This window comes from Rhizobium mulingense, assembly GCF_029194105.1.
Taxonomy (GTDB): domain Bacteria; phylum Pseudomonadota; class Alphaproteobacteria; order Rhizobiales; family Rhizobiaceae; genus Rhizobium; species Rhizobium mulingense.
In genome coordinates this window covers 229,057-342,098 of record NZ_JARFVE010000005.1, presented here as the reverse complement: position 1 = coordinate 342,098, position 113,042 = coordinate 229,057, and the positions used below count along the sequence as shown (strand labels likewise).

The following is a 113,042-nucleotide window of genomic DNA, read 5'->3' as shown; positions in this document are numbered from 1 at the left end:
TTCCGGCAGGGCAATGCCGGGCAGCACGGCATCATGCAGACGTTCGGCCTTGAGATCGGCCATCAATGACGGATTGCGTCCGACGAGTATCACCGCGCTGCGGCCGGCAAGGGCGATGACGGCGGCAAGCGCCGTTCCGAAAGCGCCCGATCCGATGACGGCGATTTTTTCGCTCATGCCTTGGCTCCTCTCTTTCCAAAGCCGATCAGCCTTTCGGCATTAGCATCGAGCGGCCAGCGCGAGCGCGGCTGCACGTCGAGCGGATCGGGCGCAATACCTATGGCCATCCGCTCCAGGCCTGCCCAGGCGATCATCACCGCATTGTCGGTGCAGAGGCTCAGCGGCGGCGCGATGAAGCGGAAGCCGTTCTTGTCGCAAAGCCCCTGCAATGTAGCCCGCAGTTCGAGATTGGCGGCGACACCGCCGGCAACGACCAGCGCCGGCTTTTCTGCAATGGGCGAAAATTCCGCCTTGAACCGCTGCAGGCCGCGGCCGATGCGGTCCTTCAGCGTCCGTGAGATCGCCCGCTGGAACGAAGCGCAGATATCCGCCACGTCCTGATCGCTGAGCGGCGCGATCTCCTGTGCCGCCTGCCGCACGGCCGTCTTCAGACCGGAGAAGGAGAAGTCGAGCCTTGCCTCACCGACCAACGGCCGCGGAAAATCGAAGCGGCCGGCATTGCCGTCCCGCGCCATGCGTTCCACTGCCGGGCCGCCGGGATAGGGCAGGCCGAGCAGTTTCGCCGTCTTGTCGAAGGCTTCGCCGAGCGCATCGTCGATCGTCGTGCCCCAGCGGTCGTAATCTCCGACGCCGCGCACCAGGATGAGCTGGGTATGACCGCCGGAGACGAGCAGCATCAGATAGGGAAAGGAAAGCCCGTCGGTCAGCCGCGCCGTCAGCGCATGGCCTTCGAGATGATTGACCGCATAGAGCGGCTTGCCGGCGGCCTTCGCGATCGCCTTGCCGGTCATCAATCCCACCAGCAGCCCGCCGATCAGCCCCGGCCCCGACGTGGCGGCGATGGCATCGACATCGGCCAGCGACACATTGGCGCGCTTCAGCGCCGCCTCGATCAGCTCGTCCAGCGCCTCGACATGGGCGCGCGCGGCGATCTCCGGCACGACGCCGCCATAGGCGCTGTGCTCGTCGAGCTGGGAAAGCACCACGTCGGAGAGTATTCTGGAATGCCCCTCCGCATCGCGCTCGACGATCGCCGCGGCGGTCTCGTCACAGCTCGTCTCGATGCCAAGGATGCGCAGAAAGGGAACCATAAGGCCTGTTCGTTGATTGCGATGGGGCCGAAACCCAGTTACGAGAACTCCGGTAACAACGGAATAGAGCGGATGCAAATAAAACCTTTCCGGATCGGCACGCGGGGCAGCCCGCTGGCGCTCGCCCAGGCGCATGAGGCCCGCGACAGGCTGATGGCGGCGCATGGCCTGCCCGAAGAGATGTTCGAGATCGTCGTGCTGTCGACCAAGGGCGATCGCATCACCGACCGGCCGCTGGCCGAGATCGGCGGCAAAGGCCTCTTCACCGAGGAGCTCGAACAGAAGCTTGTCGCAGGCGAGCTGGATTTCGCCGTGCACTCCACCAAGGACATGCCGACGCACCTACCGGACGGTCTCCATCTCTCCGCCTATCTGCCGCGCGAGGATATCCGCGACGCCGTCGTCGGCCGCACCGCGCCCAAGCTGATCGACCTGCCGCATGGCGCCACCGTCGGCTCCTCGTCGCTGCGCCGCCAGGCGCTGATCCGCCGCATGCGGCCCGACATCAACGTCATAACCTTCCGCGGTTCGGTCGAAACCCGGCTGCGCAAGCTCGAAGAAGGTCAGGTGGATGCAACCCTGCTGGCGCTTGCCGGCCTCAAACGTCTCGGTAAGGTCGAGGTGCTAACCGATATCCTCGATCCCGACACCTTCCCGCCGGCGCCGGCCCAGGGAGCGATCTGCATCGAAAGCCGCGTCGGCGATACGAGGATCGAGGACCTGCTGGCGGCGGTCAACGACTCGGCGACCTTCGACACCGTCTCCTGCGAGCGCGCTTTCCTCGCCGCCCTCGACGGTTCCTGCCGCACGCCGATCGGCGGCTATGCCGTCTGCGAGGGCGACCTCATCCGCTTCTCCGGCCTGATCATCACACCGGACGGCCGCAGCCAGCATGCCGTGACGACTGACGGGCATCGCCGCGATGCCGCCGCCCTCGGCACCCGCGCCGGCCAGGACGTGCGCGCAAGGGCCGGCAGCGCCTTCTTCGACGACTGGCACTGAAGCGGCCATGCGCGTGCTCGTCACCCGCCCCGCGCATTCGGCCGAGAAAACCGCGCAACGTCTGCGCGACATGGGCCACGAACCGCTGCTGCTGCCGCTGCGTCGACCACAACATGACAGTGCCGCAGCCGCCGGCGCGCTTGCCGCTACCAGCGCCGCGATCGCGGTGACCAGCGCCGAGGCCATGAGGGTCCTGTCGGCTCTCGGCGAGACACTTGGTCCGCACCTAGACCGCCCGATTTTTGCGGTCGGCGAGATGACGGCGCAAGCGGCGCGGCGCCTTGGCTTCCGGTCCGTCACCGCCTCTTCGGGCAACGGCCGCGATCTCGCCAATCTCGTCGCCGCGCAGAAAGCGGAGCCGTTGCTCTATCTCGCCGGCATGCCGCGTGCCGAAACCTTCGAAGGCCGATTGCGCGAACTCGGCATCCGTTTTTCCCTCGCTGAATGCTATCGCATGCAGCCGGCTGCTCCTGGCCCGGCCGACATCGAGGCGATTTTTTCGGTCCATCACCTGGATGCCGTTCTGTTCTATTCCCGGCAGACGGCCGAGGATTTCTTTCAAGTGTCGGCCCTGCGATCAGCTCTCTCCGAACAGGGTGGAATCCGCCTCCTCTGCCTCAGCGAGGCCGTGGCGCAGGCCATTCCGACCTTCCTGAGGGGAAGCGTGACGATTGCGCCGATGCCGGATGAGATGAGCCTTTTGTCGCTGCTTTGAGTGCCCTGGCTGCCCAAATTTGATCTAACCTCTTCCCTTAATTGGCATCACTGTCTAGTTTCGTTGCAATGCAGGATAAAGAGGACGTCATGGTATCGGGAATCCCGCCACGCCATTCGAAGAGCGCCGACGAGCCGGTCACGATCGACCTTGAAGCACAGGATTTCGCCTCTGCAGCCGATACCGAAAAGCCGGTGGAAAATGATGTCGGCGATACCGACAACAGCCCCGCCGAGGCCGGCGTGACCCCCGAAACCGAAGTGGCGTCATTGACCGAGCATGAACGCGCCGAACAGGTACAGCCGGAATTCGAAGGCCAGCCCGGGACGAATGCGCGAGAAGGGGAACCGGCAGCTCCGGAGCCTTCCTTCACGCCTGCCCCACAGCAGCACGCGCCGCGGGGCGCCGGCACCTCCGGTCTCATCGCTGCCGGCATCTTCGGCGGCCTCGTGGCGTTGCTTGGCGCAGGCGCCATTCAATATGCCGGATACCTTCCGGGTACCTCTGCGCCGCAGACGACATCGCGCGACATGGCCGATCTTTCCGGTGAGATCGACGGCCTGAAACAGACCGTCGCCAATCTGGCCGCCAATCCCGCAGGCACCGGCGACGGCGCGCTTGAGACACGCCTCGCGGTGCTGGAAGCGGCTGCGAAAAACCCCGCAGCGGCGACGCCGGCCGATTCGGCAAATGTCGAGGCGCTCAACCAGAAGATTGCCGAGCTGAGCGGCCAGGTCGATCAGTTGCGCGCCACACTTGCCCAGTCCTCTGAGCAGCAGACGAGCAATGGCGCCGATATCGCCAAACGCCTCGACGAGGCCGAAAAGAAGCTGAACGAACCGCGCCAGGACGTCGCGGTCGCCCGGGCGATCGCGGCAGCCGCCCTCAAGGCGGCGATCGATCGCGGCGGCCCCTTCCTTGCCGAACTCGATACTTTCGCTGGCGTCGCGCCCGACGATCCCGCCATAGCCGACCTGCGTAGCTTTGCCGAGACCGGCATTCCCTCGCGCACCGAGCTCGTGCGTCAGGTTCCCGACGTTGCGACCGCGATCGTCGAAGCCGTCAACCAGCCGGATCCGAACCAGAGCTGGTCGGACCGGCTGATGGCGAGCGCAAAATCGCTGGTGACCGTCCGTCCCGTCGGCAATATCGAGGGCGAAAGCGTCGAAGCGATCGCCGCCCGCATGGAGGATAAGGTGAAGAACGGCGACCTGCCCGGAGCTTCCGCCGAATGGAATGCTCTGCCGGCTCCCGGAAAGCAGGCGTCCGCCGCCTTCAAGCAGTCGCTGGAGGCGCGCATCCGCGTCGAGGAGCTGGTCGACGGGGCGCTGTCGAAGGCCGTCGCCGGCACGGGCAAGGAGGGGTGAGAGCATGATCAGACTCGTCGTCTTCGCCGTCCTGGTGCTGCTTCTCGCCTATGGCTTCTCCTGGTTCGCCGATCGCCCCGGCGATCTCTCGCTGATCTGGGAAGGCCAGATCTATCAGACGAAGCTGATCGTCGCAGTGAGCGCGATCATCGCTCTGATCGCCGCCGTGATGATCGTCTGGTGGTTCGTTCGCCTGATCTGGACCTCGCCGCATTCGGTGACGCGTTATTTCCGCGCCCGCAAGCGCGACCGCGGCTATCAGGCGCTGTCGACCGGCCTGATCGCCGCCGGCGCCGGCAATGCGCTCCTTGCCCGCAAGATGGCGGCCCGCTCGCGCGGCCTCATCCGCGCCGATCAGGAGCCGCTGATCAACCTGCTCGAAGCCCAGGCCGCCCTGATCGAAGGCCGCCACGACGAGGCGCGCGCCAAGTTCGAGGCCATGGCCAACGACCCGGAAACGCGCGAGCTCGGCCTGCGCGGCCTCTATCTCGAAGCCCGCCGTCTCGGCGCCAACGAGGCCGCCCGCCAATATGCCGAAAAGGCCGCCGATAACGCGCCTTATCTGCCCTGGGCCGCCCAAGCGACGCTCGAATATCGCAGCCAGGCCGGCCGTTGGGACGATGCGATCCGGCTGCTCGAACAGCAGAAGGCTGCCCGCGTTGTCGATAAGGCCGAAGCCAACCGCCTGCACGCCGTGCTGCTGACGGCTCGCGCTGCCGAGAAGCTCGAAGGCAATCCGGCCGGCGCCCGCGATGACGCGCTGCAGGCGCTGAAGCTCGCCGCTGACTTCGTCCCGGCCGCCCTCATCGCCGCCAAGGCCTTGTTCCGCGAAGGCGGCCTGCGCAAGGCCGCTTCGATCCTCGAACAGGCATGGAAATCGGCGCCGCATCCCGAAATCGGCCAGACCTATGTCAGAGCACGCAGCGGTGATTCCACGCTCGACCGGCTGAAGCGCGCCGAGCGGCTGGAGGCGTTGCGCCCGAACAATGTCGAATCCTTCCTCGTCGTCGCCCAGGCCGCGCTCGACGCGCAGGAATTCGCCAAGGCCCGCACCAAGGCGGAAGCGGCGGCGCGCATCGAGCCGCGTGAAGCCGCCTTCCTGCTGCTCGCCGACATCGAGGAGGCCGAGACCGGCGATCAGGGCCGCGTGCGCCACTGGCTGGCCCAGGCGTTGAAAGCCCCGCGCGATCCGGCCTGGGTGGCGGACGGCTTCGTCTCCGACAAATGGCTGCCGGTGTCACCGGTCACCGGCCGTCTCGATGCCTTCGAATGGAAGGCGCCATTCGGCCAGATCGAGGGTCCGCTCGAAGACGGTTCGGCGCCCGCCGCGATCGAAACTGCCCTGAAGACCCTGCCGCCGCTGCGGGACGTCCGGCCGGAAAGCCCGGTCAACGATCACCGCATCATCGAGCTGGAACGCGCCGCGACGATCGCTGAGGCCGTGCGCCCCGTGCCGGCGCCGGCAAAGCCGAAGCCCGTCGAACCGGTCGCCGGCGACAAAGCGCCGGTGCCGAACGAAGCAAAGCCCTTCTTTGGTGGACTGCCGGATGATCCCGGCGTTCGCGATTCCAGGGCGGAACCGGAACCCAAGACCCGGCTTCGCCTTTTCTGAAATGGAATGAAAACCGCATGTTCGAACGCTTTCAGGCATTCTTTCAGAAGCTCACTGCCGATCATCCCAGGAAGGGTTTCGCCCCGGATGATCCGCGCATCGCAGTGGCGGCGCTGTGCATGCAGGTCATGGAGGCCGACGGGCAGATCAAGGCCAGCGAGAAGAAGCGGCTGCGCAAGCTGCTGAAGGAACAGTATGCGCTCGACGGCAAACAGCTCGACGCCCTGATGGCGGCCGGCCTCGAGGCCGAAAGCTCCGCGGTCGACTATTATCGCTTCACATCCGACCTGAAGCGGCACCTGAACACCGAGCAACGGCTGGAGCTGATCGGCATCCTCTGGGACATCGTCTATGCCGATGGCGAACGCAGCGAGATGGAAGATCATGTGATCTGGCGGATCGCCGATCTGCTGGGCGTTTCCGCGCGCGAGCGCATCCAGAAACGGCAGGAGGCCGCCGCCAGGGTGACGGATGTCCAGGTTTTGCAAGATGATGCCGACTGAGCGAATCCAGCACCGCGACGAGCGTCCGATCCTCATCGTCCTGCATCAGGAGCGATCGAGCCCCGGCCGCGTCGGTCAGTTGCTCGTCGAAAAGGGCTACCGCCTCGACATCCGCCGACCGGTGCTCGGCGAGCCGCTTCCGGCAACGCTCGAAGACCATGCCGGCGCCGTCGTCTTCGGCGGGCCGATGAGCGCCAATGATCCCGATGACTTCATCAAGAAGGAGATCGACTGGATCCAGGTTCCGCTGCGCGAGAAACGTCCCTTTCTCGGTATCTGCCTCGGCGCTCAGATGCTGGTGCATCATCTTGGCGGCAAGGTGCAGGCGAATACCGATGGCTTGACGGAGATCGGCTGGTATCCGCTGCACCCGACCGAGAAGGGCCGTCTGCTGATGCACTGGCCGAAGATGGTCTATCATTTTCACCGAGAAGGCTTCGAGCTGCCGCACGACGCCGATCTGCTGGCCGAAGGCGATGCCTACCCGAACCAGGCCTTCCGTTACGACGGTAATGCCTGGGGTCTGCAGTTCCATGCCGAACTTACCCGAGTGATGATGCATCGCTGGGTCGTGCATGGCGCCCATCGCTTCATTCTGCCGAACGCCCAGCAGGGCCGCGAACATCTGGAAGGCCGCATGCTGTTCGACGCGCCGCTGAGAGCCTGGTTGACCGAATTCCTCGATCTCGTCTTCGAGGGAAAGGCCGCGAAAGCGGCGCACCCTATCACGCTTCCTGCATAAGAGCTTCCCAGCCGAATGTGACCGTTCTCATGCTAAAGCCCTTTGTTTTATGCATGTCGTTCTCCCGGAACCGCTGCACATTTCCGGGCGACATGCATTAGGCCGGAGCGTCGAGCGTGTCGATCCTGCGCAGTTTCGGGAAGCTCGAAGCCCAGATCGCTGCGACGACCAGGGTTCCGATGCCGCCGATGACGACTGCCGGCACCGCGCCGAAGATCGAGGCCATCGTGCCGGCCCTGAATTCCCCAAGCTCGTTCGAGGCGCCGACGAAGACCATGTTGACCGCATTGACGCGGCCGCGCAGCTGATCCGGCGTCCACAGTGCAATCAGGCTCTCGCGCACATAGACCGACACCATGTCCGCCGCCCCCATCAGCGCCAATGCGGCGATCGAGACTTCGGTGTTGGTCGAGACCCCGAAGATGATGGTTCCGACGCCGAACAGGGCGACGCCGATGAACATGTAGATGCCGGCACGGTGCTTGAGCGGATAGGCGGCCAGGAAAATCGCCATGACGACGGCGCCAACCCCCGGTGCTGCGCGCAACAGTCCGAGGCCCCAGGGGCCAAGCGTCAGAATATCACGGGCGAAGATCGGCATCAGCGCGGTGGCGCCCCCGAGCAATACGGCAAAGAGATCGAGCGAAATCGCGCCGAGCACCACCTTTTCGGCGCGGATGAAACTGAAGCCGCCGAGGATCATCGCCCAGCTCTTGGCCTCACCGACCGTCTTCTGCTCCGGCTTCGGGATCATGAAGAGAAGGCCCGCGCCGAGAATGGAAAAGATCACCGCTACCGTATAGGCGGTCGTCGCGCTGACATCATAGAGCAGGCCGCCGATCACTGGCCCGGTGATCGCCGCAAGCTGCCAGGACGAGGAATTCCAGGCGATCGCATTGGAAAGAGCGTCCTCCGGCACAAGGTTGGGCGCGAGAGACTGCACCGCCGGCGACATGAAGGCACGTTCGATGCCGAAGATCAGTAGCACCGCAAACACAGGCCAGGGCGCGAAAGTGTCGGTCGCCGTCATGATCAGCAGCGCCAGTGTGCAGAGCGCGCTCACCAGCGAACACAGCGCTGCGATGGCCCGGCGGTTGTACCGGTCGGCCACCGAACCGGTGACGAGAATGAGCAGCAGCGACGGGAGGAACTGCACGAGGCCGATCAAGCCGAGATAGATCGCCTTGCCGGTCTGATCGTACATCTGCCAGCCGACGGCGACGCTGACGATCTGCTGCGAAAAGGAGAGCAGAAAGCGGGCGAAGAAGAAGCGGGTGTAAGACGAATGCCGGAACGCGGCAAAACGGTCTCCGGTGGGCGAAAACGACATGAGCCTTGTCCGAGGAAGCGGGCGCCGGAATGGCTGCGAGGCCGCCCGTTAAACATGAATTGCCCTGCGTTCCCACACGGCACTTGCTCGTTTAGTTGCCAATGTCTACATGTCTGTCAACAACCAATTGGAGACGACGATGTTTGCCTTGTTTCAAACCATTGATTTGGTTTTGAATATTTATACGTGGATCCTGATTGCCAGCGCCGTTTTCTCCTGGCTCTATGCGTTCAACGTCATCAATTCCAGCAACCAGTTCGTCAATTCGGTCGGGATGTTCCTCTATAATGTCACCGAGCCGGTGCTGAAGCCGATCCGTCGTCGGCTGCCGAACCTCGGCGGCATCGACATTTCACCGATCATCCTGCTGGTGATCATCTTCTTCCTGCGCACCTTCCTCTGGACCACCCTTTATCCGCTGGTCGCTTGAGCTCTCCCTGGAGGCTCTTCGCTGATCATCTGCGCCTGACTGTTCGGCTGACGCCGAATGGAGGGCGAGACGCGTTCGACGGCATTGAGACGGACAGCGAAGGCGAGACTTATCTGAAGGCGCGCGTCACCGCCGTTCCGGAAAAGGGAAAGGCCAATAAGGCCCTGATCGCGCTCGTTTCCAAATCGGTCGGCGTTGCCAAATCCCGCGTCAGCCTCGTTTCCGGCGAAACCGCGCGCAAAAAAATCCTCCGGATCGAGGGTGACCCGGAGGATTTGGCAAAAAAGCTCGAAACGCTTTCAGGCTAAACGATCAGCCTTTCGCCTTCTTGGCGCGCTCGATAGCCTCGAGGATAAGGGCGCCGGCTTCGCCGGAATCGCCCCAGCCGAAGATCTTCACCCACTTGCCGGGCTCCAGATCCTTGTAGTGCTCGAAGAAGTGCTCGATCTGCTTCAGCGTGATCTCGGGAAGATCGGTATAATCCTTCACCTTCTCATAGCGCAGCGTCAGCTTCGGCGACGGCACCGCAATGATCTTCTCATCCTTACCCGAATTGTCTTCCATCTTCAGAACGCCGATCGGGCGCACGTTGATGACGCAGCCCGGAACGAGCGGGCGGGTGCTCGCGATCAGCACGTCGATCGGGTCGCCGTCTTCCGACAGCGTGTGCGGCACGAAACCGTAATTGCCCGGATAGGTCATCGGCGTATAGAGGAAGCGATCGACGACCAGCGTGCCGGCGTCCTTATCCATTTCATACTTGATCGGATGACCGCCGACCGGAACCTCGACAATAACGTTGACGTCTTCAGGGGGATTATTACCGATGGAAACGGCGTCGATGCGCATACGAAACTCCTGCGAGGTTGAATTGCTCGCAGCCAGATAATCGGTTTCATGCGGCAACGCAACATTTGACATCACCAATGCGTGATCCACCGGCGCAAAGAGGTCTAACCTGCCGAATAGGTGATTGCTGACCAGAACCGATCAGTTCCAGATGAAGCCGATTTTCTTCAACTGCTTTTGGTCGAAATTTTCCATGCCTTCGCAGAAATCGATCCCGCCGTGATGGCGGTAGAAGCGGCTGGCGGTCTCGTTTTCCTCGAGGCACCAGACGACAAGCCCGTTGCAGCCGAGTGACTTCAACAGCCGGCGCGCCTCGCCGAACAGCATACGGCCGAGACCAATGCCCTGATACTCCGGGCGAAGATAGAGCTCGTAGATCTCGCCTTCCTGCGGCAAAGCGCGGGCGCGGTTGAGGCCGAGGGTCGCGTAGCCGGCGACCGTTCCCGCGACATCGAGAACCAGCAATGTCGCAGGTCCGCGCGTTGCCTTGCGCCACCAGTTTTCCCCGCGTCGCTCGATCATCTGCGTCAGGGCGCGATGCGGAATGATGCCTGCGTAAGTGTGCTGCCACGCGAGCCTATGGGTTTCCGAGATGGCTCGGGCATCGTGCGGTTCAGCCCGCCGGACATCGATCGACAACGTCTTCATAACGTTTACTCTGGTCCTGCCGGAGGCAATTAACCATACGCGATGACGCATTCGGCTCGATTGCCCACAGACTTGATATGTGGACGACGAATAAATTTTAACGCTTTTTTAACGATTGTCACAAGTCGGAATCAACGCAGCGCACAATAAAAAAAACCCCGGCTCTAAGGCCGGGGTTCTTAAGGGTATCTCCGAATTCTCAGAGAGCCGCTTTGGACTTTTCGAACCGCTTGCGGTCGTTTGCGTCGAGATACATCTTGCGCAGACGAATATTCTTCGGCGTCACTTCCATCAGCTCGTCGTCCTGGATCCAGGAGAGCGCGCGATCGAGCGTCATGCGGATCGGCGGCGTCAGCTTCACCGCTTCATCCTTGCCGGCGGCGCGGATGTTGGTGAGCTGCTTGCCCTTCAGGACGTTGACTTCAAGGTCATTGTCGCGCGAATGGATGCCGATGATCATGCCGGCATAGACCTTTTCGCCCGGCTCGATGATCATCGGGCCGCGATCCTCCAGGTTGAACATCGCATAGGCGACGGCTTCACCGGCTGCGTTGGCGAGCAGCACGCCATTGACGCGGCCGCCGATCGCACCCTTATAGGGCTGGTAGTCGTGGAACAGCCGGTTCATGATCGCCGTGCCGCGCGTATCCGTCAGCAGCTCCGACTGGTAGCCGATCAGGCCGCGGGTCGGTGCATAGAAACGCAGGCGAAGACGATTGCCGCCCGACGGACGCAGCTCGACCATTTCGGCCTTGCGCTCCGACATCTTCTGCACGACGACACCGGAATGTTCTTCGTCGACGTCGACGACGACTTCCTCGATCGGCTCCAGCAGCTGGCCGCTTTCATCCTTGTGCATGACGACGCGCGGACGCGAAACGGCAAGCTCGAAGCCTTCGCGACGCATGGTTTCGATGAGAACGGCGAGCTGAAGTTCGCCGCGGCCGGAGACGTAGAACGAATCCTTGCCTTCGGCTTCTTCGATCTTCAGGGCGACGTTGCCTTCCGCTTCCTTAAAGAGACGGTCGCGGATGACGCGCGAGGTCACCTTGTCGCCTTCGGTGCCTGCCAACGGGCTGTCGTTGACGATGAAGGACATGGTCACCGTCGGCGGGTCGATCGGCTGCGCCTTCATGGCTTCCGAAACGGCCGGATCGCAGAAGGTGTCGGCAACGGTACCCTTGGAGAGGCCGGCGATCGCGACGATGTCGCCCGCATGAGCTTCATCGATTGCCGTGCGCTCGATGCCGCGGAAGGCGAGGATCTTGGAGATTCGGCCGGTTTCGATCAGCTTGCCGTCCTGGCCGAGAACCTTGACGGCCTGGTTCGGCTTGATCGAGCCCGATGCGATGCGGCCGGTGATGATACGGCCGAGGAAGGGGTTGGCTTCGAGGATCGTGCCGATCATGCGGAACGGGCCTTCCTCGACGGTCGGCTCCGGAACATGCTTGAGAACCAGGTCGAGAAGCGGCGCAAGACCCTGATCCTTCGGTCCCTCAGGATTGACGTTCATCCAGCCGTCGCGGCCCGAACCGTAGAGGATCGGGAAGTCGAGCTGTTCGTCGGTCGCGTCGAGATTGGCGAAGAGGTCGAAGACTTCGTTGATGACTTCTTCATGGCGGCCGTCCGGACGGTCGATCTTGTTGATCGCGACGATCGGACGAAGGCCGACCTTCAGCGCCTTGCCGACGACGAACTTGGTCTGCGGCATCGGGCCTTCGGACGCATCGACGAGAACGATCGCGCCATCCACCATCGACAGAATGCGCTCGACCTCACCGCCGAAGTCGGCGTGGCCGGGGGTATCGACGATGTTGATGCGGACACCCTTCCACTCGACTGAGGTTGCCTTGGCGAGAATGGTGATGCCGCGTTCTTTTTCGAGATCGTTCGAGTCCATCACGCGTTCGGCAACGCGCTGATTTTCGCGGAACGAGCCGGACTGCTTGAGAAGCTCATCCACCAGGGTCGTCTTGCCATGGTCAACGTGCGCGATGATCGCGATATTGCGAAGTGCCATATGTGAAATCTCTGAGGCTGCGGCGCACGCTCTTGAGGACGCGCCTATTGGTTTGGGGCGTCCATACAGTTTTTTTTGCGTTTGCGAAAGAGGGGAACGCGCAAAAGCTGCGGCAAGGCCGTCGCCCCGCCGCATCACAGCTTGTCATCAAATTGTCTTAGGCGTCGCTGCCTGTCAATTCCTCGAAGGTCGAAAGTCCCTTTTTGACGAGCATCGCATCCGGGCTCGGCAGCTTGCCGCGGAAGGCCTTGTAGGCATCCTCCGGATCGACCGAGCCGCCGACGGAATAGATGTTTTCCTTTAGCCTTTTCGCCATCTCGCCGTTGAAGGCGTCCCCCGTCTCCTCGAAGGCGGCGAAGGCGTCGGCGTCGAGCACCTCGGACCACATGTAGGAATAGTAGCCGGCCGAATAGCCGCCGGAGAAGACGTGCTGGAAGTGCGGTGTCGCATGGCGCATGACGATAGAACTCGGCATGTCGATCTCAGCCAGCACCTCCGCCTGCACCGCCATCGGGTCCTCGACCACCTCGCGCGTATGGAAGGCCATGTCGACCAGCGCCGACGAGGTGAACTCGACGGTGTTGAAGCCGGCATTGAAGGTGCGGGCCGCCAGCACCTTGTCGAGCAGGGTCTGCGGCATCGGCTCGCCGGTTTCGAAATGCACGGCGTATTCTTTGAGGATGGCAGGCACCGTCAGCCAATGTTCGTAGAGCTGCGACGGCAGTTCCACGAAATCGCGCGAGACGCTGGTGCCGGAAACCGAGGGATAGGTGACATCAGAAAGCATGCCATGCAGCGCATGGCCGAATTCGTGGAACAGTGTGCGGGCATCGTCGAGCGACAGCAGCGCCGGCTTGCCCTCGGCCGGCTTGGCGAAATTGCAGACATTATAGATGATCGGCAATTCGCCGTGGCGGCCGTTCTTCAGTTTGAGCTTGTGCTGCGATTGCAGCGAGCTCATCCAGGCGCCGGACCGTTTCGAACCGCGGGCGAAATAGTCGCCGAGGAACAGGGCGACCAGCCTGTCCTCGCGGTCCCTGATTTCGAACACTCTAACGTCAGGGTGATAGGCGGCGACACCCTTCTTCTCGACCGCACGGATGCCGAACAGCCGGCCGGCGACGTCGAAGCAGGCCTCGATGATCTTCTCGAGCTGCAGATAAGGCTTGAGCTCGGCCTCGGAGAAATCGAACTTCCGGGCCCGGATCTTCTCGGAATAGTGGCGCCAGTCCCAAGGCATCACCTCGTGGTTCCGGCCCTCTTCGGCGATCAGCGCCGCGATATCGATCTCTTCCTCGCCGGCGCGCTTCACCGCCCGCGCCCAGACCGCTTTCAGCAGGCCGTTCACCGCTTCGGCCGTCTTCGCCATGGTGTTGTCGAGCGTCAGCTCGGCGAAATTGCCGTAGCCGAGCAAGCTCGCAACCTGATGGCGCAGCGCCAGCGTTTCCCGAATGACTGCGCGATTGTCCGTCTCTCCGCCGTTTTCGCCGCGCGCCACCCAGGCCTTAAAGGCCTGCTCGCGCAAATCTCGGCGCTCCGAGAAGGTGAGGAACGGCTCGATGATCGAACGTGACAATGTCACCGCAAATCTGCCCTCCTCGCCGCGCTCGCGCGCCGCCGCAGCCATCGCGTCGCGCAGGAATTCCGGCAACCCGTCGAGCTCTGGCCCATCGGAAAGCACCAAGGCCCAGGCCTTTTCGTCGGCCAGCACATTCTGGCCGAATTGCGTCCCGAGGCCGGCAAGCCTTTCGTTGATCTCGGCAAGCTTCTCCTGCTCGGCCTTCTCGAGCTTGGCGCCCGATTTGACGAAGCCCTTCCAATGGCGTTCCAACACCCGCGTCTGTTCCAACGTCAGGCCAAGGCTCTCGCGCTTCTGCCAGAGCGTATCGATGCGGGCAAAAAGCGCGGCATTCATGCCGATCTTCGAATAGTGGCGCGACATCTTCGGCGAGATCTCCCGCTCCAGCGCCTGGATCACATCATTGGTATGCGCACCCGCCTTGTTCCAGAACAGCGCCGAAACGCGCGACAGCGCATCGCCGGCAATCTCCAGTGCCGTGACCGTATTGTCGAAGGTCGGCTGATCGCTGTTCCCGACGATCTCGTCGATCTCCTGTTCATGCGCGGCCAGCGCCGCATCGAAGGCGGCAGCAAAATCGCTGTCATCGATGGCGTCGAAACGCGGCAGGCCGTGCAGGCCGTCCCAGTTGGTGAGCGCCGGATTGAAATCATGGGGAGAAGGCATCGGAGAATTCCTTTTTGGCATGCGAATGGATCGTCAATATAGGAGAGCGGCCTGAGAATTGGTATGTCGCAGGCTGGCCTTTTGCCTCGCCTGCCGGTGGACATCCGTAAAATCTGGTGGACAAAATTTGACGCGTAAAAATTAACCATTTGTTAACGATTGACGCGAATCAGGCGCAAGCGCTAGTTTCCGGGTGATCTTCCTGCCAGGGGACATGCGTCATGGAAATTTTTTCCCTGCGGTCTTCTCAGAGTTTGCTATTTAAAAACAACCCTAATAACGCAAAAAGTTCGAAGACTGCCGATATTCACATCGAGACAAAGGCTCCGACCCCCGTCTCGTTCCAGATCGAAGGCGGCCTCGATGAGGGGCTCGATTTTACTGCCGTCAGCCCCGGAGAGTTGCGCTCCTACGCGCGCCAAAGCTTCGACAGCGGCGTGATCGATCAGAGCACCTACGCCGCGATCTCCGAGCCGTTGCCGATGCATGCGATCGATCCGCTCGGCAATGTTATCGACCTCTCCAACGTTACCGACGGCACGAGCTTCAATTTCCTCGATTACTACAAGAACCAGCTGCAGGTCGCCATGTCGATCGGCGATCCCAGCGACGTTCAGACGCTGAAATCGGTCGTCAATTTCCTGGACGGCTGAATCAGGCCTTGCGCCAGCCGATGAGGCCGGGCGTCGCGTGCCATAGCGCCTGGGCGGCAAAACCCATGAAGAGGACGCCGGAGCAGCGCACGATCAGCCGTTCATGGGCGCGATAGAAGCGCCGCACCGCGCCGGCACCGATAATGCCGATCAGGATGATGTCGGCCGTCACGAAACCCACGAAGGACACGCCGAGAAGCACCGGCAGTGCCTCGAAATCGAGCGCGCCGGCGGAGCCCGCAACCAGCGCCGTGAAGGTGGCGAGCGCCACCGGATACCCCTTCGGATTGGTGACGCCGAAGAGCAGGCCGCGCCGGAACGGCCGCTCGACCACGACCAGCGACTGCCCTTCCGCTTTCGGCTTTGCGTTGACCGCGCTCCAGCCGATCCAGGCAAGATAGAAACCGCAAGCGAGGCCGAGCAGATCGAAGATGAAGGTGCCGATCGTCTTCGCGCCGACGATCGCGATCAGCGCCAGCGACGACCAGATCAGATCTCCGACCAGATGCCCCATCATGAAGAAGGCCCCGGCCTTGCGCCCCTGCCCGGCGCCGATGCCGAGCAGCTGCAGGAAAGCGGGTCCGGGGATGAGCACGTAGAAGAGCGCCGCCAGGAAGGCGCCGAAGAGCAGGGACTGCGTCATGGAAATGCTCCGAGGTGATCGAGGCAGAGTAAGTCATCCCCGGCATCCGTCAAGGGCATGGCGGCGGCTTCCGGCTTTCGTAGCCATCACCGAATTGGCTCTAATGATGCGCGCTGTTGATTACCGGTACGATAAACTTCACGACCTTTCCGCCCAGCACTTCATGTTCCGGCGTGGCCATTTCGATGAGCACCTTGTGCTCGCCTGGCGGCAGGGCGGTGAGGACGATAGCGCCGGTGCCGCCCGCATCGGCCCACCGCCAAGGCAGGCCGTCAATGCTGACATGAAGGTGACCGGCCCTCGGCGAGACATCGCTGGCGCTGGCGCCAAAGATTGGCAGGATGCGGAAATTCTCGGTTCGATAGGGAATGATGGCCACCGCTCGGCTGGCGAGCGGTCCCGCAAGGGGCTGATCGACGAAGAGTTTCGGTGCAGCCTCGTTTTTGATGGGAAGGAACTGCGTCGCCGTTTCCGCGTAGATGGGGGTGCCGGCGGCAAGCAGTAAAGCTGCCGCTGCGAGGGCTTTTGCGATCGTGGTCATGACAACATCCTCTGGTGTTCGCGCCGGTCATGGCCCACATCTTCTCGGGACGACGGCGCGATATCGGATTGGAAGCCTGGATCGGAGACTGATCAGGCGACGTTAAGTTCGACCGCGATTGCCGCGGGTTGCTTTGGAATAAGGGCAGAGCTGGTGCGCACGCTCGATCAGAGACCTGGCGAGATCCATCTCGATGCCCGGCAGCTTCGCATTCAGCCGCGCCTGCAGCACATAGCCGCCGTCATTCGAGACCAAGTCGATCTCGGCATTGATGGCATCGGCGGCGGGCACGCGAAGCTGGCGCTCCGCGGCGGCTCTTCCGATCGCGCCGAGGAAACGGGCGGACCAACCCGCAGCGAAGAGCTGCTCGGGATTGGTGCCTACACCCGAGGAACCGGGCGGGGACAATGTCACGTCGAGACGTCCATCGGAGCTGCGCGACGCGCCGTCGCGCCCGCCGGTGGTGCTGGTTTTACCTGTGTAGATGACTGTCGACATTCGGATACTCCTTGCTGGATTTCAGCCGGCGGTGTTGCGGCGGCCGACTTGCGCGCCCAGGATCAATGGGTGTTGGACCACGATGATGGGAAGATGAGCCTCGGAATACCACCCCGGTAGCGAGTAGAAGCGAGAGTGAGCCTATCATTTTCTCTCGCTACCGCCGGTGCCGGAGTTACGCGATCTTTAGGGCACCAAACCGAAATCGCGACCGCTGAAGCGATCCCACTTTCACATCCGTCCGGGAGACCGACATGAACACGCATTTCAAACGCAAGATCGTCTTCGCTCTGTCGATGGGAGTCGTGACGACAGGGCTGATCTCTTTCACGCTGCTCGCGCTCAATCTGGGATTCTCGAAGGGTTTCGTCCTGACATGGCTGCGCTCGTGGAGCATTGCCTATCTCATCGTCATCCCCGCCATCCTGCTGATCGGTCCTCGCCTTCAGGCGCAAATCGATCGCGTTATCCGTGACGCGGAAGAGCAACCATCAATGTGACGATGGCCACGCTTCGCCGCGGCCATCGTCAAAGAGTAGGCGCTTCATTTCGGTGACGGCACATCGCCATAGCTGCCGCAAGCCGCGCGAAGCCGGGGGAGCGCCCAATCGATGAAGGCGCGCACCTTCAGAGCGAGTAAGCCCTGACGCGAATAGACGATGTGGATCGGCTTGGGCTCGCCGTCATACTCCTTCAAGATCTGCACGAGCGCGCCCGCGGACACCTCCTCCGGAACTTGGTAGTCGAACAGGCGGGCGATCCCGACCCCATTCAGTGCGGCGGCAACGCAATTGGCCGCCGTGTTCACCTCAATTCGGCTGCGTGGCATGACCTCGACGGTCTTTCCGTCGATCTCGAAACTCCAAAAGAACGACCGCTTGTGAAACATGATCCCATCGTGATTGGCGAGCTCGGTGGGATGCTGCGGCATGCCATGCCGTTCCAGATAGGCCGGGCTGGCGCAGCTCAGCAGACGGAACTCGCCGGCCTTGACGGCGTAGAGCGAACTGTCGACCAACTCACCAAGTCGGATAGCGACGTCGACCTGCTCATTGATCAGATGAACGGAGCGGTCGAGTGAAAGAATGTTCAGCGTCACCTCCGGATGCTTGTTCGCGAACTCAAGTGCGATCGGCAGAACATAGCGGTGGCCGAATTCGATCGGCATCGTGATGGTCAACAGCCCCCGCGGCATCTGATACTCGCCCGATGCCCTGCGTTCGACCTCCTCCAGATCGGCGATAATCTTGCGCGCCGCCTCGACATAGTCGCGACCAGCATCTGTGAGCTGAAGGTTGCGGCTTGTTCGGATGATGAGGTTGGTGCCGAGATATCGCTCCAGATCGGCGACCTTGCGGCTGACGCTCGGCAGCGGTGCGTTCAGCTTCCGGCTGCCCGCCGACAAGCTCCCGGCATCAACCACCGCAAGCAGAACCCGCATTGCATCAAGCCGATCCATAACGCCCCGACGATTAGAAGCCGTGATGATCGAGGATATGAAAAATCGGTTCTGCTGGATAGGCGTTGCGGCTGTTCGATTGAAGCGTATTCCTCTAGCGCGACGGCCGCTGGGGCGCACCGCACACGACGCCCGATCGATGAGCATCGAGAGGGTGGCTCTCATTTTCACCAAGTACCGGCCAAGGCTCTCGGCCAGTAAATTCCAGCTATTCGATCAGAAAATTCGGCGTGACGGAGGCAAAGCTCAGAGCGCGCAACGTCAAAGGGGTGAAGATTATGGACAGATCTTTCTATATCGGTGTGTCGGCCGCTCTCTTTGCGGCCTTTGCCTTTTCGCTCAACTTTATCGTGCCCTTCATCATTGGCGACTATTCCACCTTCGATTTCGCTCTCATCCGTCATCTCGTCTCGGCCCTAGTCGGCCTGTTCATCCTATTTTCGGAGAAGCACGTCGCGCGCCATCTCACCCTCCGGAACGTTCTGCAGGCCCTTTGGCTCGCCTTCGTGGGATATGTCGGTTACTTCCTGACGGTAACGGGAGCGGCCATCTTCGCCGGCCCTGTCATTGCGCCAGCCTTCCTCGGCCTGGTACCGATCGTCTTGATGGTCATTGGCAATCAGCGTCAGGGATCCTTGCGGTGGCGGTCCCTTGTGGCGCCTCTGGCGCTGGTGCTCATCGGCCTTGTTCTAGTCAATGGCACGGCATTCACCGCTGAAGGATTGAACTCCGTCGGCTCCTTGTGGGTCGGCGTGCCGCTGGCGCTTGCTGCCGTGGGACTCTGGGTCTGGTTCGCTCTTGCCAATCAGGCTGCCCTCGCCGCCCGACCTGAAATGCCCTCAGGCGTGTGGTCGGCGCTGATACTGGTGGGCGGTTGCGTACTGATGCTTGCCTTTTACCCCGTCGGCGCCGCGATGGACCTCTTTAAGCTGCCAGCGTTGGGATTCAGCTGGACTGCTGCCGGCAGCTTGTATCTTTGGGGAGCATCTTTGGCGCTGCTGGCAACCGTAGGCGGTGTCTGGGCCTGGAACATTGCCTCACGCAGCCTGCCCGTCGCCCTGGCCGCGCAATTGATCGTTTCGGAAACAGCCTTTGGTGTCATCGGGGGACTTGTCGTTCATGCCCGTTGGCCAACCCCGATCGAAGTCGCTGGTGTGGTTGTTCTGATCGCCGGCGTCGTTCTGTCGGTACGAATTTTCTACGATCGCCAATTTGCATCGGGAAAGACATTGCTTGCGCAGCAGTGAGGGGATGAGGCAGAATAAGCGGTCGTGGCAACTCGTCAAGGGACTGCAGGGTCTCGCCCGAAGCCGATGTTTTCACCATGCTCGCCCCACGATCCAATCGGTGACCGACCCGTTCAAATTTTTCGGTCGAACACGGCAACTGGCATTTTCAGCCGGTAGAGCGTCGTTGGTCGCCGGGCCCGCTCGGTCTGTCGCTTTTCGCCCTCGACCACTTCGAGCAGATCCAGGTCGTTGATCTTGCGGCGAAAGGCACTTGGATCCAGCCGTTCGCCCATCACCGTTTCATAAATCGCCTGCAGTTCCGACATCGTAAAGACCGCGGGAAGCAGCCTCGCCGGAAGGGTCGAATAGGCGCCTTTGCCGCGCAGCCGCTCCACCGCGGCATCCACGATTTCATTGTGGTCGAAGGGCAGCTTGCCCGCGGCTTCGACTGGCCGCAACTCCAGCGTACTGGCACTGTCTTCTAAAGCTCCCCGCGGGACCAGCGCAAAATACGCGATCGATACCGACCAGTCGCGAGGATCTCGTCGCGCCGATGCGAAGGTCCGGAGCTGCTCGAAGAATATGCCCTCAAGGCCGGCCTTGGAACTGAGGATGCGCTGGACCGCCGCCTCGGCGTCGGCGTCCTCGTCTGTGTGCACATAGCCGCCGATCAGCGCCGGAATACCGGCAAACGGCTCGCCAGGACGCTGAAGCAACGCCGCGCATAGCTTTCCTTCCTGCAGCGTCAGCAAGACGATGTCGACCGTCACGATCGGTCGTGCGAATTCAGCCCCTGCCATCTCTATGTCCCTGCCGTCCTCTCATCCCTCATAGCGGCCACTCGAAAAAATCACAATTCGCAAATAGCAACTTGCAAAATGCAAATTGCAATTCTATATAGAGAGTAGACGGGACGGCGGACAAAGGGCCGCGCCGCTCACCAGGCAACAGCAAAGGAGTATGTCATGGGGATGGGACGTTTCAGCACGGCCGACTGGGCGGCCTATAACGCACTCCATGTGGATGGCCGCAGTCGAGCCGAAGTATTCGGCGCCACCGGCATCGATCCGCGGTTCGACCCGGCGCGCTTTTCCACTCGAGAGAGCCGCGACAGCGCCTACAACCCGCAATCGACTCCGATTATTCTGGCCGCGGACGTGACCGGCTCGATGGGCATGATCGCCCATGAGCTGATGCGCGGCGGGCTCATCACCCTGACATCGGAGATCTACGATCGCCGGCCGGTATCCGATCCGCACATCATGGTCGCAGCAGTCGGAGACGCGTTCACCGATGCCGCCCCTCTGCAGGCCACCCAGTTCGAAGCCGATATCTCGCTTGCCAGCCAGATCCGTGCCTTATGGCTGGAAGGCAATGGGGGCGGCAATGACGGCGAAAGCTATAGCGCCGCTCACCTGCTCGCGGCCCTCAAAACCTCGACCGATGCCTTCGAAAGGCGCGGCCGCAAGGGTTATCTCTTCACCATCGGAGACGAACCGATTCACAATGGCCTGGCCGCCCATCAGATTTCTCGCATCTTCGGCGTCGAACCGCCGCGCGGCCTGAGTGCACAAGAATGTCTTGCGATGGCGCAAAGATCCTATGAAGTCTTTCACATCGTCATCCGTGAAGGCTATGCGGCCACCCGGCTCAACCGGGTGCTGCAGAGCTGGCAACCCTTGCTGCCCGGCCGAACCTTCGTACTCGATGATCACAGGCGCATTGCCGAATTGGTAGTTTCCATCATTGAAATTACCGAAGGCCGCGAGGCCGCCGATGTGGCCGCGAGCTGGCCGGACGCGGCTGCGGCAGTGGTCGCCAAGGCCATCGGTGAACGCCCGAACCGGCGTCTGCTGCCGTTCTTCTAAGCCAGGTACTCTGACTGCCCCGGCGCGACGCTCCGAGGCAATTGAGGAGCAGAATGATGAGTATCCAAGCACAAGCCGTGATCGGCGCGCTTTATGGCGACGAAGGCAAGGGGCTGATGGTCGACCGCCTTGCCGCAGCCACGCCGGGGGCCGTGGTGGTTCGCAGCAATGGCGGCGCTCAGGCTGGCCACACCGTGGTCGATCCCGCCGGCCGCCGCCATGTCTTCCATCACATCGGCTCGGGCAGCTTCGCCGGAGCTTCCACGCATTTCAGCCGCTTCTTCGTTGCTCACCCGATGCTGTTTCTCGACGAGCTGTCCGCTCTCAACGAGCGGGGTGCGAAGCCTCAGATCAGCAGCGACCCGCGCGCCCTGATCACCACGCCTTTCGACATCCTGATCAACCAGGCTGTGGAACTGGCGCGGGGCGCTGCCCGCCACGGAAGCTGCGGCCTCGGCTTCGGCGAGACTATCGAGCGCAACCTGCAGCCCCAATTCGCCCTTTCGACAAAGGATCTGTTCCGCCCCGATCTGCACGCCCGTCTTGTTTCGATCCGCGACAGCTGGGTGCCTGGACGGCTCGCCGCGCTCGGCATCACCGCCTTACCCGAAGAACTGGCTGCCGTATTGGCTGATGAAATCACCATCGCCGGCTTCGAAGCGGATTGCGCCGCCTATCTCGACCACGTCACGCTGTGGCCCGACCGACGGCTATGCGAACGCGGCGCGGTCATCTTCGAGGCGGCACAAGGCCTATGCCTCGATCAAAACCTGGGCGCATTTCCTCACGTCACCCGTTCGAACACCGGTCTGGCAAATATACGCGCGATCGCCGCCGAGGCTGGTGTCACAGAGTTGGACGCGTTATATGCGACGCGCTGCTACACCACCCGCCACGGCGCAGGCCCCCTCAAGGGGGAGGTTCCCACGCTCCTTGGCGTCAATGTCGTCGACCCCACCAACGCACCGAACGAATGGCAAGGTAGCCTAAGGCTCGCGCCGCTTGATCTTTTTACGCTCCGCGAGGCCATCGCAGATGATCTGACCTCGGATCGCAGCGGTATTGCGGTCAAAGCCGGGCTGGCGGTAACCTGTCTCGATCAGACGGAAGACGGCTTTGCTGTCACCGATCAAGAGGAAGTAATCCGGCTTGATCCTGCCAAGGCCGCGCCTGATATAGCCGGTTTCGTCGGCCTGCCGCTCTGGGCCGAGAGCTGGGGACCGCGTCGCCGTGATGTCAGGCTCTATCTCGAAGCAGCCGTCGCGTCATTCACGAAGCAATAAGGCCCGCTCGGCATTTGCCGGTGGGCTCACTATCGTCGCTTAGTCCTGGCGCGACTGCTTGATCTCGACAGGCGTCCTCATGATGATTTCCCGGTGCGGGAACGGGATCGACACGCCGGCTTCCTTGAATGCGTCCCAAAGCGCCATCAGCACCTGGCCCCTGACATTCGTCAGACCATTTGCGGGATCGGAGATCCAGAAGCGGAGCCGGAAATCAAGCGACGAAGCGCCAAAGCAGGTAAGCCAGCATACCGGCGCCCGGTAATCGTTAGCGACGCGATCGACCGTAGAGGCAGTCGCGATTGCGATTCGAGCGACTTCATGTGGATCGCTGTCATAAGCCGTACCGAAGTCGACATCGATCCTGACGTAGTCACTGGAGAACGACCAGTTGACGACCTGTTGAGAAATGAAGTCCTCGTTGGGGATCAGGTATTCTTTGCCGTCACGCGTGATCACCGACACGAATCGCGAGCGCAAGTCGCGGATCGAACCGAAAGTATCGCCGAGCGTGATGGTGTCGCCAGGCTTGATGGATTTATCGAGCAGGATAATGATGCCCGAGATGAAATTCGATACGACTTTCTGAAGGCCGAAACCTATTCCGACGCCGACCGCGCCGGAAAAAACCGTCAATGCGGTAAGGTCGATGCCGGTCGCTGATAGGGCAATTGCGCCGGCGATCATGATCAAGCCGATTTTTATGAACTTGCTGATCAGGACCTTGATCGATGGCGAAAGATCGCCCGACCTCTGCACCCAACGGGACAGGACATTGCCGACGAGAACCGCCACCCAGATGAGCGCGACAGCCAAGACGACCGCTTTCAGCACAAGAAGGAGTGAAAGCCGCACGGCCCCCAGATTGACAGCCAGGCCATCGAGCGCGGAAAGCACCGGACCGTCAAGGCGGAGCGCGTACAACGCGACGTAGCTCCAACTGACGATTGCCACCGCACGCGACAAGGTAGGATTATGAATGATCTTGGTCAGTACCGAGACGATGAACCACGCTGCCGTCAGCGTCAGGGCAGTCGAGACGAGCCATCGTTGCGACGGCCAGGTGTTTTGAGTGAGAACGACGTTGGCAAGCCACAGCCATACCGCAAGAAAGAGCCACTTCAAGCGCCGCATGAAGGCGATTATGACGCGCAAGAGGTCCGGATTGCCTTTGATGCGCCTGGCCTTCGCTTCCAACGCGGGTTCCGTGCGTGATGCCAAGAACGACGCTGCGACGTAACCGACGGCGATAATCCCGAATTGGTAGAGTGTCCATTCGCTGAAGACAAACGTTCGGAACCACTGTTCGAACGCGTCGATTGTCTGCCTGACATCCATGGTTCCGGCCTTTGTAGCCCTTCAAGGCAGATAAAGGCGTCGACCCTATTTTTGTTCAATTTGCCCACGTCAGTGGTAATCGAGTTCCGCCACATGGCCGTCACGCTTTGACATCGTTGCCGCGGATTTCGTGGACGAGAGCGGTGAGGCTTGCTACCGCTTCCATGAAAACGCCCGCGCGACAAAGCCGGCGGGCGCATGACCAGTTCAAAAGCGAGGCAAGTTTACTTCGCAAGGTTCCGTTTGCCGAGGGTGCGCAGGCGCAGCGCATTGAGCTTGATGAAGCCGGCTGCGTCCTTCTGATCGTAGGCGCCCTGGTCGTCCTCGAAAGTGACGAGCTTGTCGGAATAGAGCGATTTTTCGCTTTCGCGGCCAATGACTATGACATTGCCCTTGTAGAGCTTCAGCGTCACTTCACCTTCGACATGCTCCTGGCTCTTGTCGATCAGCGCCTGCAGCATCTCACGCTCCGGCGAGAACCAGAAACCGTAATAGATGAGCTCTGCGTAACGCGGCATGATCTCGTCCTTGAGATGAGCGGCCCCGCGGTCGAGGGTGATCGATTCGATGGCGCGGTGCGCCGAAAGCAGAATCGTGCCGCCGGGCGTTTCGTAGACGCCGCGCGACTTCATGCCGACGAAGCGGTTCTCGACGAGGTCGAGACGGCCGATGCCGTTGTCGCGGCCATAGGTGTTGAGGGTCGCCAGCAGCGTCGCCGGCGACATCTCGACACCGTTGATCGAGACGGCGTCGCCCTTGCGGAAGCCGACCTTGATCACCGTCGCCTTATCAGGCGCGGCTTCCGGAGAGATCGTGCGCATATGCACATATTCCGGCGCCTCCTGGGCGGGGTCCTCGAGAACCTTGCCCTCGGAGGAGGAGTGCAGCAGGTTGGCGTCGACGGAGAACGGCGCCTCGCCCTTTTTGTCCTTGGCGACCGGGATCTGATGCTGTTCGGCGAAGGCCAGCAGTTCCGTGCGGCTCTTGAACGCCCAGTCGCGCCACGGCGCGATGATCTTGATGTCGGGATTCAAAGCATAGGCGGACAGCTCGAAACGAACCTGGTCGTTGCCCTTGCCGGTCGCGCCGTGGGCGATCGCATCGGCGCCGGTCTTGCGGGCGATATCGATCAGATGCTTGGAAATCAGCGGCCGGGCGATCGAGGTGCCTAGCAGATAGACGCCTTCGTAGACGGCATTGGCACGGAACATCGGGAAGACGAAATCGCGCACGAATTCCTCGCGCACATCCTCGATGTAGATCTCCTTGATGCCGAGCATTTCAGCTTTCTTGCGCGCCGGCTCCAGCTCTTCGCCCTGGCCGAGATCGGCGGTGAAGGTGACGACTTCGGCGCCGAGTTCCGTCTGCAGCCACTTCAGGATGATCGAGGTGTCGAGGCCGCCGGAATAGGCGAGCACGACTTTCTTCACGTCTTTGTATGATGCCATGGTGATGAGGTCCGTTGCATAAAAGGCCGGCGAAAACCCGGTGTCGCGGCACTTTTAGCGAGATTGGCGCGTGACGCAAGGGCAAGTGCGGCGCCACCGGCGCGATAGCGTTTGACAGCGCGAAAGCGGAGCCCATATTCGCCATCGTCCGAACAATGCTCGAGGAGAGGCTGCCCGTGACGAATATTCAAGACATTTTCAAGAAATCCAATGTTGCGGTCGTCACCGGCGGCGCGTCGGGCATCGGCCTGGCCGCGGCGAAATATTTCGCCGGCCAAGGCATGAGCGTCGTCATCGCCGATCTCGGCGGCGATCGGCTGGCCGCCGCCGCCGACGAACTCAAGGCCATTGCCGGCGAAGAAAATGTGATGACGGTTGAGACCGACGTCGCCAGCAAGGGCTCTCTGGAGGCGCTCGAACGCGCCGTGCTCCAGCGTTTCGGCCGCGTGCATGTGCTGATGAACAATGCCGGCATTGGTCCGGAGACCTCGATCTTCAGCCCGCAGGCGAACTGGGATCATATCTTCGCGGTCAATCTGATGGGCGTTGTCAACGGCACGCGCGTCTTCGGCCCGAAGATGCTGTCGCACGGCGAGCCCGGCCTGATCATCAACACCGGCTCGAAGCAGGGCATCACCACGCCGCCCGGCAACCCGGCCTACAATATCTCGAAGGCCGGCGTGAAAGTCTTCACCGAAGCGCTCGAGCACGAGCTTCGTAATATCGAAGGTGGAAAAATCTCCGCCCATCTGCTCATCCCGGGCTTCGTCTTCACCGGCCTGACCAAGGGCGACCGCGCGGAAAAACCCGCCGGCGCCTGGACGCCGGAGCAAACGGTCGATTTCATGGTCGAAAGCCTCGCACGCGGCGATTTCTATATCCTCTGCCCCGACAACGATGTGAGCCGCGGGGTCGACGAGCGACGCATGGCCTGGGCGATGGGCGACATCATCGAGAACCGGCCGCCGCTGTCGCGCTGGCACAGGGACTATGCCGACAAGTTCAAGGTCTTCCTCGACCAGACGTAATGGAGGCCATCAGAAGGTTTGATTGGTAATTTTCCGGAAGCCGGATAAGAGATTGCGAGATCTTTCCGGCTTCCGAGTGTGCCATGGACTTTCTGCCCAGCCTGCCGACCCTTCTCGCCTTTGCCGCCGCGACGCTGCTACTTGCGGCAACCCCGGGTCCCGACATGACGCTGTCGATCAGCCGCGCGCTCGCCCAGGGCAAGAAGGCGGCTCTTTTCGTCGTCGTCGGCACCAGCCTCGGCATCGTCGTCCACACCATGCTGGTTGCCTTCGGCATTTCGGCGCTGATCACCGCCTCACCGACCGCCTTCCTGACTCTGAAGACTGGCGGCGCCGCCTATCTGCTCTGGCTGGCGGTGCAGGCGATCCGCTTCGGCTCGAAGCTCACCATCGCCAAGGTCGAGGAGCAGAAGGGCACCACCCTTTCGAACATCTCCTCGGGCTTCTGGGTCAACCTCCTGAACCCCAAGGTCATCATCTTCTTCATGACCTTCCTGCCGCAGTTCGTCAGCGCCGGAGACCCGGCCGTCACGCAGAAGCTGCTTTTCCTCGGATTTTGCTTCATCCTGATCGGCATGCCGGTTAATGCCGCCGTCGTCTTTGCCGCCGACTGGCTGGCCTCCTGGCTGCAGAACAACAGAAAGGTGCTGCGCGGCATGGACTATACCTTCGCCGGCGTCTTCTCGATCTTCGCCGCCAAGATCCTGCTCACCCAGGCTCGATAGGCCGAATTCAGCCGATCAGCCCGCTGTTGGCTTAGCCAATCAGCACGCTGTCGGATTCAGCCGATCAGCAAAGCATCGTCATCCAGCGTCTGGCCGCGCATATTGCGGAACATGGCGATCAGGTCCTCGACCTGCAGGTTCTTTCGGTTGTCGCCCGCAACGTCGAGAACGATCTCGCCGCCATGCAGCATGATAGTGCGGTGGCCGTAATCCAGCGCCTGGCGCATGGAATGGGTCACCATCATCGTCGTCAGCTTGCGCTCGGCCACGATCTTCTGCGTGAGGTTCATCACGAACTCGGCCATCCCAGGATCGAGCGCTGCCGTGTGTTCGTCGAGCAGCAGTGCCTCCGACCCGGCAAGCGTCGCCATGACAAGCGAAACGGCTTGTCGCTGCCCGCCGGAAAGCAGATCCATGCGGTCCTTCAGCCGGTTTTCCAGCCCGAGATTGAGCTCGGCGATCCGCTCCTTGAAATAATCGCGCCTCTTGCCGCCGAGCGCCGGGACAAGCCCGCGCTTCTCACCGCGGCGGGCGGCGAGAGCGAGATTCTCCTCGATAGACAATGAGCCGCAGCTTCCTGTCAGCGGATCCTGGAAGACGCGTGCCACCAGACCGGCGCGCGCCGCCGTCGACTTGCGCGTCACCTCATTCTTGCCGATCAGCACCTGTCCCTCGCTCGGCAGGACGTCGCCGGCGAGCACGCCGAGCAGCGTGGATTTGCCGGCGCCGTTCGAACCGATGACGGTCACGAAGGAGCCCTGCTCGATGGTCAGGCTGACGCCGTTCAGCGCCTGCTTCTGCAGCGGCGTGCCTCGTCCGAAAACGACCTTGATATCCTTGACGCTGATCACGATGCGGCACCTCTGCGAAGGCGGGGAAGAATGAGTGCCACGGTCACCAGCACGGCCGTCACGAAATTGAGATCGGAGGCCTGCAGACCGATGACGTCGCTCGACAGCGCCAGCTGGATGGCAATGCGATAGAGGATCGAACCGAGCACGCAGCCGACGAGCGCGATCAATAGCCCGCGCCGCCCGAGCAAGGTCTCGCCGATGATGACGGCGGCAAGACCGACGACGATGGTGCCGACGCCGGAGGTGACGTCGGCAAAACCGTTGGTCTGGGCAAACAAGGCACCGCCGAACGCCACCAGCGCATTCGAGATCGCCATGCCGAGATAGATCTGCCGGCTGGTGTCGACGCCCTGGGCTCGCGCCATCCTGGCATTGGCGCCGGTCGCGCGCATGGCCAGCCCGGCGTCGCTTTCGAGGAAGCGCCAGACCAGGACGAGCGCGACGATGACGAGAACGCCGACGAAGAGCGGCCGCACGTAGAAATCGCGAAGGCCATGGCCGAAGAATGGGCTGATCATCGTATCGGCATTGATGAGGGCGACATTGGGTTTGCCCATCACCCTTAGATTGACGGAGAACAGGGCGATCATCGTCAGGATCGAGGCGAGCAGGTTGAGGATCTTGAAGCGCACATTGAGCAGCGCCGTCACCATGCCCGCAGCCGCACCCGCGGCCATGGCGATCAGCGCCGCGAGCCAGGCATTGACGCCGGCGATGATCAGCACAGCCGTGACCGCTGCACCCAGCGGAAAGGAACCGTCGACGGTCAGGTCGGGAAAATCGAGGACGCGGAAGGCGAGATAGACGCCGAGAGCGACGAAGGAATAGACCAGGCCGAGCTCGACGGCCCCCCAGAATGCGATTTGGCTCAAGGCTTTCAGCCCCTTTTTGTTTCCGTTCCGCCCGTCGCGAAACCGGAGCCTTGTAATACTACAGCCGCCCCCGTGCAAACGGGAGCGGCTGAACGTGAACAGTCGGTGGACCTACGGCCGATCAGTCGATGACTTTGTTGGCGCGCGAAAGCACGCTCTCGGGCAGCGTGACACCCATCTTGGCAGCTGCCGCCTTGTTGACGACAAGATCGCTGCCGGCGGCGGTCTTCACCGCGATATCGCCGGGATTCTCGCCCTTCAGCACGCGCACAACGATTTCGCCCGTCTGCTTGCCGACATCGTAATAGTTGAAGCCGAGGGCAGCGACCGAACCGCGCGAAACCGAATCCGTATCGGCGGTGAAGAGCGGCAGCTTGCTTTCTTCGGCAACGGCGACGGCGCCTTCGAGCGCCGAGATGATCGTGTTGTCGGTCGGAATGTAGATCGCGTCGGCGCGGCCGACGAGGGCGCGGGCAGCGCCCTGAACCTCGGCCGATTTGGTGGCGGCCGATTCGACGACCGTCAGCCCGGTCTTTTCGGCTTCTGCCTTCAGCACGGCGAGCAGCGAAACGGAATTCGCCTCACCTGAATTATAGAGATAGCCGATGGTCTTCGCCTTTGGCACGATTTCCTTGATCAGCGCCAGGTGCTCGCCGACGGGGGACATGTCGGAAAGGCCGGTGACATTGCCGCCCGGCTTGTCCATGTTCTTGACGAGCTGGGCGCTGAGCGGATCCGATACGGCGGTGAAGACGACAGGAATGTCGCGCGTCGCAGAGACGACGGCCTGGGCCGACGGCGTGGAGATCGGCACGATGACATTGGGCTCGTCGCCGGCGAACTGGCGGGCTATTTGGGCTGCGGTCGCCGGATTGCCCTGCGCCGATTCGAACACGAATTTCAGGTTCTCGCCTTCCTTGTAGCCGGCCGCCGTCAGCACGTCGAGAACCCCTTTGCGGGCCGCATCCAGCGCCGGATGCTCGACGATCGCCGTCACCGCGACGGTCACGTCATCGGCCTTGGCGGGAAGGGAAAGGACCAAACTGGCGGCAAGAGCGAGTAAAATCGGGCGCATGGGTATCCTCCTATATGATTTTGGCGGCACTTTTAGGAAAAGCGCCCCCTGAAATCAATCGCGGAGAATTGTTGCGAGGATCAAACTTGCTGATCAGTCGTCAGCGCCGTGATTGGCGATCATCATCGCTTCGAAGGCCAGCCGCTCAGTCTTGCGCATGCGTTCTGATTCCGATTTCAGCTGGCCGCAGGCGGCAAGAATGTCGCGCCCGCGCGGCGTGCGGATCGGCGAGGCATAACCGGCCGAATTGATGAAATCGGCGAACTTCTCGATCTGCTCCCAGTCGGAACACTGGTAGTTGGTGCCGGGCCAGGGATTGAACGGAATGAGGTTGATCTTCGCCGGCACGCCTTTCAGGAGCTTGATCAGCCCCTTGGCGTCTTCCAGGCTGTCATTGACGTCCTTCAGCATCACATATTCGAAGGTGATGCGCCGCGCATTGGAAAGGCCGGGATAGGCCTTGCAGGCGTCGATCAGTTCCTTCAGCGGGTACTTCTTGTTGATCGGCACCAGAATGTCGCGCAGGTCGTCGCGGACCGCATGCAGCGAAATTGCCAGCATGACGCCGATCTCCTCGCCGGTGCGGAAGATTTCCGGCACGACACCGGAGGTGGAAAGCGTCACGCGACGTTTGGACAGTGACAGGCCGTCGCCATCCGTAGCGATCAGCAGGGCTTGTTTGACGGCATCGAAATTATAGAGCGGCTCGCCCATGCCCATCATCACGATATTGCTGACCTTGCGGCCTTCGGCCGGCATGATCGTGCCTTGCGGCGCTTCGCGATCCGGGAAGTCGCCGAGCCGGTCGCGGGCGAGCAGCAACTGCGACAGGATTTCCTCCGCCGTCAGGTTGCGCACCAGCCGCTGCGTGCCGGTGTGACAGAAGGAACAGGTCAGCGTGCAGCCGACCTGACTGGAAATGCACAGCGTGCCGCGGCCCTCTTCCGGAATGTAGACGGCTTCGATCTCGACCGGGCGGCCTGCACCCCGCGCGGGAAAGCGCAGCAGCCATTTGCGGGTGCCGTCATTGGAAACCTGCTCCTCGACGATTTCGGGACGCGCGATGGTGAAATGCTGCTTCAGCATTTCACGCATGTCCTTGGCGACATTCGTCATATGGTCGAAATCGGAGACGCCCCGCACATAGATCCAGTTCCAGAGCTGCGCGACGCGCATCTTGATCTGCTTCTCGGCCACGCCTTTTTCCCTGAGCACCGCCGCCATTTCCTCCCGCGACAGCCCGATCAGGGAAGGCTTTTCGGCGCCGGAAGAGGCGTTCGGCGCCCGTGGCTTGGTGACATCAATCGCATCCATGACGGACATGGTCTTTGATCCCGAATTCGAACACGTAACCGCCCCCGCAAGCCCCGCGGACTTCAGGAGCAAGCCGGAAGAGGTGAGGCGCAATGACGGCACATTGGCAGAAATTGAATGGCGGAACGGCGACTGATATCGCGATCTGTCCGCTGTTGGCCCCGGCCTTTAGCATCATTTTGCCGGCGCGTCACTACAGATGGAAAACAGCAAGGGCCGGCGCAAGGCCGGCCCTTGATATTCCGTTGGCCAAAAAGGCGCTTATTTGCAGCTTTCGATCTGTTTCAACGCCGCCGAGATGCCCGAGAGCGAATAGCTGTAGGACGTGCCCGTGCCCTTGCGCGAGACCGCATTGACCGTCATCGAATGACCAGTCTTCATCGCCGCGACGAGGGCCGGCTCCTGAGCCGCGTTCTCGACCCAGCCGGCCTTGTCCTTGGTGAACATCACGAAGGTCTTGTTGTCGATGACGACGTTGATCTTCGAATTTTCCTTCACAGTATAGCCCATCATCGCCTGTGGCTCGTAGGAGATGTTCTGGCCGGGGCGCTGCGAGACGATGAAGAAATTGTCGCCGTGATCGACGCTTGCCGGCTGCTTTGCCGTCGGCACGGACAGCACGTAGCAGACGGTGCTGGCGCCAGACTTGTAGGAATAGGCGCCCCATGCCTGGAACTGTTGAATGCGGGTCGGCGCGGCTTGCTGCGCTGTCGCAACTCCGGCCATACCAAGGGTGAGTGCGAGGGCGGATACGATACTTTTTACAAACATGGATTCCTGCCGGTTCTTGCGATTCAAGGCCCGAAGCGATCATAGCGGGCGGCGCATAATCACGATCTGCTTTATTTTGACTTAATTCAGGTTACCAAATGGTCAACAATAGCTGCGATTTGTATGTGCCTGTGTCATTTCAGCTCGACCACGACTTTTGCCCCTTGCCGAAATCGGCTGCGACGCCGGTGCGCCGATGGCACCGGCCGGCCGTTCGGGTGAATCTAAGACACAAAGATTCAGGCAAGAGTTTGACCTTTCAAAAATCCGTTGTACCTCATTAAGACTTTGGAAATCCGGGACGAAATTTTGGCCGCAGGGGGCTCGTGAGACGACATGGATGCCGAGGAAGGATGGCGTTTCGCTGCCCTCGCAAAGGCTGTCGCAGACGATCGCGACCAGCAGGCCTTCTCCATCCTGTTCGACTATTTCGCCCGCGTCTGAAGACCTGGCTGATGCGCCGGAAGATGACGTCAGGCGAGGCCGAGGAGCTGGTTCAGCAGATCATGATCGTGCTCTGGCACAAAGCTCTACGATGCCACGCGGTCTTCACTCTCGACCTGGCTCCTTCGCATTGCCCGCAATCGCCGCGCCGACGCCCGCATCTTCGACGGGACCCGGCCCTGCAGCCGCCGGCCGACATCGGCGCCGAGGAAATCATCGTCAATGACCCCGACGCCAAGATCCGTGCCGCCGCGGCCAGCTGCCGCAGGAACAGCGCGACATGCTGCGTGCCGCCTTTTTTCTCGGCCAATCGCCGACATCGCTGAAGCGACCGGGCTGCCGCTCGGCGGTGAAATCACGGATCCGGCTTGCCTTCGGCAAACTCCGCAAGGTGCTGGAGCAGGAACGCGGCTGAACCGCGCCGGCCCCTTCAAATCGTTTTCATCGTATCCGCTGGCGGGTCGGCGAGGACGCGGTCCGCCGCGTCATAATGGCCTGGCCGGATATGGCCGCGCACCATGGCGAAGGCGGCGGAAAGCACGGCGACGTCGTCAGAAAAGCCGATGACGGCGAAAATATCCGGGATGATGTCGACCGGCATGACGAAATAGGCGAGTGCTGCGAGCAGCACACCGCGCACCTTGGTCGGCGTTTGCGGATCGAGCGCGCAGTAGAAGCCGGCGACGACGTCGCGCGAGAACGGGATCTGCCGCACGGCGCGGCGGAAAGTCGGCCAGAACTTCTGCCGCACCGTCTTCTCCCGCCGGCTCTGGGTGTCCTCGTCGCCCGGCAGAAGGATTTCCCCGAATTTGACCTCGTCCATCCCTGACATCCTTTCGTCCCTGCGAACATATGGTGATGGCGCCCAGGCTTTCAATCGGCCCCTTTCAACCGGCCCCGTTCAATCGACAACACCTTCAGCCGAGACGTCGTGCCGCCGCTTTCTCCATCGCCTTGGCGAGCTTGAAATCCAGCTCCGTCAGTCCGCCAGCATCATGCGTGTTCAGCGTCACATCTACTCGGGAATAGACGTTGAACCATTCGGGATGATGGTTGAGCTTCTCGGCCGTGATCGCTGCCTCCGTCATGAAGCCGAAGGCCTCGATAAAATTCGAAAACTTGAATGTCTTCGAGATCGAGGAGGACGCGTCATTGAGGGTCCAGCCGGCAAGCTCCGCCAGTTGCGCCTCGACTGCTGCCCGGTCCAGTCTTTCCCATTTCATGCCATGCTCCTCTTGTTCTTCCGACAGGTCTACCGATGACGCCTATCAGTATCCTCTTCGTTTGCATGGGCAATATATGCCGTTCTCCGCTTGCCGAGGGAATTTTTCGTCATCTCGTCACCGAGGCTGGCCTCACCGGCCGTTTCACCGTCGATTCCGCCGGCACCGGCAGCTGGCATGAAGGCGAGCCGCCCGACCAGCGTTCGATCGCCACCGCCCAAAGCCATGGCATCGACGTAGCGGCGCAGCGCGCCCGCCGCATCCGACCAACTGATTTCAACGGTCTCGATCTGATCCTCGCCATGGACCGCGACAATCTGGCAACGCTTGGCAAGATCGCGCCGCCCAAGGCGAATATCCGGCTCTTCGGCGATGCCGCGCTAGGAACGGGAGAGGATATTCCCGATCCCTATTATGGCGGCCCCGATGGCTTTGAGCTGGTCTATACCAGGCTCTTGGCCGGCTGCAGCAAGCTGCTCGAAACGCTGGGCGTCGACCGGGCCTCGTGCAGCGGAAACACTTCCTCGGTCAGGTAAGGCCCGCCGCCCACCGATTCGCGCGATGAAAGCAGCACGAAGCGCGGCGCCGTGAAGGTTGCGGTGTGGAAGTTGCCGCGCCCGGCCAGATATTGCACGACATCGTCGAGCCGCGACGATTTGAGCCGCGCCAGCGTCACATGCGGCATGAATTTGCGGGGATCCGGCGGCAGGCCGATGCGCTGGCAAATGCGCTCGATCTCACCCTGCAGGGCGTACATCTCAGGCGATTGCGAGACGCCGGCCCAGACCGAATGCGGTTTCTTCGAGCCGAAGGAACCGATGCCTTCTAGGCGGAACTGGAATTCCGGCCGGTCGATCCGGTCGAGGCGTTCGACGATTTCATCGGCGGTGCGGCCGTCGACATCACCGATGAAGCGCAAGGTGATGTGGTAATTCTCCACATCGATCCATCGTGCTCCGGGGAGGCCGCCGCGCAGCAATGAAAGGCTCATCGCCGCATTGCGCGGAATTTCGAGGGCGGTAAACAGTCTCGGCATAACGAGCACTCCCCGAATCTTTTGCAGGTGCTTACACGGAATCACGCAATTAATGACCGCGCAAGCCCCTATTTCTTCACAGTAGAAATCGTCCCGACGAAATTTGTGACATCGGCTTCCATCTTTTCGACAATGACGTCGACGCCTCTTGCATTCGGATGCATCCCGTCGTCGAGTTTCAGCCCGGCATCGAGCGCCACCCCGTCCAGGAAGAAGGCATAAAGCCGAACTCCATGTTTCTCGGAAAGTTTCCGATAAATCGGATTGAAGCGTGCGGCGTAGTCCGCCCCCATATTGGGGGGCGCCATCATGCCGACGAGCAGCACGGCGATGCCGCGCTGCTTCAGCCGGGAAATCATCTGGTCGAGGTTCTTCTCGCTCTCTTCCGGCGGGATGCCACGCAGCGCATCATTGGCGCCGAGCTCCAGGATGACGCCGTCGGTGCCGTCCGGCACTGACCAGTCGATCCGGGCAAGCCCCCCTGTCGTCGTGTCGCCCGAGACGCCCGCATTGGCAATGGCGACGTCGAGCCCCTTCGCCTTCAAAGCGGCCTGCAGCTTCTCCGGAAAGCCGTTCCCGGGCGGCAGCTGATAACCCGCCATAAGGCTGTCCCCAAAACCGACGAGATTGATCGTCCGGGCCGCGGCGGCACCGGTAAAAATCAACGAGACGGCAATGACGGTGAATTGAAGGGCGGCAACTTTAAATCTCATCCTGCTTTCCCTAGATTGGCGAGGTGCCGTCATGCGGCCATTCGGTTAGAGATTTATATAGGGCGATTTCTATTGGCAAAAACCATCATCGAGTTGAAGGGCGCCGATCTGACCCTTGGCAGTGCAGCCGCTTCCGTCCATGTGCTGAAGGGCATCGACCTAGATATATCAGCCGGCGAATCCGTCGGCATCGTCGGCCCTTCCGGTTCCGGCAAGTCGACGCTGCTGATGGTGCTTGCCGGATTGGAGAAGCTCGACAGCGGCGAAATCAACATCAACGAGACGCCGCTCCATGCGCTCAGCGAGGACGAGGTCGCCGATTTCCGCGGCCGTAACATCGGAATCGTCTTCCAGTCCTTCCACCTGATCGCCAATATGACGGCACTTGAAAACGTCGCCGTGCCGCTGGAACTCGCCAATGTCCGCAACGCTTTCGAAATCGCCCATCGCGAGCTGAATTCGGTCGGCCTTGGCGAACGGTTGAACCACTATCCCGGCCAGCTTTCCGGCGGCGAACAGCAGCGCGTGGCGATCGCCAGGGCGCTCGCCCCCTCGCCCGCTTTGCTGATCGCTGACGAGCCAACAGGCAATCTCGATACCGAGACCGGCCGTCAGATCGCCGACCTGCTGTTTTCCAAACAGGCCGAACGCGGCATGACTCTACTTCTCGTCACCCACGACGTCTCGCTTGCGAACCGCTGCTCGCGCCAGATCCGCGTCCGCTCCGGCCGGATCGAGGGCGACAGCGCCGCCCGCCGCAGCGAGGCGGCGATCGCATGAGAATGATCACGCCGCGCACCGCGCTGGCTTTTCGCCTGGCGCTCCGTGAGCTGCGCGGCGGTATCCGCGGCTTCTACATCTTTCTTGCCTGCATCGCCCTCGGCACGGGTGCGATTGCCGCCGTCAATTCCGTTTCGCAGTCGATCACCGACACGATCGCCTCGCAGGGGCAGGAGCTCTTGGCCGGCGACGTTCGCTTCGAGCTCAACAACCGCGAAGCCACACCTGAGGAGATGGCCTTCCTCGAAAGTCTCGGCACCGTCTCGGTGTCAACAGGTCTGCGCTCGATGGCGCGCAAGCCTGATGGTTCCGACCAGGCCCTGGTCGAGGTCAAGGCGGTCGACGACGCCTACCCGCTCTACGGCAGCTTCGCGGCCGAGCCGGATTATCCGCTTGCAGCCCTGCTTTCGGCCCAAAGCGGCACCTATGGAGCGGTCGCAGCTCCGCTGCTGCTCGATCGGCTTGGACTTGCGGTCGGCGACGAATTGCTGCTCGGCAATGTCAAACTCAGCATCACCGGCACCGTCAAGACCGAGCCGGACGCCCTCTCCGAAGGTTTCGGCTTTGCGCCGCGCCTGCTCGTCAGCCGCCGGGCGCTTGAAGCTTCGGGCCTGATCCAGACCGGAAGCCTCGTTGAACATGCCTACAAGATCCGGCTGCAGGACAAGCGCGCGATATCGGGCATTCAGGCGCGCGCATCCAGGGAATTCCCTTCCGCCGGCTGGTCGATCCGCACCAGCGACCGGGCCGCGCCCTCGCTTACCGAAAACATCACCCGCTTCTCGCAGTTTCTGACTCTGGTCGGCCTCACCGCTCTGATCGTCGGCGGCGTCGGCGTCGCCAATGCGGTGCGTGCCTTCCTCGATTCCAAGCGCACCACTATCGCCAGCTTCAAATGCCTGGGTGCGCCGGCCGCCGTCGTCGTGCTGATCTATCTCTTTCAGATCACCATCATTGCGCTTGGCGGCATCATGATCGGCCTCGTCATCGGCGCCCTGTCGCCGATCTTCGCCGCGCAGTTTCTGGCGCAGTTCCTGCCGGTGTCGACGGCGCCGACGCTCTATCCCGGCGCCCTGCTGCTTGCGGCGCTCTTCGGCATCCTGACGACGCTCGCTTTCGCCATCCTGCCGCTCGGCCATGCCCGCGAAGTGCCGGCGACGGCGCTCTTCCGCGAGCAGGGTTTCGAGGCCCGCCGCCTACCCTCCTGGCCCTATATCCTGCTGGCCGCCCTCTTCATGGCGGCGCTTGCCGCCCTCGCCGTCCTCACTGCCTATGACCGTTTCATCGCCATCGTCTTCGTTGGTGCGATCGTGTTCGCCTTTGTCGTGCTGCGCCTCGTCGCCGCCCTGATCGCCTGGCTCGCGCGCCGCAGCCCGCGCGTCAACTCGCCGGCGCTCAGGCTCGCGATCGGCAACATCCACCGTCCCGGCGCCCTGACGCCGTCGGTGGTGCTGTCGCTCGGCCTCGGCCTGGCGTTACTGGTGACACTGACCTTGATCGACGGAAACCTGCGCCAGCAGCTGACCGGCCGTATGAACGAGGGCGCGCCGAACTTCTTCTTCGTCGATATCCAGAGCGCCGAGGTCGACGCATTCCGCAACCTGGTCCAGGCGCAGGCGCCGAAGGGCAAGCTCATGGAGGTGCCGATGCTGCGCGGCCGTATCGTCGCCTTCAACGGCGAGGACGTCACCAAGATGAACGTGCCGGCCGCCGGCCGGTGGGTACTGAACGGCGATCGCGGCATCACCTACTCCGACACCATGCCGGAAAACGCTGCGCTGACCGAAGGCAGCTGGTGGGACAAGGATTACAGCGGCGAGCCGCTCGTCTCCTTCTCCTCGGAAGAAGCCCATGAACTCGGCCTGAAGATCGGCGACACCGTCACCGTCAATGTGCTCGGACGCAATATCACGGCCAAGATCGCCAATCTGCGCCGCGTCCAGTGGGAATCACTGTCGATCAATTTCGTCATGGTCTTCTCGCCGAACACCTTCCGCGGCGCCCCTCACGCCTGGCTCGCGACCCTGACCGATCCCTCTTCGACGCAGGCCGAAGACGCGGCGATCCTGAAATCCGTCACCAACACCTATCCCACGATCACCAGCGTGCGCGTCAAGGATGCGATCGATATCGTCAACCAGCTCGTTGCACAGCTTGCGACCGCGATTCGCGCCGCGGCATCGGTGGCCCTGATCGCCTCGATCCTCGTTCTCGCTGGAGCGCTTGCCGCCGGCAACCGGGCGCGCACCCACGATGCGGTGGTGCTGAAGACCCTCGGCGCCACCCGGGCCATGCTGATCCGCGCCTTCAGTTACGAATATCTGATACTCGGGCTCGCAACCGCGATCTTCGCGGTTTTCGCCGGCGCGATCGCCGCCTGGTTCATCGTCGCCCGCATCATGCACCTGCCCTCGGCCTTCCTACCCGATGTGGCGGGACTGACGCTGGTGACGGCGCTCGTCCTGACCGTCGGCATCGGCCTCATCGGCACCTGGCGCATCCTCGGACAGAAGGCGGCCCCCGTCCTGCGCGAGCTTTGACCGAAGGGGCACGCCAAACCCTTCACCTTACGGCGATTTAACCGGCCGGGCCTTTGCAAGCCTCTTGTTTGCAAGGAGCGAAGGCCTCATATTGTCTGCAGGCATGCTGGAGCTCCGCAGCGGCGCCCGGGTCGAAAACCCCGACACCGTATCTCTATCGGAGCTTGTAAGAGGAAACTATGGCTGATCTTCGTAACTATCAAAGCCGCGCTCAGACCGGCGAGATGATTGATCAAGGCCTGCGCGCTTATATGCTTAAGGTCTACAACCTGATGGCGCTGGGTCTGGCGATCACCGGTGTGGCCGCATATCTGTCGTTCCAACTCGCTTTCGCCAATGGCGAGATTACCGCTTTCGGCCAGGCGATCTATCTGAGCCCGCTGAAATGGGTGGTCATTCTGGCGCCGCTGGCTCTGGTGTTCTTCCTGAGCTTCCGGATCCAGAGCATGACGGTGAGTGCCGCCCAGACGACCTTCGCGATCTATGCCGCGCTTGTCGGCCTGTCGCTCTCGTCGATCTTCCTGATCTATACCGGTCAGAGCGTCGTTCAGACCTTCTTCGTCACCGCCGCCTCCTTCGGCGCGCTGTCGCTTTACGGCTACACGACGAAGCGTGACCTGTCGGCAATCGGCTCGTTCCTGATCATGGGTCTGTTCGGCCTGATCATCGCGTCGATCGTCAACGTCTTCCTGGCCTCGTCCGCGATGCAGTTCGCAATCTCGGTGATCGGCGTGCTGATCTTCGCAGGTCTTACCGCCTATGACACGCAGCGGATCAAGGAGCTCTACTACGAAGCTGATGACGTCGCTGTTGCCGGCCGCAAGGCGATCATGGGCGCGCTGACGCTCTATCTCGACTTCATCAACCTCTTCATGTTCCTGCTGCAGTTCATGGGCAACCGTAAATAGGCAGGTCCATCAAGATCGAAAAAGGCGGCTTCGGCCGCCTTTTTTGTTGCGCTATTTTCGAAGGAATGGTTTTAGAGGAGCTCTGCCTCGCCGTTGGAGCAGCTCCTCGATGTCCTTCCTTTTGCGCGACGCCTCTCAAGCCGATATCCCCGCCATTACCGGGATTTATCGCGACTCCGTCCTGAACGGTGTTGCGAGTTACGAGATAATACCGCCCTCCGAGGCCGAGATGGCGCAGCGTTTTGCCGCGATCGCCGGCCAGCAATATCCCTATATCGCCGCAGTCGATGAGGCCGAAAACTTCCTCGGCTACGCCTATGCCTCGGCCTTTCGCACCCGCCCGGCCTATCGCTGGATGGTGGAGGATTCTATTTACTTGGCGCCCGAAGCGCGCGGCCGCGGCATCGGCAAGGCGCTGATGAGCGAATTGATCGATCGCTGCACCGCCCTTGGTTTTCGTCAGATGGTGGCCGTCATCGGCGGCGCAAGTCCCGCCTCGATCGCGCTTCATCTCAAGGCGGGCTTCGTGGAGGTTGGCCTGATGCAAGGCACGGGCTACAAGCACGGCCGCTGGCTCGACACGATGCTCATGCAGCGCAGCCTCGGCCAGGGCATGACAACCGATCCGGATCCATCCGCCTATCCCGGGACGCTGTTTGCAGGCTGATCAAGCCTACTTGTCGACCAGCTTCAGAGCCTTGTCGAACACTTTCAGCACCAGGTTCAGCTCGTGTCCGCGCTTCAGGATCATGCCGTTGACGTTGATCACGGAATAGGCACCTTGCTTGGCGGCGAGCTTCGGGTTCTTTTCGATTCGGAAGAGCGGCATTTCGCCGGAGCGCTTGAAGACGGAAAACACCGCCCTGTCTTTCAGGTGATCGATGGCGTAATCGCGCCATTCGCCCTCCCCGACCATGCGGCCGTAGATCCGCAGGATCGCGTCGAGTTCGCGCCTATGGAAAGTCACCGGAAGCGGGTCTTTGCTTTGTTTGTATTCCCTGAGATCGACGACGACTGAAGAACTATTGTCGACGAAGCGGCTTTCGCCGTGTCGCAAATCCGGCTGATCTGTCATCAGTCTCCCGAGGCCTCCGCTTGTGACAGGAGAATGACAGTTTGCCCGAGCCGACACAAATTGCAAGAGTGCCGTCCGTCACATTCGGCCGCAGTGGAAGACACGACGCTTTCTCTGCGGCGCCGCATTTCAGTCAAAACAGCGCCTCATTTGCAGGGGAATTATGCATCCCGGTTTGGCGCCAGCGCGCCAAAGGGCCCGGCGGAGCGTATCGACCTTAACCCCAGCCCCGAATACGCTCAGCCGGGCCGCCCGGACTTTCATCCGCATCAGAATGAAATTTCAGATATTTTTGCCCGCCATCACCACGGTCGCGCCAAGGATCGCGGCCGGATCGCCGTTTGCGGTCGCCGACTGCAGCAGGATAGCGCAACCCTCTAGCTGCGGCCGCTGCAGCACGCTTGCCGGCAGCGTCAGATTGGTCGCCTTGCCATCCCACATGCCGACGGTTTCGACATTGGTGACGCTGTGCAGATAGGAGAGCTTCTTGCCGCTGTTCTCGCCTTTTTCGACCTCAATCGTCTTTTCCTTGTCGAAATAGACCATGACGACATTGGCTTTGCCCTGCCCTGCGCCGATCTTGATCTCCAATTCGTCACCGCGCATCGACGCACTGACGGGAACGGTCAGGCCGTTGCCTTCGCCGCTATAGGTGTCGATCTTGCTGTTGATGCCGTTGAGATCGGCGCCGGCCAGATGCCCGCGCCCGTTGACGATCGCCTGCGGCGTGTAGACGTTGCTGCGGCCCATCGTCCTGGCATAGCCATATTGCCGCTCGGTGTTTTCCTTCGAGCTCAGCGTATCGGCCCAGCCGAGATAATTCCAGTAATCGACGTGATAGGCGAGCGCGATGACATCGCCCTGATTCACCAGCTTGCGGAAAGCCGCATCAGCGGGGGGACAGGAGGAGCAGCCCTGCGCCGTGAAGAGTTCGACGACGCCTTTCGGCGTGTCGTCTTCGGCACGCAGCGGGCCTGCGAGAACAACAGCGGCCAATAGCGGGATCAAGAATCGGGGGGACATTCATGCACCTCTTTTTCAGCGCCGACGGCGTATTGGAACCAACGGCGCTGAGATATGAACGTACGAATAATCCTTCCGGGTCCAAACGAAAAGTCACGAACGGGTGAGACGCGGCACGACCGGAAGCCGCGGAAAACAAATCATCGTGAGTTCGCTCGATGACTGCCGCTGCATAAGAAAGCCGCCGGAAATTGCTTTCCGGCGGCCATGATCATGTCGGGCTCGTAATGGTCAGGCAGCGAGATCGCGCAGGACCGTCTGCAGGATGCCGCCATTGTTGAGGTAGATTACCTCGTCGAGCGTATCGACACGCGACAGCAGCGGAACGTCCTTCACGGTGCCGTCGCTATAGGTGATCTTGGCGATCTTCCGCTCGCGCGGCTTGATCTTGTCCAGGCCCTCGATGGTGACGAGTTCGTCGCCCTTGAGGCCAAGGCTCTGCCAGGTCGTGCCCTCTTCGAAGACGAAGGGGATGACGCCCATGCCGACCAGGTTCGAGCGATGGATGCGCTCGAACGACTGGGCGATCACCGCCTTGACGCCGAGCAGGTTGGTGCCCTTGGCCGCCCAGTCGCGCGAGGAGCCGTTGCCGTATTCGACACCGGCGAAGATGACGAGCGGCACGCCTTCGGACTTGTACTGCATCGCCGCGTCGTAGATCGAGGTCTCTTCCTTCGACGGATAGTGAATGGTGTAGCCACCTTCCTTGCCGTTCGGGCCGAGCATGTGGTTGCGGATGCGGATATTGGCGAAGGTGCCGCGCATCATCACTTCATGGTTGCCGCGGCGCGTGCCGTATTGGTTGAAGTCGGCAACCGCAACGTCATGACCGATCAGATAGGCGCCAGCCGGCGATGCCGCCTTGATCGAACCGGCCGGAGAGATGTGGTCGGTGGTGATCTTGTCACCGAACAGACCGAGGACGCGCGCACCCTTGATGTCCGAAACGCCGGTGCCCTTCTTGCCCATGCCGACGAAGTAAGGTGGGTTCTGGACATAGGTCGAATTGTCGTCCCAGGCATAGGTCTGGCCCGGCGGAACCTGAACGGCCTGCCAGTTGACGTCGCCCTTGAAGACGTCGGCGTACTTGCTTTCATAGAGCTCGCGGGTCACGTATTTCAGGATGAATTCCTGAACCTCTTGCGAGGTCGGCCAGATGTCCTTGAGGTAGACAGGTTTGCCGTCCTGGTCTTCGCCGATCGGCTCCTTCGTCAGGTCCTTCTGAACCGTGCCGGCAAGCGCGTAAGCAACGACGAGCGGTGGCGAAGCGAGGTAGTTCGCCTGGACGTCAGGCGAGATACGGCCTTCGAAGTTACGGTTGCCGGAGAGCACGCCGGATACGATCAGGCCCTTGTCGTTGATCGTCTTCGAGATCGGCGCCGGAAGCGGGCCGGAATTGCCGATGCAGGTGGTGCAGCCGAAGCCGACAAGGTTGAAGCCGAGCTTGTCGAGATCGGCCTGCAAACCGGACTTGGCGAGATATTCGCCGACCACCTGCGATCCCGGTGCCAGCGAAGTCTTGACCCACGGCTTGGTCTTCAGGCCCTTGGCAACGGCGTTGCGGGCAAGCAGGCCGGCAGCGATCAGAACCGACGGGTTGGAGGTGTTAGTGCAGGAGGTGATGGCGGCAATCGCGACATCACCATGGCCGAGGTCGAAATCGGTGCCCTCGACAGCGTAGCGGTTGTTGAGCTGCCCGGGCTTCTTGTAGTCGGTTTCCATCGAGCCAGCGAAGCCGGAAGCGATGTTCTCGAGCGCGATGCGGCCTTCCGGACGCTTCGGGCCGGCCATCGACGGCACGACGTCACTGAGATCGAGTTCCAGCGTATCGGTGAAGACGAGATCGGAACCATCGCCTTCGCGCCACATGCCCTGGGCCTTCGAATAGGCTTCGACCAGCGCGATCCGGTCATGGGTGCGGCCGGACATGGTGAGGTAGTTGATGGTTTCGCCGTCAACCGGGAAGAAGCCGCAGGTCGCGCCGTATTCCGGACCCATGTTGCCGATCGTCGCACGGTCGGCGAGCGGCATGTTGTCCATGCCCGGGCCGAAAAATTCGACGAACTTGGAAACGACGCCCTTCTTGCGCAGCATCTGCACGACGGTCAGAACGAGGTCGGTCGCGGTGACGCCTTCCTTGAGCTTTCCGGTCAGCTTGAAGCCGATGACTTCGGGAAGAAGCATCGAAACCGGCTGGCCGAGCATGGCTGCTTCTGCTTCGATACCGCCAACGCCCCAGCCGAGAACGCCGAGACCGTTGATCATCGTCGTATGGCTGTCGGTGCCGACGCAGGTATCCGGATAGGCGATCGTCTCGCCGTCCTCTTCCTTGGTCCAGACTGTCTGGCCGAGATATTCGAGATTGACCTGGTGACAGATGCCGGTGCCGGGAGGCACGACGCGAAAGTTCTTGAAGGCCTGCTGGCCCCACTTCAGGAAGCGGTAGCGCTCGCCGTTGCGCTGATATTCCAGCTCGACGTTCTTGGCGAAGGCCTGCGGCGTGCCGAATTCATCGACGATGACGGAGTGGTCGATGACGAGGTCGACGGGAACGAGCGGGTTGATCTTCTCGGGATTGCCGCCGAGCGACACCATCGCGTCGCGCATCGCGGCAAGATCGACGACGGCGGGAACGCCGGTGAAGTCCTGCATCAGCACGCGCGCCGGGCGATAGGCGATTTCGTTTTCGACCGCACCCTTGTTGTTCAGCCATTCGGCAACGGCCAGGATGTGCTCCTTGGTGACCGACTGGCCGTCTTCGAAGCGCAGCAGGTTTTCGAGCAGCACCTTCATCGAATAGGGAAGCTTCGAGACGCCGGGCAGACCGTTTGCCTCAGCCTTGGGCAGGCTGTAATAGACATAGTCCTTCCCGTTTACCGAAAGCGTGGAACGACAATTGAAACTGTCAAGAGATTTAGACACGAGAGACCCCGTTTCTGATAGCCAACACAGTCGTGCGAACGCCTATGCACTTAATGCACATCAGGATGCGGGTACGGCCATTTCCGCTGTCCGCACGTGGAACAGACGCTCCAAGTTCGGCGCAAGGATGAAATTCACGCCGACCGCTGGCGTGGTTGCAGGTCTTATAGATAATTTCGTAAAAACTTGCCATACCCGGAAACGGTCAAAATCCGACATTTTTTGACCCCTCCGAAGCCGAAACGAAGAAAGAGCCGATGCATGCATCTCACCGCCGAAAATCTGGCCGCAAGGCGCGGTGGCGATCTCATTTTCGTTAATATTTCCTTTCACTTGGCAGCCGGCGAAGCACTCGTTCTTACGGGCAGAAATGGATCGGGAAAGTCCACTTTGCTGCGCGTTGTCGCCGGCCTTCTCAGGCCTGAAAGGGGCACTGTCGTCTTTCATGGCGACGGCAGCCGGGAAGGCCGGCATCCCGGCGAGGTCTGCCACTACCTCGGCCATCGAAATGCGATGAAGAATGAACTTACGGTTGCAGAGAATCTGGATTTCTGGCGGAGCTTTCTCGGCAACGCCGGCCTCTCCACCGAGGACGCCGCCGAGGCCGTCGGCCTTGCCGGAATTAGTCACCTTCCCTTCGCCTATCTCTCCGCCGGCCAGCAGCGCCGATTCGCCTTTGCCAAGCTGCTCGTCGCCCGCCGGCCCGTCTGGATCCTCGACGAACCCACCGCGGCACTCGATGCCAGCGCCGACCAGCTATTCGCAGGATTGATCGAAACGCATCTGAGAAGGGGCGGCATCGTGCTGGCGGCGACGCATCAGCCGCTGGGGTTGAAGAATGTGCGGGAATTGAAGATGACGGGCTTTGCCGGGGTGGATCAGGGGGTGTGGGGATGACCGCCCTCTTCCTCCGCGATCTCAAGCTCTCGATCCGCGCCGGCGGCGGCGCGCTGATCGGCGTGCTGTTCTTCCTGACCGTCGTCGCCGTCATCCCCTTCGGCGTCGGGCCGGATCTCAAGCTTCTCTCCCGCATCGGCCCCGCCATCGTCTGGATCGGCGCCCTGCTTGCAGCCCTTCTTGGCCTCGACCGCCTGTTCCAGGCCGAGCGCGACGATGGATCGCTCGACCTGATGCTGACGCAGGAAACACCGCTTGTCCTCACCGTCCTGATCAAATGCTGTGCTCACTGGACGTCCACCAGCCTGCCTTTGGTCATCGCCTCGCCGCTGCTCGGCCTCTTCATGAATATGGACGAGACGGCGATCGGCGCGACCGCGCTGACGCTGCTTGTCGGCTCGCCGGCCATCACCTTCATCGGCGCGGTCGGCGCCGCCGTTGCCGTGGCGCTCCCCCGCGGCGGCCTGCTGGTCTCGATCCTGGTGCTGCCGCTGACGATCCCGGTGTTGATCTTCGGGGTCAGCGCCACCTATGCCGCGGTCGAGGATCCCGCACTGTTCCTGCCGCCTTTTCTCATCCTTATCGCGCTCACGCTGTTCTTCGCCGTCATTGGCCCGGCTGCCGCCGCCCTTGCGCTGCGAAACACGGCGGAGTGATTGGCATTCGATTGCGGGAAAAGCCGGATCAAGATAAGGAAGCGGTCATGAGTGAACCGAGCCTTGCGATCAGTAAATTCAGCGATCTCGCCAACCCGACACGGTTTCTGGCGCTGGCGGCACGCGTCATTCCGTGGCTGGCCGGTTTCACCGCCCTCTGTTTCGCGGTCGGCCTCTTTCTCAGCTTTTCCACCGAAGGCGATTACCAGCAGGGCGAGACGGTGCGCATCATGTATGTCCATGTGCCTGCCGCCTGGCTTTCGATGCTATGCTACACGATCATGAGCATCTCGGCGATCGGCACGCTGGTCTGGCGCCATCCGCTGGCCGACGTCTCCGCCAAGACCGCAGCCCCGCTCGGCGCCACCTTCACTCTGCTGGCGCTCGTCACCGGCTCGCTCTGGGGCAAGCCGATGTGGGGCACCTGGTGGGTGTGGGACGCGCGGCTGACCTCGGTCTTCATTCTCTTTCTGATGTATCTCGGCCTGATTGCGCTGAGCCGCGCCATCGACGATCCGTCGAAGGCCGCACGGGTCTGCGCCGTGCTCATCCTCGTCGGCTTCGTCAATATTCCGATCATCAAGTTCTCTGTCGAATGGTGGAACACGCTGCACCAGTCGGCAAGCGTGCTGCGGGTCGGCGGTCCGGCGATCGATCCGGAATTCCTGCGCCCGCTCCTCGTCATGGCGATCGCCTTCACCCTCCTCTTCTTCACCTTGCACATCATGGCGATGAGGAACGAGATCTGGCGCCGCCGCATCGCCGCCCAGCGCCGCCTTGCCGCCCGCATGGCGAGCCGGGAGGAATAGGTCATGACGCACGCCTTCTACGTCTACGCCTCCTACGGCTTTGCAGCCCTCGTGACGGTCGCCGTCACCTTCTGGACCTGGGCCGACGGTCGGGCGCGCCGCCGCGAACTTGCAGCGCTCGAAGCCGCAGGCATTCGCCGCCGCTCGGCGCGCACGAGGGACGGCGAATGAACGAGACCCCCGAAACCAGAACCGTCAGGCCGCGCGGACTTGGCCGCTACGCTCTGGCGCTTCTGCCACTGATCGTCTTCGGCGCCATAGCCGCGACGGCCGCAAAGATGCTCTACGACCAGGATTTCCATGGCAAGAACATCGCCGAAATCCCCTCGGCCCTGATCGGCACCAAGACGCCGGCGCTGAATCTTCCGCCGCTCGACGGGGCAAACCTGCCGGCGCTCACCGATGCGGCGATCAAGGGCAAGCTGACCCTCGTCAACGTTTTCGCTTCCTGGTGCCTTCCCTGCAGGGACGAACATCCGATCTTGAAGGAACTGGCGAAAGACGGTCGGCTCAACATCGTCGCCATCAATTACAAGGACAAGAACGACAACGCCCTGCGTTTCCTCGGCGAACTCGGGAATCCCTATCGGGCGATCGGCATCGATCCGAACGGCAAGGCGGCAATCGACTGGGGTGTCTACGGTATCCCGGAAAGCTATCTGGTCGGCGCCGACGGCACGATCCTCTACAAGCGCGTCGGTCCCTTCGACGATATTAGCCTGAAGGAAGGGCTGTTTCCGGCGATGGAAAAGGCGCTGGCGAAGCCGGCTTCGTAAGTCAAGAAAGACCCTCCGCACAAGGAGGATATCGAGGCAGGTTAAGCTCCACCCTGCCAGACCTTGATCGCCTCCACCGGCCAGACCAACATCAGCACGTTCAGCGTCAGATTATCGCGGATGACATAGCCGGTGAAAATCTCGAAGAAGATGGCGATCGCCACCGTGACCGCCACCGGCACCCGTGATGCGAAAAAGAAGCCGAGGCACATGAAGGCGGTGTCCATTGCCGAATTCACGATGCTGTCGCCGTAATAATCGAGTGCGATCGTCGCCGTGCGGTAGCGGTCGATGATCAGCGGCGAATTTTCGAGCAGTTCCCAGCCGGATTCGATCACCAGCGCCAGGAGCAGCCGCGCCGCAAGCGGCTTGTGGCGCAGAACTAGGTGGCCGAGCCCGTAAAACAGGAAGCCGTGGATGATGTGCGACGGCGTATACCAGTCGGACAGATGCTGCGAATTGCCGCTGGTATTGACCCCGCCTTCCCACAGCTTGACATAACCGCAGGCGCAGATCGGCACCCGGCCCATCAGATATTCGGCGACGACCTGGGCGACCAGCACCGCAAGACAGGCGACCAGCCAGAAGCTCTGGTGTCTGACACGATATCCGGCGTCCGCTGTGCTCACGTCTCACCGTCCGTTTCCAGGTTGACGCTATGTTTCAGCACCAGCGGCATCTGCGCTAGCGTGAAGATGATGGTGATCGGCATCGTGCCCCAGACTTTGAAGGCGACCCAGGTATCGTCGGAAAAATTGCGCCAGACGACTTCGTTGAGCACGGCTAGGAATAGGAAGAAGGCGCCCCAACGGATGGTAAGCTTGCGCCAGCCCTCTGCATCGAGCTGGAAGGCAGCGTTGAAGACATAACCGAGCAGCGAGCGGCCGAAGGCGAGCCCGCCCAGCAGCGCGACTCCGAAGAGCGCATTGACGATGGTCGGCTTCATTTTGATGAAGGTCTCGTTCTGCAGCCAGATCGACAGAGAGCCGAAGATAACGACGACGATGCCGGAGACAAAGGGCATGATCGGCAAATGGCCGAGCACGATCTTCGACACAATCAGCGAAGTGACCGTCGCTGCCATAAAAAGCGCGGTCGCGACGAACAAAGGACCGCCCAGTTCCGAAAGGGCAGGAAATCTTTCCACCAGCCATTGACCGCGCAGATTGGCAAAAAAGAAGACCATCAGCGGCCCGAGTTCCAGCGCCAGTTTCAGCATCGGATGATGGCGGTCGGCCGCGCTCGGCGTGATATCGCTTTCGGTGGTCATGCGTTCTTCGAACCTGCTATTCCTGAAAATTCGTTTCCCGACCGTCCCTTGCAGGCTTTCGGCGGCTTATCTGTGGCATCATTGCGGAAGCCCGGCAATGGCATGGGCGAAATCCTCTGCCTCGAACGGCTCGAGATCGTCGACCCCTTCGCCGACGCCGATGAAATAGACCGGCAGCTTGTGCTTGGCGGAGATCGCGACGAGAATGCCGCCGCGCGCCGTGCCGTCGAGTTTGGTCATGATCAGCCCGTTGACGCCGGCGACATTGTGGAAGATCTCGACCTGGCTCAGCGCATTCTGCCCCGTCGTGGCGTCGAGCGTCTGCAGCACCGTATGGGGCGCATCAGGATCAAGTTTGCCGAGCACGCGCACAATCTTCTCGAGCTCGGCCATCAGTTCCGCCTTGTTCTGCAGGCGGCCTGCCGTGTCGACGATCAGCACGTCGCACTTCTTCGCCTTCGCCTGCTCGAAGGCATCATAGGCAAGGCCGGCGGCATCGGCGCCGAGTTTCGTGCCGATGAATTCGGAATTGGTCCGCTCAGCCCAGATCTTCAGCTGCTCGATCGCCGCCGCGCGGAACGTATCGCCGGCCGCCAGCATCACCTTCAGCCCGGCGCCCGAAAGCTTCGCCGCGAGCTTGCCGATCGTCGTGGTCTTGCCTGTGCCGTTGACGCCGACGACAAGAATGACGTGCGGCTTGTGCGAGAGATCGAGCTGCAGCGGCTTGGCGACCGGCTTCAGGACCTTGGCAATTTCGGACGCCATGATGCGGCTGACATCCTCGCCGGTGACGTCCTTGCCGTAGCGCTCCGAAGCGAGCGAATCGGTGACCCGCAGCGCCGTCTCGACGCCGAGATCGGCCTGGATCAGCAGGTCTTCGAGATCCTGCAGCGTCTCGTCGTCGAGCTTGCGCTTGGTGAAGAGCGCAGTGATCTGGTTGGTGAGCTGCGAGGAGGTGCGCGCAAGGCCGTTGCGCAGTCGCTGGAACCAGCTGAGTTTCGCCTGCGGAGCGATAGGCTGCGGTTCGACGATCGCGGGGCCGGTCGCGAAGCCTTTGGGGAGGATCGGAGATTCAGGCTTTGGCTGTTCCGCAGCAGTTTCGGAGGGCTCGCCAGGTGAGATACCCCCCTCTGCCCTGCCGCGCATCCCCTCGACAAGGGGGGAGATCGGCTGAACGGCGATGTCTTCTTCCGCATCGATCTCAGCAGGGGTTTCCTCCGAGAGCGCTTCTGTTACCTCGGCGGTCTCTTCGACCGAAGCCGGCATGTCAGCCTCCAAACGATCTCCCCCCTTGTCGGGGAGATGTCCCGAAGGGACAGAGACGGGTGCTTCCACCTCGCTCTCGGCAATTGCCTGCGTCTCTGCTTCAGCTTCGGCCTCCAGCAGTGAAAGCGGCACCAGCCCGAACTCGCTCATCTGATCTGCGGGAGGCAAAGGCAACGACTCATCGAGGATGTTTGATTCCTCGGCCTCGCCGACATCCGCCGCCGGTCCACCCGCGGTATCCAACTTCTCGGAAAGAACGGGATCGTCGGCGACCGGCAGATCTTCGTCGCGCGAGCGCGGCTCGAGTTCCCTTTCCACGGCATCGGGCACGGGCTCTTCAGCCGGCTTGCCGAAGGTAAAGACCTTTTTGATGAAACTGAGCGCCATGAGAATTCCGTGAAAGTCAGGCCGCTGCGGCCGTTAATTGCATGTCGAGATGCTTGCCATTGTGGCCGGTGATGGTGGCTGGCACAAGTTCGCCGGGGCAGAGGCCGGCGGCTGCAACCAGCGTGAAGTTCTCGGTATGCGCCAGGCCGTTGTTTTCGACGAGCAGCCACTGCCGGGTTCCGATCATGCCGTCGAGATGGGATTGATGGAGCTTATGTCCAGTGGCGCGCAGCCGTGCGGCACGATCCTTGACCAGCGATCGGTCGAGCTGCGGCATGCGGGCGGCCGGCGTGCCGGGACGCGGGCTGTAGGGGAAAACATGCAGATGCGCGATGCCGGCTTCTTCGGCGAGCCGCACCGCATTGCCGAACATTTCCTCGGTTTCCGTCGGGAAGCCGGCGATCATATCGGCGCCGAAGCTCATTTCGGGGCGGAGACGCCGCGCAGCCTCGATGAAGCGCAGCGCATCGGCGCGCGAATGCCGGCGCTTCATCCGCTTCAGGATCATGTCGTCGCCATGCTGCAGCGACAGATGCAAATGCGGCATGAAACGCGATTCTTCCGCGATGAGATCCATCAGATGGGCATCGGCCTCGATGCTGTCGATCGAGGAAAGCCTGAGACGGCGAATATCCGGGACCTGCTTCAAGAGCGTCGTCGCCAGAAGCCCGAGCGTCGGCGCTCCCGGCAGGTCGCCGCCATAGCTGGTGGCATCGACGCCGGTCAGGACGATCTCGCGATAACCGCTGTCGGCGAGCTTGCGGGCCTGATCGACGACGGCTCCCATCGGCACGGAGCGGGAATTGCCGCGGCCATAGGGGATGATGCAGAAGGTGCAGCGGTGGTCGCAGCCGTTCTGCACCTGGATGAAGGCACGCACGTGGCCGTCGATGTGCCTGACCATCTGCGGCGCCGTCGCCTTGACGCTCATGATGTCGTTGACGCGCAACTTCTCTTCGGCCGAAACGCCGAAATCCGGCAGGCTGCGATAGGTAGCGCTCGAAAGCTTCTCCTCATTGCCGAGCACGGCATCGACCTCTGCCATTTCGGCAAAGGTCTGTTTTTCCGTCTGCGCGGCGCAGCCGGTGACGATGATGCGGGCATGCGGATTGTCGCGCCGCGCCCGGCGGATCGCCTGGCGAGCCTGGCGCACGGCCTCGCCGGTCACCGCGCAGGTATTGACCAGGATGGCATTGTTGAGCCCGGCCTTCTCGGCCTGCGCCTTCATCACTTCGGATTCATATGTGTTGAGGCGGCAGCCGAAGGTAATGACCTCGATGCCGCTCACTGCGCCTCCGCCCCTCGGGTATCATCGCGCGACCAGAGGCCGGTTGAAGGATCGAGCCTGCCCGACCATTCCCATTCGGCCGGACCGGTCATGATGACGTGATCGTCGCGCTCGCGCCATTCGATCGAAAGTGTCGCCGGCGGCTTGGCGCTTGCCACATTGATCGTCACCGTGCGGCCGGTGCGGCCGGTGCGCGCGGCGCTGACGGCGGCGGAACAGGCGGCCGAACCGCAGGCAAGCGTGAGTCCCGCGCCGCGCTCCCAGGTGCGCGTCGTCATCGATGTCGGCGAGGTCACCTGAGCGAGCGTGATATTGGCGCGCTCGGGAAACATCGGATGGTTTTCGAGTAGCGGCCCGAAGCGGGCGAGATCATAGGACATTACGTCCTTGTCCACCCAGAAGATCGCATGCGGGTTGCCCATCGACATGGCCGACGGCGAATGCAGCACCGGATTGTCGATCGGGCCGATCTGCAGCTCGATGCGGCTGGTATCGTGGAATTCTTCGGCCAGCGGGATCATGTCCCAATCGAAGACCGGCCGGCCCATATCGACGGAGATCGTCCCGTCCTCGTGCTCGACGGCGTTGAGGATGCCGGCGACCGTTTGGAAGGCGAAGGCCTTACGGCCGGTCTCGGCGGCAAGCGCCTGCACGACGCAGCGTGTGCCGTTGCCGCAGGCCTGCGCCTTCGAACCATCGGAATTCAGAATATCGATGAAGGCATCGGTGCCGTCGGCCTTCGGATCATGGATCGCCATGATCTGATCGAACTCGGTCGCAGGATCGGCATTGAGCGCGACAGCCGCCGCTGCCGTTACCTTATCCGGCCGGCCACGCATGTCGACGACCAGGATCTTGTTGCCAAGCCCGTTCATCCTCGCGAATTCGACCGTTGCACTCATAGTATCATTCCGTCCGTGTTTCCGCTGTATATGGCGGAAATGCGAAGGAATTACCAGTGGGTGAGTGCCGGGCAGCCATTGCCGCCGGCCGCCCTTGCGAGGCAGTACGGCTTTACCGCTCAGTACCGTTGGAATTGAAGGACACCGCATGCGCCTCGACGATGGCGGCAGTGATGACCTTTCTCAGCTCGTAGACCAGCGAGCGGGATCGTTTGCGATCCAGATCCTGTGCCGCCTTTGCAAGACTAAGGCCTTCATTCAGAACAATATGATGAGCCCGCGCCAGTGCCCAGCTCTCAATATCAGCATTGATCATTCGATATCTCCGCCGGATCATCCGGCATCAAGGATATTCACGAATCATTTTACAGGATGCACTTAAGTTGAAAGTAGAATCACAAGTGGAATATTTTGCAACTGGCCTCCATCGCGAATTGGGGCCGCCAGCCGGAATTTTTACTGTGACATATACGCGAAAGGGCATCCGAAACTTCCGCGAGGCGATCATCCCACGCATTCGCCTTGACTTTCGCGCGGCTTTCCTGTTTATCGCGCCCAATCCGCGACGAGCCGCATGACTCCGAGCCGCCGACCGGGACCTTAGATCCCGGAGGTCAACACCCGACAGCGCGATGCGCCCTCGGGTGCTTTTTGGCTTTGCGTCTTGTTTTCGTCAAGGAAAAGCACGACGTTTCCGGGCAGATCAACCCGCCCGAAACGTATCAAGGAAGAGCCGATGTTTGAAAACCTCCAGGACCGTCTTGGATCCATTCTGAATGGACTGACAGGCCGTGGCGCGCTTTCGGAAGCCGATGTTTCCGCAGCGCTGCGCGAGGTTCGCCGTGCGCTGCTGGAGGCCGACGTCGCGCTCGACGTCGTGCGTTCCTTTACCGACCGCGTGCGTGAAAAGGCCGTCGGCGCCGAGATCCTGAAGTCGATCAAGCCCGGCCAGATGGTGGTCAAGATCGTCCATGACGAACTGATCGAGATGCTGGGCGGCGAAGGCGTCGGCATCGACCTGCATGCGCCCGCTCCCGTCGTCGTCATGATGGTCGGCCTGCAGGGCTCCGGCAAGACGACGACGTCAGCCAAGATCGCCCATCGGCTGTCGACGCGCGAGAAGAAGAAAGTGCTGATGGCGTCGCTCGACACGCGCCGTCCGGCAGCCCAGGAGCAGCTTCGCCAGCTCGGCGCCCAGGCCAGCATCGACACGCTGCCGATCATCGCCGGCCAGTCGCCGACCGATATCGCTGCCCGTGCGGTGCAGGCGGCCAAGCTCGGCGGCCATGACGTCGTCATCCTCGACACTGCCGGCCGCACCCATATCGACGAACCCTTGATGGTCGAGATGGCCGACATCAAGAAGCGTTCGAACCCGCATGAAATCCTGCTGGTCGCCGACTCTTTGACCGGTCAGGATGCCGTCAACCTCGCCCGCAATTTCGACGAACGCGTCGGCATCACCGGCCTCGTGCTGACCCGCATGGACGGCGACGGCCGCGGCGGCGCCGCCCTTTCGATGCGCGCCGTCACCGGCAAGCCGATCAAGCTGATCGGCGTCGGCGAGAAGATGAGCGAGCTCGAGGAGTTCCATCCCCGCCGCATCGCCGACCGCATTCTCGGCATGGGCGACATCGTCTCGCTCGTCGAGCGCGCGGCGGAAAATATCGACGCCGAGAAGGCGGCTGCCATGGCCGCCAAGATGGCCAAGGGCAAGTTCGATCTCGACGACCTCGCCGACCAGCTGCGCCAGATGCAGAAGATGGGCGGCATGGGCGGCATCATGGGCATGATGCCCGGCATGGCAGGCATGAAGGACAAAATGGCCGCCGCCGGCCTCGACGACAAGCTTTTCGGCCGCCAGATCGCCATCATCCAGTCGATGACCAAGGCCGAGCGCGCCAATCCCGACCTGCTCAAGCATTCGCGCAAGAAGCGCATCGCCGCCGGCTCCGGCACCGATGCCGCCGCCATCAACAAGCTTCTGAAGATGCACCGCCAGATGGCCGACATGATGAAGATGATGGGCGGCAAGGGCAAAGGCGGCATGATGAAGCAGATGATGGGCGGGCTTGCCGGCAAGATGGGGCTTGGCGGCCTGGGCGGCCTGGGCGGCATGGGCGGCGGCATGCCCGACCTCTCGAATATCGACCCGAAGCAGCTCGAAGCCCTGCAGAAGCAGGCCGAAGCGGCGGGGCTTGGAAAGCCGGGTGGGGGTATGCCCGGTCTCGGCGGTCTGCCGGGTGGTTTGCCGGGCCTCGGCGGCGCCAAGCTGCCGGGCCTCGGCGGTGGTTTCCCGGGATTGCCCGGTTTGCCGAAGAAGAAGTGAAAGGATCGTTTGCCCCATGATTGATCCGGACGTCAAAGCCCAGCTCGCGAGCTACCGTCAGTCGATCGACAACATCGATGCCGCTCTCGTGCACATGCTGGCCGAACGGTTCCGCTGCACCAAAGAGGTCGGCGTGCTGAAGGCCAAATACAATCTGCCGCCGGCCGATCCGGCGCGCGAGGAATACCAGATCGAACGCCTTCGCCAGCTGGCGAAAGCCGCCAATCTGGACCCGGATTTCGCCGAGAAGTTCCTGAACTTCGTCATCAAGGAAGTCATCCGGCATCATGAGCAGATCGCTGCGGATCACGCTGAACAGAGCGCCGCAGCCCGATAACCATACCGCCTCACGAAGCGGTCAAGAAAAGCCTAAGGAGTAAAGAACATGGCACTGAAAATTCGTCTCGCCCGCGGTGGCTCCAAGAAGCGTCCGTACTACCACGTCGTTCTCGCCGATGCGCGCAGCCCGCGTGACGGCCGCTTCCTCGAAAACCTCGGTTCCTGGAACCCGATGCTCGCCAAGGACGACGAGAAGCGCGTTCAGCTGAATGCCGAGCGCATCAAGCACTGGCTCGATAACGGCGCCCAGCCGACCGACCGCGTTCTGCGCTTCCTCGATGAAGCTGGCGTTGCCAAGCGCGAAGCCAAGAACAACCCGGTCAAGGCAAAGCCCGGCAAGCGCGCCCAGGAACGCGCCGCTGAAAAGGCGCAGAAGGCCGCTGACGCCGCCGCTGCTGCTGCCGACGCTGCGGAATAATCAGGACCTTCCCCAATCGAACGGGCGGCATGGCGACATGCCGCCCGTTTTCGTTTCCAAATACCTGCACTTCGTTTATGAGAAGCCTGTCTTTCCGGCTTCACATGAAGGAACCCATGACAAAGCTTGAAAACCCCGTTCTGATGGCGACGATCGGCGGCGCGCAGGGCCTGCGCGGTGAAGTGCGCGCCAAGGCCTACACCGCCGATCCGACGGCGCTCGGCGATTACGGCCATCTGCACAGCATTGACGGACGCAGCTTCGAAATCCTCGAAATCCGCGAGATGAAGAATGTCGTGGTGGTCCGTTTCCGCGGCATTAACGACCGCAACGCCGCCGAGGCGCTGAACGGCCTGGAACTCTACATCGAGCGCGACAATCTGCCCGACGAGGAGTTGGAGGACGACGAGTTCTACTATGCCGATCTCGAAGGACTCGAGGCGCAGGACGATCAGGGCGTCAGCTACGGCACGGTCACCGGCGTCTTCGATTTCGGCGCCGGCGATCTTCTGGAACTCAAAGGTCCGGGCAAGCGCCCGGTGCTGATCCCCTTCTCGGAAGCCTCAGTGCTGGAAATCGACCTCGAAGCCGGCACATTGTTGATCGATCCGCTGGCGGCGGGTTTGATCGACGATCCCGAAGAGATTTCGAAATTCACCCCGGACAAACCGAAAAAGAAGAAGTGATGGCTTTCCGGGCGAGCATGCTGACACTCTATCCGGAAATGTTTCCGGGGCATCTGGGCTTTTCGCTCGCCGGCAAGGCGATGCAGCGCGGGCAATGGTCACTGGACGCCGTGCAGATTCGCGATTTCGCCACCGACAAACATCGCACCGTCGACGACACCCCGGCCGGCGGCGGCGCCGGCATGGTGCTGAAACCCGACGTGCTCGCCCGCGCCATCGACAGTACCTGTCAAAACGATACTCGCCCGCGCCTGCTGATGAGCCCGCGTGGGCGGCCGCTGACGCAGCAGCGCGTGCGCGAACTGGCGGCGGGCGACGGCGTCGTCATCGTCTGCGGCCGCTTCGAGGGCGTCGACCAGCGGGTGATCGAAGCGCGGGGGCTGGAGGAGGTCTCGGTCGGCGACTACGTGCTGTCGGGCGGCGAACCGGCGGCGTTGATCGTGCTCGATGCGATCATCCGCATCCTGCCCGGCGTCATGGGCAACGATCTTTCCGGCCTGCATGAAAGCTTCGAAGGCGGACTGCTGGAACATCCGCATTATACGAGGCCGCAGGAGTGGGAAGGCCGGGAAATCCCCTCCATCCTGACGTCGGGCAACCACGGCGCCATCGAAAAGTGGCGCCACGAGGAGGCGGTGCGGCTGACGCGGGAGCGGCGGCCGGATCTCTTCGAAAAGGCTGAGCCTAAGAAAATCGGCTGATTCCACCCTCCCCTTCACAAAAATGTCGTGCGAGGGATGACAAGGCCCGGCCTTTCGTGTATTGGCGCACGCGGAAATGGGGTTAGCCCCGTCTGCCAGCAAACAAAGAATGGCGAATCCGCTCCCGCCCCGAAGGGGCAAAATCCTGAGGCTCACCCAAGGGATCTGTGCCGAGCGCTCTGGCTGTTTCAGAAGAACCAAAGGTTAAGACGATGAACATCATTCAGCAGCTTGAGGCCGAACAGGCCGCCAAGATCGAAGCCAAGCGCACCCTCCCCGAATTCTCCCCGGGCGATACCGTCCGCGTCAACGTGAAGGTCACGGAAGGCAACCGTACCCGCGTTCAGGCCTATGAAGGCGTCTGCATCGCCCGCTCCGGCGGCGGCCTGCAGGAAAACTTCACCGTTCGCAAGATCTCCTACGGCGAAGGCGTCGAGCGCGTATTCCCGGTTTACTCGCCGATGATCGAAAGCGTCGACGTCGTCCGCCGCGGTAAGGTCCGTCGCGCCAAGCTCTACTACCTGCGCGACCGTCGCGGCAAGTCCGCCCGTATCGTTGAAGACACCGGCGTCCGCGCCCGCAAGCTCAACGACGCCGAACGCGCCGCCGTTGCCGAGGAAAAGGCACGCATCGAAGCTGAAAAGGTTGCAGCCGCTCAGGCGCTCGCCGCCGAAAAGGCAGCAGCAGAAGCCGCCGAAGCCAAGGCCGCTGCTGAAGCAGCAGCCGCCGCGGAAACGGCAGCAGAATAATATCTGCGAAAAATTCTATTTCTGGAAAGGCGGTCTTCGGATCGCCTTTTCTCTTTTTTGCGCGCCCGCGCCGCGGCGGCCTTGCCTTCGGCAGGTCTTCCGTGACAATTTTCGCGTTCAATCCGGGAGCCATTCCATGCTGTTTCGTCGTACCGTTCTTGCGGGCTTTGCCGCCCTTGCGCTCGCTCCTTTGACCGTGTCGGCAGCCGAACTGCCCGATCTCGGCGGCAAGAGCGTCGTCGTCGTCACCGAAAATGCCTATCCGCCGCTGCAGTTCGTCGATCCGAAATCCGGCAAGGCGATCGGCTGGGAATATGATGCGATGAACGAGATCGCCAAGCGGCTGAACTTCAAGGTCGAATATCAGAACACCAGCTGGGACGCGATGATCCAGGCGGTCTCAGACGGCCAATACAATATCGGCATGACCGGCATTACCATCAAGGACGACCGCAAGCAGAAGGTCGATTTCTCCGATCCCTATATGCGCTCACAACAGTTCATGCTGGTGCGCGGCGACGAGAAGCGCTTCACCGATGCCAAGAGCTTTGCCGCCTTCAACGCCGGCCTGATTGGCGCCCAACCCGGCACCTCGCCTTTTTATACTGTCGTTTATGAAATCCTCGATGGCAACGAACAGAACCCGCGCATCAAGCTTTTCGAAACCTTCGGCGCGACCGTGCAGGCGCTGAAGACCGGCGACGTCGACCTTGTGCTGACCGACAGCGTCGCGGCCAAGGGCTATGTCGATTCCTCGAATGGCGGGCTGAAGGTGGTCGGCGAAGCGCTCGGCACCGAGGACTTCGGCTTCATCTTCCCGAAGGGGTCGGATCTCGTCGGACCCGTCAATGCCGCTATCGCAGATCTGAAGGCGGACGGCACCTTCGATGCGCTGAACAAGAAGTGGTTCCTCGACTACAAGATGGGCGAATAACCCCGAGCGATCGCAGATGGCGCCACAACCATCCCTGCGACATGAGAAGGACGACCGTCCTTGGTGGCTGGTCGTCCTTGTTCTGATCGGCCTCATTCTCGCCGTCGTTATCATCACCAACGACATTTACACGCAGGTCTTCCGGACCGTGGTGAATGGCGCCGGCATCACCGTGTTCGTGACGCTCGTCGCCTTCATGCTGGCGACAGTGCTTGGTCTCGGCATCGCGCTGCTCGGCGTGGCCGACAGCATCGTGCTGCGCCAGATCGCCCGCTTCTATATCGAGATCATCCGCGGCATCCCGATCCTGGTGCTGCTCTTCTACATCGCTTTCGTCGGCGCGCCGGGTCTTGTCGCGGCCTATAACTTCATCATCACGCCACTGGTGAAGAGCGGCGTCGCCGAACCGATCCTCGTGCGCGACCTTTCGCTGATGTGGCGCGCTATCATCGCGCTGATGATCGGCTATTCCTCCTTCATTGCCGAGATCTTCCGCGCCGGCTTCCAGTCGGTCGATATCGGCCAGATCGAGGCGGCCAAATCCCTCGGCCTGTCGCGCTACCGCCGCTTCCGGCTCGTCGTCTTCCCGCAGGCGATCCGAGTCATCTTCCCGCCGCTTTCCAACGACTTCGTCTCGATGGTGAAGGATTCGTCTCTTGTCTCGGTTCTCGGCGTGGCCGACATTACCCAGATGGGCAAGGTCTACGCCTCCGGCTCCTTCCGCTTCTTCGAGACTTATTCGATCGTCACCTATATCTACCTGATCCTGACGATCGGCCTGTCACTGGCGCTGCGGCGCATTGAAAAGAAGATGAAGCAGAAGCCGCGCTGAGCCACAGCACGATTCGAATTGCCGTTTCGTTCAAAAATCGCTATATGCGGGCGATGGAATCCAAGTTCAGATGCACTGGCGCGCATATTTTCGTGCTGCAGGACCATTATCGCCTGCCGGCGCGGTTCTTTGCATGCGTATCCGGTGCGCTCAACAGCCGACTTCGTTGATCGAATGACGGCCGGCGGAGCCTGATCCGCTTTTTCCCGATTTTCCAAAGCATCCAAAAACGGACTTACCGCCATGAGCGCACCGCGTACCCTCTACGACAAGATCTGGGACGACCACCTGGTCGACGAACAGGCCGACGGAACCTGTCTTCTCTACATCGACCGCCACCTGGTCCACGAGGTCACCTCGCCGCAGGCCTTCGAAGGCCTGCGCATGAGCGGCCGCAAGGTCCGCGCGCCGGAAAAGACGCTCGCCGTCGTCGACCACAATGTTCCGACATCAGCCGACCGCCATCTCGGCATCAAGAACGAAGAAAGCCGCATCCAGGTCGAGCAGCTCGCCAAGAATGCCGCCGAGTTCAACGTCGAATATTATTCCGAGAACGACAAGCGCCAGGGCATCGTGCACATCATCGGGCCGGAACAGGGCTTCACTCTGCCCGGCATGACGATCGTCTGTGGCGACAGCCACACCTCGACCCACGGCGCCTTCGGCTCGCTCGCTCATGGTATCGGCACGTCTGAGGTCGAGCACGTTCTCGCCACCCAGACGCTGATTCAGAAGAAAGCCAAGAACATGCTGGTGCAGGTCGACGGCCAGCTGCCGGCAGGCGTCACCGCCAAGGACATCGTTCTTGCCATCATCGGCGAGATCGGCACGGCGGGCGGCACCGGCTACGTCATCGAATATGCCGGCGAAGCGATCCGCGCGCTGTCGATGGAAGGCCGCATGACGATCTGCAACATGTCGATCGAAGGCGGCGCCCGCGCCGGCCTGATCGCCCCCGACGAAGTCACCTTCGAATATATCAAGGGCAAGCCGCGCGCGCCGAGGGGCGAAGCGCTGGAACAGGCGATCGCCTATTGGAAGACGCTGAAATCAGACGAAGGCGCTCATTTCGACCGCGTCGTCAAACTGAACGCCGCCGAACTGCCGCCGATCGTCTCCTGGGGCTCCTCGCCTGAGGACGTCGTCTCCGTCCAGGGCATCGTACCGAATCCGGATGAAATCCAAGACGAAACGAAGCGTGCCTCAAAGTGGCGCGCCCTTGATTATATGGGCCTCAAGCCGGGCACGAAAATGACCGACATCGCTGTCGATCGCGTCTTCATCGGCTCCTGCACCAACGGCCGCATCGAAGACCTGCGCGCCGCTGCCAAGGTCGTCGAGGGCAAGACCGTTGCCTCGACCGTCAACGCCATGATCGTTCCGGGCTCCGGCCTCGTCAAGGAACAGGCGGAAGCCGAAGGCCTCGACAAGATCTTCAAGGCCGCGGGCTTCGACTGGCGTGAGCCGGGCTGCTCCATGTGCCTTGCCATGAACGATGACCGCCTGAAGCCAGGTGAGCGTTGCGCCTCCACGTCGAACCGCAATTTCGAAGGCCGTCAGGGTTTCAAGGGGCGCACGCATCTCGTCTCACCGGCCATGGCCGCCGCCGCCGCGATTGCCGGGCACTTCGTCGATATCCGCGAATGGAACTGATCCGTCCGACGGAATGAAGGATAAAGCGCCCGATGCGCATCAGCGCGTCGGGCGGCTGCTATATTGCGACCCCGACAGCCGATCGGCGGCATCCTCGCAACCGGCAATCAGAAAGCTGCCGTCATCGGATCCGGCCCCATGCGGGCGCCGGCATTGTCGAGCTTGGCGATCGCCGCCATGTCGTCGGCATCGAGCTCGAAATCGAACACCCGGAAGTTCTCCTCGATGCGCGACGGCGTTACCGACTTCGGGATGACGACGAGGCCGGTATCGATATGCCAGCGAATGATGACCTGAGCCGGCGTCTTCCGATGCTTCTTGGCAATCTCACCGATGGCGGGATTCGAGATAAATTTCCCCTGACCGAGCGGGCTCCAGGATTCGGTGGCGATGTTGAGTTTCTTGTGAACCTCTTGCGCCGCCTTCTGCTGGAAGTCGGGATGCAGCTCGATCTGGTTGATGACAGGAACGACGCCGGTTTCGCCGATGATCCGCTCCAGATGCTCGGGATAAAAATTCGACACACCGATCGAACGCGCGCGCCCCTCTTCCCTTAGGCGAACGAACGCCTTCCAGGTTTCGGTGTAGAGGCCGCGATGCGGCGACGGCCAGTGAACGAGATAGAGGTCGACATAGTCGGAGCCGAGCTTTTTCAGGCTGCCGTCGAAGGCACGCAGCGTATTGTCGTAGCCTTGGTCTGTGTTCCTGAGCTTGGTGGTGACGAAGATGTCCTTGCGGTCGAGGCCGGAGGAGCGGATGCCTTCGCCGACGCCCTCCTCGTTGTCGTAACCGGACGCCGTATCGATATGACGATAACCGGCGGCAATGGCAGTGCGCACCGTCGGAGCGGCAATCTCCTGCGGCGTCTGCCAGACGCCGAGCCCGACCTGCGGAATGGAATGTCCGTCATGGAAAGTGATGATGGGTTGAGCGGTCACAATATAGCTCCGGGAGTTTGAAGAATTGGACGAGGCATGATTTGCGCCCGCACTCGGGGCGTCCCGGAACGCATCTCAGCCTGAGCGTTCGGTCACCGGAAAGATATAGGCAGCCGCATCCGGAAGACAATCAGACCACACGGACAATCGTCCCCTTGCGAAGATGCGGCAGGAGGCGGCGCATGTCGCCGAGACTCACCGCCACGCAGCCGGCCGTCGGCTCGTAGCCCGGCCGGATGAGATGGAAGAAAATCGCCGAACCGCGGTTGCGCGCCCGGCAGGAGATGTTCCAGTCCATCACCAGGCAGATATCGTAGAGCCCGTCGCTGCGCCGCATCTCCTCGTGGCCGGCGCCGAACGGCGCCCTGACGAGGCGGTTGTAGTTGGCATTGCCGGACTGATCGCACCAGAGCATATCGGCGCGGATCCGGCGGATGGGAAGCGCAGTGGCGAGCCGGCCGTTCCGCTCGCCGCGCCGGAAGCCTGATAGCAGTTTCATCGATGTGATCGGCGTCGCGCCGTCGCCCTCGCGTTTCATCACTGTGCGGCCGGAGCGACCGATGGCAGCCGGAACAGTGATCGTGCCAATGCGCACGATCGCCCGGCTCTTCTTTCCCGGCGCCGGGCGCACCACCACCGTGGACGGCTTCATTCCCCGGCTCCGCCTTGCTTTTTCCATTTTTCTCGCGAGTCTTGCATTGCTTGAGGCTTTGATTGAAATCATATGAAAACCTGCCCGGCAACAGCACCGCCGGCCGATCCTTGCCAAACCCGCAATTTGGCGTAGGACTAGGGGACCTAACATGAGGACGCAACGGCATGACCGCACGCACCATTCTTCTGGTGGATGACGACGAGGACCTTCGGCAGACGCTGACAGAGCAATTGTCGCTTTACGAGGAATTCACGGTTCTGCAGGAAGCCAACGCCGGCAAGGGCGTTGCGACCGCCCGTTCGACGCCGGTCGACCTCTTGATCATGGACGTCGGCCTGCCCGATATGGACGGCCGCGAAGCGGTGAAGCTCCTGCGCAAGGGCGGCTTCAAGGCGCCGATCATCATGCTGACCGGCCATGATACCGATTCCGATACGATCCTCGGCCTCGAAGCCGGCGCCAACGATTACGTCACCAAGCCCTTTCGCTTCGCCGTGCTGCTCGCGCGCATCCGCGTGCAGCTGCGCCAGCACGAGCAGAGCGAGGACGCGACATTCACCGTCGGCCCCTACCTCTTCAAGCCGAGCCAGAAGCTTCTCACCACCGATAACGGCCAGAAGATCCGCCTGACGGAAAAGGAAGCGGCAATCATCCGCTACCTCTACCGCGCCGAACAGAAAGTCGTCACCCGTGACGTGCTTCTCGAAGAGGTCTGGGGCTATAATTCCGGCGTGACCACGCATACGCTGGAAACCCATGTCTACCGGTTGCGCCAGAAGATCGAGCGCGATCCCTCCAATGCCGAAATCCTGGTGACGGAAAACGGCGGCTACAAGATCATACCCTAGAGCATCTCGGTTTCTCCGAATCACGGAAATGCTCTATCTCTTTATTTTCACGCAGTTCCGCACGCAAACCGCTACGCAGTTTTTGTTGGAGTTGCTCTAAGGCGAAAAGCCCGTATGGCGCTGACGGACGACATTCATCTGCTCTCGCAGCTTCCGCTGTTCAAGGACATGAGCGAGGACCAGCTGCGACTGATCGCTTTCGGCGCCGACCGGCGCATGATCGCCGCCGGCCAGATGCTGTTTCGCCAGGGCGCGCCGGCCGAGAGCGCCTATGTCGTCTTGAGCGGCAGCCTGGAACTCCGCACGACGAGCAGCGACGGCATGCAGCGGGCTGATGCCGTTGCCGGCCGCGGCACGCTGATTTCCGAGCTGGCGCTGGTGACGTTGGTCGAGCGCAAGTTCACCGCGATCGCGCGCGAAGACACCAGCATCATCCGCATCACCCGCGCACTCTTCCACCGGCTGATCGAGGAATATCCGGACGCGGCTCGTCTGATCGAAAACCGCATCCGCGATAATCTCGCCGAACTTGCGGCTAAGGCCGCAAGCCAGTTCCATCGGTTCAGCTGATCCACGTGGGTGCGATCAGAGACGCGTCAGTCGTAGGCGAGGCCGTCGATCGCTGCGGCGAGCTTTGTGAGGTCGGCGGCGTAGAAGCCGGCAGCATTGAGACAGTTCGTCTCGAGCAGCCTCAAGCCCCCTTCCGTACGGCAGACGTCAATGACATAGGCCGGAGAGTAGCCGGGATTGAGGTCGACCATCCTCCGCCCGAATTCGAGCGCGTCGTCATCGATCTCATGGCGATGGATGACGCGCGATCCTTCTTTGTAAAGCGAATAGGTGACGATCCTGTCGTTGACGGCCCAGAGACGCCATTCGCGCAGGATGCGGACAGGCTTGGTGAACATCAGCAGCGTGTCATGCCGTAGCGATCCCGCCGGGATTTCATCTTCGTCGAGCGCGAGGACCCTCTCGACCATGCGGATGATCTCGCCGGCCGATTTCACGTTGCCGGGCTCTTCCTTGCCGTCGTCGACCGGACGCAAAAACCATTCCCGCCCATCGTCAGCCAGACACGCGGGAACCTCTCGCAGCGTCAGGAATAACGCATCGGCGCCGTTGAGAAGGTAGGGATGCCACACCTTTTCCTCGACAAAGGGACGCAACTTGAACATGCCCGGCCGGTAGCCGTTCGCCGCGGCGTTTCTCCACAGCGTATAGGAACCGAACATCACCACGGCGCTGGGATCGGCGACAACCGGCTCGGGAATGAGCTCGCCGATGAACGGAACAACCTTGTGCCAACTGTAGGGGATACCGAGCCGGTCGAGTGCCTCGGCCAGTTTGTGAGTGTCCTCGAACTCCTGAAGAATCCACTGCATCACAAGTCGAAATGCGCCGTCACCGGCACATGGTCGGAGGGCCGGTCCCAGCCGCGCGCTTCCTTCAGGATCTCGATCCGCTTCAGGTGCGGCCCGAGATCCGATGAGGACCAGATGTGGTCGAGCCGGCGGCCGCGGTCGGCCGCTTCCCAGTCCTTGGCGCGGTAGCTCCACCAAGTATAGAGCTTCTCGCTCGCAGGTACATGCTGGCGCATGAGATCGAGCCAGGCGCCGCGCTTCATCACCTCGAGCAGCCCGTCGGTTTCGACGGGCGTGTGGCTGACGATCTTCAGCAGCTGCTTGTGCGACCAGACGTCGTGTTCGAGCGGGGCGATGTTGAGGTCACCCACCAGGATGGCCGAGGTATTGGCCTCGCCATTGGCCTTCAGCAGCTTCATCTCCTCGATGAAATCGAGTTTATGGCCGAATTTCGGATTGATCGTCCGGTCCGGCTCGTCGCCGCCGGCCGGGACGTAGAAATTATGCAGCCGGATGCGGCGATTGCCGCGTTCGAAGATTGCCGATATGTGGCGGGCGTCGCCGACGCCGCAATAATCCTGCCGGTGATCTTCGGTCAGCGGAATGCGCGAAGCGATCGCCACGCCGTGATAGCCCTTCTGACCGTGGATGATGATGTGATCGTAGCCCATGGCCCGCAAGGGCGCGGCGGGAAAGAGCTCGTTCGGCACCTTGGTTTCCTGGAGGCAGAGAATATCGGGGCTGTGCTTTAGGACGAGCTGCTCGACGATTGGCATGCGCAGCCGTACCGAATTGATATTCCAGGTCGTAATCGAAAAGCCCATGCGGCAAGCCCTTTCACGCTTTCATGAAAGGGCTTTAGAACAAAGGCGGACCGGAGGGAACCGGGCCGCGTGCAAAAGCGTCAGCAGATCAACCGAAAAGGCTCAGTCGCGCGATTGCGGCGTGCCCGGAATGCTCTCATAGGGAACCCGGAAGACACGGTCGTCGAACTGCACGCCTGTCTTGACGTTGAAGATCATCACCGAGGTGTCCTTGCCTTGATTGTCGGTGATCGTCCACTGACGCAGGTCATAGGTTTTCGGGTCGAACATCATAGTGATGGTCGAGTTTCCGAACACCGTATTGTTGCCGAGCGCGATCGTCGTCAGGTCCGACTCTTCCTTGACGCCTTTCACCATGCCGGCCGACAGGTCGATATGCTGCGCCAGCAGCAGACTGAGCGGGGTCTTGGAGAGCGGATAGAGATCCCAGGTCTTGAGCTTGGTATTGCCGATGGCGACATTCTTGCCGTCGGCGATCACCCGCATCGGTGACGGCTCGTCATAGTTGAAACGCAGCTTGCCGGGGCGCTGGATGAAAAATTTGCCGCCGGTCTGCTCGCCGCGGGGGCCGAACTGCACGAATTCGCCCTGCATCGTCGTGACGCCGGAGAAATGGTCGGCAATCGCCTGCGCCGTGCCGGAGGCAGGCGCCGCCGCCTGCGCGAGAGCACCGAAGGGAATGGCGCTTGCCATCGCAGCGACGGCGAAAGCGCCGAGAAGATCGCGCCGCGTCATCGTCAGGCCGGAGAGGAAGGAATCGGAGTTACGCATCTAAATCTCCTTTATGCGATCTGCATGCTGCCGAAAGGCGGCGTCTTCAAGGCGTTGCGATCGGCCCGCGAGAGGAAACGGCTTTGCTGCGATCAGGTTTCCGCAAAAGCAGCCCCATCTGAAATATATGGCTGTTATGTCAGCGGTCGAGGATGTCGTCTTCTGTGGGAACGAGGATTTCGCGTTTGCCGGCATGGTTGGCCGGCCCGATGATGCCCTCCTTCTCCATCCGCTCGATCAGTGAGGCGGCTCTGTTATAGCCGATGCCGAGCCGGCGCTGCACATAGGAGGTCGAGGCCTTGCCGTCACGCAGCACGACGGCGACGGCCTGATCATAGGGATCTTCCGAATCCGCAAGGTTCGACGTGCCGGCCGGGCCGCCGCCACTGCCGCCATAATCGCCGTCCTCGTCGTCATCGGCGGTGATCGCATCGAGATATTGCGGCGAGCCCTGCGTCTTCAGGTAGGAGACGATCTCTTCGACCTCGACATCCGAGACGAACGGGCCGTGCACACGCTGGATACGCCCACCGCCCGCCATGTAGAGCATGTCGCCCATGCCGAGCAGCTGCTCGGCGCCCTGTTCGCCGAGAATGGTGCGGCTGTCGATCTTCGAAGTGACCTGGAAGGAAATGCGGGTCGGGAAGTTTGCCTTGATCGTGCCGGTGATGACGTCGACCGACGGGCGCTGCGTCGCCATGATCACATGGATGCCAGCCGCGCGCGCCATCTGCGCCAGGCGCTGGACGGCGCCTTCGATGTCCTTGCCGGCGACCATCATCAGGTCGGCCATTTCGTCGATGATGACGACGATATAGGGCATCGGCCGGAGGTCGAACTCCTCGGTCTCGTACATCGCTTCACCGGTATGGCGGTCGAAGCCGGTCTGCACCGTGCGCGAGATCGCTTCGCCTTTCGACAAGGCCTGCTCGACGCGGGTATTGAAGCCGTCGATATTGCGCACACCGATCTTCGACATTTTCTTGTAGCGCTCTTCCATCTCGCGCACGGTCCATTTCAGCGCGACGACCGCCTTTTTCGGATCGGTGACGACGGGCGAAAGCAGGTGCGGAATGCCGTCATAGACGGAGAGTTCCAGCATTTTCGGATCGATCATGATCAGCCGGCACTGTTCCGGCGTCATACGGTAGAGCAGCGACAGGATCATCGTGTTGATGGCGACCGACTTGCCCGAGCCGGTGGTGCCGGCGACGAGCAGGTGCGGCATCTTGGCCAGGTCGGCGATGACGGCTTCGCCGCCGATCGTCTTGCCGAGCGCCATGGCAAGCTTCGCCTTGCTGCCGTCGAAATCCCGGGAGGCGATCAATTCGCGCAGATAGACGGTCTCGCGCGTCTGGTTCGGCAGTTCGATGCCGATCGCGTTGCGGCCCGGCACGACGGCAACGCGGGCGGCAATGGCGCTCATCGAGCGGGCGATATCGTCGGCGAGGCCGATGACGCGCGACGATTTGATGCCGGGCGCCGGCTCCAATTCGTAAAGCGTGACGACCGGGCCGGGGCGAACATGGATGATCTCACCCTTGACGCCGAAATCTTCGAGCACGCCCTCCAACATACGGGCATTCTGCTCCAGCGCGTCGGCCGACAGCGTCGAATCGCGCACCACGTTCCTCGGCTCGGCGAGCAGGTGCATTGAGGGCAGCTGAAAACCCTCGGGCCGAATGAATGAACCCTGCGCCTCTCGCTCGACACGGGCGCCGGGTTTGGGCCGTGCGATCGCGGGCACGACACGCGGCTCCGGCTTGCCTGCGGCTTTCGCTGGCGCGCGGATCATCCAGTCGTCGTCATCATCGTCGGGCAGGATATCGGCCGGACGCAGCGGCATGTCGGTATCGAAGGGCGGATCGTCGTCCTCATCCTCGTCGTCGATGGAAAGCGACGGTGCGGCGACGACGCGCCGCGGCGAAGCCGCCCTTGCCCCCATTGAGGGCTCCATCGACGGTTCCATGCGCTCGCCGCGCAGGGCGGGCGCCTTGGCGCGGACCGGTTCGTTCAGCGTGCCGAACTCATCATCGTTGAAATCATAGGGCGATTCGAAATCGCCCTGGCGCCGCTTGCGCGGTCCCATGCCGAAGAGCCGGCGCAGCCGCCCTTGGCTCATGTACCAGGCATGTGTCACCGCGCCGCTGAAAGCGACCCAGCGCGACTCGTCCTCCTCGTCCTCGTCGCCGACGACCCGTGCCCTACTTGGCGTCTCGACGTAATCGTCCTCGATTTCGTCATCCGCTTCGCTGCGGCCGACGAGGCCCGATGCAAAGAGCATCATCCAGGCGGTCGGCACGGCAAAGATGCAGCCGACGACCATGGCGAAGGTGCCGGTGGGATAGGCGCCGACGAAGAGCGCGGGAAAACGCAGAATCATGTCGCCGACGACGCCGCCGATGCCGTTTGGAATCGGCCAGGTGAGCGGCGGCGGGAAACAGCCGATGACGGCGGAGGACAAAACCGAACCGGCAAGCCAGGCGCCGATGCGGGCGGGAATGCGGCTGAAGGGGCGACCCGAGATCATCGTCAGCGCCCAGGCGACGATTGGCAGCATCGAAACGACGCTGGCAAGTCCGAAGAACTGCATGACGATATCGGCAAAAGCCGCGCCGCTATAGCCGAGGATATTCGTCGGCAGGTTGGCGGTGGCGTAGGAATAGCTGGGGTCCTCGACGTTCCATGTCGCCAGCGCCGCGACGCAGAACGCCAGCAACAGAAAGATCGCAAAGCCGATGAGCGCCTGGATCTGCCGCAGCATGAATGCCGAGAAGGAGAACCGATCCGGACGGCCATCCATCGCCGGCGACGTGCTTCTTGCCATGTGTCTAACCCGTCCAATGCCTGAGGGCATGCGAATCACCGAAGCTTCGCCATGCCAGATGCCTCCGCTCTACCTAACCAGAGGCGGGTTAAAGCGATGTTAACCATGCGTGCTTGGACGGCATTCCGGACGGGGGAGATCAAAAAAAGCCCGAACCTGGAAAGGGTTCGGGGCCAAATGCGATACTGGGTAGGCCGCGACGGGCCGTGAAGCGACGCCCGTCTGCCGGGCGCCGCAAACCTTATGATCAGGAAGCGTGGTAGGCGGCTTCACCGTGGGTCGAAAGGTCGAGGCCTTCGCGCTCGGCCTCGACCGTGACGCGCAGTCCGACGACGACGTCGACGATCTTGTAGAGGATCGCCGAGCCGATGCCCGACCACAGCAGCGTCGTCAGCACGCCCTTGGCCTGGGCGAGTACCTGGGTCGCCGTGCCGGCATAGGAGGCTGCGAAATCGGCCGTCGAATAATCGACGATGCCTGCACCGCCCAGCGCCGGGTTGACGAGGATGCCGGTGCCGAGAGCGCCGATGATGCCGCCGATGCAATGCACGCCGAAGACGTCGAGGCTGTCGTCGTAGTTGAACTTGTTCTTCACGACGTCGACGAAGAAGTAGCAGACCGGCGAGACGATCAGGCCGAGAACGATCGAGCCCATCGGGCCGGCAAAACCTGCCGCCGGCGTGATGGCAACGAGGCCGGCGACGGCACCGGAAGCACCGCCGAGCATCGAGGCCTTGCCGCGGGCGAGGCTTTCGACGATGCACCAGGACACAGCGGCGGCAGCCGTCGCGACGAAGGTGTTGATCATGGCGAGCGAGGCATAGGCGTTGGCTTCGAGGTTGGAGCCGGCGTTGAAGCCGAACCAGCCGACCCAGAGCAGCGAGGCGCCGACCATGGTCAGCGTCATCGAATGCGGAGCCATGATTTCCTTCTTATAGCCGGTGCGCTTGCCGAGCATGATGGCGCCAACGAGGCCGGCGATACCGGCATTGATGTGGACGACCGTGCCGCCGGCAAAGTCGATTGCGCCGTAGGAGAAGATCAGGCCGGCCGGCGAGGTGTAGGAGCTCGGACCGCCCCAGAACCAGACCATGTGCGCCATCGGGAAGTAGATGAAGGTGACCCAGAGCACGACGAAGAGCATGACGGCCGAGAACTTGATGCGCTCGGCGAATGCGCCGACGATCAGGCCTGGCGTGATGCAGGCGAAGGTCATCTGGAAGACGATGAAGGTATATTCCGGAATGGCGACGCCCTTGGAGAAGGTCTCGGCGAGCGACGAGGTGTTGACGCCGGCAAGGAAGGCCTTGGAGAAGCCGCCGACGAAGCTGTTCAGCGAGCCGCCGTCGGTGAAGGCGAGCGAATAGCCGTAGGTCACCCAGAGCAGCGCCACGACGGCGGTGATCATGAAGACCTGCATCAGCACGGAGAGCATGTTCTTGGCGCGGACGAGACCGCCGTAGAAAAGCGCGAGGCCCGGGATGGTCATCAGCAGGACGAGCGCCGAGGAGACGAGCATCCAGGTATTGTCACCCTTGTCCATGGTGAAGGCAGGAGCAGCGGCAGCAGCAGCCGGCGCAGTCTCCTGCGCAAAAGCGACCGCCGGCGCAAGAAGCGCGGCCGTTGCTGCGCAGACCCGCGCATAGGTGGAGGAAAACTTCGAAATTGACATTGGAAAAAGCTCCTTGATCTGCCGTTCTTACAGCGCTTCTGAATCGGTTTCGCCCGTACGGATGCGCACGGCATGGTCGATCGAATAGACGAAGATCTTGCCGTCACCGATCTGGCCGGTCTTGGCCGACGCCGCGATGGCTTCGACCGCCCTCTCGACAAGTTCCGATGCAACGGCGATTTCGATCTTGAGCTTCGGCAGGAAGCTGACCGCATATTCGGTGCCGCGATAGATTTCGGTATGCCCCTTCTGGCGACCGTAGCCCTTCACTTCGGTCACGGTCAGGCCCTGAATGCCGATCGCCGTAAGCGCTTCGCGGACCTCATCGAGCTTGAACGGCTTGATAATAGCCATCACAATTTTCATCTGGTTTCCCATCCTTCGTTATCCTCGGCGCGGAGCCGACTCTCCTTGCCGCTGACGTTCCTGAACAGCGACCAGCGATATACATTCAAAGGACGTGCCAGATTCGCGCCGAGATATAAGTTATTGAAAAATAAAGATTAAAATAGATGATGCCAATAAACAGGCAGATGACTGACCAATAAGCGCGCAAATTATGCCCAAATTTAGAAATATGCCCATTATTTATTCATTTGCCTTTTTACGAATCAAACCCTCCTGGGCGACCGAGGCGATGAGCAGTCCCGACCGGGTAAACAGGCTCCCGCGTGTCAGCCCCCTGGCGCCGGAAGCCGACGGGCTATCCTGCGTATAGAGCAGCCAGTCGTCGAGCTTGCAGGGCCGATGGAACCACATGGAGTGATCGAGGCTCGCCACCTGCAGGCTCTGATCGAAGATCGAGGTACCATGCGCATAAAGCGACGTGTCGAGCAGCGTCATGTCGGAGAGATAGGCAAGGACTGCCGCCTGATAGCGCCGGTCGTCGGGAACCGCCCCGGTCGCCCGCACCCAGACGTCCTGCCTGGGATCGAGCTTCCTGTCGGAAAAATAATGGGTCAGCGAGACAGGGCGGATCTCGATCGGCCGCTCGCGCTGCCAGTATGCCCGGATCGCCTCCGACGCATGCGCGAGATATTGTTCCTTGATCTGCTGCTCGCCGAGCAGCGCCTCCGGCATCTGCACCTCGGGCATGGCGATCTGGTGGTCGAAGCCCGGCTCTTCCAGCTGGAAAGAGGCCGACAGCGCGAAGATCGCCCTGCCGTGCTGGATCGCGACGACACGCCTGGTATTGAAGCTCGATCCGTTGCGGATGCGCTCCACCTGATAGATGATCGGCACTGCGGGATCGCCGGGCCGCATGAAATAGGCATGCAGCGAATGGACGAAACGCTCAGCCTCGATTGTGCGCTGCGCCGCCATCAGCGCCTGGCCGATCACCTGCCCGCCGAAGACCCGCTGCCAGCCGGCCTGAGGACTGCGGCCGCGGAAGATGTCGACCTCGATCGGCTCCAGGTCGAGCGTCGCAAGCAGCCTCTCCATCGCCGAAGGCCCTGATGTTTCGCGCGTCATTTTGTATGTCTCCCGGCGGTAGGAAGTGAAGTGGCGATGATCTATATAGATCACATCTGAGGCACAAGGGACGGGAGCGGCGTGATGCTTGATATGCTGGTTGTGGGCGGGGGCTATGTCGGCCTTTCCGCTGCCGTTGCGGTCAAGCAGGCAGCGCCGCATCTGAAAGTCTCGGTGGTCGAGGCCGCACCCGAGCATGCGTGGAAGAACGACACGCGCGCCTCCGCCGTCATCGCCGCCGCGGTGAAGATGCTCGAAATCTTCGGCATCTGGGACGAGATCGAGCCGGAAGCTCAGCCGATCACCAAGATGATCGTCACCGATTCGAGAACCTCCGACCCGGTGCGTCCAGTTTTCCTCACTTTCGATGGCGAAGTGGCCGAAGGCCGGCCTTTCGCCCACATGATTCCGAACGTCGCCATGGTCGCGGCCCTGCGCGGCGCCTGCGAACGGCTCGGCATCGACATCCGCCACGGACTCGGCGCGACGGAGCTCAAAACTGAGGACAGCCATGCCACCGTCATGCTTTCGGACGGCAGCATACTGGAATCGCGGCTGGTGGTGGCCTGCGACGGTCTGCGCTCGAAGCTGCGTGATCTCGCCGGCATCAGGACCGTCACCTGGGACTACGGCCAGTCCGGCATTGTCGCGACGGTCGAGCACGAGCGGCCGCATGACGGCTGCGCCGAGGAGCATTTCCTCCCGGCCGGCCCCTTCGCCATCCTGCCGCTCAAGAATAACCGTTCTTCCCTGGTCTGGACCGAGCGCACGCATGATGCCGACCGGCTGGTCGCCGCCGACGAGCTGGTCTTCGAAGAAGAGCTGGAACGCCGTTTCGGCCACAAGCTCGGGGCGCTGAAGGTGATCGGCGACAAGCGCGCCTTTCCACTCGGCCTGACGCTTGCCCGTGCCTTCGTCGCCCCGCGTTTCGCGCTTGCCGGCGACGCCGCCCACGGCATCCATCCGATTTCAGGACAAGGCTTGAACCTCGGCTTCAAGGATGTGGCGGCGCTGGCAGAAACGGTCGTGGAAGCCGATCGTCTCGGCCTCGATATCGGTTCGATCAACATTCTCGAGCGCTACCAGACCTGGCGGCGCTTCGACACCTTCCGCATGGGCGTGACGACTGACGTGCTCAACCGGCTCTTCTCCAACGACGCAATGCCGATCCGCGTCGCCCGCGATGTCGGTCTCGGCATTGTCGACCGGCTGCCGCGCCTCAAATCCTTCTTCATCGGCCAGGCGGCCGGAACGACGGCGAAGGACAACCCCCGCCTGCTGACCGGCCAGACGATCTAAAGCGCGTCGCGTCAAATATGATTCATGCGACGCGCTTTAGCCCCTCGTTTTGATGCATGTCGTTATCCCGGAACCGTTGCACGCTTCCGGGCGACATGCATTAGAGACAATGATGAAAAGCGCTACTCGTCGAGGCGCCGCGCCTCGGACACCAGCATGATCGGGATGCCGTCGCGGATCGGATAGGCAAGGCGCGCCTTTTCCGAAACGAGCTCATTGTGCTCGCGGTCATAGGAAAGCCGGCCCTTGGAAAGCGGGCAGACCAGGAGCTCCAACAGTTTCGGATCGACGCGGCTCAGTTTTTCGTCCATGGCCGAAGTTTACTGCAGAACCGTGTCGGAGTCACCGAAGACCCTCGCCAGCACGATTTCGGTAATGGCGATCAGCGTCTCGGCCCGCGTCTTCAGGTCGGGCGCCTCCAGCAGAGCCTGTTTTTCCGCCGGCCCGAAGGGCGACATCATGGCGAGCGAATTGACCAGCGTCAGATTGCTCGCCCGCTCGACGCTTTCCCAGTCGGCTTCCAGCTTGTTGGCATCGAGGTAGGCTTTGAAAGCAGTGAGCAGGGCTGTGCGATCGACCGCCTCCTCCTCGTTCTCCGCCGAGAGGTCGGCGATGAAGGGCGCGATCCGGAAGGTGCGGAAGGGATCGCTGGTCACCTTCTCCCCCAGGAGCCGGAAGCGGCAGACGCCGGTCAGCGACACAATATAGCGCCCGTCGCCGGTCTCGGCGAAGGAGGTGATTCGCCCGAGGCAACCGACGGTGGCAAGACTGGGCTCGTGCCCCTTTTCCTCATGTTCGCCGAGCGCCGGCTGCACCATGCCGATCAGCCGGTTTCCGGCAAGCGCTGCATCCAGCATCGCCAGATAGCGCGGCTCGAAGATGTTGAGAGGAAGCTGTCCGGCCGGCAGGAGGAGGGCCCCGGGCAGCGGGAAGACGGCGATGGCATCGGGCAGATCGCCCGGCTTCAGGTATCTGGCATTACCGACTTGCATGAAACCGTCCCGCATTCTTGTAAACGGGCATGCCCGTTCTGACGAGAATGTGGTGCCCCCGCCCGAAAACGCAAGGGCCGATATTCTAATCTTAGGAGAACAGCATCGCCGAAAGCTTGCGGCGGGCGGCAACCGTCGCCGGATCCTTGAAACCCCAGACCTCGAAGAACTGCAGCAGCTGGCGGCGCGCGCCGTCATCGTCGAAGCCGCGGTCCTTGCGCATGATCTGAAGGAGATGTTCGGCCGCCTCGTCGCGCCGGCCTTCGACATTGAGGATCTTGGCGAGCTTCAGCCGCGTTTCGTGATCGTCGGGATTGGCAGCAAGGTCACGCTCGAGCGCTACGGGATCGCCGAGCTTGCGCGCCTCCTCGATCTGGTCGAGCTTCTTCAAGACCGCCTGGATGCCGGCATCTCTAGCGAGTTCCTCCGGCAGATTGGACAGTGTTTCGCGCGCCCGCTGGTGCTGGTTTGCGGCGATCATGCATTCGGCCATTCCGGCAAGCGCCTTGGCATTCTCGGGATCGGCCTGCATGACGGCGCCGTAAAGCTGCGCGGCCTCGTTGAGGTTGCCGGCGGCAAGCAGTTCCGCCGCCTCCGCCAGAACGGCTTCGATTTCGGCGGCCTCATCGGCGCCGGCCGGTCCGGCGATCCGGTCGATGAACTGGGTGATCTGGCTTTCCGGCACCGCGCCCATGAAACCGTCGGCCGGGCGACCGTTGACGAAGGCGATGACGGCGGGGATAGATTGGATGCCGAGCTGGCCGGCAATCGAGGGATGGTCGTCAATGTTCATCTTGACCAGCCGAACGCGGCCCTTGGCCTCGTTGACAACCTTCTCCAGGACCGGTGTCAGCTGCTTGCACGGCCCGCACCAGGGCGCCCAGAAATCGACCAGCACCGGCTGTTTGCGCGATTCCTCGATGACGTCCTTACCGAAATTCGCCGTCGTCGTGTCGGTGACATAGCTGCCGGCCGCCGCCGGTGCAGGCTGAGCGCCGAAGCTTGTCGTTGCCGACATCTGATTTCCGAAGGAACCGTTATAGGGGTTGTTGCTGCCGCTCATAGGTATCTCCCGCCGCGCCGATGCCGGCATCATTGTAGCGCTAAAATCGTATGTCAGGACGTCACTTTCAAGACAAGCGGCTTATGTCCGGTCGCCTCCATGAAACGGACAAGGTCGCCGCTTGCAATCGATGTGGTCGCATCGTTGGCGAGCGGATGGCAGTTGACGACCTCTTCAGCCATCAGATCGGCGTCGAGCACGAAAGTGACATTTCCTGCCGTATCGTTGATCGCGCCGAAGGCGGTGACCGCGCCGGGAATGACGCCGAGATACTCCATGAGCTTCTCGGCCCTGCCGAAGGAGACCCGGCCGGAGCCGCCGATGATGGTGTGCACCTGCTTGAGGTCGACCTCGGCATTCTCCTCCACGGTCAGGAGAAAATACCTGTCCTTCTTGTCCTTGATGAAGAGATTCTTGGTGTGGCCGCCGGGGATCTCGTCGCGCAGCGCAACCGATTCGGCCACGGTGAAAACAGGCGCGTGATCGACCGTCTTATGGGCAATGCCGAGCCCGTCGAGGAAGGCAAACAGATCGTCTTTCGTCTTGGGCATGTTTTCGGGCATCAGGCAATCCGTTGGTGGCGATGAAAAACGAGGCGTCCTGATTAAGTCCGTCCACATCATTTGGCAATCTTCGTCACCGACGCCCTCCCCCACATTTGCGGCCTTTCCGCCGGCCTCATGCGACCGCACGAATTTTTCTTCCTCTCTCCGTCATTTCCCTGTTGCATTTGAAAATCCGTTAGGCCATATAGCGCCCGTCGCCACGAGGCGGCGCCCACGGTCCAACGACTACCCCGGACCGATGCGGATTGAGCGGGTGTAGCTCAGGGGTAGAGCACAACCTTGCCAAGGTTGGGGTCGAGGGTTCGAATCCCTTCGCCCGCTCCAGTTTTCCCAGGTTCATTCCGAATGACATGATAGCAGGCTGTCCATGAGACATGGACAACGTCGTTCCGAATGGGTCTTATGCCAAACGCTCGTCGCTGCCTGCTCTCGGCACAGGTGGCGTCAGTCACCTCATGGCGATGTCCTTTCCGTTCGTAAATCGCCATATCCGGCCTTACGTATCACGCTCCAGAAGCCATGCTTCGTTCCATGTTGGCGCTTGAGCTCGGCGATATAGGCATCGTGAGGCAGGGCGCTGCCGAAATCGTCGATATGAGGCGCGAGCGAGGCGCATTCCGCCAGGTGGCGCGCGGCATGCCTGTAACGGCTGGACCGGCCGTAATCGAGAGCGAAGCCGATCATCGACCGCAGCAGCATCGTTGCCGCGAGCGGGTGCTTCTCCTGCAGCATTTCGGCGGCCGGCGTCATCAGTTCATAAAGGTCGCCGTCCAGTTCCGCCTGGCGCCTGGAGACGAGTTTGGCTGCGTCGGTAGGTGCGGGCCAGGCGAGGAAAAAGGCCAGGCTCGATGAACATCGGGAAAGCCGTGTGCGAAGGCGAATGCTTTCTCCTCGGCCTCGATGTCGTCGAAATCGGCGAGCTTTCGCAGCAAAGCGCGAAGGTGCCCCCCCGTTCAGCGACTGCTCGAAGCATTGCCATCGATACGCCTGCGCTTCCTCCCCCCGTCCGAGCGTTTCGGCGCGGGCTTCCTGCCATTCAAAAGGCATTTCGAACCGGTGATCGACGCCGTCCAAAATCCTCAATGCTTCCTCGGCGCGTCCGGCCAACAGCAAGCGGTCGGAAATCGCGATCGCGACCATCGGCGCCCTTAAGGTCTCTTCCGGCTGCTGGGCGATGAAGGCATCGACATCATCCTGGGCATCGGCAATTTCCTGCAAAGCTATGCGCGCCGTCAGTCGCCGATCTTTGGCATAGATCTCGTCCTGGTAGATCGGACCGCTGCCGCCCAGCCGAGAATTTCCCGGTCGGCATCGGCGGGCTTCTCCTCCGCTTCGTTCGACCATTGCACCAGGAGGCCTTTCAAACGTTCCAGGCCTTCCTTGCCCAGCGCCGGAACCATCTCGGCGATCAGCGGGTCATATTGGCCGTAGTCATTATCCTGCAACGCAGTGAAGACCTTGTCGGCAAGGACATCGATACCGATCCCCGCGGAGCTGGCGATGACGCCGGCATCGCCGCATGCCTGATGAAACATCTCGATGAAGGCTGTGTCGCTGCTGTTGGATCGGTGGAATATCGAATCGGCAACGGCAAGGAATTGCCAGATGAGATCGAACGCTTCCTTCGGATCGTCGGCGGCCACGATGGTGACGATCGCGGATCGTTGCGCTTCGAGGTCCGCGTTGACGGTTTTTACCTTATGCCATTCAATGACGCTCTGCGCTCGTGCAATGCTGCCGAGGCGCTTGCGGATCTCACGCGCGACCTCGGTGCTGCCCTGACTACCGGCCAGCTCCATGCGAAGCCGCCGTTTATGGGCGGCGCTGCCGGTACTGATTTCGATCAGCAGTTCGGCGAGACGTTGTGCACCGAGAGCTTCCAAGTTCTTGGCGTTGAGAGTCGTCTTTGCTGCCATGGGTCACCGCTGTTGTTTCGCGCCGACCCTAACCCGGTATTCAAATCAGTCCACGGTGCCGAGGCGAGGCGCAAGTATATCGTATCGGGAATTCGTATGACTTTATCGGCGGTTAGTCTCGCCGAATAATGGCCGTTAGCCAAAAAATAACGCTGCCTCGTAACGACTCCTAAAGCCCGCTTTGGCACCTTGTTGCCTATCGATATTTGCTTCCAAATTTTCGGCTGGGGTTGGTTATGAGTCACACTAAGGACGCTTGGGTCAGCCAGCGCGCTTATTCGCTGTGGGAATCGGAAGGCCGGCCGGATGGGCGCGGGGAAAGCCATTGGGCGCAGGCGCTCAAGGAATTCGAGCAGCTGGAGCTGACGAAGGCTTCGCCGGACGGAAACGATCTCATCGAGAAGCTGAAGGCAGCCGGGCGGCTGATGCGAGTTGTGCCCGCTGCCGAGAACGGCCTGCAGCTGAAAGCGGCGCGTTAGGCGATTGCCAATTCCCGTGCGCCGAAATAGTCAGCGGCAATCCAGGCGCATGACCGGCCTCGTCGGCAGTCGTCTTGCGACTTCGACGAAACCGGCATCCAGAAATATCGAAAGCGTTCCGGGGTAAAGGTCGCTTGCCCCGACGCGCGGATCTGGTCGACGGGATAGGTCTCGAGACATTCAGCCCCGTTTGCCCGGGCAAATTCGACGGCCTGTTTCAAAAGCAAACGAGACAGGCCCTGCCGCCGGAACGGTTTGCGGACGATGAAGCAATTGATCGACCAGACCGGCCTGTCATCAACCGGAGCGAAGGGTTTTGACCGGCGCAGCCGGTCGAACACCGCGCGCGGCGCCACACCGCACCATCCGGCCGGCTCGTCGTCGTGATAGCCGAGAATGCCCGGCGGACGCGGCTGGGTGACAAGATCCCGAAACCAGCTGCGATTTCCCTCACCCCTTCCCGCCTTGTAATCGGCATTTGGAAGATACCAGTAGGCGCAGCGGCAATTCCGCCCGCCCACACAATCGTCGAAGATCGATTCGATATCGGTCGGGAGATCGGCGGTGGCAAGGACGAAAGAGAAGCGATCCGGCATGCCGGCAAGTTATGGCGCAAGCGGGCGACCGGCAAGCGGCCGTCCTTGTGGCCTCTTCCAAATCTACCGGCGGGCGGCCCATCCGAGGCCGCGCCGCAGGATCAGCGGCATGTAGGGATGGTCGAATTCGGCCGCGACATGGCCGAGAGCAGAATAGAAGATGCGGCCGGCGCCGAAATGGCGCTTGAAGACAACAGGCATCACGACATTGCGGGCCGCCGGATCGTATGCGCCGGTGAAGGTCGTGGTCGCCAGGATTTCGACGGTGGGATCGTAATGCAGGTAATACTGCTCCGAATGGTAGTCGAAATCGGGAATGCCCTCCATGATCGGATCGTCCTGGCGGCTGACCAGGACGCGGAAGTCGATAATGTTGCCGGGATGGGCGACCCAGGTGACGCCGGAGACATAGCGGAAAGGCGCGCTTTCCTTGAAGGAGGTGGCAAGCGCGCCGTGATGGCCGGCAAGCCCGAGTCCGCCGCGCACTGCTTCGACCAGGGCCGCGGCATGCGGCTTTTCCAGCGTTTCGCCGGTGATGATCGGCACCAGCAGATCGGCTTTCGCGAGCGTCGGAGATCCGAATATGCCGAGATCGCCGGTCACCTCGACCGCAAAGCCGTCCTCGCGCAAGAGATCGGCGACGATATGGGCGCATTGCTCCGGCTCATGACCCTGCCAGCCGCCCCAAACGACCAATGCCTTCCTCATTCACGCGCTCCCTGGCTGATTGTGCGGACCGTTGCATCACGTGGTGTGAAAGCCCTTAAAATGGGCCGTTATGCAAATCACGCGAATATTTCACGAATTGCCGATCCGGCACAAATCGTTACGGGGCGCCTGGCGGTTCGGAGTTGGACCGGCGTCCATTCACGTCCGCCGCATTTCCTTCTTTTTATTGCCGCGCATCTCGTCTAGGTTTCTCCCGTCTCTCAGGAACAACAAGGGTGGTGTATGGCAGGTGAAACGGTTCTTGTGGTCGGCGGCGCCGGTTATATCGGCTCGCATACGTGCCTTGACCTGGCGAACAAGGGCTACAAGCCTGTCGTCTTCGATAATTTTTCCAACGGCCATCGCGAGTTCGTCAAATGGGGGCCGGCCGAGGAAGGCGATATTCGCGATCGCGCCCGGCTGGACGAGGTGCTCGCCACGCACAAGCCGGCGGCAATCCTGCATTTCGCGGCGCTGATCGAGGTCGGCGAATCGGTCAAGGATCCGGTTTCCTTCTATGAGAATAATGTGATCGGCACCTTGACGCTGCTTTCGGCGGCACAGGCTGCCGGCATCAACGCCTTTGTCTTCTCCTCCACCTGCGCCACCTACGGCCTGCCGCAGAGCGTGCCGCTCGACGAGACGCACCGACAGGTGCCGATCAACCCCTATGGGCGGACGAAATATATCGTCGAACAGGCGCTTGCCGATTACGACCAGTATAAGAGCCTGCGCTCGGTGGTGTTGCGTTATTTCAACGCCGCCGGCGCCGATTTCGAAGGCCGGATCGGCGAATGGCACCAGCCTGAGACGCACGCGATCCCGCTGGCGATCGATGCCGCGCTCGGACGCCGCCAGGGCTTCAAGGTGTTCGGCAGCGATTACGAGACGCGCGACGGCACCTGCGTGCGCGATTATATCCACGTGCTGGATCTTGCCGATGCGCATGTGCGCGCCGTCGAATATCTCCTGAAGGGCGGAGAGTCCGTCGCGCTCAACCTCGGCACCGGTACCGGCACGACCGTCAAGGAATTGCTCGGCGCGATCGAGGACGTGTCGAACCGGCCGTTCCCGGTCGAATATATCGGCCGCCGCGAGGGCGATTCGCATACGCTGGTCGCCAATAACGACAAGGCGCGCGACGTGCTCGGCTGGGTGCCGCAATATGATCTCTCCGCGATCATCCGCTCCGCCTGGAACTGGCATGCAAGATCCAACCAGCATTGAAAAGGGCGCTAGGCCGAACATTTTGCTGCTAACGGCGGACCAATGGCGCGGCGATTGCCTGTCGGCCGCCGGTCATGCGTGTGTGAAAACGCCAAATATCGATGCGCTGGCGCGCGAAGGCACGCTGTTCCGGCGGCATTATGCCGGGGCTGCCCCCTGCTCGCCGGCGCGAGCGACGCTCTATACCGGCCTTTACCAGATGAACCATCGTGTCTGTCGCAATGGTTCGCCGCTGGATGCCCGCTTCGACAATCTGGCGCTGGCCGCCCGGCGGGCGGGATACGATTCGACGCTGTTCGGCTATACCGACACGGCGCCCGATCCGCGCGGTATGGATGCGGCCGACCCGCATTTGACGACCTATGAAGGCGTGTTGCCCGGTTTTACCGCACGCCAGCTTCTGCCCGAGCATGAAAAACAATGGCTTTCCTGGCTGAGGTCGCGTGGCCACACGCATGCAGTCAGCCGCAACATCCATATTCCCGTCGGTGCGCAAGCCGGCGAAATTTCCAATGCGGCGCCGGCCTATTCCCGCGACGAGACCCAGACCGCTTTCCTGGCTGGCGAATTCATCCGCTGGATGAGCGAGCAGGACGGGCCGTGGTTTGCGCATGTCTCTTTTTTGCGTCCGCATCCGCCGTTTTCCGTGCCGGAGCCATTCAACCGCATGTTCGGGCCGGGTGACGGACCGGCTTTTGCGCGCGCGACAAACGCTCAAGCGGAAGAGGCGAGTCATCCTTATCTCGCCTATGCCATGCCGCGCACCGGCAAGGGCAATTTCATTCACGGCGCCACCGGGCCGCTCAGCGGCTGGAATGGCGGAGATTTCGCTGCGATCCGGGCGATCTATTACGGCATGATAGCTGAGGTCGACGCGCAACTCGGCCGCATCTGGCAGGCGCTGAAGAGTGCGGGGGCCTGGGAGAAAACGCTTATCGTCTTCACTTCTGATCACGCCGAGATGGCGGGCGATCACTGGACGCTCGGCAAGGGCGGTTTCTTCGACGGCAGCTATCATGTTCCGCTTGTCATCCGCGATCCCGCAAGCAGTGCCGCAGGCGGGTGCGTCGACGATTTCACCAGCGCCGCGGATATTTTTCCGACATTGTGCGAAAAGCTAGGCATCGAGGCAAAAAACGGGCTCGACGGCCGGTCGCTCATGCCGTTCGTCAATGGCGGGAGCGAGCCGGGATGGCGGGATGCGGCGTTCTGGGAATTTGATTTCCGTGATATCGCCGCTGGCGAGGCGGAACGGCATTTCCGGTCGCGGTCCAACCAATGCAATCTCGCGGTGATCCGCGATGCGCGGTTCAAATATGTGCATTTTGCCGCACTGCCGCCGCTGCTCTTCAATCTTCGCGACGATCCGATGGAGCTCAACAATGTCGCGGAGGATCCGGCCTATGCGGCCATCCGGCTTGAATATGCCGAAAAACTGCTGTCGCTGAGGGCGCAGCATCTGGATCAGACGCTTGCCTATACGGAGTTGACGGAAAAAGGGCCGGTGACGCGCCGGCCCTGATCTCTTTTACCCGAGATAATCACGCTTGCCGATCGGCGCACCCTGATTGCGAAGGATGGCGTGGGCGGTCGCCACGTGGAAATAGAAGTTCGGCAGCGCGAAGGTGGTGACATATTCGTCCCCCCGAAGCACGATGCCGCTGCTGCCGGGCAGGGTGATCTGGCGGTCTTCCACGCCTTCCAGCGCCTGCGCCGAAAATGTGGCGAGATAGGCTTCGGTCTTTGCCAGGCGCTCGCGCAACTCGTCGAACGTCTTTTCATTGTCTTCGAATTTCGGGGCGTCGGTGCCGGTCAGTCGAGCCAGGGTGAATTTGGCGCTGTCGCTGGCGCGCTGATACTGGCCGGAAAGCGGCAGCATGTCCGGCGCAAGGCGTGCAGCGACCAATATGGCGGGATCGACATTCTTTTCTCTCGCATAGGTTTCGGCCTTGTCGAGGTAGGTTTTCAGGCTGGCGAGGCCCCGCTGGAACATCGGAACGGTGAGGCGATAGATCGAAATGGACATCTGTCCTGTCTCCAAAATCTTCAAATAATCAGGCCGCAGCGAGAGATCGAAGGCGCCTGCGACGGTACACCTGCCTTCGACCCCTCATAGATGGAGGCTCCCTTGGGCTTCCGCAATGCAGCGAATGCAGGTGCCGGCATAAGGCCCCGTGGCATCGCGCGCCCGGTCCATCTCGTCGCCGCTAAAGAGGCTTGACGCCGTTCGCAGAAAATGGAATGAATATTCCGAAGAGCAAATTTTACGGTTTGTTTGTTCCGTTTTACGGGACGCCGCGGGAGAGGCGGCACGAGCGAATTGCGGCTTCAGGGCCAATGCCTGGGGCTCCGGCGTGAGGAGGGTGCAGCCGGGCACCGTTTGTGGAGGAAGTAAAATGAAAAAGTTTATCCTGGGCACTGCGATGGCGCTCGTCATGTCGGCGGCCGCTCACGCAGAAACCGTCGGCGTCTCGATGGCGAAGTTCGACGACAACTTTCTGACCGTTCTGCGCAACGGCATGACCGATTACGCCAAGACGCTGAGCGGTGTGACGCTGCAGGTCGAAGACGCACAGAACGACGTTTCCAAGCAGCAGAGCCAGATCCAGAATTTCATCGCCTCCAAGGTCGACGCAATCATCGTCAACCCTGTTGATACCGATGCGACGACGGCAATGTCGAAGCTCGCCGCCGATGCCGGCATTCCGCTGGTCTATGTCAACCGTCAGCCGGTCAATGTCGACACGCTGCCGGACAAGCAGGCCTTCGTCGCATCCAACGAGCAGGAATCCGGCACGCTGGAAACCAAGGAAATCTGCCGCATTCTCGGTGGCAAGGGCAAGGCCGTCGTCATCATGGGCGAACTTTCCAACCAGGCTGCGCGCATGCGCACCCAGGACGTCCATGACGTCATCAAGACCGATGAATGCAAGGGTATCGAGATCGTCGAAGAGCAGACGGCCAACTGGGACCGCACCCAGGGCGCCGACCTGATGACCAACTGGCTCTCCAGCGGCATCGAATTCGACGCCGTGATTTCCAACAACGACGAAATGGCGATCGGCGCCATCCAGGCGCTGAAGGCGGCCGGCAAGGATATGACCAAGGTCGTCGTCGGTGGTGTCGACGCCACGCAGGACGCGCTTGCCGCCATGCAGGCAGGTGATCTCGACGTGACCGTGTTCCAGGATGCCGCCGGCCAGGGTAAGGGCTCGCTCGATACGGCGCTTAAGATCGCCAAGGGCGAAAAGGTCGAGAAGAAGGTCTATATTCCCTTCCAGCTCGTCACCCCTGAAAATGTCAAGGACTTCGTCACCAAGAACTGAGGCGAACGCCAAACGGGATGCGGGCTTTTGTCCGCATCCTTTCGCCTGCCCGTATCCGGAGGAGATGATATGGCCGTCAGCCCGACAACCATGGCCGCCGTGCGCGCAAGCGGCGCAGTTCCGAATGCGGAATATCTGTTGAGCGCCGAGGGTGTTCGCAAGGAATTTCCAGGCGTCGTCGCACTCGACGACGTGCAGTTCCGGCTGAAGCGCGCCTCCGTGCATGCGCTGATGGGCGAAAACGGCGCCGGCAAATCGACATTGATGAAGATCCTGGCCGGCATCTACACGCCCGATAAAGGCGATATCCGCCTGAAAGGGATCGAAATCCAGCTGAAATCTCCGCTCGACGCGTTGGAGAACGGCATTGCCATGATCCATCAGGAACTGAACCTGATGCCGTTCATGACGGTCGCGGAAAATATCTGGATCCGCCGCGAACCGAAGAACCGCTTCGGCTTCGTCGATCACGGCGTGATGCATCGCATGACCGAAGAGCTGTTTGACCGGCTCAACATATCAATCGATCCCGATATCGAGGTCCGGTATCTCTCCGTCGCAAACCGCCAGATGGTCGAGATCGCCAAGGCGGTTTCCTATAATTCCGACGTGCTGATCATGGACGAGCCGACTTCGGCGCTGACGGAGCGCGAGGTCGAGCATCTTTTCCGCATTATCCGCGACCTCAGGGCGCAAGGCATCGGCATCGTCTACATCACCCACAAGATGAACGAGCTTTTCGAGATCGCCGACGAGTTTTCCGTCTTCCGCGACGGCCGCTATATCGGCACCCATGCCTCGACCGACGTCACCTGCGACGACATCATCCGCATGATGGTCGGGCGCGAGATCACCCAGATGTTCCCCAAGGAAGAGGTGCCGATCGGCGAGGTCGTGCTCTCCGTCAAGGATCTCTGCCTCAACGGCGTCTTCCGCAATGTCTCCTTCGAGGTTAGGGCCGGCGAGATTCTCGGGGTGGCGGGCCTCGTCGGCTCCGGGCGGTCGAATGTCGCCGAAACGCTGTTCGGCGTGACGCCGGCAAGCTCCGGCTCGATCGAGCTCTACGGCAAGCCGGTGACGATTTCTTCGCCGACCGAGGCCATCCGCAACCGGATGGCGTTCCTGACCGAGGACCGGAAGGACACTGGCTGTCTGCTGATCCTCGATATTCTCGAGAACATGCAGATCGCCGTTCTGCAGGACAGATATGTCAAGGGCGGCTTCGTGCAGCAGGGCGCAATCGAGGCGACCTGCGAAGACATGGCGAAAAAGCTGCGGGTGAAGACGCCCAATCTTTACGAGCGCGTGGAGAATCTTTCGGGCGGCAATCAGCAGAAGGTGCTGATCGGCCGCTGGCTGCTCACCAATCCGCGAATCCTCATTCTCGACGAGCCGACGCGCGGCATCGATGTCGGCGCCAAGGCGGAAATTCACCGGCTGGTCACCGAAATGGCGCGAAACGGCGTGGCAGTCATCATGATCTCGTCCGAGATGCCCGAGGTTCTCGGGATGAGCGACCGCATCATGGTCATGCATGAAGGACGCGTGACCGGTTTCCTCAATCGCGATGAAGCAACGCAGATCAAGGTGATGGAGCTGGCTGCGCAGTGATGCGCCGTCTGCAATCGCCCAAGGGAGGTTTGACATGAGTACCAAGGCAGCAGAGGGCGCGGCTCCGCTCGCAACCCGGCAACGGCGGCGGCGCTTACCGACCGAGCTCAGCATTTTCCTCGTGCTCGTCGGCATAGCACTCATCTATGAAGCGCTCGGCTGGATGTTCATCGGCCAAAGCTTTCTGATGAATTCGCAGCGTCTGACGATCATGATCCTGCAGGTCTCGGTCATCGGCATCATCGCCGTCGGCGTCACGCAGGTCATCATCACAGGCGGCATCGATCTTTCATCCGGCTCCGTCGTCGGCATGACGGCGATGATCGCGACAAGCTTCGCCCAGTCCTCCACCTGGGGACGGGCAGTCTTCCCCTCGCTGACCGATCTGCCGGCTGTGGTGCCGATCATGGTCGGCCTGCTGATCGGCGCGGCTGCGGGTCTGGCGAATGGCGCACTCATCGCCTATACGAAAATCCCGCCCTTCATCGCAACGCTCGGCATGTTCGTGTCGGCCCGCGGCGTGGCGAAGTGGTATACCAAGGGACAGCCGGTTTCCGGCATCACCGAGCAGTTTCACTTCATCGGCACCAAGGCCTGGCCGGTCGTCGTCTTCCTCGTCGTCGCGCTGATCTTCCATATTGCGCTACGCTACACACGCTACGGCAAGTTTACCTATGCCATCGGCGCCAACCCGCAGGCGGCACGCGTTTCGGGCATCAACATCGAGGCGCATCTCGTCAAGGTCTATGTGATCGCCGGATTGCTCGCCGGCCTTGCCGGCATCGTCACCGCGGCACGCGCCGAAACCGCGCAGGCCAGCATGGGCGTCGGATATGAGCTCGATGCGATTGCCGCGACCGTCATCGGCGGCACCTCGCTGACCGGCGGCGTCGGCCGCATCACCGGCACCGTCATCGGCACCATCATCCTCGGCGTCATGACATCGGGCTTCACCTTCCTCAGAATCGATGCCTATTACCAGGAGATCGTCAAAGGCTTCATCATCGTCGCGGCCGTTGTGATCGACGTCTACAGACAGAAGAAGCGCCGCAAGCACTGATCTCTGCCGGCATCATTCATGATTTTACGGGGGCTTCGGCCCCCGTTTACGTTTTCGCGCCGATGGTCGATTTTCAAAAAAAGAGATGGCGAATTCCGTCAGCTTTTCTATTCTGCCACTTCATTCGCCCGCCTGGGGCAGTGCAGGAAGACAGATGCAATTCGTATTTGACGGTCACAACGACGTTCTCCTTCGACTCTGGACACATTCAAAAGACGGCAGCGACCCTATCGCGGAATTTTCGGACGGCACAACGGTCGGCCATATCGATGCGCGCCGGGCGAAAGCGGGCGGTCTGTCCGGTGGTCTCTGCGCCATCTATATTCCCTCGGGCGATCTCGTCTTCGCCGATCCGGATGCCGACGGCCGTTATGTTACGCCGATGGCCGACCCGCTTGATCCGCTTCCGTCCCTTGCGATCGCCACTGAAATGGCGGCGATCGCGCTGCGGCTCGACCAGGCCGGCGCTTGGCGTCTCTGCCGCACGGTCAAGGACATCCGCGGCGCCATGGCGGAGGAGATGTTCGCCGCTGTCATGCATATGGAAGGCTGCGAGGCGATCAGCGCCGACCTTTCGGCGCTCGAAGTATTCTATGCAGCGGGACTGCGATCGCTTGGCCCGGTCTGGAGCCGGCACAACGTCTTCGGCCATGGCGTGCCCTTCGCTTTCCCCATGTCGCCGGATACGGCGCCCGGCCTCACTGAGGCCGGCTTCGCGCTGGTCAGGGAATGCAATCGCCTCGGCATCCTGATCGACCTTGCCCATATCACCGAGAAGGGTTTCTGGGACGTGGCGAAAACGACGGACCAGCCGCTGGTCGCCAGCCATTCCAACGCCCATGCACTGACGCCGGTGGCGCGCAACCTGACGGATAGGCAGCTCGATGCGATCCGCGAAAGCCGCGGGCTCGTCGGCATCAACTATGCCACCGCCATGCTGCGTCCCGACGGCCGCTCGGACAGCGACACACCGCTTGCCGATATGATCCGCCACATCGACTATCTGGTGAACCGCATCGGCATCGATTGCGTCGGTCTCGGATCGGACTTCGACGGCGCAACCATTCCGGAAGAAATCGGCGACGCGGCCGGCAATCAGAAGCTGATTGCTGCTCTCCGGGAGGTTGGATATGGTGAGGCCGATCTCACGAAACTTGCCCGTGAAAATTGGCTTCGTATTCTGGCGCAAGCTTGGCGGGAGGACCACGCCTAAAGTGCGGCACGGCTCTGGACGCACTGAAAACGGACAATAGTTTTAATGGGATATGACTTACAAAACGCTTCGTAATCAATCAAGAACAGGGGAACAGACCATGATGATCACCAAGCTCAGCCGCAATTTCCGCCTGCTTTCCGCCGGAGCCGCTCTTTCGCTCCTGATGATGACGGCACCTTCCGCCTTTGCCGAAGCGCCCAAAGACACGCTGGTCGAGGGTGTTGCCATCGACGACATCATCACCATGGATCCCGGCGAAGCGTTCGAGTTTTCGACCGCCGAAGTCACTTCCAACACCTATAGCCTCCTTGTTCGTCTCGATCTCAATGATACGTCCAAGGTGAAGGGCGATGTCGCCGAAAGCTGGAGCGTTTCGGATGACGGCCTTACCTATACGTTCAAGCTCAAACCAGGCCTCAAATTCGCATCCGGAAATCCTGTTACCGCCGAAGACGTTGCATGGTCGTTCGAGCGCGCCGTCAAGCTCGACAAAAGCCCCGCCTTCATCCTCACCCAGTTCGGCCTGACCGGCGACAACGTCACCGAAAAAGCCAAGGCGGCCGATGCCAATACGTTCGTCTTCACGGTCGACAAGGCCTACGCGCCGAGCTTCGTGCTCAACTGCCTGACGGCGACGGTCGCCTCCGTGGTCGATAAGAAGCTCGTGCTGGAGCATGTGAAGGCGATAACGCCGGATGCCGAGCACAAATACGACAATGATTTCGGCAATGAGTGGCTGAAGACTGGCTACGCCGGTTCCGGCGCCTTCAAGCTGCGCGAATGGCGGGCCAACGAAGTCGTCGTGCTGGAGCGCAACGACAATTATTACGGCGACAAGCCAAAGCTCAATCGTGTTATCTACCGCTATATGAAGGAAAGCTCGGCCCAGCGGCTGGCGCTCGAAGCAGGCGATATCGACATCGCCCGCAACCTCGAGCCCGGCGACATCGACGCCGTATCCAAGAACGCCGATCTGGCGACGACCAGTGCGCCGAAGGGCACGATCTACTACGTCAGCCTGAACAACAAGAATGAGAACCTGAAGAAGCCGGAAGTCCAGGAAGCCTTCAAATATCTGGTCGACTACGATGCGATCGGCGCGACGTTGATCAAGGGCATCGGCGAGATCCACCAGACCTTCCTGCCGGAGGGCCAGCTCGGCGCGCTCAACGAGAACCCCTACAAGCTCGATGTCGCCAAGGCCAAGGAACTGCTGGCCAAGGCCGGCGTCCCGGACGGATTCTCGGTGACGATGGACGTGCGCAACACCCAGCCGGTGACCGGCATTGCCGAATCGATGCAGCAGACGCTGGCGCAGGCCGGCGTAAAGCTGGAGATCATTCCCGGCGACGGCAAACAGACGCTGACCAAATATCGTGCCCGCACCCACGATATCTATATCGGCAATTGGGGTTCGGACTATTTCGATCCGAATTCCAATGCCGATACGTTCACCAGCAATCCCGACAATTCCGACGCCGGCACGGTGAAGACGCTCGCATGGCGCAATGCCTGGGAGTCGCCGGAGCTCGACAAGCAAGCCAAGGCGGCGCTGCTGGAACGTGACGGTGAGAAGCGTGCGGCCATGTACGAGGATATTCAAAGGAAGTTCCTCGCCGACAGCCCCTTCGTCATCATCTTCCAGCAGACCGAAGTGGCAGGCTACCGCAAGAATTTGAAGGACTTCAAACTGGGTCCGAGCTTCGATACCAATTTCGTCGGTCCGATCGCCAAGGAATGATCCGGCAGGATTGGTCGCTTGAGCACCATTGAAACAACACAGGTGGCGGCACGGCCCCGCAAGGGCGGTGCCAGCACGCTCGCCAAGGCGATCGGGCGGTTCCTGTTCGCCGCCGTCACCACCTATCTCGGCCTTTTGGCCGTCACCTTCTTTATCGGCCGCGTCGTGCCGATCGATCCGGTGCTCGCCATTCTCGGCGACCGCGCGCCCACCCATGTCGTTGAGCGTGTGCGCCGGGAAATGGGCTTTAATCTGCCGCTCCATGAGCAGTTTTACAACTATGTCAAAGGCGTGCTCTCCGGCGATTTCGGCAATTCGGTGCTGACGACCAACCCTGTGATGGTCGACATCCGCCGCGTCATGCCGGCGACGATCGAGCTTGCCACACTTGGAACGTTGATCGGCGCCTGCGTCGGCGTGCCGCTCGGCGTTCTCGCCGCCGTGCGTCGCGGCAGCATCGCCGACCAGGCGGTGCGCGTCATCGGCCTGATCGGCTACTCGGTGCCGATCTTCTGGCTGGCGCTGATCTCGCTCGTCATCTTCTATGCGCAGCTGCGCTGGGTGGCCTTTCCCGGCCGCATCGACATCGTCTTCGAATATACGTTCACGCCGATCACCGGCTTCTACCTCCTCGACAGCGCCTGGCAGGGGCAAGGGGACGTCTTCTACGACGTCTTCCGCCACATCATCCTGCCCGCCTCGCTGCTCGGCTATTTCTCGCTCGCCTATATCAGCCGCATGACTCGCAGCTTCATGCTGAACGAGCTGTCGCAAGAATATATCGTTGCCGCGCGCGCCAAGGGGCTTTCGGAAACGCGGGTGATCTGGGGCCATGCGCTGCGCAACGCCGCCGTGCCGCTCGTCACCGTCATCGCGCTTTCCTATGCCGGCCTGCTCGAAGGATCGGTGCTGACCGAGACCGTCTTCTCCTGGCCGGGCATCGGGCTCTACATCACCAACTCGCTGCAGAATGCCGATATGAACGCCGTGCTCGGCGGCACGATCGTCATCGGCACGGTTTTCATCGCCATTAATCTTCTGTCCGATCTTCTCTACCGGACGCTCGACCCGAGGACGCGAAACCGATGACGGCTCCCGCCAGCCCATCGCCGACGATGAGCCGCCGCGACTGGCTGCTGTCCGACCGGCCGCAATCGCGGATGCAGGCGCGCCTCGGCCGCGCCTATGTCACCTGGCGGCAGTTCACCGCAAACCGGCTTGCCGTCGTCGGCCTGCTGATTATCGTGGCGCTGCTTTTCATCGCTGCCTTCGCCAATATCATCGCCACACACAATCCCGTCGTCGGCGATCTGCGCAATGCCCGGCTGCTGCCGCCGGGAACGGGTGAATTCCTGCTCGGCACCGACGACCAGGGCCGTGATATCCTTTCGCGGCTGATCTACGGATCGCGTTTGACGCTGCTGGTTGTCATGCTCGTCGCCGTCATCTCGGCGCCGATCGGCCTGATCGTTGGCACCGTCTCCGGTTATGCCGGCGGCTGGGTGGATGCGACGCTGATGCGCATCACCGATATTTTCCTCGCCTTTCCGAAGCTGGTTCTGGCGCTCGCTTTCGTCGCCGCGCTCGGCCCCGGCATCCAGAACGCGATCATCGCCATCGCCATCACGTCCTGGCCGCCCTATGCCCGGATCGCGCGCGCCGAAACGCTGACGGTCCGGCGGTCCGACTATATCTCCGCGGTGAGGCTGATGGGCGCCTCGCCGCTGCGCATCATCGTGCGCCATGTGATGCCGCTCTGCATTTCCTCGCTGATCGTGCGCGTGACGCTCGATATGGCCGGCATCATCCTGACGGCCGCCGGCCTCGGCTTCCTGGGCTTGGGCGCGCAACCGCCGCTGCCGGAATGGGGCGCGATGATCGCTTCGGGCCGGCGCTTCATCCTCGATCAATGGTGGGTGGCAGCGATGCCCGGCATCGCCATCCTCATCGTCAGCCTCGGCTTCAATCTGCTCGGCGACGGCCTGCGCGACGCACTCGATCCGAAGGAGAGCGGCCGGTGACGACGCTTCTGACGGTCGACAGGCTCAAGGTCAGCTACCCCACGCGCACCGGCATGATCGAGGCCGTGCGCGACGTCTCCTTCACGCTCGGCAAGGAAAGGCTCGGCATCGTCGGCGAATCCGGCTCCGGCAAGTCGCAGACCGGCCGGGCGATCATGGGCCTGACGCCGAAACACGGCATCGTCGTGGCCGACAGGCTGGATTTCAGCGGTATCGATCTCCTCAAGGCCTCGGCCGGGCAACGGCGCAGGCTGCGCGGCAAACGCATCGCCATGATCCTTCAGGATCCGAAATATTCGCTCGATCCGGTGATGACGATCGGCCGGCAGATCTGCGAAACACTGCGCACACATGAAAAGGTCGGCAAGGCGGAGGCGCGCGAGCGCGCGCTAGCCATGCTGGAGGCCGTGCAGATCCGCGATCCGAAACGAGTCTTCGACCTGCATCCGCACGAAGTTTCGGGCGGCATGGGGCAGCGGGCGATGATCGCCATGATGCTGATCGCCGGGCCGGAGCTGCTGATTGCCGACGAGCCGACTTCGGCGCTCGACGTGACGGTGCAGCTCGATGTGCTCAGAATCATGGACAGGCTGGTATCGGAGCGCGGCATGGGATTGATCTTCATCTCCCATGATTTGAGACTGGTCTCCTCTTTCTGCGATCGGGTCATCGTCATGTATGCGGGAAAGATTGTCGAGGAGCTTGCGGCCGCCGATCTCAAACATGCGCAGCATCCCTATACGCAAGGACTGTTGAATTGCATGCCCGAGATCGGCGCGAACCGCCATCCGCTGCCGGTGCTCGACCGCAGGCCGGAGTGGGCGGCATGAGCGCTGCGCTCCACGTCGACAATCTCAGCGTCGTCTACGATCAATTTCACGCGCTGAAGGATGTCAGCATCGATGTCGAACGCGGTGAATCCTTCGGTCTCGTGGGCGAGTCCGGTTCGGGCAAATCCACCTTGTTGCGCGCCGTGGCCGGACTTGCGCCGATCAGCGGCGGCGCGATCCGCGTTGACGGCGAAGCATTGAAAGGCGCAAAGCGCAGCAAGGCCTTTTATCGGCGTGTGCAAATGGTCTTCCAGGATCCCTATGGTTCGTTGCATCCGCGTCAGACGATCGACCGGCTGCTGCTCGAACCGCTTGCGATCCACGGCATCGGGGACAACGACAGGCGCATCGCGCGGGCGCTCGACGAAGTCGGCCTCGGCAATGGCTTCCGTTTCCGCTACCCGCACCAGCTCTCCGGCGGCCAGCGGCAGCGTGTGGCGATCGCCCGGGCGCTGATCGTCGAACCGTCGATCCTGCTGCTCGACGAGCCTACATCGGCGCTCGACGCCTCGGTGCAGGCGGAGGTGCTGAACCTGCTCGAGCAGATCCGCCGCGACCGCAAACTCACCTTCATTATGGTGAGCCACGATCTCGGTGTGATCACCCATATGTGCGATAGGCTCGCCGTGATGCGCAATGGCGCCGTTGTCGAACGATTGAGCTCGCAAGCGCTGGCAAAGGGCGCGGTCCAGGAGGACTACACGAAAAATTTGATGATCGCGAGCAAAGGCTTCGTCAAAGCCTGAAAGGCAATCATTTCAAACTATTGAATAGAAACCAGCTGCGCTGCGGTTAAGGATAATGTTTCGTTAAAAGACGACCATTCAGCTAGACTATTGACAGCTGCCCCGCTTCTGTCATGATCCCGTTAACGATTGTTAGCTTTCGTGATCGATGGAGGTCAAGGCATGTTCTTTCTCGGTGGGATGACCATGGGCTACCTCGATCCTCCCGCCAGAGCCGAACGCAAGGAACAGGTGACGGTCTCCATGCCTGCGGAAAACGACCGGCGCCTGATCGAGGCCTCCAACCCGCCCCAGAACGAGGCCGCCGTCGAGCGCTCGTTGATCTGGGCATGGCGCACGCTCCTCTAAGAGCTGGGTGAATTTTCTCTTCCGCTCCCTCTGGATGGAAATTTATCTCTACCTACCTGATAGGGAATACGAAATATAACAGCGAGCCGCACAACCGGCCGCACGAGAAACAACGGAGGCGACATATGGCAGAACTGGGTATTTCGCATACTCACGTGAACCACTATGGTTCCGTACCGACCAAGAAGCCGCACGCCATGCGTCACAGGCTTCAGACGGTGCTCCATGGGACAATCTTCACCGCGGCATTCCTGTTCGTGGTAGCCATGGTCTTCGGCGTCGTTGGATAGTCGGCATAACAAGCCTCGGCAGGCGCCGGGGCTGCGGCTGCCGCCTTTATTGAATGCCGGACACTGTCTCGGCGTTTCAAGCCCCTTGATCATCCCTCTCCCCTTATCACGCGTTCGAAAAGAGCGCCGTCTCACGCACTCATGCGGCGCATTTTTGCTCCCGTTAATGCATGTCTCCCGGAAGTGTGCAGCGGTTCCGGGAGACATGCATTAAAACAAAGAGCTAAAGCGCGTTGCGTGAATTAAATTTGATGCGACGCGCTTTAGGTCTGGCCGGGTTCAAGTCGACGCACGCCCCGGTCGGACACCGTAAGCAGGCGAACAAGTCGCGCCGAAGATCCGGAAAATTCTTCCTCTGCGCCTGCCTCGCCGCAACCGGGCGCCGGCATGCTCGCCATCCCCCGCCGCGCAAGCGCAGCAGTCAGGCGGCGCATGCCTCTTGACTTGAATTGTCCCGATGGTGTCCAACTTTTCGACATGGTTTTGCGAAGAGTGTATTGATCGCCCTCTGTCCTGGACCAGGGCTGCGCCGGGTTGCATCGCTTGCCAGACGTCATTCACTCCGGCTTCATCGATCTTCGACGAATCGGAGCCCGTTCATGTAGCAGTCATGATAAGCAGTGCAAAAGGCTGAGCAAAACCAGCCATAACTTTGTTTGGATCCAGAACCGAACCCATGTCTATTGCCATTCTTTCTCCGAGCCTTCCTCGCGAACCCGAGATGAAGCAGATCGATCACAATGATTCGATCCGCTCGACCTATCTTTCCATCGAGGACATCAAGGCGATGGGCGATGCAGTCGCCCGTAACGGCGTCGACAAGCTGCCGGCTTTCGCCCCTTTCGATTTCTTCGCACGCCACAAGGAAAATCAGAAGGAAATCCTGCGCGTCTATCGCACGACGGCGACGGATGTCGAGGCCGGCGAGACGATCACGCCGGCGGCGGAATGGCTGCTCGACAACCATTATATCGTCGAAGAGGCAATTCAGGAGGTGCGGCGTGACTTCCCCCGCCGCTTCTACCGCGAATTGCCGACCATGTCTGTCGGCGGAGTCGAGATTCCGCGCACTCTGGTGCTTGCCTGGCTCTACGTCGCTCATACCCACAGCACGATCTCGCAGGAAAGTCTGACGGCGCTGGTCGACGGCTTCCAGGCCAGCGAGACGCTGAGGATCGGTGAACTCTGGGCGCTGCCTTCGCTGGTCCGCTACGTGCTCGTCGAAAACCTTCGCCGTATTTCGAGCCGTGTCGAAGCCAGCCGCCGGCTGCGCCGCCGCGCCAACGAGGCCGCCGACGAGCTGGTGCGCCTGACCGATCCGGCCAGGGCGGCCGCCTATCTGAAGACGCTGGAACCGCTGGCCGAGGACAACACCTTCTCGACGCAGTTCCTCTATCGCCTGCGTGACGGCTCGCAGACCTCGAGCCTGGCGATCACCTGGCTCGACGAGCGGCTGGAAGAGCTTGGCCGCAACACCGAAGAAGCGACGACGGCCGAACACAGCCGTCTCTCCTCCGGCAACGTGACGATGGGCAACATCATCCGCAGCCTGCGCGAGATCGACGACACCGAATGGTCGGTCTGGGTCGAGCAGGTCAGCCATGTCGACAAGCTGCTCTGGGAACATTCGGATTACGGCATCCTCGATTCTGGCTCGCGCAACAAATACCGCAAGCAGATTGAGAAGCTCGCCAAACGTTCGCCGTTGACCGAGATGGAAATCGCCCAGCTGGCGCTCGATATGACGAATGCCGCCAAGGCCTCGGGCGAGGCGCAGCCGCATGAACCGAATGTCGGCGGCTTCCTGTCCGGCACGCAGCGGCCGAAGCTCGAGGCGCGGGCGAATTACCGCCCGACGATTACCCAGCATTTCGTGCGCGCCGTGCGCCAGTTCAACTGGCTGGCAATTGCCGTTCCCGTCATGCTGCTGACTGTTATTGCCATGGCTGTTGTCGGCAAGTTCATGGCGAATGCCGGCATGGGTCCGATCGAAATCGCCGTGCTGCTGATCATGTTCTCGCTGCCGGCATCGGAGGGGGCGACGGGTCTCTTCAACACGCTGCTTTCCTTCTTCGTGACGCCGGCGCGTCTCGTCGGCTACGAGTTCAAGGAGGGCATTCCGGAGGATGCGCGCACGCTGCTCGTCGTGCCCTGCCTGATCTCGAACCGCGACAGCGTCGACGACCACGTGCGCAATCTTGAGGTCCACTATCTCGCCAATCCGCGCGGCGAGATCTATTTCGCGCTGCTCAGCGACTGGCCGGACAGCGATGTCGAGGAGACGCCCGCCGATCTCGAGGTTCTCGACTATGCAAGGCGCGAGATCGCCAATCTCTCCGCCCGCTATGCCTATGACGGCAAGACGCGTTTCTACCTGTTGCATCGCCGCCGTCTCTACAACGCCTCGGAAGGCGTCTGGATGGGCTGGGAGCGCAAGCGCGGCAAGCTGCACGAGCTGAACATGCTGCTGCGCGGCGACCGCGACACGACCTATCTGCCGGGCGCCAATGCCGTGCCGGCCAATGTGCAATATGTCATGACGCTTGATGCCGACACGCGCCTGATGCGCGACGCCGTCACCAAGCTCGTCGGCAAGCTCTATCATCCGATCAACCGCCCGGTCATCAATCCGAAAACCGGCCGTGTCGAAAGCGGCTACGGCGTGCTGCAGCCGCGTGTCACGCCGTCGTTGACGACGGGCAAGGACGCCTCGGTCTTCCAGCGCGTCTTTTCGATCAACCGCGGCCTAGATCCTTATGTCTTCACGGTTTCCGACGTCTATCAGGATCTCGCCGGCGAGGGCACCTTCACCGGTAAGGGCCTCTACCATGTCGATGCCTTCGAAGCCTCGCTGAGGGGCCGGATCGACGAGAATTCCGTCCTCAGCCACGATCTTCTCGAAGGTTCGATGGCGCGCTGCGCCCTCGTCACCGATCTCGAGCTGGTCGAGGATTTCCCGATCCGCTACGAGGTGGAGACCTCGCGCCAGCATCGCTGGGCGCGCGGCGACTGGCAGCTCCTGCCTTATATGTTCAATCCGAAATACGGCGTCACGGCCCTCGGCCGCTGGAAGATGTTCGACAATCTGCGCCGTTCGCTGACGCCGATCGCCTGGTTCTTCGCCTCCGTGCTCGGCTGGTATTTCATGGGCCCGCTCGGCGCGCTCGTCTGGCAGATTCTGCTGATCTTCTGCCTCTTCGTGGCGCCGACGCTGTCGCTCATCAACGGCATCATCCCGCGCACCAGCGATATCATCGCCCGCGCCCATCTCTATACGGTCTGGTCGGATATCACGGCCGCCAATGCGCAGGTCGCATTGCGGATCGTCTTCATTGCCGATTCGGCCGCCATGATGGCGGATGCGATCGGCCGTTCGCTCTACCGCCTGTTCGTCAGCCGTAAGCTGATGCTGCAGTGGCGGACCGCCGCCAGCGTTCAGGCCGGCGGGCAAGGCACCCTCGCCTCTTATTACAAGCGGATGTGGCATGCGCCTGTGCTGGCGCTGCTGGCGCTTGGTATCGCAGCCCTTCCCGGCGACAACGCCTTCCTGGTCGGCATCCCCTTCGCGCTGCTGTGGATCCTCTCGCCTGTCGTCGCCTGGTATGTCAGCCAGTCGGCCGAGACCGAGGACCGGCTCGAAGTCGCCGACTCCGTGTCGAGCGAGTTGCGCAAGATCGCCCGGCGCACCTGGCGCTATTTCGAGACCTTCACCACGGCCGAGCAGAATTATCTGCCGCCGGACAATATCCAGGAAACGCCGCATGTCATCGTCGCGGCCCGCACGTCGCCGACCAATATCGGCGTCTATCTGCTTTCCGTCGTGTCCGGCCGGCATTTCGGCTGGTTCTCCTTCGAGGAGACGCTCGAGCGGTTGGAGCAGACGATTGCCACGATCGACAAAATGGAGAAATTCCGCGGCCATCTGTACAACTGGTATCACAGCGATACGCTGCAGACGCTGGGGCCGCGTTACGTCTCGGCGGTCGACAGCGGCAATCTCGCCGGCCACCTGATCGCCGTTTCTTCGGCCTGCCGCAACTGGGCCGAGGCGCCGTCGGCCCATATGCAGGGCAATCTCGATGGTGTCGGCGATACGGCAGGCATTTTGGGCGAGGTGCTGGCGGATCTGCCGGATGACCGCAAGACCGTGCGCCCGCTGCGCCGGCGCCTGGAAGAGCGCATTGTCGGCTTCCAGAACGCGCTTGCCGCCGTCAAGCGCGAGCACGAATTCGCCTCAATCCGCATCATCAACCTCGCCGTTCTCGCCCGCGACATCGAAAAACTCGCGGCCAATCTCGACCACGAGGTCAAGTCGAAGCAGAGCGAAGAGGTCACCCAATGGGCGGCATCTCTCGTCAAGGTCTGCGAGGCGCATATCTCCGACAGTACCTTCGACCTTTCCAAGGTCGACGCGCTCCGGCCGCGGCTGGTGGCGCTGCGCGATAAGGCCCGCGATCTCGCGTTCTCGATGGATTTCGGCTTCCTGTTCCGGCCGGAACGGCGCCTGCTGTCGATCGGCTACCGTGTCGAAAGCGGCGAACTCGACCAGGCCTGCTACGATCTGCTGGCTTCCGAATGCCGCCTGACCAGCCTGTTCGGCATCGCCAAGGGCGACCTGCCGACGGAGCACTGGTATCGCCTCGGACGCCAGGTGGTGCCGGTGGGATCGCGCGGCGCGCTGGTCTCCTGGTCCGGCTCGATGTTCGAATATCTGATGCCACCGCTCGTCATGCAGGAGCGCGGCGGCGGCATCCTCAACCAGACCAATAATCTGGTTGTGGTCGAGCAGATAAACTACGCCCGCAAGCTCGGTATTCCGTGGGGCATTTCGGAAGCGGCCTTCAACGCCCGCGACCATAACCTCAATTATCAATACACGAATTTCGGCGTGCCGACGCTCGGTCTGAAGCGTGGCCTCGGCCACAATGCCGTCATCGCGCCCTATGCTTCGCTGCTCGCCAGCCAGTACGACCCGCAGGGCGCACTCGAAAATCTGCAGCGGCTGCGCAAGGTCGGTGCGCTCGGCAAGTTCGGCTTCCACGACGCGGTCGACTTCACGCCGACGCGCGTGCCGGAAGGCAAGAAATGCGCGGTGGTCTACAATTATTATGCCCACCATCACGGCATGTCGATTGCCGCCGTCGCCAACGTCGCCTTCAACGGCCATCTGCGCGAGCTCTTCCATTCCGACCCGGTCATCGAGGCGGCGGAGCTTCTACTGCAGGAAAAGGCGCCGCGCGACATTCCGGTCATGAGCGGCAAGCATGAATCGGACACGCCGGCCAGCATCCAGGACGATCTGCTGCGGCCGGAGATCAGGAAGATCAACGATCCGGCGTCGCGCGACCGCGAACTCGTATTCCTGTCGAACGGCCATTACTCGCTGATGCTGACGGCGACGGGCGCCGGCTATTCCCGCTGGAATGGTCTTTCCGTGTCCCGCTGGAAGGCCGATCCGACCGAAGACCGCTGGGGCACCTTCATCTTCCTGCGCGATACCGCCACCAACGAATGGTGGTCGGCGACAGCAGAGCCGAAGGGGGTCGAGGGCGAAAAGATCAAGGTCGAGTTCGCCGACGAAAAAGCGCAGTTCACCAAGACGATTGGTGACCTGACGAGTGAGGTGGAGTGCATCATCGCGACAGAGCATGATGCCGAGGCTCGCCGTGTCACCCTGCTCAACATGGGCACGGAAGATCGTTTCATCGAAGTCACATCCTATCTCGAACCGGTCATCACCTCGGATGATACCGACAATGCGCATCCGGCCTTCGCCCGCATGTTCATCAAGACCGAGATCGGCAAGCGCGGCGACGTCATCCGCGCCGAACGCAACAAACGCGATCCGAATGAGCCGAACATCAGCATCGCCCATCTGATCGTCGACAATGCCGGCGACACCCGTCATACGGAATTCGAGACTGACCGGCGCAAGTTTATCGGCCGTGGCCGCAGCCTCGCCGATGCGGCGGCCTTCGATCCGGGTGCCACGCTTTCCGGCAGCGACGGCTTCACGCTCGACCCCGTCATGTCGCTGCGCCGCACTGTGCGTGTGCCGGCCGGCAAAAAGGTCAGCGTGTTCTTCTGGACGATCGCCGCTCCAAACCGCGACGAGGTCGACAAGGCCGTCAATCGCTACCGGCATCCCGACGCCTTCAACCATGAGCTCGTCCAGGCCTGGACGCGCACGCAGGTGCAGATGCGCCACGTCGGCGTCACCTCGCAGCAGGCGGCAGCCTTCCAGCATCTCGGACGCTACCTCGTCTATCCCGACATGCAGCTGCGCAAGGATGAAGCGACCGTCGAGGCCGGCCTGCAGTCGCAATCGGCGCTGTGGCCTTTGGCGATCTCCGGCGATTTTCCGATTTTCACGTTGCGCGTCAACGACGACATGGATCTCGACATTGCCCGCGAGGCCCTGCTGGCGCAGGAATATCTGCGCTCGCGCGGCGTCACCGCCGATCTCATCATCATGAACGAACGCGCCTCTTCCTACGCACAGGACATGCAGCACGCGCTCGACGCCATGTGCGAGAACGTGCGCCGCATCGGCCAGGCCGACGGATTGCGTCAGCATATCTTCGCGGTTCGAAAGGATCTGATGGAGGAGAGCACCTATCGTGCGGTGATCGCGGCTTCCCGCGTCACCCTGCATGCGAAGAACGGCAAGGTGGTCGACCAGATCAACCGCGCCGTCGCCCTGTTTGCACCGTCGAAGGATGAACTGCAGGAGATGGAGCGCGCTGAGCGCAACAAGGCTTCGGTCAAGCGTGTCGCGCCGGTGCCGCCGCCTGTCGTGCCGGCCGTCGTCATCGAGGAGGAAGGCGATCTCGACTTCTGGAACGGCATCGGCGGGTTTGCCCGAGACGGCCGCGAATATGTCGTTCGCTTGCCCGGCGGTCATGCAACGCCGCAGCCCTGGATCAACGTCATTTCCAATGACAGGTTCGGCTTTCACGTGTCGGCCGAAGGCGCAGGCTTCACCTGGAGCGTCAATTCGCGCGACTACCAGCTGACCTCCTGGTCGAACGATGCCGTGGTCAACCGTTCGGGCGAGGCCTTCTATCTCGCCGACCTTGACAGCGGTGCGGTCATGACGCCGTTCGCGGCGCTGTCGCGCCGGCCGGACATTCGTTTCGGAGCCCGCCATGGGCTCGGCTATTCGGTCTTTTCAAGCGTCCAGCACGAGATCGCACTGGAGCTGACGCAGACGATCGCTCGCGACAAGCCGGTCAAGCTGCAGCGTCTGCGCCTGCGCAATACCGGCTCGACCGGCCGCAAACTACGGCTCTACGGTTATGTCGAATGGGTCCTCGGCAACAATCCGGCACGCACGGCACCCTTCATCCTGTCGAGCCATGATGAGGAGACGGGAGCGCTGTTCGCCACCAATCCCTACAGCATCGATTTTTCCAACCGAACCGCCTTCTTCGCGGCGAGCGAGACGCCTTCGAGCGTCTGCGCAAGCCGGCGCGAGTTCATCGGCAAGGCGGGAACGATCCAGGCGCCGCAGGCCGTTACGTCAGCGGCTGCTCTTTCGGGTGCGACCGAACTCGACGGCGATCCGGCCGCGGCTCTGGCTATCGACATCGAGCTTAACGCCGGCGAGGAGCGCGACTTCACCTTCTTCCTCGGCGATATGCCGACGGAAGAAGAAGCGCGCGACGTCATCGCCGATATCCGCAAGGCTTCGTTCGATGACGCCGTCGAGGCAAACCGCAGCTTCTGGCGGGATTTCACCGGCAGGCTGCAGATCTCGACGCCGGATCGCGGGATGAACAATCTCGTCAACACCTGGCTGCCCTATCAGAGCCTCGGCTGCCGGATCATGGCCCGCACCGCCTTCTACCAGGCAAGCGGCGCCTTTGGCTTCCGAGATCAGCTGCAGGACACGCTGGCCTTCCTGCTGCACGATCCCTCGATCGCCCGCCGGCAGATCCTGAACGCCGCCTCGCGCCAATTCCGCGAGGGCGACGTCCAGCATTGGTGGCTGCCGGGAACGGGTGCCGGCGTCCGCACGATGATCTCGGACGACGTCGTCTGGCTGAGCTATGCGATCTACCACTATTGCAGCGTCACCGGTGACAAGAGCGTGCTCGACGAGGAAATTGCCTTCCTGGAAGGCCCGGCGCTTCTCGAGGGACAGCATGACTCGTTCTACAAGCCGGAGATTTCCGAGGATAAGGCGAGCGTCTACGAACATGCGGCGCTGGCACTCGATCTCGCCATCGCCCGCAAGGGGGCTAACGGCCTGCCGCTGTTCCTCGGCGGCGACTGGAACGACGGCATGAACCGCGTCGGCATCGCCGGCCGCGGCACCAGCGTCTGGCTCGGCTGGTTCCTGGCGGGTGCATTGCGCAACTTCATTCCCTATGCCGAAGAGCGCGGCGACACGGCGCGCGCAAAGCGCTGGACTGCACATCTCAAGGACTTGAAGAAGGCGCTCGAAACGGCGGCGTGGGACGGCGGCTATTATCGCCGGGGCACGTTCGACGATGGCGCGCTGCTCGGTTCCAAGGAAAGCCCGGAATGCCGGATCGATTCGATCGCGCAGTCCTGGAGCGTTCTGTCCGGCGAGGGCGACCCGGCCCGCGCTGTCAAGGCGATGGACGCCGTGCTCGATCAACTGGTCGACGAGGAAGCCCGCATCATCCGGCTGTTCACGCCGCCTTTCATCAATTCCGCCAGGGATCCCGGCTACATCAAGGCTTATCCGCCGGGCGTACGCGAAAACGGCGGCCAATATACCCATGCCGCGACCTGGGTGGTGATGGCGTTGGCGGAGCTCAAGCGGGGCGACGATGCCTTCCGCTGCTTCCAGATCCTCAACCCGATCACCCATGCGCTCGACAAGGCTTCGGCCGAGCAATACCGGGTCGAACCCTACGTCGTGGCCGCCGACGTCTATGGACATGAGCCTTATACGGCGCGCGGCGGCTGGACCTGGTACACCGGCTCGGCCGGCTGGCTCTACCGGGCTGCCGTCGAGGGCATTCTCGGTATCCGGCTGAAAGACGGCCGGCTTTATGTGCGTCCGTCGCTCCCGTCTGAATGGGACGGTTTTGCGGCAGAGGTGGAGCGGGGCGACGGCAAATACCGCATTTCGGTCTCAAAAGCGTCCAATGCCAGCGGCTACACTCTGTCGATCAACGGCAGCGAAATCGCCGATCCCGAAGAGGGATATCCGCTCGGATAAAAGCGTTTCTCCACGCAGACGTCACGGCGATTCGCGAACGGCCAAAAGGGAACCCTTTTGGCCGTCGTCGCGTTTGCAAAATCGGATAACAGGAGACACCCCATGGCAAGCACGCTGACCGAAGCCATCGGCGCCGAGCGCAGTTCCCTATCCGTAGCTGCGCCAGGGCGCGATACAAGGCTTGATGTGCTGCGTGGCCTCGCCCTGATCATGATCTTCATCAATCATGTTCCCGGGCAATTCTTCGAATATGCGACGACGAAGAATTTCGGCTTCTCCGATGCCGCCGAGGCCTTCGTGCTGATATCTGGCATTGCCGTCGGCCTTGCCTACGGATCCCGCTTTCAGCCGGGCAACCGGCTCAGAATGGCGATCAAGGCGGCAAAGCGGGCCTTCACGCTCTACCTCGCCCATATGATCACGACCTTCATGACGCTGGCGCTGTTCATCTGCGGCGCCTGGCTGTTCCACCGGCCCGGACTGCTTGTCGAAATCAATATTCTAGCGGTTCTGATGAACCTCAAGGAAGGTATCCCGGCGCTGCTCCTGCTCGGCCACCAGATCGGCTACAACAATATCCTGCCCATGTACGGGGCGTTGCTGCTGATGGTGCCCATCCTCCTTCTCCTGAACGAGCGAAGCCCGCTGCTGGCGCTTGCCGTCTCGGGCACGGTCTGGCTGCTCGCCGGCATTTATCAGGTGGCGCCGCACAACATGCTGATCGAGGGCTATTGGTTCCTCAATCCGCTGTCATGGCAGTTCCTGTTTTCGATCGGCATCGTCTCGATCCTGCATATCAAGCGCGGCGGCCGGATTCCGCGGCACCCGCTATTGCTTGGGGTCGCCGCCGCTTACGTCGTGCTGTCCTTCGTCTGGGTGACAGGTCATCTCTGGATTTTCGGCAACTCGCTGGCAGCGCTTGGCCTGCCGCCTGTTATCACCGGTTTCGACAAGACCTTCCTGTCACTGCCGCGGCTGCTGCATGTGCTGGCGCTGACCTATCTGATTATCAGCATCCCCGCATTCTCCCGCATCCTGCGGCGTCCCGCGGACCATCCGCTGACGATCCTCGGCCGCCATTCGCTCAACATCTTTGTCGCCGGCACGATCCTCGCCATGGTCGGCCAGGTGGTGCTCTATATTACCAACAAGGATCCGCTGGTCGGCCCGATCTTTGTCATCGCCGGCATTGCGACGCAATTCACCTATGCCTACTATCTCGAACACAAGCGTCAGCTGGGCAAGGTCAAGCGCAAGCTCGTCACCGAGGTTGCCGCCGTCCCGGTGCCCGTGCGGATCGGTGGAGCGGCAAACACCTATCGCCGCACCAATCGGCAATAGCAGCCAGCTTTGCCTGGATATAACTGAGCCGGCGGGCCATGCCCGCCGGCTCAGTTTTTGTGAACGAGGATGTTCACCAGCCTGCCCAGGGGATCGCGGACATAGAAGCGCCTGACGCCCCAGGGCTCGTCCACCGGGCCGTATTCGATCGGAAAACCGGCGGCCGACATCGCCGCGAAAGCAGCATCCAGATCGTCGACTTCGATCGAGAGGTCCGGCACCGGCGTGCCGGAGCCGCCTTGGCTGGCGACGCTCACCTGAACATTCATAGGCCTCGCGGCGCCGAAGGTGGTGATCCAGCCGTGATCCATGACGACGTCGAGACCCAGGATATCCTGATAGAATCGCCGCGCCGGCGTGGTGTAGGGTGCCGCAATATTGGCGACGATCCGCAGGACCTTCATGGTCTTTCCCTCCGATGCTTGGACAAGGTGGAAGGTAGGAAGATCGGCAGGGTGGTCAATCGGGATTTGGCTTGGAACGGCGGCGTGCGGCACCCCCTGCCGAACATCCCCCAAAAGTTGGGTGATCGGCAAAAGGTTGGCCCCGTAGTCCCTTTCCGCCGTCGTGCGAACACCGGTTCGTTGTTGGTTGGGGAAGCCGGTGCGCCCAGCCAATCTCCCCACTGTGGGGGAGATCCCCGGCAGGGCAGAGGGGTGTCTCATGTACACGGAGGAATTGGACTGGCCTAACCCGCCAAACAAAGGCCGGAAGGAACTATCCTTCCGGCCTTTGTTTTGAAACCCGACCGATTAGGCGGCTTCGGTGGCGTGGGCCTTGCGGACTTCGTCGTCCGTCAGGATACCGCTGGCGCGCAGCAGGGCGGCGAAGCGGCCGTTGCTGTGGCTGAGCTCGTCGAAGCTGCCCTGCTCGGCGACGCGGCCGTTGTCCAGGAAGAGCACCATATCAGCTTCGCGGACCGTCGACAGACGGTGGGCAATGATGAAGGTGGTCCGGTTCTCACGCAGATTGTCGATCGCCGCCTTGACGCGGGCTTCCGTCTCGACATCGAGCGCCGAGGTCGCCTCGTCGAGCACCAGGATCGGCGCGTCCTTGAGGATAGCGCGGGCAATCGCGATGCGCTGGCGCTCGCCGCCGGAGAGCTTGTTGCCGCGTTCGCCGACATGCGTATCGTAACGGTCCTCGCGGGTTTCGATGAAGTCGGCAGCGGCGGCGGCTTCGGCCGCACGGCGCATTTCCTCTTCGCTGGCACCCTCCCGGCCAAGGCGGATATTGTCGCTGATCGAACGGTTCAGCAGGCCGGCATCCTGGAAGACGGTGGCGATATGGCGACGCAGCGACTTGCGGGTCACCTTGGTGATATCGGTGCCGTCGACGAGGATCTGGCCACCCTGCGGGTCGTAAACGCGCTGCAGCAGGTTGACCAGCGTCGTCTTGCCGGCGCCGGTCGGGCCGACGATGGCAACTGTCTGGCCGGCCTTCACCGAGAAGGAAACATTGTGCAGACCCTGCGAGCTGTTGCCGAAGCCGAAGGAGACGTCGCGGAATTCGACCGCACCCTTGACGCTCTTGATCTCGCCGTTGCCGGCCGGCTCTTCGCGTTCACGCACCGAATCTTCGAGCGTGTAGAAATCCTGCAGCTTGGAACGAGCCTCGAAGATCTGCGTGGCGAATTGACGCATCAGGTCCAGGCGGGCAATCAGCAGGTTGGCAAAGCCGATGAAGGCAATGACGTCACCGACGCGCAGCTGGCCGGACTGAACGAGCATCGTGCCGATGATTAGGACAACCATCATCGCGATGGTTGAGGCCATCCGATTCAGCGCACTGGCGATCGCCCACCAGTCGAGCACCGGATACTGGGCTTCGAGCAGCCGGTCGGCGAAGGACTTCAACGCCTTGGTTTCGGCCTCGATGCGGTTGTAGCTATGCAGAACGGACACGTTGCTGATCGAGTCGCTGACATGCGAGAAAACAGTATGGTAGTGGTTCTCGACCGAAGCCTGGCCATCCTTGGTGCGGCTCATGACCACACGGCCGATCAGCCAGTAAGCAATGCCGAGCACGATGAGGACGGCCGACAGGCGCAGGTCCATCGATATTGCGGTCGGCACCAGCAGGGCAAGCGCGATGACCGTCGACAGATGGTTGCGCATGAATTCCAGCCAGAGGCCGAACAGCGTCTCGCAGGCGCGCAGCAGCGTATGCAGCGCGTTGGAGGTGCCGCGCTGGTGGTGCCAGGCGAGCGGCATGGATATGATCCGGCCGAAAGCCTCCGTCAGCAACGTGGCCCGCCGCCCATGGGCAAGCCGGTCGGCCTCGCGCGATACCAGGACGAAGGCAATGGTGTTGAACACGGCGAAGCCCGCCCACATGAACAGGATGGGCTTGACTTCACCCTTGCCCGAGATCGCATCGATGATGCGACCGAACAGGATCGGTTCCGCAATGGTGATGGTCGCCAGAACAATATTGGCGATAACGACCAGGGATACGCGGAGCTTGTAGGCGCCAAGATAGCGCAGAGCTCTTGCATAGACCTTGAATAGCGACACGTCTAACCTCTTGTGCATCTGCGAAAGCGGGAATGATGCGATGCTACGAAAGGCTACCTGAACCGGCGATTAACGGAGTATTCAAAGTCCATCTGAGGGTTAATCGACCTCCGTTCGCGACTTGCGGCTAATCCGGAGCGGCATCAACAGCATGGAGCAGTGGATCGGGTGACGAGCCCTCACATTTTTCTTTATCAGGGTCTGGCGCGGGAATTGCGGGCAGCTTATATGCCGAAACAATTTGCGCTTGCATTTTAATAAATGTTTTAGCACAGCAATAAATTAGAGACTGCAGTTTTTGAAGAAGACCGTTCCGCGACCAAGGTGTGAATGCCGCCAACGGCCTCGATGCGGACTTGGGGTCCGGACAGGGGCGTTTTTGTGACTATTAATTCGTTAATTCAATTGCTTGTCATTTTGGAAGAGTGCCCCGATCCGGATGCCGTCATCGCCGAGCTCGAGCAGGTCCTCCACCTTTCCGGCTTCGAGTATTACGGTCTGCTGCGCCATTTGCAAACTCCGGCGCAGCAGGAGCTGCGGGCCGCACCGCTCGCCGGCCGCTGGCCGGAACAATGGCTGCAGATATATGCCGCGAAAAAATATGTCCGGATCGATCCGATGGTGCGCTATCTCACCCATGCACAACGGCCGTTCCGCTGGCGGGAGAGTATGGCGGCGTTCAACGGCGATGCACATCGGCGCCGCATGGAGCAGATGATGGTCGATGCCTTCGGCCACGGATTGGAGGACGGCTATCTCTTTCCGATCCACGGGCGCAACGGCATTCTGGGAAGCCTCAGTCTCGGCGGCAGACCGATCGAATTGTCGCCGGTGGAGATCGCCTTGCTCGAGGCCGTGGCACGCAAGACCTTTTGGCGCTTGCTCGAGCTGACAGGCGAGGCCGAGGCGCTGGAGACGGTGCTGCCGTCTGAGACGCCGCTGACGCGGCGGGAGATGGAAATCCTGCACTATCTCGCCGAAGGCATGACGTCGATGGAGATCAGCAAGATGCTGAAGATCTCGAACCACACTGTCGATTGGTATATGAACGGCCTGCAGAACAAGCTGAAGGCGAAGAACAGGCAACAGGCGGTGGCGCTTGCCTTCCGCCATGGCCTGATAAGCTGAGCTTTTCCTTATCCATTTCGCCAAAATCTCCGCATACTGCCAGTCGACATGCCTTCGCATGGCGAGAAATTGCGTTTCGCAGTCGCAAGAGAAATTGAACTTCCTGTGACAAGAAGTTAAGAATTTTCTTCGCGGGTGCAGCATGCCCGCGTCTGAACGACGGAGGAGACCGTTTTGCCCATTTCCAAGATACTCGTTGCCAATCGCTCTGAAATAGCCATCCGCGTGTTCCGCGCGGCCAACGAGCTTGGAATAAAAACGGTGGCGATCTGGGCGGAAGAGGACAAGCTGGCGCTGCATCGCTTCAAGGCTGATGAGAGTTATCAGGTCGGGCGCGGCCCGCATCTTGCGCGCGATCTCGGCCCGATCGAAAGCTATCTGTCGATCGACGAGGTGATCCGGGTCGCCAAGCTTTCGGGCGCGGACGCCATTCATCCCGGCTACGGCCTCTTGTCGGAAAGCCCCGAATTCGTCGATGCCTGCAACAAGGCCGGCATCATCTTCATCGGCCCGAAGGCCGATACGATGCGCCAGCTCGGCAACAAGGTGGCGGCGCGCAATCTGGCGATCTCGGTCGGCGTGCCCGTCGTGCCGGCAACCGAACCGTTGCCGGACGATATGGCCGAAGTGGCGAAGATGGCCGAAGAGATCGGTTATCCCGTCATGCTGAAGGCTTCCTGGGGCGGCGGCGGACGCGGCATGCGCGCGATCCGCGATCCGAAGGATCTCGCCCGCGAGGTGACCGAGGCCAAGCGCGAGGCGATGGCCGCCTTCGGCAAGGACGAGGTCTATCTGGAAAAGCTGGTCGAGCGCGCCCGCCATGTCGAAAGCCAGATCCTCGGCGATACGCACGGCAATGTCGTGCATCTCTTCGAGCGCGACTGCTCGATCCAGCGCCGCAACCAGAAGGTCGTCGAGCGCGCGCCGGCCCCTTATCTTTCCGAGGCGCAGCGCCAGGAGCTCGCCGCCTATTCGCTGAAGATCGCGGCGGCGACCAACTATATCGGCGCCGGCACCGTCGAATATCTGATGGATGCCGATACCGGCAAATTCTACTTCATCGAGGTCAATCCGCGCATCCAGGTCGAGCATACGGTGACCGAAGTCGTCACCGGCATCGATATCGTCAAGGCGCAGATCCATATCCTTGACGGTGCTGCGATCGGCACGCCGGAATCGGGCGTTCCCGCTCAGGCCGACATCCGTCTCAACGGCCATGCGCTGCAGTGCCGCATCACCACCGAAGATCCGGAGCACAACTTCATTCCGGATTACGGCCGTATCACCGCCTATCGCTCCGCTTCCGGCTTCGGCATCCGCCTTGACGGCGGCACCTCCTATTCCGGCGCCATCATCACCCGATATTACGATCCGCTGCTCGTCAAGGTGACTGCCTGGGCGCCGAACCCGTCCGAAGCCATCAGCCGCATGGACCGGGCACTGCGCGAATTCCGCATCCGCGGGGTGGCCACCAACCTGACCTTCCTCGAAGCAATCATTAGTCACCCGAAATTCCGCGACAACAGCTATACCACCCGCTTCATCGACACGACGCCGGAGCTCTTCCAGCAGGTCAAGCGCCAGGACCGCGCGACGAAGCTCTTGACCTATCTCGCCGACGTCACTGTCAACGGCCATCCCGAGGCCAAGGACAGGCCGAAGCCGCTGCAAAACGCCGCCAAGCCCGTGGTGCCCTACGCCAACGGCAATGGCGTCAAGGACGGCACCAAGCAGCTACTCGACAGGCTCGGCCCGAAGAAGTTCGGTGAATGGATGCGCAACGAGAAGCGCGTGCTTCTGACCGATACAACGATGCGCGACGGCCACCAGTCGCTGCTCGCCACCCGCATGCGCACCTATGATATCGCCCGCATCGCCGGCACCTATGCGCATGCGCTGCCGAACCTCTTGTCGCTCGAATGCTGGGGCGGCGCGACCTTCGACGTCTCGATGCGCTTCCTCACCGAAGATCCGTGGGAGCGGCTGGCGCTGATCCGCGAGGGCGCGCCGAACCTGCTCTTGCAGATGCTGCTGCGCGGCGCCAATGGCGTCGGCTACACCAACTATCCCGACAATGTCGTCAAATATTTCGTCCGACAGGCGGCCAGGGGCGGCATCGATCTCTTCCGCGTCTTCGACTGCCTAAACTGGGTCGAGAATATGCGGGTGTCGATGGATGCGATCGCCGAGGAGAACAAGCTCTGCGAGGCGGCGATCTGCTATACCGGCGATATCCTGAATTCCGCCCGCCCGAAATATGACCTGAAATATTATACCGATCTTGCGGTCGAACTCGAAAAGGCCGGCGCTCATATCATCGCCGTCAAGGACATGGCCGGTCTGCTCAAGCCCGCGGCGGCCAAGGTTCTGTTCAAGGCGCTGCGCGAGGCGACTGGCCTGCCGATCCATTTCCACACGCATGACACCTCCGGCATTGCGGCGGCGACGGTGCTTGCCGCGGTCGAAGCCGGTGTCGATGCCGTCGATGCGGCAATGGATGCGCTTTCCGGCAACACCTCGCAGCCCTGTCTCGGCTCGATTGTCGAGGCGCTTTCCGGCTCCGAGCGCGATCCGGGCCTCGATCCGGAATGGATCCGCCGCATCTCCTTCTATTGGGAAGCGGTGCGCAACCAATATGCCGCCTTCGAAAGCGACCTCAAGGGGCCGGCCTCGGAAGTCTATCTGCACGAAATGCCGGGTGGCCAGTTTACCAACCTCAAGGAGCAGGCCCGCTCGCTGGGCCTGGAAACCCGCTGGCACCAAGTGGCGCAGGCCTATGCCGACGCCAACCAGATGTTCGGCGATATCGTCAAGGTGACGCCCTCCTCCAAGGTCGTCGGCGACATGGCGCTGATGATGGTCAGCCAGGACCTGACAGTCGCCGATGTCGTCAGCCCCGAGCGCGAAGTCTCCTTCCCGGAATCGGTGGTCTCGATGTTGAAGGGCGATCTCGGCCAGCCGCCGTCGGGATGGCCGGCAGCGCTGCAGAAGAAGGCGCTGAAGGGCGAAAAGCCCTATACGGTGCGTCCCGGCTCGCTGCTGAAGGAAGCCGATCTCAATGCCGAGCGCAAGGTCATCGAGACCAAGCTGGAGCGCCAGGTCAGCGATTTCGAGTTCGCCTCCTACCTGATGTATCCGAAGGTCTTCACCGACTTTGCGCTCGCATCGGATACCTATGGCCCGGTCTCGGTGCTGCCGACGCCCGCCTATTTCTACGGGCTGGCCGATGGCGACGAGCTGTTTGCCGATATCGAAAAGGGCAAGACGCTCGTCATCGTCAATCAGGCGATGAGCGCCACCGACAGCCAGGGCATGGTCACCGTCTTCTTCGAGCTCAACGGCCAGCCGCGCCGCATCAAGGTGCCGGACCGGGCCCATGGAGCAACGGGTGCTGCCGTGCGCCGCAAGGCCGAGCCCGGCAATGGTGCCCATGTCGGCGCGCCGATGCCCGGCGTCATCAGCCGCGTCTTCGCCTCGTCCGGCCAGGCCGTCAGCGCCGGTGACGTGCTCGTCTCCATCGAGGCTATGAAAATGGAAACGGCCATCCATGCGGAAAAGGATGGAACCA

Annotated in this window: 105 protein-coding genes, 1 tRNA gene and 3 pseudogenes (2 of these 109 only partly in view); 57 read left to right on the top strand and 52 right to left on the bottom strand. The window is 61.7% G+C overall.

Translation table 11 applies throughout. The features are described 5' to 3' along the window. Positions 1 to 177, bottom strand: partial view of an NAD(P)H-dependent glycerol-3-phosphate dehydrogenase gene (locus PYR71_RS14280; protein WP_275619819.1) — the 5' end (the start) only. The gene continues 807 nt to the left of window position 1, outside the view; only the first 177 of its 984 coding nucleotides appear in the window; the start codon lies at positions 175 to 177; the stop codon falls past the left edge of the window. Continuing rightward, the gene (gene tsaD, locus PYR71_RS14275; RefSeq protein WP_275619818.1) at positions 174 to 1,271 is read right to left on the bottom strand and encodes a tRNA (adenosine(37)-N6)-threonylcarbamoyltransferase complex transferase subunit TsaD; all 1,098 of its coding nucleotides are present in this window, start codon (positions 1,269 to 1,271) and stop codon (positions 174 to 176) included. The genes PYR71_RS14280 and tsaD overlap by 4 nt, the downstream gene beginning before the upstream one ends. 72 nt (positions 1,272 to 1,343) lie before the next feature. Between tsaD and hemC the strand changes: the two genes are divergently transcribed. The 6 genes from hemC to PYR71_RS14245 all read left to right on the top strand — a co-directional run bounded on the left by hemC (position 1,344) and on the right by PYR71_RS14245 (position 7,212). Further along, a complete protein-coding gene (gene hemC / locus PYR71_RS14270; protein ID WP_183917329.1) occupies positions 1,344 to 2,273 on the top strand; it encodes a hydroxymethylbilane synthase in 930 nt (309 codons plus the stop codon). Between the two features lie 7 nt (positions 2,274 to 2,280). After that, the gene (locus PYR71_RS14265; RefSeq protein WP_275619817.1) at positions 2,281 to 2,988 is read left to right on the top strand and encodes a uroporphyrinogen-III synthase; all 708 of its coding nucleotides are present in this window, start codon (positions 2,281 to 2,283) and stop codon (positions 2,986 to 2,988) included. Between the two features lie 68 nt (positions 2,989 to 3,056). Beyond that, positions 3,057 to 4,355 carry a COG4223 family protein gene (locus PYR71_RS14260; protein WP_275619816.1) on the top strand — a complete coding sequence of 433 codons (1,299 nt, stop codon included), beginning with the start codon at positions 3,057 to 3,059 and terminating at the stop codon, positions 4,353 to 4,355. A 4-nt stretch (positions 4,356 to 4,359) separates the two neighbouring features. Next, positions 4,360 to 5,967, top strand: coding sequence for a heme biosynthesis protein HemY (locus PYR71_RS14255; RefSeq protein WP_275619815.1), 1,608 nt, complete (start codon positions 4,360 to 4,362; stop codon positions 5,965 to 5,967). 17 nt (positions 5,968 to 5,984) lie between these two features. After that, entirely contained in the window at positions 5,985 to 6,470 is a 486-nt protein-coding gene (locus tag PYR71_RS14250) for a tellurite resistance TerB family protein (protein WP_275619814.1), read from the top strand. Beyond that, entirely contained in the window at positions 6,457 to 7,212 is a 756-nt protein-coding gene (locus tag PYR71_RS14245; protein WP_275619813.1) for a glutamine amidotransferase, read from the top strand. Before PYR71_RS14250 ends, PYR71_RS14245 begins: the two co-directional genes overlap by 14 nt. Positions 7,213 to 7,309: 97 nt before the next feature. On the opposite strand, the gene PYR71_RS14240 is transcribed toward PYR71_RS14245, so the two are convergent. Further along, the gene (locus PYR71_RS14240) at positions 7,310 to 8,542 is read right to left on the bottom strand and encodes an MFS transporter (protein ID WP_275619812.1); all 1,233 of its coding nucleotides are present in this window, start codon (positions 8,540 to 8,542) and stop codon (positions 7,310 to 7,312) included. Positions 8,543 to 8,681: 139 nt separating this feature from the next. Between PYR71_RS14240 and PYR71_RS14235 the strand changes: the two genes are divergently transcribed. Both PYR71_RS14235 and PYR71_RS14230 read left to right on the top strand, forming a co-directional pair. Continuing rightward, positions 8,682 to 8,972, top strand: a complete 291-nt coding sequence (locus PYR71_RS14235) for a YggT family protein (RefSeq protein ID WP_246720434.1) — start codon at positions 8,682 to 8,684, stop codon at positions 8,970 to 8,972. Then, positions 8,969 to 9,280 carry a DUF167 domain-containing protein gene (locus PYR71_RS14230; protein ID WP_183917342.1) on the top strand — a complete coding sequence of 104 codons (312 nt, stop codon included), beginning with the start codon at positions 8,969 to 8,971 and terminating at the stop codon, positions 9,278 to 9,280. Before PYR71_RS14235 ends, PYR71_RS14230 begins: the two co-directional genes overlap by 4 nt. Positions 9,281 to 9,284: 4 nt before the next feature. On the opposite strand, the gene ppa is transcribed toward PYR71_RS14230, so the two are convergent. From ppa to PYR71_RS14210, 4 genes are all read right to left on the bottom strand, one after another. Further along, complete coding sequence (gene ppa, locus PYR71_RS14225; protein WP_009993316.1) at positions 9,285 to 9,821, bottom strand: inorganic diphosphatase; 537 nt, start codon at positions 9,819 to 9,821, stop codon at positions 9,285 to 9,287. Positions 9,822 to 9,962: 141 nt separating this feature from the next. After that, a complete protein-coding gene (locus PYR71_RS14220; protein ID WP_275619811.1) occupies positions 9,963 to 10,469 on the bottom strand; it encodes a GNAT family N-acetyltransferase in 507 nt (168 codons plus the stop codon). Between the two features lie 199 nt (positions 10,470 to 10,668). Next, entirely contained in the window at positions 10,669 to 12,489 is a 1,821-nt protein-coding gene (gene typA, locus PYR71_RS14215) for a translational GTPase TypA (RefSeq protein WP_012485506.1), read from the bottom strand. 157 nt (positions 12,490 to 12,646) lie between these two features. Then, on the bottom strand, positions 12,647 to 14,734 hold the full coding sequence (locus tag PYR71_RS14210; RefSeq protein WP_275619810.1) for a M3 family metallopeptidase: 2,088 nt from the start codon (positions 14,732 to 14,734) through the stop codon (positions 12,647 to 12,649). A 221-nt stretch (positions 14,735 to 14,955) separates the two neighbouring features. On the opposite strand from PYR71_RS14210, the gene PYR71_RS14205 reads away from it, so the two are divergent. Then, positions 14,956 to 15,387: a hypothetical protein gene (locus tag PYR71_RS14205; RefSeq protein WP_183917349.1), complete on the top strand. Its 432-nt coding sequence runs from the start codon at positions 14,956 to 14,958 to the stop codon at positions 15,385 to 15,387. Between the two features lies 1 nt (position 15,388). Here PYR71_RS14205 and PYR71_RS14200 read toward each other — a convergent pair whose 3' ends face one another. The 3 genes and pseudogenes from PYR71_RS14200 to PYR71_RS14190 form a co-directional block, all read right to left on the bottom strand. Next, complete coding sequence (locus tag PYR71_RS14200; protein ID WP_275619809.1) at positions 15,389 to 16,030, bottom strand: LysE family translocator; 642 nt, start codon at positions 16,028 to 16,030, stop codon at positions 15,389 to 15,391. A 100-nt stretch (positions 16,031 to 16,130) separates the two neighbouring features. Beyond that, positions 16,131 to 16,571 (bottom strand): DUF6130 family protein, encoded by a 441-nt coding sequence (locus PYR71_RS14195; protein WP_275619808.1) that lies wholly within the window; start codon positions 16,569 to 16,571, stop codon positions 16,131 to 16,133. A gap of 92 nt (positions 16,572 to 16,663) precedes the next feature. Further along, positions 16,664 to 17,069 (bottom strand): annotated as a pseudogene (locus PYR71_RS14190) (organic hydroperoxide resistance protein). A gap of 254 nt (positions 17,070 to 17,323) precedes the next feature. Between PYR71_RS14190 and PYR71_RS14185 the strand changes: the two are divergent. Next, complete coding sequence (locus tag PYR71_RS14185) at positions 17,324 to 17,569, top strand: DUF2798 domain-containing protein (protein ID WP_183917357.1); 246 nt, start codon at positions 17,324 to 17,326, stop codon at positions 17,567 to 17,569. Between the two features lie 44 nt (positions 17,570 to 17,613). Here the strand turns inward: PYR71_RS14185 and PYR71_RS14180 are convergent, their stop codons facing one another. Beyond that, positions 17,614 to 18,528, bottom strand: coding sequence for a LysR family transcriptional regulator (locus PYR71_RS14180; protein ID WP_275619807.1), 915 nt, complete (start codon positions 18,526 to 18,528; stop codon positions 17,614 to 17,616). A 278-nt stretch (positions 18,529 to 18,806) separates the two neighbouring features. Here PYR71_RS14180 and PYR71_RS14175 point away from each other — a divergent pair, with 278 nt between their 5' ends. Then, positions 18,807 to 19,775 (top strand): DMT family transporter, encoded by a 969-nt coding sequence (locus tag PYR71_RS14175; protein ID WP_275619899.1) that lies wholly within the window; start codon positions 18,807 to 18,809, stop codon positions 19,773 to 19,775. Positions 19,776 to 19,888: 113 nt separating this feature from the next. Here PYR71_RS14175 and PYR71_RS14170 read toward each other — a convergent pair whose 3' ends face one another. Continuing rightward, positions 19,889 to 20,557: an NUDIX hydrolase gene (locus PYR71_RS14170; protein WP_275619806.1), complete on the bottom strand. Its 669-nt coding sequence runs from the start codon at positions 20,555 to 20,557 to the stop codon at positions 19,889 to 19,891. A 165-nt stretch (positions 20,558 to 20,722) separates the two neighbouring features. Here PYR71_RS14170 and PYR71_RS14165 point away from each other — a divergent pair, with 165 nt between their 5' ends. Further along, positions 20,723 to 21,625: a hypothetical protein gene (locus tag PYR71_RS14165; protein ID WP_275619805.1), complete on the top strand. Its 903-nt coding sequence runs from the start codon at positions 20,723 to 20,725 to the stop codon at positions 21,623 to 21,625. A 56-nt stretch (positions 21,626 to 21,681) separates the two neighbouring features. Continuing rightward, positions 21,682 to 22,908 carry an adenylosuccinate synthetase gene (locus tag PYR71_RS14160; RefSeq protein ID WP_275619804.1) on the top strand — a complete coding sequence of 409 codons (1,227 nt, stop codon included), beginning with the start codon at positions 21,682 to 21,684 and terminating at the stop codon, positions 22,906 to 22,908. A 39-nt stretch (positions 22,909 to 22,947) separates the two neighbouring features. Here PYR71_RS14160 and PYR71_RS14155 read toward each other — a convergent pair whose 3' ends face one another. Both PYR71_RS14155 and PYR71_RS14150 read right to left on the bottom strand, forming a co-directional pair. Continuing rightward, a complete protein-coding gene (locus PYR71_RS14155; protein WP_183917367.1) occupies positions 22,948 to 24,246 on the bottom strand; it encodes a mechanosensitive ion channel family protein in 1,299 nt (432 codons plus the stop codon). A gap of 224 nt (positions 24,247 to 24,470) precedes the next feature. After that, the gene (locus PYR71_RS14150) at positions 24,471 to 25,694 is read right to left on the bottom strand and encodes an argininosuccinate synthase (RefSeq protein ID WP_275619803.1); all 1,224 of its coding nucleotides are present in this window, start codon (positions 25,692 to 25,694) and stop codon (positions 24,471 to 24,473) included. 176 nt (positions 25,695 to 25,870) lie between these two features. Here PYR71_RS14150 and PYR71_RS14145 point away from each other — a divergent pair, with 176 nt between their 5' ends. Continuing rightward, complete coding sequence (locus PYR71_RS14145) at positions 25,871 to 26,722, top strand: SDR family NAD(P)-dependent oxidoreductase (protein WP_183917369.1); 852 nt, start codon at positions 25,871 to 25,873, stop codon at positions 26,720 to 26,722. Positions 26,723 to 26,805: 83 nt separating this feature from the next. Further along, a complete protein-coding gene (locus PYR71_RS14140) occupies positions 26,806 to 27,447 on the top strand; it encodes a LysE family translocator (RefSeq protein WP_183917371.1) in 642 nt (213 codons plus the stop codon). A gap of 56 nt (positions 27,448 to 27,503) precedes the next feature. Here the strand turns inward: PYR71_RS14140 and PYR71_RS14135 are convergent, their stop codons facing one another. The 5 genes from PYR71_RS14135 to PYR71_RS14115 all read right to left on the bottom strand — a co-directional run bounded on the left by PYR71_RS14135 (position 27,504) and on the right by PYR71_RS14115 (position 32,333). After that, positions 27,504 to 28,298, bottom strand: a complete 795-nt coding sequence (locus tag PYR71_RS14135) for an ABC transporter ATP-binding protein (protein ID WP_275619802.1) — start codon at positions 28,296 to 28,298, stop codon at positions 27,504 to 27,506. Further along, positions 28,295 to 29,173, bottom strand: coding sequence for an ABC transporter permease (locus PYR71_RS14130; protein ID WP_183917375.1), 879 nt, complete (start codon positions 29,171 to 29,173; stop codon positions 28,295 to 28,297). Before PYR71_RS14130 ends, PYR71_RS14135 begins: the two co-directional genes overlap by 4 nt. Positions 29,174 to 29,294: 121 nt before the next feature. Then, positions 29,295 to 30,248 (bottom strand): ABC transporter substrate-binding protein, encoded by a 954-nt coding sequence (locus tag PYR71_RS14125; RefSeq protein WP_275619801.1) that lies wholly within the window; start codon positions 30,246 to 30,248, stop codon positions 29,295 to 29,297. A 93-nt stretch (positions 30,249 to 30,341) separates the two neighbouring features. Then, on the bottom strand, positions 30,342 to 31,571 hold the full coding sequence (gene rlmN / locus PYR71_RS14120; protein ID WP_183917379.1) for a dual-specificity RNA methyltransferase RlmN: 1,230 nt from the start codon (positions 31,569 to 31,571) through the stop codon (positions 30,342 to 30,344). Positions 31,572 to 31,823: 252 nt separating this feature from the next. Next, a complete protein-coding gene (locus tag PYR71_RS14115) occupies positions 31,824 to 32,333 on the bottom strand; it encodes an invasion associated locus B family protein (protein WP_010028921.1) in 510 nt (169 codons plus the stop codon). 336 nt (positions 32,334 to 32,669) lie between these two features. Between PYR71_RS14115 and PYR71_RS14110 the strand changes: the two are divergent. Next, positions 32,670 to 33,192 (top strand): annotated as a pseudogene (locus PYR71_RS14110) (sigma factor). A gap of 15 nt (positions 33,193 to 33,207) precedes the next feature. Here the strand turns inward: PYR71_RS14110 and PYR71_RS14105 are convergent. Together PYR71_RS14105 and PYR71_RS14100 are read right to left on the bottom strand one after the other, a co-directional pair. Continuing rightward, positions 33,208 to 33,600, bottom strand: coding sequence for a YkvA family protein (locus tag PYR71_RS14105; RefSeq protein WP_020922499.1), 393 nt, complete (start codon positions 33,598 to 33,600; stop codon positions 33,208 to 33,210). A 94-nt stretch (positions 33,601 to 33,694) separates the two neighbouring features. Further along, a complete protein-coding gene (locus tag PYR71_RS14100; RefSeq protein WP_275619800.1) occupies positions 33,695 to 34,000 on the bottom strand; it encodes a 4a-hydroxytetrahydrobiopterin dehydratase in 306 nt (101 codons plus the stop codon). 35 nt (positions 34,001 to 34,035) lie between these two features. Here PYR71_RS14100 and PYR71_RS14095 point away from each other — a divergent pair, with 35 nt between their 5' ends. Continuing rightward, the gene (locus PYR71_RS14095) at positions 34,036 to 34,536 is read left to right on the top strand and encodes a low molecular weight protein-tyrosine-phosphatase (RefSeq protein ID WP_275619799.1); all 501 of its coding nucleotides are present in this window, start codon (positions 34,036 to 34,038) and stop codon (positions 34,534 to 34,536) included. Here the strand turns inward: PYR71_RS14095 and thpR are convergent. Together thpR and PYR71_RS14085 are read right to left on the bottom strand one after the other, a co-directional pair. Further along, a complete protein-coding gene (gene thpR / locus PYR71_RS14090; protein WP_183917388.1) occupies positions 34,443 to 35,036 on the bottom strand; it encodes an RNA 2',3'-cyclic phosphodiesterase in 594 nt (197 codons plus the stop codon). The two genes, PYR71_RS14095 and thpR, sit on opposite strands and share 94 nt — an antisense overlap. 68 nt (positions 35,037 to 35,104) lie before the next feature. Next, entirely contained in the window at positions 35,105 to 35,749 is a 645-nt protein-coding gene (locus PYR71_RS14085; RefSeq protein ID WP_275619798.1) for an arylesterase, read from the bottom strand. Positions 35,750 to 35,821: 72 nt separating this feature from the next. Between PYR71_RS14085 and PYR71_RS14080 the strand changes: the two genes are divergently transcribed. From PYR71_RS14080 to PYR71_RS14065, 4 genes are all read left to right on the top strand, one after another. Beyond that, positions 35,822 to 36,529 (top strand): ABC transporter ATP-binding protein, encoded by a 708-nt coding sequence (locus PYR71_RS14080; protein WP_183917391.1) that lies wholly within the window; start codon positions 35,822 to 35,824, stop codon positions 36,527 to 36,529. Then, positions 36,526 to 39,069, top strand: coding sequence for an ABC transporter permease (locus tag PYR71_RS14075; RefSeq protein WP_275619797.1), 2,544 nt, complete (start codon positions 36,526 to 36,528; stop codon positions 39,067 to 39,069). The genes PYR71_RS14080 and PYR71_RS14075 overlap by 4 nt, the downstream gene beginning before the upstream one ends. Positions 39,070 to 39,248: 179 nt before the next feature. Next, a complete protein-coding gene (locus tag PYR71_RS14070; RefSeq protein ID WP_183917395.1) occupies positions 39,249 to 39,977 on the top strand; it encodes a Bax inhibitor-1/YccA family protein in 729 nt (242 codons plus the stop codon). 109 nt (positions 39,978 to 40,086) lie between these two features. Beyond that, positions 40,087 to 40,644, top strand: coding sequence for a GNAT family N-acetyltransferase (locus PYR71_RS14065; RefSeq protein WP_275619796.1), 558 nt, complete (start codon positions 40,087 to 40,089; stop codon positions 40,642 to 40,644). A 6-nt stretch (positions 40,645 to 40,650) separates the two neighbouring features. On the opposite strand, the gene PYR71_RS14060 is transcribed toward PYR71_RS14065, so the two are convergent. The 3 genes from PYR71_RS14060 to acnA all read right to left on the bottom strand — a co-directional run bounded on the left by PYR71_RS14060 (position 40,651) and on the right by acnA (position 44,997). Beyond that, positions 40,651 to 41,052, bottom strand: coding sequence for a DUF2794 domain-containing protein (locus PYR71_RS14060; protein WP_183917399.1), 402 nt, complete (start codon positions 41,050 to 41,052; stop codon positions 40,651 to 40,653). A gap of 282 nt (positions 41,053 to 41,334) precedes the next feature. Continuing rightward, on the bottom strand, positions 41,335 to 42,075 hold the full coding sequence (locus PYR71_RS14055; RefSeq protein ID WP_183917401.1) for a DUF1223 domain-containing protein: 741 nt from the start codon (positions 42,073 to 42,075) through the stop codon (positions 41,335 to 41,337). Between the two features lie 231 nt (positions 42,076 to 42,306). Further along, entirely contained in the window at positions 42,307 to 44,997 is a 2,691-nt protein-coding gene (gene acnA, locus PYR71_RS14050; protein WP_275619795.1) for an aconitate hydratase AcnA, read from the bottom strand. Between the two features lie 261 nt (positions 44,998 to 45,258). On the opposite strand from acnA, the gene ccmA reads away from it, so the two are divergent. Genes ccmA through PYR71_RS14025 form a run of 5 tightly spaced genes read left to right on the top strand, consistent with a single transcriptional unit; the run spans position 45,259 to position 48,135 of the window. Further along, the gene (gene ccmA, locus PYR71_RS14045; RefSeq protein WP_275619794.1) at positions 45,259 to 45,894 is read left to right on the top strand and encodes a heme ABC exporter ATP-binding protein CcmA; all 636 of its coding nucleotides are present in this window, start codon (positions 45,259 to 45,261) and stop codon (positions 45,892 to 45,894) included. Beyond that, positions 45,891 to 46,550 carry a heme exporter protein CcmB gene (ccmB, locus tag PYR71_RS14040; protein ID WP_183917406.1) on the top strand — a complete coding sequence of 220 codons (660 nt, stop codon included), beginning with the start codon at positions 45,891 to 45,893 and terminating at the stop codon, positions 46,548 to 46,550. The genes ccmA and ccmB overlap by 4 nt, the downstream gene beginning before the upstream one ends. Before the next feature lie 47 nt (positions 46,551 to 46,597). Next, positions 46,598 to 47,359: a heme ABC transporter permease gene (locus PYR71_RS14035; RefSeq protein WP_183917408.1), complete on the top strand. Its 762-nt coding sequence runs from the start codon at positions 46,598 to 46,600 to the stop codon at positions 47,357 to 47,359. Positions 47,360 to 47,362: 3 nt separating this feature from the next. Continuing rightward, positions 47,363 to 47,530 (top strand): heme exporter protein CcmD, encoded by a 168-nt coding sequence (gene ccmD, locus PYR71_RS14030; protein ID WP_183917410.1) that lies wholly within the window; start codon positions 47,363 to 47,365, stop codon positions 47,528 to 47,530. Further along, entirely contained in the window at positions 47,527 to 48,135 is a 609-nt protein-coding gene (locus PYR71_RS14025) for a DsbE family thiol:disulfide interchange protein (protein ID WP_275619793.1), read from the top strand. Before ccmD ends, PYR71_RS14025 begins: the two co-directional genes overlap by 4 nt. Before the next feature lie 41 nt (positions 48,136 to 48,176). Here PYR71_RS14025 and PYR71_RS14020 read toward each other — a convergent pair whose 3' ends face one another. The 6 genes from PYR71_RS14020 to PYR71_RS13995 form a co-directional block, all read right to left on the bottom strand. Then, positions 48,177 to 48,764: a DUF2585 domain-containing protein gene (locus tag PYR71_RS14020; RefSeq protein WP_275619792.1), complete on the bottom strand. Its 588-nt coding sequence runs from the start codon at positions 48,762 to 48,764 to the stop codon at positions 48,177 to 48,179. Further along, the gene (locus PYR71_RS14015; RefSeq protein WP_275619791.1) at positions 48,761 to 49,405 is read right to left on the bottom strand and encodes a septation protein A; all 645 of its coding nucleotides are present in this window, start codon (positions 49,403 to 49,405) and stop codon (positions 48,761 to 48,763) included. Before PYR71_RS14015 ends, PYR71_RS14020 begins: the two co-directional genes overlap by 4 nt. A 78-nt stretch (positions 49,406 to 49,483) precedes the next feature. After that, on the bottom strand, positions 49,484 to 51,058 hold the full coding sequence (gene ftsY / locus PYR71_RS14010; protein WP_275619790.1) for a signal recognition particle-docking protein FtsY: 1,575 nt from the start codon (positions 51,056 to 51,058) through the stop codon (positions 49,484 to 49,486). Between the two features lie 16 nt (positions 51,059 to 51,074). Beyond that, positions 51,075 to 52,346 carry a tRNA (N(6)-L-threonylcarbamoyladenosine(37)-C(2))-methylthiotransferase MtaB gene (gene mtaB / locus PYR71_RS14005; protein ID WP_275619789.1) on the bottom strand — a complete coding sequence of 424 codons (1,272 nt, stop codon included), beginning with the start codon at positions 52,344 to 52,346 and terminating at the stop codon, positions 51,075 to 51,077. Then, complete coding sequence (dapF, locus tag PYR71_RS14000; RefSeq protein WP_275619788.1) at positions 52,343 to 53,248, bottom strand: diaminopimelate epimerase; 906 nt, start codon at positions 53,246 to 53,248, stop codon at positions 52,343 to 52,345. Before dapF ends, mtaB begins: the two co-directional genes overlap by 4 nt. A gap of 112 nt (positions 53,249 to 53,360) precedes the next feature. Further along, positions 53,361 to 53,585 carry a hypothetical protein gene (locus PYR71_RS13995; RefSeq protein ID WP_275619787.1) on the bottom strand — a complete coding sequence of 75 codons (225 nt, stop codon included), beginning with the start codon at positions 53,583 to 53,585 and terminating at the stop codon, positions 53,361 to 53,363. Positions 53,586 to 53,984: 399 nt separating this feature from the next. Here PYR71_RS13995 and ffh point away from each other — a divergent pair, with 399 nt between their 5' ends. The 9 genes from ffh to leuC all read left to right on the top strand — a co-directional run bounded on the left by ffh (position 53,985) and on the right by leuC (position 61,889). Beyond that, positions 53,985 to 55,577: a signal recognition particle protein gene (gene ffh, locus PYR71_RS13990; RefSeq protein ID WP_275619786.1), complete on the top strand. Its 1,593-nt coding sequence runs from the start codon at positions 53,985 to 53,987 to the stop codon at positions 55,575 to 55,577. Between the two features lie 16 nt (positions 55,578 to 55,593). Further along, positions 55,594 to 55,914 carry a chorismate mutase gene (locus PYR71_RS13985; protein ID WP_011427149.1) on the top strand — a complete coding sequence of 107 codons (321 nt, stop codon included), beginning with the start codon at positions 55,594 to 55,596 and terminating at the stop codon, positions 55,912 to 55,914. A 48-nt stretch (positions 55,915 to 55,962) separates the two neighbouring features. Continuing rightward, complete coding sequence (gene rpsP, locus PYR71_RS13980) at positions 55,963 to 56,334, top strand: 30S ribosomal protein S16 (protein ID WP_037116834.1); 372 nt, start codon at positions 55,963 to 55,965, stop codon at positions 56,332 to 56,334. A 116-nt stretch (positions 56,335 to 56,450) separates the two neighbouring features. Beyond that, positions 56,451 to 57,020 carry a ribosome maturation factor RimM gene (gene rimM / locus PYR71_RS13975; RefSeq protein ID WP_275619785.1) on the top strand — a complete coding sequence of 190 codons (570 nt, stop codon included), beginning with the start codon at positions 56,451 to 56,453 and terminating at the stop codon, positions 57,018 to 57,020. Further along, complete coding sequence (gene trmD, locus PYR71_RS13970) at positions 57,020 to 57,721, top strand: tRNA (guanosine(37)-N1)-methyltransferase TrmD (protein WP_275619784.1); 702 nt, start codon at positions 57,020 to 57,022, stop codon at positions 57,719 to 57,721. Before rimM ends, trmD begins: the two co-directional genes overlap by 1 nt. A 212-nt stretch (positions 57,722 to 57,933) precedes the next feature. Then, positions 57,934 to 58,470, top strand: coding sequence for a 50S ribosomal protein L19 (rplS, locus tag PYR71_RS13965; RefSeq protein ID WP_183917432.1), 537 nt, complete (start codon positions 57,934 to 57,936; stop codon positions 58,468 to 58,470). Between the two features lie 136 nt (positions 58,471 to 58,606). Then, positions 58,607 to 59,404, top strand: coding sequence for a transporter substrate-binding domain-containing protein (locus tag PYR71_RS13960; RefSeq protein ID WP_275619783.1), 798 nt, complete (start codon positions 58,607 to 58,609; stop codon positions 59,402 to 59,404). 16 nt (positions 59,405 to 59,420) lie between these two features. Next, positions 59,421 to 60,236, top strand: a complete 816-nt coding sequence (locus PYR71_RS13955) for an amino acid ABC transporter permease (protein WP_275619782.1) — start codon at positions 59,421 to 59,423, stop codon at positions 60,234 to 60,236. Between the two features lie 243 nt (positions 60,237 to 60,479). Continuing rightward, a complete protein-coding gene (gene leuC / locus PYR71_RS13950; protein WP_275619781.1) occupies positions 60,480 to 61,889 on the top strand; it encodes a 3-isopropylmalate dehydratase large subunit in 1,410 nt (469 codons plus the stop codon). 107 nt (positions 61,890 to 61,996) lie between these two features. On the opposite strand, the gene PYR71_RS13945 is transcribed toward leuC, so the two are convergent. Beyond that, positions 61,997 to 62,827, bottom strand: coding sequence for an aldo/keto reductase (locus tag PYR71_RS13945; RefSeq protein WP_275619780.1), 831 nt, complete (start codon positions 62,825 to 62,827; stop codon positions 61,997 to 61,999). A 130-nt stretch (positions 62,828 to 62,957) separates the two neighbouring features. Continuing rightward, the gene (locus tag PYR71_RS13940) at positions 62,958 to 63,479 is read right to left on the bottom strand and encodes a L,D-transpeptidase family protein (RefSeq protein WP_275619779.1); all 522 of its coding nucleotides are present in this window, start codon (positions 63,477 to 63,479) and stop codon (positions 62,958 to 62,960) included. Positions 63,480 to 63,646: 167 nt separating this feature from the next. On the opposite strand from PYR71_RS13940, the gene PYR71_RS13935 reads away from it, so the two are divergent. Together PYR71_RS13935 and PYR71_RS13930 are read left to right on the top strand one after the other, a co-directional pair. After that, a complete protein-coding gene (locus PYR71_RS13935) occupies positions 63,647 to 64,330 on the top strand; it encodes a response regulator transcription factor (protein WP_011427159.1) in 684 nt (227 codons plus the stop codon). 114 nt (positions 64,331 to 64,444) lie between these two features. Continuing rightward, positions 64,445 to 64,900 (top strand): cyclic nucleotide-binding domain-containing protein, encoded by a 456-nt coding sequence (locus PYR71_RS13930; RefSeq protein WP_275619778.1) that lies wholly within the window; start codon positions 64,445 to 64,447, stop codon positions 64,898 to 64,900. Positions 64,901 to 64,926: 26 nt separating this feature from the next. On the opposite strand, the gene PYR71_RS13925 is transcribed toward PYR71_RS13930, so the two are convergent. From PYR71_RS13925 to tesB, 7 genes are all read right to left on the bottom strand, one after another. Beyond that, positions 64,927 to 65,712, bottom strand: coding sequence for an ATP-grasp domain-containing protein (locus PYR71_RS13925; RefSeq protein WP_275619777.1), 786 nt, complete (start codon positions 65,710 to 65,712; stop codon positions 64,927 to 64,929). Beyond that, entirely contained in the window at positions 65,712 to 66,515 is an 804-nt protein-coding gene (locus tag PYR71_RS13920) for an exodeoxyribonuclease III (RefSeq protein ID WP_183917449.1), read from the bottom strand. The genes PYR71_RS13925 and PYR71_RS13920 overlap by 1 nt, the downstream gene beginning before the upstream one ends. A gap of 102 nt (positions 66,516 to 66,617) precedes the next feature. Continuing rightward, the gene (locus PYR71_RS13915; RefSeq protein WP_183917450.1) at positions 66,618 to 67,286 is read right to left on the bottom strand and encodes an outer membrane lipoprotein carrier protein LolA; all 669 of its coding nucleotides are present in this window, start codon (positions 67,284 to 67,286) and stop codon (positions 66,618 to 66,620) included. Positions 67,287 to 67,425: 139 nt separating this feature from the next. Further along, positions 67,426 to 70,113 carry an FtsK/SpoIIIE family DNA translocase gene (locus PYR71_RS13910; RefSeq protein ID WP_275619776.1) on the bottom strand — a complete coding sequence of 896 codons (2,688 nt, stop codon included), beginning with the start codon at positions 70,111 to 70,113 and terminating at the stop codon, positions 67,426 to 67,428. Between the two features lie 247 nt (positions 70,114 to 70,360). Then, complete coding sequence (locus tag PYR71_RS13905; protein WP_183917455.1) at positions 70,361 to 71,785, bottom strand: ammonium transporter; 1,425 nt, start codon at positions 71,783 to 71,785, stop codon at positions 70,361 to 70,363. 27 nt (positions 71,786 to 71,812) lie between these two features. After that, positions 71,813 to 72,163, bottom strand: coding sequence for a P-II family nitrogen regulator (locus tag PYR71_RS13900; RefSeq protein WP_275619775.1), 351 nt, complete (start codon positions 72,161 to 72,163; stop codon positions 71,813 to 71,815). Between the two features lie 210 nt (positions 72,164 to 72,373). Further along, positions 72,374 to 73,258, bottom strand: coding sequence for an acyl-CoA thioesterase II (gene tesB, locus PYR71_RS13895; protein ID WP_275619774.1), 885 nt, complete (start codon positions 73,256 to 73,258; stop codon positions 72,374 to 72,376). An 84-nt stretch (positions 73,259 to 73,342) separates the two neighbouring features. Here tesB and PYR71_RS13890 point away from each other — a divergent pair, with 84 nt between their 5' ends. Next, positions 73,343 to 74,557, top strand: a complete 1,215-nt coding sequence (locus tag PYR71_RS13890) for a ubiquinone biosynthesis hydroxylase (RefSeq protein WP_275619773.1) — start codon at positions 73,343 to 73,345, stop codon at positions 74,555 to 74,557. Positions 74,558 to 74,679: 122 nt separating this feature from the next. On the opposite strand, the gene PYR71_RS13885 is transcribed toward PYR71_RS13890, so the two are convergent. From PYR71_RS13885 to PYR71_RS13870, 4 genes are all read right to left on the bottom strand, one after another. Next, the gene (locus tag PYR71_RS13885; RefSeq protein ID WP_010034724.1) at positions 74,680 to 74,868 is read right to left on the bottom strand and encodes a Trm112 family protein; all 189 of its coding nucleotides are present in this window, start codon (positions 74,866 to 74,868) and stop codon (positions 74,680 to 74,682) included. Positions 74,869 to 74,877: 9 nt separating this feature from the next. Further along, positions 74,878 to 75,564 (bottom strand): LON peptidase substrate-binding domain-containing protein, encoded by a 687-nt coding sequence (locus PYR71_RS13880; protein ID WP_183917462.1) that lies wholly within the window; start codon positions 75,562 to 75,564, stop codon positions 74,878 to 74,880. Between the two features lie 76 nt (positions 75,565 to 75,640). Continuing rightward, on the bottom strand, positions 75,641 to 76,612 hold the full coding sequence (gene trxA / locus PYR71_RS13875) for a thioredoxin (protein WP_275619772.1): 972 nt from the start codon (positions 76,610 to 76,612) through the stop codon (positions 75,641 to 75,643). 53 nt (positions 76,613 to 76,665) lie between these two features. Next, complete coding sequence (locus PYR71_RS13870; protein WP_183917467.1) at positions 76,666 to 77,175, bottom strand: prolyl-tRNA synthetase associated domain-containing protein; 510 nt, start codon at positions 77,173 to 77,175, stop codon at positions 76,666 to 76,668. Between the two features lie 252 nt (positions 77,176 to 77,427). Here PYR71_RS13870 and PYR71_RS13865 point away from each other — a divergent pair. Further along, positions 77,428 to 77,502 (top strand) — tRNA-Gly (locus tag PYR71_RS13865). 129 nt (positions 77,503 to 77,631) lie between these two features. Here PYR71_RS13865 and PYR71_RS31010 read toward each other — a convergent pair. Next, the gene (locus tag PYR71_RS31010) at positions 77,632 to 78,522 is read right to left on the bottom strand and encodes a DUF6880 family protein (protein ID WP_430523411.1); all 891 of its coding nucleotides are present in this window, start codon (positions 78,520 to 78,522) and stop codon (positions 77,632 to 77,634) included. Further along, on the bottom strand, positions 78,411 to 79,094 hold the full coding sequence (locus PYR71_RS31005; RefSeq protein WP_430523410.1) for a DUF6880 family protein: 684 nt from the start codon (positions 79,092 to 79,094) through the stop codon (positions 78,411 to 78,413). Before PYR71_RS31005 ends, PYR71_RS31010 begins: the two co-directional genes overlap by 112 nt. 236 nt (positions 79,095 to 79,330) lie before the next feature. Between PYR71_RS31005 and PYR71_RS13855 the strand changes: the two genes are divergently transcribed. Beyond that, the gene (locus PYR71_RS13855; protein ID WP_275619771.1) at positions 79,331 to 79,573 is read left to right on the top strand and encodes a DUF2934 domain-containing protein; all 243 of its coding nucleotides are present in this window, start codon (positions 79,331 to 79,333) and stop codon (positions 79,571 to 79,573) included. Between the two features lie 30 nt (positions 79,574 to 79,603). Here the strand turns inward: PYR71_RS13855 and PYR71_RS13850 are convergent. Both PYR71_RS13850 and PYR71_RS13845 read right to left on the bottom strand, forming a co-directional pair. Then, positions 79,604 to 80,169: pseudogene (locus tag PYR71_RS13850) on the bottom strand (GNAT family N-acetyltransferase). Positions 80,170 to 80,232: 63 nt separating this feature from the next. Next, on the bottom strand, positions 80,233 to 80,877 hold the full coding sequence (locus tag PYR71_RS13845) for a ThuA domain-containing protein (RefSeq protein ID WP_275619770.1): 645 nt from the start codon (positions 80,875 to 80,877) through the stop codon (positions 80,233 to 80,235). 243 nt (positions 80,878 to 81,120) lie between these two features. Here PYR71_RS13845 and galE point away from each other — a divergent pair, with 243 nt between their 5' ends. Together galE and PYR71_RS13835 are read left to right on the top strand one after the other, a co-directional pair. Further along, complete coding sequence (gene galE, locus PYR71_RS13840; protein WP_275619769.1) at positions 81,121 to 82,104, top strand: UDP-glucose 4-epimerase GalE; 984 nt, start codon at positions 81,121 to 81,123, stop codon at positions 82,102 to 82,104. After that, entirely contained in the window at positions 82,082 to 83,626 is a 1,545-nt protein-coding gene (locus PYR71_RS13835) for an alkaline phosphatase family protein (protein ID WP_275619768.1), read from the top strand. The genes galE and PYR71_RS13835 overlap by 23 nt, the downstream gene beginning before the upstream one ends. 6 nt (positions 83,627 to 83,632) lie before the next feature. Here the strand turns inward: PYR71_RS13835 and PYR71_RS13830 are convergent, their stop codons facing one another. Next, positions 83,633 to 84,130 carry a DUF1993 domain-containing protein gene (locus PYR71_RS13830; RefSeq protein WP_275619767.1) on the bottom strand — a complete coding sequence of 166 codons (498 nt, stop codon included), beginning with the start codon at positions 84,128 to 84,130 and terminating at the stop codon, positions 83,633 to 83,635. 370 nt (positions 84,131 to 84,500) lie between these two features. On the opposite strand from PYR71_RS13830, the gene PYR71_RS13825 reads away from it, so the two are divergent. From PYR71_RS13825 to PYR71_RS13765, 13 genes are all read left to right on the top strand, one after another. After that, positions 84,501 to 85,430: a sugar ABC transporter substrate-binding protein gene (locus PYR71_RS13825; protein ID WP_275619766.1), complete on the top strand. Its 930-nt coding sequence runs from the start codon at positions 84,501 to 84,503 to the stop codon at positions 85,428 to 85,430. 69 nt (positions 85,431 to 85,499) lie between these two features. Then, positions 85,500 to 87,041 (top strand): sugar ABC transporter ATP-binding protein, encoded by a 1,542-nt coding sequence (locus tag PYR71_RS13820; RefSeq protein WP_275619765.1) that lies wholly within the window; start codon positions 85,500 to 85,502, stop codon positions 87,039 to 87,041. A gap of 34 nt (positions 87,042 to 87,075) precedes the next feature. Beyond that, complete coding sequence (locus tag PYR71_RS13815; RefSeq protein WP_097580528.1) at positions 87,076 to 88,101, top strand: ABC transporter permease; 1,026 nt, start codon at positions 87,076 to 87,078, stop codon at positions 88,099 to 88,101. Between the two features lie 154 nt (positions 88,102 to 88,255). After that, positions 88,256 to 89,314 carry a dipeptidase gene (locus tag PYR71_RS13810; protein WP_275619764.1) on the top strand — a complete coding sequence of 353 codons (1,059 nt, stop codon included), beginning with the start codon at positions 88,256 to 88,258 and terminating at the stop codon, positions 89,312 to 89,314. A gap of 100 nt (positions 89,315 to 89,414) precedes the next feature. After that, positions 89,415 to 91,058 carry an ABC transporter substrate-binding protein gene (locus PYR71_RS13805; RefSeq protein WP_275619763.1) on the top strand — a complete coding sequence of 548 codons (1,644 nt, stop codon included), beginning with the start codon at positions 89,415 to 89,417 and terminating at the stop codon, positions 91,056 to 91,058. A gap of 18 nt (positions 91,059 to 91,076) precedes the next feature. Further along, positions 91,077 to 92,147, top strand: a complete 1,071-nt coding sequence (locus tag PYR71_RS13800) for an ABC transporter permease (RefSeq protein WP_275619762.1) — start codon at positions 91,077 to 91,079, stop codon at positions 92,145 to 92,147. Continuing rightward, on the top strand, positions 92,144 to 93,079 hold the full coding sequence (locus tag PYR71_RS13795) for an ABC transporter permease (protein ID WP_275619761.1): 936 nt from the start codon (positions 92,144 to 92,146) through the stop codon (positions 93,077 to 93,079). Before PYR71_RS13800 ends, PYR71_RS13795 begins: the two co-directional genes overlap by 4 nt. Beyond that, complete coding sequence (locus PYR71_RS13790; protein WP_275619760.1) at positions 93,076 to 93,909, top strand: ABC transporter ATP-binding protein; 834 nt, start codon at positions 93,076 to 93,078, stop codon at positions 93,907 to 93,909. Before PYR71_RS13795 ends, PYR71_RS13790 begins: the two co-directional genes overlap by 4 nt. After that, the gene (locus PYR71_RS13785) at positions 93,906 to 94,655 is read left to right on the top strand and encodes an ABC transporter ATP-binding protein (RefSeq protein WP_183917494.1); all 750 of its coding nucleotides are present in this window, start codon (positions 93,906 to 93,908) and stop codon (positions 94,653 to 94,655) included. Before PYR71_RS13790 ends, PYR71_RS13785 begins: the two co-directional genes overlap by 4 nt. A 162-nt stretch (positions 94,656 to 94,817) precedes the next feature. Next, positions 94,818 to 95,003: a hypothetical protein gene (locus PYR71_RS13780; RefSeq protein ID WP_275619759.1), complete on the top strand. Its 186-nt coding sequence runs from the start codon at positions 94,818 to 94,820 to the stop codon at positions 95,001 to 95,003. Between the two features lie 125 nt (positions 95,004 to 95,128). Then, positions 95,129 to 95,293 (top strand): hypothetical protein, encoded by a 165-nt coding sequence (locus PYR71_RS13775; RefSeq protein ID WP_183917498.1) that lies wholly within the window; start codon positions 95,129 to 95,131, stop codon positions 95,291 to 95,293. Between the two features lie 676 nt (positions 95,294 to 95,969). Next, entirely contained in the window at positions 95,970 to 104,489 is an 8,520-nt protein-coding gene (locus PYR71_RS13770) for a glycoside hydrolase family 94 protein (RefSeq protein ID WP_275619758.1), read from the top strand. A gap of 102 nt (positions 104,490 to 104,591) precedes the next feature. Further along, complete coding sequence (locus tag PYR71_RS13765) at positions 104,592 to 105,830, top strand: OpgC family protein (RefSeq protein WP_275619757.1); 1,239 nt, start codon at positions 104,592 to 104,594, stop codon at positions 105,828 to 105,830. Between the two features lie 50 nt (positions 105,831 to 105,880). On the opposite strand, the gene PYR71_RS13760 is transcribed toward PYR71_RS13765, so the two are convergent. Together PYR71_RS13760 and PYR71_RS13755 are read right to left on the bottom strand one after the other, a co-directional pair. Next, a complete protein-coding gene (locus PYR71_RS13760; RefSeq protein ID WP_275619756.1) occupies positions 105,881 to 106,234 on the bottom strand; it encodes a VOC family protein in 354 nt (117 codons plus the stop codon). A 348-nt stretch (positions 106,235 to 106,582) separates the two neighbouring features. After that, a complete protein-coding gene (locus PYR71_RS13755) occupies positions 106,583 to 108,346 on the bottom strand; it encodes a glucan ABC transporter ATP-binding protein/ permease (RefSeq protein ID WP_275619755.1) in 1,764 nt (587 codons plus the stop codon). Positions 108,347 to 108,727: 381 nt separating this feature from the next. Here PYR71_RS13755 and PYR71_RS13750 point away from each other — a divergent pair, with 381 nt between their 5' ends. Both PYR71_RS13750 and pyc read left to right on the top strand, forming a co-directional pair. Beyond that, the gene (locus tag PYR71_RS13750) at positions 108,728 to 109,474 is read left to right on the top strand and encodes a helix-turn-helix transcriptional regulator (RefSeq protein WP_183917508.1); all 747 of its coding nucleotides are present in this window, start codon (positions 108,728 to 108,730) and stop codon (positions 109,472 to 109,474) included. Between the two features lie 174 nt (positions 109,475 to 109,648). After that, positions 109,649 to 113,042, top strand: partial view of a pyruvate carboxylase gene (gene pyc, locus PYR71_RS13745; protein ID WP_275619754.1) — the 5' portion only. It continues 71 nt past the right edge of the window; the window shows 3,394 of its 3,465 coding nt (coding positions 1–3,394); the start codon lies at positions 109,649 to 109,651; its stop codon lies beyond the right edge, outside the window.

Coding starts and splice junctions, on each gene's coding strand:
- PYR71_RS13995 (WP_275619787.1), bottom strand. CDS start 53,585: ATGATCCGGCGGAGATATCGAATGATCAATGCTGATATTGAGAGCTGG.
- typA (WP_012485506.1), bottom strand. CDS start 12,489: ATGGCACTTCGCAATATCGCGATCATCGCGCACGTTGACCATGGCAAG.
- PYR71_RS14170 (WP_275619806.1), bottom strand. CDS start 20,557: ATGGCAGGGGCTGAATTCGCACGACCGATCGTGACGGTCGACATCGTC.
- PYR71_RS31005 (WP_430523410.1), bottom strand. CDS start 79,094: ATGGCAGCAAAGACGACTCTCAACGCCAAGAACTTGGAAGCTCTCGGT.
- PYR71_RS13985 (WP_011427149.1), top strand. CDS start 55,594: ATGATTGATCCGGACGTCAAAGCCCAGCTCGCGAGCTACCGTCAGTCG.
- PYR71_RS13880 (WP_183917462.1), bottom strand. CDS start 75,564: ATGCGGGACGGTTTCATGCAAGTCGGTAATGCCAGATACCTGAAGCCG.
- PYR71_RS14025 (WP_275619793.1), top strand. CDS start 47,527: ATGAACGAGACCCCCGAAACCAGAACCGTCAGGCCGCGCGGACTTGGC.
- PYR71_RS14200 (WP_275619809.1), bottom strand. CDS start 16,030: ATGACGCAGTCCCTGCTCTTCGGCGCCTTCCTGGCGGCGCTCTTCTAC.
- PYR71_RS31010 (WP_430523411.1), bottom strand. CDS start 78,522: ATGGTCGAACGAAGCGGAGGAGAAGCCCGCCGATGCCGACCGGGAAAT.
- PYR71_RS13825 (WP_275619766.1), top strand. CDS start 84,501: ATGAAAAAGTTTATCCTGGGCACTGCGATGGCGCTCGTCATGTCGGCG.
- PYR71_RS13910 (WP_275619776.1), bottom strand. CDS start 70,113: ATGGCAAGAAGCACGTCGCCGGCGATGGATGGCCGTCCGGATCGGTTC.
- PYR71_RS13760 (WP_275619756.1), bottom strand. CDS start 106,234: ATGAAGGTCCTGCGGATCGTCGCCAATATTGCGGCACCCTACACCACG.
- PYR71_RS14060 (WP_183917399.1), bottom strand. CDS start 41,052: ATGACAGATCAGCCGGATTTGCGACACGGCGAAAGCCGCTTCGTCGAC.
- PYR71_RS14195 (WP_275619808.1), bottom strand. CDS start 16,571: ATGACCACGATCGCAAAAGCCCTCGCAGCGGCAGCTTTACTGCTTGCC.
- PYR71_RS14205 (WP_183917349.1), top strand. CDS start 14,956: ATGGAAATTTTTTCCCTGCGGTCTTCTCAGAGTTTGCTATTTAAAAAC.
- PYR71_RS14115 (WP_010028921.1), bottom strand. CDS start 32,333: ATGTTTGTAAAAAGTATCGTATCCGCCCTCGCACTCACCCTTGGTATG.
- PYR71_RS13855 (WP_275619771.1), top strand. CDS start 79,331: ATGAGTCACACTAAGGACGCTTGGGTCAGCCAGCGCGCTTATTCGCTG.
- PYR71_RS13915 (WP_183917450.1), bottom strand. CDS start 67,286: ATGCGTAACTCCGATTCCTTCCTCTCCGGCCTGACGATGACGCGGCGC.
- PYR71_RS13905 (WP_183917455.1), bottom strand. CDS start 71,785: ATGTCAATTTCGAAGTTTTCCTCCACCTATGCGCGGGTCTGCGCAGCA.
- PYR71_RS14165 (WP_275619805.1), top strand. CDS start 20,723: ATGGGGATGGGACGTTTCAGCACGGCCGACTGGGCGGCCTATAACGCA.
- PYR71_RS14250 (WP_275619814.1), top strand. CDS start 5,985: ATGTTCGAACGCTTTCAGGCATTCTTTCAGAAGCTCACTGCCGATCAT.
- PYR71_RS13780 (WP_275619759.1), top strand. CDS start 94,818: ATGTTCTTTCTCGGTGGGATGACCATGGGCTACCTCGATCCTCCCGCC.
- PYR71_RS14140 (WP_183917371.1), top strand. CDS start 26,806: ATGGACTTTCTGCCCAGCCTGCCGACCCTTCTCGCCTTTGCCGCCGCG.
- galE (WP_275619769.1), top strand. CDS start 81,121: ATGGCAGGTGAAACGGTTCTTGTGGTCGGCGGCGCCGGTTATATCGGC.
- PYR71_RS14235 (WP_246720434.1), top strand. CDS start 8,682: ATGTTTGCCTTGTTTCAAACCATTGATTTGGTTTTGAATATTTATACG.
- PYR71_RS13795 (WP_275619761.1), top strand. CDS start 92,144: ATGACGGCTCCCGCCAGCCCATCGCCGACGATGAGCCGCCGCGACTGG.
- PYR71_RS13830 (WP_275619767.1), bottom strand. CDS start 84,130: ATGTCCATTTCGATCTATCGCCTCACCGTTCCGATGTTCCAGCGGGGC.
- PYR71_RS13925 (WP_275619777.1), bottom strand. CDS start 65,712: ATGCAGTGGATTCTTCAGGAGTTCGAGGACACTCACAAACTGGCCGAG.
- PYR71_RS13935 (WP_011427159.1), top strand. CDS start 63,647: ATGACCGCACGCACCATTCTTCTGGTGGATGACGACGAGGACCTTCGG.
- PYR71_RS13765 (WP_275619757.1), top strand. CDS start 104,592: ATGGCAAGCACGCTGACCGAAGCCATCGGCGCCGAGCGCAGTTCCCTA.
- PYR71_RS14240 (WP_275619812.1), bottom strand. CDS start 8,542: ATGTCGTTTTCGCCCACCGGAGACCGTTTTGCCGCGTTCCGGCATTCG.
- PYR71_RS14125 (WP_275619801.1), bottom strand. CDS start 30,248: ATGCGCCCGATTTTACTCGCTCTTGCCGCCAGTTTGGTCCTTTCCCTT.
- trmD (WP_275619784.1), top strand. CDS start 57,020: ATGGCTTTCCGGGCGAGCATGCTGACACTCTATCCGGAAATGTTTCCG.
- PYR71_RS14220 (WP_275619811.1), bottom strand. CDS start 10,469: ATGAAGACGTTGTCGATCGATGTCCGGCGGGCTGAACCGCACGATGCC.
- ppa (WP_009993316.1), bottom strand. CDS start 9,821: ATGCGCATCGACGCCGTTTCCATCGGTAATAATCCCCCTGAAGACGTC.
- PYR71_RS13810 (WP_275619764.1), top strand. CDS start 88,256: ATGCAATTCGTATTTGACGGTCACAACGACGTTCTCCTTCGACTCTGG.
- ffh (WP_275619786.1), top strand. CDS start 53,985: ATGTTTGAAAACCTCCAGGACCGTCTTGGATCCATTCTGAATGGACTG.
- rplS (WP_183917432.1), top strand. CDS start 57,934: ATGAACATCATTCAGCAGCTTGAGGCCGAACAGGCCGCCAAGATCGAA.
- PYR71_RS14035 (WP_183917408.1), top strand. CDS start 46,598: ATGAGTGAACCGAGCCTTGCGATCAGTAAATTCAGCGATCTCGCCAAC.
- ftsY (WP_275619790.1), bottom strand. CDS start 51,058: ATGGCGCTCAGTTTCATCAAAAAGGTCTTTACCTTCGGCAAGCCGGCT.
- rimM (WP_275619785.1), top strand. CDS start 56,451: ATGACAAAGCTTGAAAACCCCGTTCTGATGGCGACGATCGGCGGCGCG.
- PYR71_RS13955 (WP_275619782.1), top strand. CDS start 59,421: ATGGCGCCACAACCATCCCTGCGACATGAGAAGGACGACCGTCCTTGG.
- PYR71_RS13920 (WP_183917449.1), bottom strand. CDS start 66,515: ATGGGCTTTTCGATTACGACCTGGAATATCAATTCGGTACGGCTGCGC.
- PYR71_RS13885 (WP_010034724.1), bottom strand. CDS start 74,868: ATGGACGAAAAACTGAGCCGCGTCGATCCGAAACTGTTGGAGCTCCTG.
- ccmA (WP_275619794.1), top strand. CDS start 45,259: ATGCATCTCACCGCCGAAAATCTGGCCGCAAGGCGCGGTGGCGATCTC.
- ccmB (WP_183917406.1), top strand. CDS start 45,891: ATGACCGCCCTCTTCCTCCGCGATCTCAAGCTCTCGATCCGCGCCGGC.
- PYR71_RS14095 (WP_275619799.1), top strand. CDS start 34,036: ATGACGCCTATCAGTATCCTCTTCGTTTGCATGGGCAATATATGCCGT.
- PYR71_RS13930 (WP_275619778.1), top strand. CDS start 64,445: ATGGCGCTGACGGACGACATTCATCTGCTCTCGCAGCTTCCGCTGTTC.
- PYR71_RS14185 (WP_183917357.1), top strand. CDS start 17,324: ATGAACACGCATTTCAAACGCAAGATCGTCTTCGCTCTGTCGATGGGA.
- PYR71_RS14065 (WP_275619796.1), top strand. CDS start 40,087: ATGTCCTTCCTTTTGCGCGACGCCTCTCAAGCCGATATCCCCGCCATT.
- PYR71_RS14155 (WP_183917367.1), bottom strand. CDS start 24,246: ATGGATGTCAGGCAGACAATCGACGCGTTCGAACAGTGGTTCCGAACG.
- PYR71_RS14245 (WP_275619813.1), top strand. CDS start 6,457: ATGATGCCGACTGAGCGAATCCAGCACCGCGACGAGCGTCCGATCCTC.
- PYR71_RS14015 (WP_275619791.1), bottom strand. CDS start 49,405: ATGACCACCGAAAGCGATATCACGCCGAGCGCGGCCGACCGCCATCAT.
- trxA (WP_275619772.1), bottom strand. CDS start 76,612: ATGAGCGGCAGCAACAACCCCTATAACGGTTCCTTCGGAAATCAGATG.
- PYR71_RS13890 (WP_275619773.1), top strand. CDS start 73,343: ATGCTTGATATGCTGGTTGTGGGCGGGGGCTATGTCGGCCTTTCCGCT.
- PYR71_RS14210 (WP_275619810.1), bottom strand. CDS start 14,734: ATGCCTTCTCCCCATGATTTCAATCCGGCGCTCACCAACTGGGACGGC.
- PYR71_RS13900 (WP_275619775.1), bottom strand. CDS start 72,163: ATGGGAAACCAGATGAAAATTGTGATGGCTATTATCAAGCCGTTCAAG.
- dapF (WP_275619788.1), bottom strand. CDS start 53,248: ATGAGTGCAACGGTCGAATTCGCGAGGATGAACGGGCTTGGCAACAAG.
- PYR71_RS13770 (WP_275619758.1), top strand. CDS start 95,970: ATGTCTATTGCCATTCTTTCTCCGAGCCTTCCTCGCGAACCCGAGATG.
- PYR71_RS14105 (WP_020922499.1), bottom strand. CDS start 33,600: ATGGACGAGGTCAAATTCGGGGAAATCCTTCTGCCGGGCGACGAGGAC.
- PYR71_RS14070 (WP_183917395.1), top strand. CDS start 39,249: ATGGCTGATCTTCGTAACTATCAAAGCCGCGCTCAGACCGGCGAGATG.
- thpR (WP_183917388.1), bottom strand. CDS start 35,036: ATGCCGAGACTGTTTACCGCCCTCGAAATTCCGCGCAATGCGGCGATG.
- PYR71_RS13845 (WP_275619770.1), bottom strand. CDS start 80,877: ATGAGGAAGGCATTGGTCGTTTGGGGCGGCTGGCAGGGTCATGAGCCG.
- leuC (WP_275619781.1), top strand. CDS start 60,480: ATGAGCGCACCGCGTACCCTCTACGACAAGATCTGGGACGACCACCTG.
- PYR71_RS13835 (WP_275619768.1), top strand. CDS start 82,082: ATGCAAGATCCAACCAGCATTGAAAAGGGCGCTAGGCCGAACATTTTG.
- PYR71_RS13820 (WP_275619765.1), top strand. CDS start 85,500: ATGGCCGTCAGCCCGACAACCATGGCCGCCGTGCGCGCAAGCGGCGCA.
- tesB (WP_275619774.1), bottom strand. CDS start 73,258: ATGACGCGCGAAACATCAGGGCCTTCGGCGATGGAGAGGCTGCTTGCG.
- PYR71_RS14075 (WP_275619797.1), top strand. CDS start 36,526: ATGAGAATGATCACGCCGCGCACCGCGCTGGCTTTTCGCCTGGCGCTC.
- PYR71_RS13775 (WP_183917498.1), top strand. CDS start 95,129: ATGGCAGAACTGGGTATTTCGCATACTCACGTGAACCACTATGGTTCC.
- PYR71_RS13815 (WP_097580528.1), top strand. CDS start 87,076: ATGAGTACCAAGGCAGCAGAGGGCGCGGCTCCGCTCGCAACCCGGCAA.
- ccmD (WP_183917410.1), top strand. CDS start 47,363: ATGACGCACGCCTTCTACGTCTACGCCTCCTACGGCTTTGCAGCCCTC.
- tsaD (WP_275619818.1), bottom strand. CDS start 1,271: ATGGTTCCCTTTCTGCGCATCCTTGGCATCGAGACGAGCTGTGACGAG.
- PYR71_RS14150 (WP_275619803.1), bottom strand. CDS start 25,694: ATGGCATCATACAAAGACGTGAAGAAAGTCGTGCTCGCCTATTCCGGC.
- PYR71_RS14175 (WP_275619899.1), top strand. CDS start 18,807: ATGGACAGATCTTTCTATATCGGTGTGTCGGCCGCTCTCTTTGCGGCC.
- PYR71_RS14260 (WP_275619816.1), top strand. CDS start 3,057: ATGCAGGATAAAGAGGACGTCATGGTATCGGGAATCCCGCCACGCCAT.
- PYR71_RS14160 (WP_275619804.1), top strand. CDS start 21,682: ATGAGTATCCAAGCACAAGCCGTGATCGGCGCGCTTTATGGCGACGAA.
- PYR71_RS14100 (WP_275619800.1), bottom strand. CDS start 34,000: ATGAAATGGGAAAGACTGGACCGGGCAGCAGTCGAGGCGCAACTGGCG.
- hemC (WP_183917329.1), top strand. CDS start 1,344: ATGCAAATAAAACCTTTCCGGATCGGCACGCGGGGCAGCCCGCTGGCG.
- PYR71_RS14265 (WP_275619817.1), top strand. CDS start 2,281: ATGCGCGTGCTCGTCACCCGCCCCGCGCATTCGGCCGAGAAAACCGCG.
- PYR71_RS13785 (WP_183917494.1), top strand. CDS start 93,906: ATGAGCGCTGCGCTCCACGTCGACAATCTCAGCGTCGTCTACGATCAA.
- rpsP (WP_037116834.1), top strand. CDS start 55,963: ATGGCACTGAAAATTCGTCTCGCCCGCGGTGGCTCCAAGAAGCGTCCG.
- PYR71_RS14055 (WP_183917401.1), bottom strand. CDS start 42,075: ATGTCCCCCCGATTCTTGATCCCGCTATTGGCCGCTGTTGTTCTCGCA.
- PYR71_RS13805 (WP_275619763.1), top strand. CDS start 89,415: ATGATGATCACCAAGCTCAGCCGCAATTTCCGCCTGCTTTCCGCCGGA.
- PYR71_RS14180 (WP_275619807.1), bottom strand. CDS start 18,528: ATGGATCGGCTTGATGCAATGCGGGTTCTGCTTGCGGTGGTTGATGCC.
- PYR71_RS14085 (WP_275619798.1), bottom strand. CDS start 35,749: ATGAGATTTAAAGTTGCCGCCCTTCAATTCACCGTCATTGCCGTCTCG.
- PYR71_RS13940 (WP_275619779.1), bottom strand. CDS start 63,479: ATGAAGCCGTCCACGGTGGTGGTGCGCCCGGCGCCGGGAAAGAAGAGC.
- PYR71_RS13960 (WP_275619783.1), top strand. CDS start 58,607: ATGCTGTTTCGTCGTACCGTTCTTGCGGGCTTTGCCGCCCTTGCGCTC.
- PYR71_RS13870 (WP_183917467.1), bottom strand. CDS start 77,175: ATGCCCGAAAACATGCCCAAGACGAAAGACGATCTGTTTGCCTTCCTC.
- rlmN (WP_183917379.1), bottom strand. CDS start 31,571: ATGTCCGTCATGGATGCGATTGATGTCACCAAGCCACGGGCGCCGAAC.
- PYR71_RS14255 (WP_275619815.1), top strand. CDS start 4,360: ATGATCAGACTCGTCGTCTTCGCCGTCCTGGTGCTGCTTCTCGCCTAT.